Origin of the sequence: Sphingomonas arabinosi (assembly GCF_036663715.1) — a bacterium.
Lineage (GTDB): Bacteria > Pseudomonadota > Alphaproteobacteria > Sphingomonadales > Sphingomonadaceae > Sphingomonas.
The window spans coordinates 1-115,343 of sequence record NZ_JAXOJN010000006.1 but is presented as its reverse complement, the minus strand read 5'-3'; the positions used below and the strand labels follow the sequence as shown (position 1 = coordinate 115,343).

94 protein-coding genes, 3 tRNA genes and 1 pseudogene (1 of these 98 running past the window's edge) are annotated in these 115,343 nt (G+C 65.2%); 52 read left to right on the top strand and 46 right to left on the bottom strand.

Going from position 1 to position 115,343, the window contains the following annotated elements; genetic code table 11:
- Together U1708_RS11850 and U1708_RS11845 are read left to right on the top strand one after the other, a co-directional pair.
- On the top strand, positions 1 to 424 hold the 3' end of the coding sequence (locus U1708_RS11850) for a glycosyltransferase (protein ID WP_443030043.1). 596 nt of this gene lie to the left of the window's left edge; 424 of the gene's 1,020 nt are visible here — the last part of the coding sequence; its start codon lies beyond the left edge, outside the window; its stop codon occupies positions 422 to 424.
- A 104-nt stretch (positions 425 to 528) separates the two neighbouring features.
- Positions 529 to 1,353, top strand: coding sequence for a hypothetical protein (locus U1708_RS11845; protein ID WP_332745921.1), 825 nt, complete (start codon positions 529 to 531; stop codon positions 1,351 to 1,353).
- A gap of 356 nt (positions 1,354 to 1,709) precedes the next feature.
- On the opposite strand, the gene egtD is transcribed toward U1708_RS11845, so the two are convergent.
- The 5 genes from egtD to gluQRS form a co-directional block, all read right to left on the bottom strand.
- Positions 1,710 to 2,687, bottom strand: a complete 978-nt coding sequence (gene egtD, locus U1708_RS11840) for an L-histidine N(alpha)-methyltransferase (RefSeq protein ID WP_332745919.1) — start codon at positions 2,685 to 2,687, stop codon at positions 1,710 to 1,712.
- On the bottom strand, positions 2,687 to 3,958 hold the full coding sequence (gene egtB / locus U1708_RS11835) for an ergothioneine biosynthesis protein EgtB (protein WP_332745917.1): 1,272 nt from the start codon (positions 3,956 to 3,958) through the stop codon (positions 2,687 to 2,689). The genes egtD and egtB overlap by 1 nt, the downstream gene beginning before the upstream one ends.
- A 61-nt stretch (positions 3,959 to 4,019) precedes the next feature.
- Positions 4,020 to 4,613, bottom strand: coding sequence for a cob(I)yrinic acid a,c-diamide adenosyltransferase (locus U1708_RS11830; protein ID WP_332745915.1), 594 nt, complete (start codon positions 4,611 to 4,613; stop codon positions 4,020 to 4,022).
- A gap of 169 nt (positions 4,614 to 4,782) precedes the next feature.
- A complete protein-coding gene (locus tag U1708_RS11825; RefSeq protein WP_056418893.1) occupies positions 4,783 to 5,013 on the bottom strand; it encodes a twin transmembrane helix small protein in 231 nt (76 codons plus the stop codon).
- A 345-nt stretch (positions 5,014 to 5,358) separates the two neighbouring features.
- The gene (gene gluQRS, locus U1708_RS11820; RefSeq protein WP_332745911.1) at positions 5,359 to 6,207 is read right to left on the bottom strand and encodes a tRNA glutamyl-Q(34) synthetase GluQRS; all 849 of its coding nucleotides are present in this window, start codon (positions 6,205 to 6,207) and stop codon (positions 5,359 to 5,361) included.
- A gap of 92 nt (positions 6,208 to 6,299) precedes the next feature.
- On the opposite strand from gluQRS, the gene U1708_RS11815 reads away from it, so the two are divergent.
- The 3 genes from U1708_RS11815 to ppc all read left to right on the top strand — a co-directional run bounded on the left by U1708_RS11815 (position 6,300) and on the right by ppc (position 10,035).
- Positions 6,300 to 6,866, top strand: a complete 567-nt coding sequence (locus U1708_RS11815; protein ID WP_332745909.1) for an HNH endonuclease — start codon at positions 6,300 to 6,302, stop codon at positions 6,864 to 6,866.
- Between the two features lie 25 nt (positions 6,867 to 6,891).
- The gene (locus U1708_RS11810) at positions 6,892 to 7,269 is read left to right on the top strand and encodes an EF-hand domain-containing protein (protein WP_332745907.1); all 378 of its coding nucleotides are present in this window, start codon (positions 6,892 to 6,894) and stop codon (positions 7,267 to 7,269) included.
- Positions 7,270 to 7,359: 90 nt separating this feature from the next.
- A complete protein-coding gene (ppc, locus tag U1708_RS11805) occupies positions 7,360 to 10,035 on the top strand; it encodes a phosphoenolpyruvate carboxylase (RefSeq protein ID WP_332745906.1) in 2,676 nt (891 codons plus the stop codon).
- 148 nt (positions 10,036 to 10,183) lie between these two features.
- Here the strand turns inward: ppc and U1708_RS11800 are convergent, their stop codons facing one another.
- Both U1708_RS11800 and U1708_RS11795 read right to left on the bottom strand, forming a co-directional pair.
- A complete protein-coding gene (locus tag U1708_RS11800; RefSeq protein WP_332745905.1) occupies positions 10,184 to 10,576 on the bottom strand; it encodes an acyl-CoA thioesterase in 393 nt (130 codons plus the stop codon).
- Positions 10,573 to 12,627 carry a S9 family peptidase gene (locus tag U1708_RS11795; RefSeq protein WP_332745904.1) on the bottom strand — a complete coding sequence of 685 codons (2,055 nt, stop codon included), beginning with the start codon at positions 12,625 to 12,627 and terminating at the stop codon, positions 10,573 to 10,575. Before U1708_RS11795 ends, U1708_RS11800 begins: the two co-directional genes overlap by 4 nt.
- Positions 12,628 to 13,072: 445 nt before the next feature.
- On the opposite strand from U1708_RS11795, the gene U1708_RS11790 reads away from it, so the two are divergent.
- Positions 13,073 to 14,869 (top strand): aminopeptidase P family protein, encoded by a 1,797-nt coding sequence (locus U1708_RS11790; RefSeq protein WP_332745903.1) that lies wholly within the window; start codon positions 13,073 to 13,075, stop codon positions 14,867 to 14,869.
- On the opposite strand, the gene U1708_RS11785 is transcribed toward U1708_RS11790, so the two are convergent.
- A complete protein-coding gene (locus tag U1708_RS11785; RefSeq protein WP_248523718.1) occupies positions 14,862 to 14,999 on the bottom strand; it encodes a hypothetical protein in 138 nt (45 codons plus the stop codon). The two genes, U1708_RS11790 and U1708_RS11785, sit on opposite strands and share 8 nt — an antisense overlap.
- Positions 15,000 to 15,088: 89 nt before the next feature.
- Between U1708_RS11785 and U1708_RS11780 the strand changes: the two genes are divergently transcribed.
- The 4 genes from U1708_RS11780 to U1708_RS11765 all read left to right on the top strand — a co-directional run bounded on the left by U1708_RS11780 (position 15,089) and on the right by U1708_RS11765 (position 17,532).
- Positions 15,089 to 15,163 (top strand) — tRNA-Thr (locus U1708_RS11780).
- A 247-nt stretch (positions 15,164 to 15,410) separates the two neighbouring features.
- Positions 15,411 to 15,869 (top strand): DUF2721 domain-containing protein, encoded by a 459-nt coding sequence (locus U1708_RS11775; protein WP_056065567.1) that lies wholly within the window; start codon positions 15,411 to 15,413, stop codon positions 15,867 to 15,869.
- Entirely contained in the window at positions 15,866 to 16,294 is a 429-nt protein-coding gene (locus tag U1708_RS11770) for a DUF4345 domain-containing protein (protein WP_332745899.1), read from the top strand. Before U1708_RS11775 ends, U1708_RS11770 begins: the two co-directional genes overlap by 4 nt.
- A 59-nt stretch (positions 16,295 to 16,353) precedes the next feature.
- On the top strand, positions 16,354 to 17,532 hold the full coding sequence (locus U1708_RS11765) for an MBL fold metallo-hydrolase (protein ID WP_332745897.1): 1,179 nt from the start codon (positions 16,354 to 16,356) through the stop codon (positions 17,530 to 17,532).
- Between the two features lie 170 nt (positions 17,533 to 17,702).
- Here the strand turns inward: U1708_RS11765 and U1708_RS11760 are convergent, their stop codons facing one another.
- The gene (locus U1708_RS11760) at positions 17,703 to 18,089 is read right to left on the bottom strand and encodes a VOC family protein (protein ID WP_332745895.1); all 387 of its coding nucleotides are present in this window, start codon (positions 18,087 to 18,089) and stop codon (positions 17,703 to 17,705) included.
- 159 nt (positions 18,090 to 18,248) lie between these two features.
- Positions 18,249 to 19,079: a ferredoxin--NADP reductase gene (locus tag U1708_RS11755; RefSeq protein WP_332745893.1), complete on the bottom strand. Its 831-nt coding sequence runs from the start codon at positions 19,077 to 19,079 to the stop codon at positions 18,249 to 18,251.
- A 363-nt stretch (positions 19,080 to 19,442) separates the two neighbouring features.
- On the opposite strand from U1708_RS11755, the gene uvrB reads away from it, so the two are divergent.
- Positions 19,443 to 21,641, top strand: coding sequence for an excinuclease ABC subunit UvrB (gene uvrB / locus U1708_RS11750; RefSeq protein WP_332745891.1), 2,199 nt, complete (start codon positions 19,443 to 19,445; stop codon positions 21,639 to 21,641).
- A gap of 42 nt (positions 21,642 to 21,683) precedes the next feature.
- Here the strand turns inward: uvrB and U1708_RS11745 are convergent, their stop codons facing one another.
- Positions 21,684 to 22,061 carry a PRC-barrel domain-containing protein gene (locus tag U1708_RS11745; RefSeq protein WP_254687519.1) on the bottom strand — a complete coding sequence of 126 codons (378 nt, stop codon included), beginning with the start codon at positions 22,059 to 22,061 and terminating at the stop codon, positions 21,684 to 21,686.
- A gap of 112 nt (positions 22,062 to 22,173) precedes the next feature.
- Here U1708_RS11745 and U1708_RS11740 point away from each other — a divergent pair, with 112 nt between their 5' ends.
- On the top strand, positions 22,174 to 22,755 hold the full coding sequence (locus tag U1708_RS11740; protein ID WP_332745887.1) for a hypothetical protein: 582 nt from the start codon (positions 22,174 to 22,176) through the stop codon (positions 22,753 to 22,755).
- 808 nt (positions 22,756 to 23,563) lie between these two features.
- Here U1708_RS11740 and U1708_RS11735 read toward each other — a convergent pair.
- The 3 genes from U1708_RS11735 to U1708_RS11725 all read right to left on the bottom strand — a co-directional run bounded on the left by U1708_RS11735 (position 23,564) and on the right by U1708_RS11725 (position 26,309).
- Complete coding sequence (locus U1708_RS11735) at positions 23,564 to 24,052, bottom strand: DUF2501 domain-containing protein (RefSeq protein ID WP_332745885.1); 489 nt, start codon at positions 24,050 to 24,052, stop codon at positions 23,564 to 23,566.
- A gap of 68 nt (positions 24,053 to 24,120) precedes the next feature.
- Positions 24,121 to 24,699, bottom strand: a complete 579-nt coding sequence (locus U1708_RS11730) for a hypothetical protein (RefSeq protein WP_332745883.1) — start codon at positions 24,697 to 24,699, stop codon at positions 24,121 to 24,123.
- A 92-nt stretch (positions 24,700 to 24,791) separates the two neighbouring features.
- On the bottom strand, positions 24,792 to 26,309 hold the full coding sequence (locus tag U1708_RS11725; RefSeq protein WP_332745880.1) for a fumarate hydratase: 1,518 nt from the start codon (positions 26,307 to 26,309) through the stop codon (positions 24,792 to 24,794).
- Between the two features lie 477 nt (positions 26,310 to 26,786).
- Between U1708_RS11725 and U1708_RS11720 the strand changes: the two genes are divergently transcribed.
- Positions 26,787 to 28,220: a porin gene (locus U1708_RS11720; protein ID WP_332745877.1), complete on the top strand. Its 1,434-nt coding sequence runs from the start codon at positions 26,787 to 26,789 to the stop codon at positions 28,218 to 28,220.
- A gap of 308 nt (positions 28,221 to 28,528) precedes the next feature.
- Here U1708_RS11720 and U1708_RS11715 read toward each other — a convergent pair whose 3' ends face one another.
- On the bottom strand, positions 28,529 to 29,176 hold the full coding sequence (locus U1708_RS11715; protein WP_332745875.1) for a YoaK family protein: 648 nt from the start codon (positions 29,174 to 29,176) through the stop codon (positions 28,529 to 28,531).
- A 122-nt stretch (positions 29,177 to 29,298) separates the two neighbouring features.
- On the opposite strand from U1708_RS11715, the gene U1708_RS11710 reads away from it, so the two are divergent.
- Complete coding sequence (locus tag U1708_RS11710) at positions 29,299 to 30,009, top strand: NAD-dependent deacylase (RefSeq protein WP_332745873.1); 711 nt, start codon at positions 29,299 to 29,301, stop codon at positions 30,007 to 30,009.
- A 238-nt stretch (positions 30,010 to 30,247) separates the two neighbouring features.
- Here U1708_RS11710 and era read toward each other — a convergent pair whose 3' ends face one another.
- The 3 genes from era to lepB all read right to left on the bottom strand — a co-directional run bounded on the left by era (position 30,248) and on the right by lepB (position 32,920).
- Positions 30,248 to 31,171, bottom strand: a complete 924-nt coding sequence (gene era / locus U1708_RS11705) for a GTPase Era (RefSeq protein ID WP_332745871.1) — start codon at positions 31,169 to 31,171, stop codon at positions 30,248 to 30,250.
- Between the two features lie 280 nt (positions 31,172 to 31,451).
- Positions 31,452 to 32,114: a ribonuclease III gene (rnc, locus tag U1708_RS11700; RefSeq protein WP_332745868.1), complete on the bottom strand. Its 663-nt coding sequence runs from the start codon at positions 32,112 to 32,114 to the stop codon at positions 31,452 to 31,454.
- Positions 32,111 to 32,920 (bottom strand): signal peptidase I, encoded by an 810-nt coding sequence (gene lepB, locus U1708_RS11695; protein WP_332745866.1) that lies wholly within the window; start codon positions 32,918 to 32,920, stop codon positions 32,111 to 32,113. Before lepB ends, rnc begins: the two co-directional genes overlap by 4 nt.
- Before the next feature lie 125 nt (positions 32,921 to 33,045).
- Between lepB and pgi the strand changes: the two genes are divergently transcribed.
- From pgi to U1708_RS11660, 7 genes are all read left to right on the top strand, one after another.
- On the top strand, positions 33,046 to 34,536 hold the full coding sequence (gene pgi, locus U1708_RS11690) for a glucose-6-phosphate isomerase (RefSeq protein WP_332745864.1): 1,491 nt from the start codon (positions 33,046 to 33,048) through the stop codon (positions 34,534 to 34,536).
- Positions 34,537 to 34,681: 145 nt separating this feature from the next.
- Positions 34,682 to 35,059 (top strand): DUF4174 domain-containing protein, encoded by a 378-nt coding sequence (locus U1708_RS11685; RefSeq protein ID WP_332745862.1) that lies wholly within the window; start codon positions 34,682 to 34,684, stop codon positions 35,057 to 35,059.
- Positions 35,060 to 35,163: 104 nt separating this feature from the next.
- The gene (gorA, locus tag U1708_RS11680) at positions 35,164 to 36,519 is read left to right on the top strand and encodes a glutathione-disulfide reductase (protein WP_332745860.1); all 1,356 of its coding nucleotides are present in this window, start codon (positions 35,164 to 35,166) and stop codon (positions 36,517 to 36,519) included.
- A gap of 389 nt (positions 36,520 to 36,908) precedes the next feature.
- Positions 36,909 to 39,932: a TonB-dependent receptor gene (locus U1708_RS11675; protein ID WP_332745858.1), complete on the top strand. Its 3,024-nt coding sequence runs from the start codon at positions 36,909 to 36,911 to the stop codon at positions 39,930 to 39,932.
- 80 nt (positions 39,933 to 40,012) lie between these two features.
- Entirely contained in the window at positions 40,013 to 41,461 is a 1,449-nt protein-coding gene (locus U1708_RS11670) for a glucoamylase family protein (protein WP_332745856.1), read from the top strand.
- Between the two features lie 65 nt (positions 41,462 to 41,526).
- Positions 41,527 to 42,723: a thiolase family protein gene (locus U1708_RS11665; protein ID WP_332745854.1), complete on the top strand. Its 1,197-nt coding sequence runs from the start codon at positions 41,527 to 41,529 to the stop codon at positions 42,721 to 42,723.
- 146 nt (positions 42,724 to 42,869) lie between these two features.
- A complete protein-coding gene (locus U1708_RS11660) occupies positions 42,870 to 43,646 on the top strand; it encodes an SDR family NAD(P)-dependent oxidoreductase (protein ID WP_332745852.1) in 777 nt (258 codons plus the stop codon).
- A 118-nt stretch (positions 43,647 to 43,764) separates the two neighbouring features.
- On the opposite strand, the gene U1708_RS11655 is transcribed toward U1708_RS11660, so the two are convergent.
- The 5 genes from U1708_RS11655 to U1708_RS11635 all read right to left on the bottom strand — a co-directional run bounded on the left by U1708_RS11655 (position 43,765) and on the right by U1708_RS11635 (position 48,887).
- The gene (locus tag U1708_RS11655; RefSeq protein WP_332745850.1) at positions 43,765 to 43,989 is read right to left on the bottom strand and encodes a hypothetical protein; all 225 of its coding nucleotides are present in this window, start codon (positions 43,987 to 43,989) and stop codon (positions 43,765 to 43,767) included.
- 6 nt (positions 43,990 to 43,995) lie between these two features.
- Positions 43,996 to 45,360, bottom strand: coding sequence for a dihydrolipoamide acetyltransferase family protein (locus U1708_RS11650; protein WP_332745848.1), 1,365 nt, complete (start codon positions 45,358 to 45,360; stop codon positions 43,996 to 43,998).
- Complete coding sequence (locus U1708_RS11645) at positions 45,360 to 46,367, bottom strand: alpha-ketoacid dehydrogenase subunit beta (protein WP_253072416.1); 1,008 nt, start codon at positions 46,365 to 46,367, stop codon at positions 45,360 to 45,362. Before U1708_RS11645 ends, U1708_RS11650 begins: the two co-directional genes overlap by 1 nt.
- A gap of 56 nt (positions 46,368 to 46,423) precedes the next feature.
- Positions 46,424 to 47,713, bottom strand: coding sequence for a thiamine pyrophosphate-dependent enzyme (locus U1708_RS11640; RefSeq protein WP_332746220.1), 1,290 nt, complete (start codon positions 47,711 to 47,713; stop codon positions 46,424 to 46,426).
- A 139-nt stretch (positions 47,714 to 47,852) separates the two neighbouring features.
- A complete protein-coding gene (locus U1708_RS11635) occupies positions 47,853 to 48,887 on the bottom strand; it encodes a fumarylacetoacetate hydrolase family protein (RefSeq protein WP_332745846.1) in 1,035 nt (344 codons plus the stop codon).
- Between the two features lie 150 nt (positions 48,888 to 49,037).
- Between U1708_RS11635 and U1708_RS11630 the strand changes: the two genes are divergently transcribed.
- The 4 genes from U1708_RS11630 (at position 49,038) to U1708_RS11615 (ending at position 52,154) form a co-directional block, all read left to right on the top strand.
- On the top strand, positions 49,038 to 49,268 hold the full coding sequence (locus U1708_RS11630) for a DUF6894 family protein (RefSeq protein ID WP_332745844.1): 231 nt from the start codon (positions 49,038 to 49,040) through the stop codon (positions 49,266 to 49,268).
- 168 nt (positions 49,269 to 49,436) lie between these two features.
- Complete coding sequence (locus U1708_RS11625; protein WP_332745842.1) at positions 49,437 to 50,171, top strand: Crp/Fnr family transcriptional regulator; 735 nt, start codon at positions 49,437 to 49,439, stop codon at positions 50,169 to 50,171.
- A 226-nt stretch (positions 50,172 to 50,397) separates the two neighbouring features.
- Positions 50,398 to 51,828, top strand: a complete 1,431-nt coding sequence (locus U1708_RS11620) for a DEAD/DEAH box helicase (RefSeq protein WP_332745840.1) — start codon at positions 50,398 to 50,400, stop codon at positions 51,826 to 51,828.
- Between the two features lie 59 nt (positions 51,829 to 51,887).
- Positions 51,888 to 52,154 (top strand): hypothetical protein, encoded by a 267-nt coding sequence (locus U1708_RS11615; protein WP_254685121.1) that lies wholly within the window; start codon positions 51,888 to 51,890, stop codon positions 52,152 to 52,154.
- 76 nt (positions 52,155 to 52,230) lie between these two features.
- Here U1708_RS11615 and U1708_RS11610 read toward each other — a convergent pair whose 3' ends face one another.
- The 5 genes and pseudogenes from U1708_RS11610 to U1708_RS11590 form a co-directional block, all read right to left on the bottom strand.
- Positions 52,231 to 52,905, bottom strand: coding sequence for a nitroreductase (locus tag U1708_RS11610; RefSeq protein ID WP_332745833.1), 675 nt, complete (start codon positions 52,903 to 52,905; stop codon positions 52,231 to 52,233).
- 104 nt (positions 52,906 to 53,009) lie between these two features.
- Positions 53,010 to 54,305 (bottom strand): ATP-dependent protease ATPase subunit HslU, encoded by a 1,296-nt coding sequence (hslU, locus tag U1708_RS11605; RefSeq protein ID WP_332745831.1) that lies wholly within the window; start codon positions 54,303 to 54,305, stop codon positions 53,010 to 53,012.
- A gap of 126 nt (positions 54,306 to 54,431) precedes the next feature.
- Positions 54,432 to 54,974, bottom strand: a complete 543-nt coding sequence (hslV, locus tag U1708_RS11600) for an ATP-dependent protease subunit HslV (protein ID WP_056053053.1) — start codon at positions 54,972 to 54,974, stop codon at positions 54,432 to 54,434.
- Positions 54,975 to 55,156: 182 nt separating this feature from the next.
- Positions 55,157 to 55,387: pseudogene (locus tag U1708_RS11595) on the bottom strand (3TM-type holin); the annotation flags it as partial.
- Positions 55,388 to 55,494: 107 nt separating this feature from the next.
- Positions 55,495 to 56,031 (bottom strand): glycoside hydrolase family 108 protein, encoded by a 537-nt coding sequence (locus U1708_RS11590; protein WP_332745829.1) that lies wholly within the window; start codon positions 56,029 to 56,031, stop codon positions 55,495 to 55,497.
- 543 nt (positions 56,032 to 56,574) lie between these two features.
- Here U1708_RS11590 and U1708_RS11585 point away from each other — a divergent pair.
- A complete protein-coding gene (locus U1708_RS11585) occupies positions 56,575 to 58,857 on the top strand; it encodes an NADP-dependent malic enzyme (RefSeq protein ID WP_332745826.1) in 2,283 nt (760 codons plus the stop codon).
- A 210-nt stretch (positions 58,858 to 59,067) separates the two neighbouring features.
- Here the strand turns inward: U1708_RS11585 and U1708_RS11580 are convergent.
- Positions 59,068 to 59,144 (bottom strand) — tRNA-Pro (locus tag U1708_RS11580).
- Between the two features lie 93 nt (positions 59,145 to 59,237).
- On the bottom strand, positions 59,238 to 59,546 hold the full coding sequence (locus U1708_RS11575; protein ID WP_307088825.1) for a putative quinol monooxygenase: 309 nt from the start codon (positions 59,544 to 59,546) through the stop codon (positions 59,238 to 59,240).
- A gap of 170 nt (positions 59,547 to 59,716) precedes the next feature.
- On the opposite strand from U1708_RS11575, the gene yajC reads away from it, so the two are divergent.
- The 4 genes from yajC (at position 59,717) to U1708_RS11555 (ending at position 63,153) form a co-directional block, all read left to right on the top strand.
- Entirely contained in the window at positions 59,717 to 60,058 is a 342-nt protein-coding gene (gene yajC, locus U1708_RS11570; protein ID WP_056416442.1) for a preprotein translocase subunit YajC, read from the top strand.
- Entirely contained in the window at positions 60,058 to 61,662 is a 1,605-nt protein-coding gene (gene secD, locus U1708_RS11565) for a protein translocase subunit SecD (protein WP_307088822.1), read from the top strand. Before yajC ends, secD begins: the two co-directional genes overlap by 1 nt.
- Positions 61,663 to 61,676: 14 nt before the next feature.
- Entirely contained in the window at positions 61,677 to 62,642 is a 966-nt protein-coding gene (gene secF / locus U1708_RS11560; RefSeq protein ID WP_332745820.1) for a protein translocase subunit SecF, read from the top strand.
- Between the two features lie 136 nt (positions 62,643 to 62,778).
- Complete coding sequence (locus U1708_RS11555; protein WP_332745818.1) at positions 62,779 to 63,153, top strand: Mth938-like domain-containing protein; 375 nt, start codon at positions 62,779 to 62,781, stop codon at positions 63,151 to 63,153.
- Between the two features lie 40 nt (positions 63,154 to 63,193).
- Here U1708_RS11555 and U1708_RS11550 read toward each other — a convergent pair whose 3' ends face one another.
- Positions 63,194 to 64,366, bottom strand: coding sequence for a glycosyltransferase (locus U1708_RS11550; RefSeq protein WP_332745815.1), 1,173 nt, complete (start codon positions 64,364 to 64,366; stop codon positions 63,194 to 63,196).
- A 291-nt stretch (positions 64,367 to 64,657) separates the two neighbouring features.
- Complete coding sequence (locus U1708_RS11545; RefSeq protein WP_332745813.1) at positions 64,658 to 65,482, bottom strand: class I mannose-6-phosphate isomerase; 825 nt, start codon at positions 65,480 to 65,482, stop codon at positions 64,658 to 64,660.
- A gap of 169 nt (positions 65,483 to 65,651) precedes the next feature.
- Between U1708_RS11545 and U1708_RS11540 the strand changes: the two genes are divergently transcribed.
- Entirely contained in the window at positions 65,652 to 66,626 is a 975-nt protein-coding gene (locus U1708_RS11540; RefSeq protein ID WP_307088815.1) for an outer membrane protein assembly factor BamD, read from the top strand.
- Between the two features lie 62 nt (positions 66,627 to 66,688).
- Complete coding sequence (recN, locus tag U1708_RS11535) at positions 66,689 to 68,353, top strand: DNA repair protein RecN (RefSeq protein ID WP_332745810.1); 1,665 nt, start codon at positions 66,689 to 66,691, stop codon at positions 68,351 to 68,353.
- Between the two features lie 191 nt (positions 68,354 to 68,544).
- On the opposite strand, the gene U1708_RS11530 is transcribed toward recN, so the two are convergent.
- Positions 68,545 to 68,892, bottom strand: coding sequence for a hypothetical protein (locus U1708_RS11530; RefSeq protein ID WP_332745808.1), 348 nt, complete (start codon positions 68,890 to 68,892; stop codon positions 68,545 to 68,547).
- A gap of 181 nt (positions 68,893 to 69,073) precedes the next feature.
- Positions 69,074 to 70,057: an SDR family oxidoreductase gene (locus tag U1708_RS11525; RefSeq protein WP_332745806.1), complete on the bottom strand. Its 984-nt coding sequence runs from the start codon at positions 70,055 to 70,057 to the stop codon at positions 69,074 to 69,076.
- A gap of 115 nt (positions 70,058 to 70,172) precedes the next feature.
- On the opposite strand from U1708_RS11525, the gene ligA reads away from it, so the two are divergent.
- From ligA to U1708_RS11495, 6 genes are all read left to right on the top strand, one after another.
- On the top strand, positions 70,173 to 72,296 hold the full coding sequence (ligA, locus tag U1708_RS11520; protein ID WP_332745804.1) for an NAD-dependent DNA ligase LigA: 2,124 nt from the start codon (positions 70,173 to 70,175) through the stop codon (positions 72,294 to 72,296).
- A gap of 230 nt (positions 72,297 to 72,526) precedes the next feature.
- Positions 72,527 to 75,904 (top strand): TonB-dependent receptor, encoded by a 3,378-nt coding sequence (locus U1708_RS11515; RefSeq protein WP_332745801.1) that lies wholly within the window; start codon positions 72,527 to 72,529, stop codon positions 75,902 to 75,904.
- Positions 75,905 to 76,040: 136 nt separating this feature from the next.
- Entirely contained in the window at positions 76,041 to 77,186 is a 1,146-nt protein-coding gene (locus tag U1708_RS11510) for a sensor histidine kinase (protein ID WP_307088802.1), read from the top strand.
- Complete coding sequence (locus tag U1708_RS11505) at positions 77,183 to 77,980, top strand: LytR/AlgR family response regulator transcription factor (protein ID WP_031393111.1); 798 nt, start codon at positions 77,183 to 77,185, stop codon at positions 77,978 to 77,980. The genes U1708_RS11510 and U1708_RS11505 overlap by 4 nt, the downstream gene beginning before the upstream one ends.
- A 350-nt stretch (positions 77,981 to 78,330) precedes the next feature.
- Complete coding sequence (locus U1708_RS11500) at positions 78,331 to 79,296, top strand: cell wall hydrolase (RefSeq protein WP_332745795.1); 966 nt, start codon at positions 78,331 to 78,333, stop codon at positions 79,294 to 79,296.
- A gap of 523 nt (positions 79,297 to 79,819) precedes the next feature.
- A complete protein-coding gene (locus U1708_RS11495; protein ID WP_332745793.1) occupies positions 79,820 to 81,688 on the top strand; it encodes an ABC-F family ATP-binding cassette domain-containing protein in 1,869 nt (622 codons plus the stop codon).
- Between the two features lie 165 nt (positions 81,689 to 81,853).
- On the opposite strand, the gene U1708_RS11490 is transcribed toward U1708_RS11495, so the two are convergent.
- From U1708_RS11490 to U1708_RS11470, 5 genes are all read right to left on the bottom strand, one after another.
- A complete protein-coding gene (locus tag U1708_RS11490; protein ID WP_332745791.1) occupies positions 81,854 to 82,171 on the bottom strand; it encodes a DUF3297 family protein in 318 nt (105 codons plus the stop codon).
- A 107-nt stretch (positions 82,172 to 82,278) separates the two neighbouring features.
- The gene (locus U1708_RS11485; protein ID WP_248522655.1) at positions 82,279 to 82,671 is read right to left on the bottom strand and encodes a hypothetical protein; all 393 of its coding nucleotides are present in this window, start codon (positions 82,669 to 82,671) and stop codon (positions 82,279 to 82,281) included.
- 600 nt (positions 82,672 to 83,271) lie between these two features.
- Positions 83,272 to 85,116 (bottom strand): translational GTPase TypA, encoded by a 1,845-nt coding sequence (gene typA / locus U1708_RS11480; protein ID WP_307088789.1) that lies wholly within the window; start codon positions 85,114 to 85,116, stop codon positions 83,272 to 83,274.
- Between the two features lie 199 nt (positions 85,117 to 85,315).
- Complete coding sequence (locus U1708_RS11475; protein ID WP_332745786.1) at positions 85,316 to 86,281, bottom strand: DUF2268 domain-containing putative Zn-dependent protease; 966 nt, start codon at positions 86,279 to 86,281, stop codon at positions 85,316 to 85,318.
- A gap of 321 nt (positions 86,282 to 86,602) precedes the next feature.
- Positions 86,603 to 87,616, bottom strand: a complete 1,014-nt coding sequence (locus U1708_RS11470; RefSeq protein WP_332745785.1) for a zinc-binding alcohol dehydrogenase family protein — start codon at positions 87,614 to 87,616, stop codon at positions 86,603 to 86,605.
- A 148-nt stretch (positions 87,617 to 87,764) separates the two neighbouring features.
- On the opposite strand from U1708_RS11470, the gene U1708_RS11465 reads away from it, so the two are divergent.
- Both U1708_RS11465 and U1708_RS11460 read left to right on the top strand, forming a co-directional pair.
- Positions 87,765 to 88,976, top strand: a complete 1,212-nt coding sequence (locus tag U1708_RS11465) for a toxic anion resistance protein (RefSeq protein WP_332745783.1) — start codon at positions 87,765 to 87,767, stop codon at positions 88,974 to 88,976.
- A 5-nt stretch (positions 88,977 to 88,981) separates the two neighbouring features.
- Positions 88,982 to 89,689 (top strand): hypothetical protein, encoded by a 708-nt coding sequence (locus U1708_RS11460; protein WP_332745781.1) that lies wholly within the window; start codon positions 88,982 to 88,984, stop codon positions 89,687 to 89,689.
- Positions 89,690 to 89,934: 245 nt separating this feature from the next.
- Here U1708_RS11460 and U1708_RS11455 read toward each other — a convergent pair whose 3' ends face one another.
- The gene (locus U1708_RS11455) at positions 89,935 to 92,208 is read right to left on the bottom strand and encodes a CDC48 family AAA ATPase (RefSeq protein ID WP_307088780.1); all 2,274 of its coding nucleotides are present in this window, start codon (positions 92,206 to 92,208) and stop codon (positions 89,935 to 89,937) included.
- A gap of 283 nt (positions 92,209 to 92,491) precedes the next feature.
- On the opposite strand from U1708_RS11455, the gene U1708_RS11450 reads away from it, so the two are divergent.
- Both U1708_RS11450 and U1708_RS11445 read left to right on the top strand, forming a co-directional pair.
- Positions 92,492 to 93,376 carry a LysR substrate-binding domain-containing protein gene (locus U1708_RS11450; protein WP_332745778.1) on the top strand — a complete coding sequence of 295 codons (885 nt, stop codon included), beginning with the start codon at positions 92,492 to 92,494 and terminating at the stop codon, positions 93,374 to 93,376.
- Between the two features lie 45 nt (positions 93,377 to 93,421).
- Entirely contained in the window at positions 93,422 to 94,000 is a 579-nt protein-coding gene (locus U1708_RS11445) for a hypothetical protein (RefSeq protein ID WP_332745776.1), read from the top strand.
- 57 nt (positions 94,001 to 94,057) lie between these two features.
- Here U1708_RS11445 and U1708_RS11440 read toward each other — a convergent pair whose 3' ends face one another.
- A complete protein-coding gene (locus U1708_RS11440; RefSeq protein WP_307088776.1) occupies positions 94,058 to 94,516 on the bottom strand; it encodes a peptidylprolyl isomerase in 459 nt (152 codons plus the stop codon).
- A gap of 108 nt (positions 94,517 to 94,624) precedes the next feature.
- Between U1708_RS11440 and mgtE the strand changes: the two genes are divergently transcribed.
- Together mgtE and U1708_RS11430 are read left to right on the top strand one after the other, a co-directional pair.
- Positions 94,625 to 96,034: a magnesium transporter gene (gene mgtE / locus U1708_RS11435; RefSeq protein ID WP_307088775.1), complete on the top strand. Its 1,410-nt coding sequence runs from the start codon at positions 94,625 to 94,627 to the stop codon at positions 96,032 to 96,034.
- Positions 96,035 to 96,065: 31 nt separating this feature from the next.
- Entirely contained in the window at positions 96,066 to 96,470 is a 405-nt protein-coding gene (locus U1708_RS11430) for a DUF1489 family protein (RefSeq protein WP_056053914.1), read from the top strand.
- A 21-nt stretch (positions 96,471 to 96,491) separates the two neighbouring features.
- On the opposite strand, the gene U1708_RS11425 is transcribed toward U1708_RS11430, so the two are convergent.
- Positions 96,492 to 97,208 (bottom strand): GIN domain-containing protein, encoded by a 717-nt coding sequence (locus U1708_RS11425; protein WP_332745767.1) that lies wholly within the window; start codon positions 97,206 to 97,208, stop codon positions 96,492 to 96,494.
- A 31-nt stretch (positions 97,209 to 97,239) separates the two neighbouring features.
- Positions 97,240 to 98,739: an MFS transporter gene (locus tag U1708_RS11420; RefSeq protein ID WP_332745765.1), complete on the bottom strand. Its 1,500-nt coding sequence runs from the start codon at positions 98,737 to 98,739 to the stop codon at positions 97,240 to 97,242.
- 137 nt (positions 98,740 to 98,876) lie between these two features.
- On the opposite strand from U1708_RS11420, the gene U1708_RS11415 reads away from it, so the two are divergent.
- Entirely contained in the window at positions 98,877 to 99,557 is a 681-nt protein-coding gene (locus tag U1708_RS11415) for a DUF6445 family protein (RefSeq protein ID WP_332745763.1), read from the top strand.
- A gap of 107 nt (positions 99,558 to 99,664) precedes the next feature.
- On the opposite strand, the gene U1708_RS11410 is transcribed toward U1708_RS11415, so the two are convergent.
- The gene (locus U1708_RS11410; RefSeq protein WP_332745761.1) at positions 99,665 to 100,687 is read right to left on the bottom strand and encodes a LacI family DNA-binding transcriptional regulator; all 1,023 of its coding nucleotides are present in this window, start codon (positions 100,685 to 100,687) and stop codon (positions 99,665 to 99,667) included.
- A 199-nt stretch (positions 100,688 to 100,886) separates the two neighbouring features.
- Here U1708_RS11410 and U1708_RS11405 point away from each other — a divergent pair, with 199 nt between their 5' ends.
- The 7 genes from U1708_RS11405 to U1708_RS11375 all read left to right on the top strand — a co-directional run bounded on the left by U1708_RS11405 (position 100,887) and on the right by U1708_RS11375 (position 114,405).
- Positions 100,887 to 103,853: a TonB-dependent receptor gene (locus U1708_RS11405; protein WP_332745759.1), complete on the top strand. Its 2,967-nt coding sequence runs from the start codon at positions 100,887 to 100,889 to the stop codon at positions 103,851 to 103,853.
- A gap of 97 nt (positions 103,854 to 103,950) precedes the next feature.
- On the top strand, positions 103,951 to 105,465 hold the full coding sequence (locus U1708_RS11400) for a tryptophan halogenase family protein (protein ID WP_332745757.1): 1,515 nt from the start codon (positions 103,951 to 103,953) through the stop codon (positions 105,463 to 105,465).
- Positions 105,462 to 107,264 carry an alpha-amylase family glycosyl hydrolase gene (locus U1708_RS11395; RefSeq protein WP_332745755.1) on the top strand — a complete coding sequence of 601 codons (1,803 nt, stop codon included), beginning with the start codon at positions 105,462 to 105,464 and terminating at the stop codon, positions 107,262 to 107,264. The genes U1708_RS11400 and U1708_RS11395 overlap by 4 nt, the downstream gene beginning before the upstream one ends.
- Positions 107,264 to 108,874 carry an alpha-amylase family glycosyl hydrolase gene (locus U1708_RS11390; protein WP_332745753.1) on the top strand — a complete coding sequence of 537 codons (1,611 nt, stop codon included), beginning with the start codon at positions 107,264 to 107,266 and terminating at the stop codon, positions 108,872 to 108,874. Before U1708_RS11395 ends, U1708_RS11390 begins: the two co-directional genes overlap by 1 nt.
- A complete protein-coding gene (locus U1708_RS11385; RefSeq protein ID WP_332745751.1) occupies positions 108,871 to 110,403 on the top strand; it encodes a tryptophan halogenase family protein in 1,533 nt (510 codons plus the stop codon). The genes U1708_RS11390 and U1708_RS11385 overlap by 4 nt, the downstream gene beginning before the upstream one ends.
- On the top strand, positions 110,400 to 112,901 hold the full coding sequence (locus U1708_RS11380; protein ID WP_332745749.1) for a glycoside hydrolase family 31 protein: 2,502 nt from the start codon (positions 110,400 to 110,402) through the stop codon (positions 112,899 to 112,901). The genes U1708_RS11385 and U1708_RS11380 overlap by 4 nt, the downstream gene beginning before the upstream one ends.
- Positions 112,902 to 113,121: 220 nt before the next feature.
- Complete coding sequence (locus tag U1708_RS11375; protein ID WP_332745748.1) at positions 113,122 to 114,405, top strand: DEAD/DEAH box helicase; 1,284 nt, start codon at positions 113,122 to 113,124, stop codon at positions 114,403 to 114,405.
- A 138-nt stretch (positions 114,406 to 114,543) separates the two neighbouring features.
- Here U1708_RS11375 and U1708_RS11370 read toward each other — a convergent pair whose 3' ends face one another.
- Both U1708_RS11370 and U1708_RS11365 read right to left on the bottom strand, forming a co-directional pair.
- Positions 114,544 to 114,666: a hypothetical protein gene (locus U1708_RS11370; protein WP_332745747.1), complete on the bottom strand. Its 123-nt coding sequence runs from the start codon at positions 114,664 to 114,666 to the stop codon at positions 114,544 to 114,546.
- Between the two features lie 560 nt (positions 114,667 to 115,226).
- Positions 115,227 to 115,303: transfer RNA gene (locus tag U1708_RS11365), tRNA-Met, on the bottom strand.
- Positions 115,304 to 115,343 lie beyond the last annotated feature (40 nt).

Sequence of the window (115,343 nt, the reverse complement as noted above, 5' to 3'; positions counted from 1 at the left end):
GGATGAGAAACTGGCATATTATCGGCAGCATTCCGAAAACGTCTTCGGCTTGGATAAGGCGAGCGAAAGACGACATCTCACGAGCCAGGCAGGGAACGGTCTTGCCGAGTTCTCGCGTCGGAGCAAGGCCGCCGTGGCACGGTCTTCGACACTGCAGCGCGTCACGGAAACGCTCGATACGACCGATCCGCGTTTCGACGTGAAGCAGGCAGCGTCGATAGCGGACCTATACCATAAAGTTGCCGCCTTATACTCGCGCCGGGCAATGGCATACGGCGACGCCGACAAGGCAACTGCCTTGAAAGCGCTGACGAAGAATTTGGTCGAAGGCTGGTACATCGGCTGGAAAACACCGCGACTAGGTCCCGCACCAATGATGAAGGACATCCTTTTCGCAGCAAGGCGTGCGATAAGTTATCGGTGACGTCTGACAAAAGCTGCTCGTCCGCTTCCTACAAAAATCGGGCATCACGACGTCATTGCCAAAGTCGAGATAGGTGGTACACTCCACCCGATAAGGAGCGGCCAATGTTACTTCTTGCGTTATTGGTGGCGGTGTCGGCGGGTCCCGTAGCGATCCCGGTCGCAGGGCATAACGTGGAGGCTCCGGCCGATCTCCCTGATGCGTCGTCGGCCGACGAGATCATCGTCACGGCGTTGAAGATACCGCGAGAGAAGCTTCCAACCGGGGTTTACTGGAGCTATCAATCACGACTTCTGAGCAAGATCGCTCGTGAAAATGCCCAGATGTTTTACCGGTGTGCGCTCAGGTCGAGTGCCGTGAAGTCGATCCGAATAGTGGTGGATGGCGAGCCCAACAACGCCAAGACACGCTTCGCACAGGGATGGATCAGGGAAACCAACCGTGGCTGCTATCCGCCGACGGGTTTGGCCGGAAACACAGGCCCTTCCGAGTCGAACACGATTCTCGACGCAGGGAGATCGGTTCTTGATCGCGGCGTCATCGTAGAAACCGTGTTGAAAACCTACGTACCGGATGCGGCTCTAACGCCGACGATTACCTCGGACCCGGCTGTGCAGAGCCGCTTCAAGCAGCGCGAGGGCTTTCGTAATCGTTTGAGGCTCCCGGTCGATCGCGACGCATTGATATTGGCTACTTGCCTCGTAAGGGAGCAGCCTGTGTTAGCCACGCGTTTGTTCCACGCCGAACCCGGATCGTTGCTGGAGCGCGGACTTATCCAGACGATTATCGTCGAGGGACGCGGATGCATCGGGGACGCTAGCCGCGTTACAGTCGATCCAAGCTTTATGCGCGTCTACATTATGGACGCATTCTACCGGTGGGTCGTGGCGGCTCGTGGTGTAGAGAGCCTTATTCCCGCCGCAGCGTGAACGTGCATTGCTCTAGTGGTGGACTGTCGGGTTCTCTACCAATTTAGACGTTCCTGCGGCCCACTTGCCCCGCCGGCCAACTCCCTCAGCTAATACAAAGGGCTGATGCGACGATCCCGACGCTAAAAATGGTATTCATGCTACAGCTGGCCGGGGTCTTTACCGATGACCCTCGGCTCCGGTGCATTCGCGCGATACCACCAGCTACCCCGGCATCGCCAACCTAATCATGGACTTTGATTAACTTCGTCATCCCCGTGGGGGCGGGGCGCCATATCCTCGCATCGTCGAGGTAATCAGGAACCCGCAATCCTTTCCGCGCCGGGCGAATGCGCGGACAGTTCGTCGCGCAATACTTAAGGCGCCGGCCGCTCCACCTGAGCCTCGGCCAGATACACGCCGAACAGCCCGTCGGGATCGGTCCACGCCGCCACCGGCGTCCAGCCGCCCGACCGCAACAGGATCCGCGCGTCCCGCGCGCCGTATTTGTGGCTGTTCTCGGTGTGGATCGTCTCGCCAGCGGTCAACTCGAACGACCGCCCGTCCACGGCGAACGCGACGTCGCGCGTCGCCTCCAGGTGCATCTCGATCCGCGCGCGGTCGTCGTTCCACACCGCCTTGTGCCGGAACGCCTCGACCGGGATATCGCCGCCTAGCTCGCGGTTGATCCGCTCGAGAAGGTTGAGGTTGAACGCCGCGGTCACGCCTTGCGCATCGTCATACGCCGGCACCAGCACGTCCTCGCCCTTGATCCGGTCCATCCCGATCAACAGCATCGCGCCGACGCCAAGCGACGCCCGCATCGCGCGCAGCAAGTCGACCGCCATCAACGGGATCATGTTGCCGATCGTCGAGCCGGGGAAGAACCCGAGCTTGGGCGTGTCCGCGATCGTCTTCGGCAGGCTCAACGGCCGCATGAAATCGGCTTCGAACGGCAGCACCAGCAGGTCGGGGAATCGCTCGGCCAGCACCTTCGAGGACTCGCGCAGGAAGTCGCCCGAGATGTCGATCGGCACATAGACCGACGGCGCGACCGCATCGAGCAGGATGGGCGTCTTGGTGGACGAGCCCGAGCCGAATTCGACCACCGCGCGCCCGGCGCCCGCGAGCGTCGCGACTTCGGGGCACGCGGTTTCCAGGATCGATCGCTCGGTCCGGGTCGGGTAGTATTCGGGCAGGTCGGTGATCTTCTCGAACAGTTCCGATCCGCGCCGGTCGTAGAACCACCGCGCCGGGATCGCTCGTGAGCGGCGGGATAGGCCGTCCAGCACGTCCGCACGGAATTGCGGATCGGCGAGCGTCTGCTGGCCGTCCTCGATCTCAGGCTTCAACATCAAAGGTCTTTCGCAAGGCGCACGCCGGTGAACTGCCACCGCTGGTGTGGATAGAAGAAATTCCGGTAACTCGCCCGAACATGCCCCCGCGGCGTAGCACAGCTCCCGCCCCGCAAAACAAACTGCGAACTCATAAACTTACCATTATATTCCCCAACCGCGCCCCCCACCGCTCTGAATTTCGGGTATGGTCTATATGCGCTGCCGGTCCATTCCCAGACATCGCCGAAGAACGCCGGACCATTTGCCGCCGGCCGAGGCTCGACTGGCCCCGCCAGGTCCATCTGGTTGCCGCCGTTCGCGTCGCACGAGGCCGCGGCGGCCTCCCATTCGAACTCGGTCGGCAACCTCGCGCCAGCCCAGCTCGCATACGCATCCGCCTCAAAGAAGCTTACATGCGTCACCGGCGCCGCCGGATCGATCGCGCGCCGCCCGTCGAGTCCGAACCGGGTCCAGCCCGCCTCGCCCTGTTCCCAATACAACGGCGCGACGATGCCCTCAGCCTTCACCCAGGCCCAACCATCCGCCAGCCAATGCCGCGCCTCGGTATAGCCGCCGTCGGCGATAAACGCAGCCCACTCGCCGTTCGTCACGGTCCGATCGGCGATCGCATGCGGTGCGAGCAAGGCAGCGTGACGCGGTCCCTCGCAATCAAACGCGAATCCCTCGCCATCATGCCCGACTTCGACAATCCCGCCCTCATGCGAGACCCAGTCGATGGGCCCCGGCATTTCGACCGGCACCTTCCGTGCTGCAGGCCACATCGCGGGTTCCAGCGGGTTTTCTGAAAACATGTGGAGAATGTCGGTCACCAGCAATTCCTGGTGCTGCTCCTCGTGATGGCAACCGAGCGCTACGAGCGTCTGCGCATCCTTGGACAAGCCCGGCAGCGCATCGAGCATCGCCGCGTCGACATGCGCGCGGTACGCCCGCACCTCGTCCAACGAAGGCCGCGTCACCATGCCGCGTCGGTCACGTGCGTGGCGCCGCCCCTCGGCCTCGTAATAGCTGTTGAACAGGAACGGGAACCGCTCGTCGTGCAGCGCATAGCCTGCGACATGATCGCGCAGGACGAACGTCTCGAAGAACCACGTCGTGTGCGCCATATGCCATTTGGTCGGCGATGCGTCGGCCATCGACTGCACCGTCGCATCGGCATCCGAGAGGGGAGCGGCGAGTGCGAGCGTCAGATCGCGAACCGCGGCAAACCGCTCGGCTAGATTGGAGGTCTCCGGCGCCGTAGCGCGATCGGGACGGACGGGACTCGGCATCGATCTCTCCTCAGTTCTACGTCGACCGATGCGACGTTGGAACGCGAGCGACGATACGCGCCTAGCCGCGCGTAGCCCCCGGTCGCCATAGAACGTCGCCGGCCCCGTTTTGGTTCACTGCCCGCGACGCCACGAACAGGAAATCCGATAACCGGTTAACATACGCTAATGCGGCCGGATTAAGCCGCTGCGTCTCGCTCGCGCCGACTGCGGATCGCTCCGCACGCCGGCTGATCGCGCGCGCCAGATGCAGCGCAACAGCCTCCGCCGAGCCACCCGGCAGGATGAAACTCCGCAACGGGGCAAGGTGCGCGTTCATCGCGTCGATCTCGCGCTCCAGCCGCTCGACCTGCGAAGGCACGATCCGCAACACCATCTCCGACGGCGTAAAATCCTCCGCGCCGGCTTCGTCCGCGCCCGCGGGTGTGGCTAGGTCCGCGCCGAGATCGAACAGGTCGTTCTGGATCCGCGTCAGCGCCGCCGCCATCGGCTGATCGCCGAGCGCGATCACCGCGAGGCCGATCGCCGAGTTCGCCTCATCGACATCGCCGATCGCCTGCATCAGCGCGCTCGACTTCGACACGCGCGATCCGTCGACGAGACCGGTCGTGCCGTCGTCGCCCGTCCGGGTATAGATCTTGTTCAGCTTGACCATGAATGTTCCAGATTGAAGCGCATCAAAGCCTTGTCGTCCCCACCAACCCGTCACCCCAGCGAAAGCTGGGGTATCCCTCGTGGCTCGCGACATACGCCCAACGGTGAGATCCCAGCGTCCGCCCGGACGATGCAACTCGCAAGCGAAATAGCCCGAATCGCAAACCCGCTTAAGTCCGCCCCGCCGCGAACAGGATGACGACCACGATCAGGATCGCCAGCGCCTGGAAGAAAATCCGCTGCTGCATCATCCGATTCGATTTCAGCGACGCGGCGCTCGGCCCGTTCCCATCGCGCACCTGCGCGCTGCCCTCCTGCAGGAACGACACGACGCCCCGCACCAGAGCCACGACGGTCGCGATCATCGCCGCGATCAGGAGGATGACGAGGAATGTGTTCATGACCCGAATGTAAGCGCGCACCGGCAGGGTAGCAATGGCGTACCCGAAGCCGGAAAATGACCCATGTTGCCGATAAGCAATGTTGCGGACTGCCGCGCCTCGTCAAAGGCAAAATCACCGCCACCCAAGAGAAACACCACGCAGGACAAACACCACCCCGGCGGAGGCCGGGGCCCAATTGGGAAAGCCGAGGTAACGAAGCGATGCGTTACGCCAGCATCGTCCCCCAATTGGGCCCCGGCCTCCGCCGGGGTGGTAGCATTTTAAGGGCATCACGCCTCCCTCATTGTTTCCCCGCGAAGGCGGGGACCCAGGAGGATATTCGCCCCGCCTTAGCTCGGGTCCTCACCTGGAAGTCGCAAGCCGATCCCCATCTCGCAACCGAGCCGCCAACACCACCCCATTCTCCCCACCCTCACGCATCTCCGCCAGCGACAACGCCCCTTCCCGCTTCGCCAACCGCCGCCCCGCCGCATCCAACACCAGCGGATGATGATGATACGAAGGCACCGGCAACCCCAGCAAAGCCTGCAACACCCGGTGCACATCCGTCGCCGCGAACAGATCCACCCCCCGCACGACATCGGTCACCCCCTGCGCGGCATCGTCCAGCGTCACCGCCAGATGATAGCTCGCCGGCGCATCCTTGCGCGCCAGCACGACATCCCCCTGCGCCAGAGGATCGGCCACCACCGTCCCGGCAATCGCATCATCCCACGTAAGCGCACCGGTAATCGCCACCGCCTTCGCCATATCGAGCCGCCAGCAGTGCGCTAGATGCGACCGCTCAGCCACCTCCTGCGCGGTCAGACCCCGACAGATCCCCGGGTAGACCGGCGCCGCATCCCCCTGCGGTGCCGACGCACTCGCCGCGATCTCCGCCCGCGTACAGAAACACGGATAGACCAGCCCGCGCGCCTTCAACGTCTCCAGCGCAGCTCGATATTTCGCCAGCCGCTCCGACTGGAACACGAGCAGATCCCACCGCAACCCAAGCCACGCCAGATCCTCGAGGATTCCCGCGACGAACTCGGGCCGGCTCCTCGTCCCGTCGATATCCTCGATCCGCAGCACGAACCGTCCGCCCCGCTCACGCGCAAAGTCATGCGCGCGGATCGCCGATACCGCATGCCCGAGATGCAACCGCCCGGTCGGGCTCGGCGCGAACCGTGTAACAACCGTCTCGCCGCTCACCGCGCTTGACCTAACGATACGCGCCGTGCTGTCATGTCGTTGTCATCGCTGTCGTCCATAGCGCGGCCAGCGAAGCCTGAGTGGGAGGAGCCGTGTTTCACCCCGACCTGATACGCCACCCGGATGGTTGTCCGGCGCTCGTGCTGAATGCCGATTATACGCCGCTTTCCTACTATCCGCTCAGCGTCTGGCCGTGGCAAACCGCGGTCAAGGCTGTGTTCCTCGATCGTGTCGACATCGTCGCCACCTATGAACGCGAAGTCCGCAGCGCCAATTTCGCGCTGAAACTGCCCTCGGTGATCGCGCTGAAGCAGTTCGTCCGACCGTCGCAATTTCCCGCCTTCACCCGTTTCAACCTGTTCCTGCGCGACCGCTTCACCTGCCAATATTGCGGCAAGCTGCGCGATCTCACCTTCGACCATGTCGTCCCACGCGCGCAAGGCGGTCGTACCACATGGGAGAACGTCGTTACCGCCTGCTCGCCCTGCAACCTCAAGAAAGGCGGGCGCACGCCTAAACAGGCGGCGATGCCGCTTCATCTCGAACCGATCCGCCCGACCAACTGGCATCTCCAGGAACACGGCCGCAGCTTCCCGCCCAACTACCTGCACGACACGTGGCACGACTGGCTCTATTGGGATGTCGAGCTCGAGGCCTGACGGCGTCGAAACGACGGGAGATTTTATGCAGGTAAAGCTGGTAGCGGCACTGGCCGCGTCGGGAATTCTGGTGTCCGCATGCGGTAACAAGGACGAGCAGCGCGCGCAGGCTGACGCCAACGCAGTCGGTTTCGTCCCGCCCTCGGTGACGTCGCGGCTAGATTTCGGCGCCAGCATGGAACGCCGTTTCCGTACACTAGATCGCAACGCCGACGACCGCGTTACGAAGGACGAGCTCCCTGCGCCCAACGCCCGGATCAAGGCGTTCGACCGCAACAAGGACGGCGTCATCACCGCGATCGAATGGAGCGAGGGCACGCTTGCCTGGTTCGACAGGATGGACCTCAACCGCGACGGTACCGTCACATCGGAAGAGCGCGCTGAGTCGCGAAAGCGCCAATAAGCGAAATTATGTTTCGCACGGCGGTTCCCCCGCATGACAAATCCACCGCGCGAGGTTGACCTGATCCCTGCCGCAGCGCAGCAGGGAATCATGGCTAGCCTCCCCGCAATCGCGAACAATTCCGACATCCGTTTCCTGGGCAAACTGCTCGGCGACGTCATCCGCGCCTACGGCGGCGAGCGTCTGTTCGAAGCCACCGAGACAATCCGCAAGGCATCCGTCGAGCGCCACCGCGACGCCTCCGAAGGCAAGGCCGGCGACGACCGCGCCGTCGATCTCAGCCTCGAAAAGCTCAGCCTCGACGAGACGCTCGATTTCGTCCGCGGCTTCATGCTGTTCTCGATGCTCGCCAATCTCGCCGAGGACCGCCAGGGCATCGCCGCGGAAGACGGCGCCGACCTTGCCTCCGCGATCGCACAACTCGTATCCGAAGGCATCGACCGCACCCAGATCCGCGCGCTGCTCGATCACGCACTGATCGCCCCCGTCCTCACCGCGCACCCGACCGAAGTCCGCCGAAAAAGCATGATCGACCACCGCAACCGGATCGCCGAGTTGATGGCGTTGCGCGATCTCGGCCGCGACACCACGCCGGATGGCGACGATGTCGACGACGCGATCCTCCGCCAGATCGCGCTGCTCTGGCAAACCCGCGTCCTCCGCCGCGACCGCCTCTACGTCACCGACGAGGTCGACAACGCGCTCAGCTACCTCCGCGACGTGTTCCTCCCCGCATTGCCCGCACTCTACCAGCGCTGGGACCGCGCACTCGGCGAACGCACGCCCAGTTTCTTGCGCCCCGGCAGCTGGATCGGCGGCGACCGCGACGGCAACCCCTATGTCACCGCCGACTCACTCAAGACCGCACTGGCAAAGGCGAGCGAGGCCGTGCTCGGCTATTATTGCGACGCAGTGCACGCACTCGGTGCCGAACTGTCGATCTCGACCGAACACGCACCGGCAGAAGCGGCAGTCCAGGCGCTAGCCGACGCCAGCGGCGACGATGCCGCCAGCCGCAGCGACGAGCCCTATCGCCGCGCGCTCTCGGGCATCTACGCGCGCCTGTCCGCAACGCACGACGCGCTCACCGGCAAGCACGCCCCCCGCCCCGGCCGCCTCACCGGCGAACCGTATTCGAGTCCGGCAGACTTCCGTGCCGATCTCGTCACGCTGGCGCACGGCCTCGGCTCGGCCCTGAAGACGGGCGGCGCACTCGGCCGCCTGATCCGCGCGGTCGAGACGTTCGGCTTCCACCTCGCCACATTGGACCTCCGCCAGAACAGCGCCGTCCACGAACGCGTCGTCGCCGAACTGCTGAAAGCCGCGGGCGTAGAAGACGATTACCTCGATCTCGATGAAGACGCCCGCGTCGCGCTGCTCCGCCGCGAACTCGCCAACGCCCGCCCGCTCACCTCGCGCTTTGCCGAATACACCGACGAAACCGCCGGCGAACTCGCGATCGTCCAGGCCGCCGCCGACGCACACGCCGCCTACGGCCCGGCATGCATCACCAACTATATCGTCTCGATGACGCAGTCGGTCAGCGACCTGCTCGAAGTAAACCTGCTTCTGAAGGAAGTCGGCCTCTATCGCCCCGGCGAAACCCCGACCGCCGCGATCATGGCGGTCCCGCTGTTCGAGACGATCGGCGATCTCGAAGCCGCCCCCGGCGTCATGTCCGCCTGGTTCGCGCTCCCTGAAATCGCGACGATCGCCAAGACGCGCGGTCACCAGGAAGTGATGATCGGCTATTCCGACAGCAACAAGGACGGTGGCTATCTCACCTCCACCTGGCAGCTCTCGAAAGCCTCGACCGCGCTCAAGCCCGTGTTCGCGAAGGCCGGCGTCGGCATGCAGCTCTTCCACGGCCGAGGCGGCGCGGTCGGGCGCGGCGGCGGCTCGGCCTTCCGCGCGATCCGCGCGCAGCCCCCGGGCACCGTCCAGGGCCGCATCCGCATCACCGAACAGGGCGAAGTCATCGCCGCCAAATACGGCACGCGCGACGCCGCGATGACCAACCTCGAGGCGATCGCGTCGGCCACGTTGCTCGCAAGCCTCGAACCCGAACGCCTGTCCAACGCCGACAATGCCAGCTTCTCGGCGGCGATGGACACACTCAGCGACACCGCATTCCACAGCTACCGCGACCTCGTCTACGGCACCGAAGGCTTCCGCACCTTCTTCCGCCAGATGACGCCGATCGCCGAGATCGCCGGGCTGAAGATCGGCAGTCGCCCCGCCAGCCGCACCAAGTCCGACCGCATCGAAGACCTCCGCGCGATCCCCTGGGTGTTCAGCTGGGCACAAGCCCGCGTCATGCTCCCCGGCTGGTACGGGGTAGGCCGCGCGATCGCCGATTTCGAAGACAAGGCGCTGTTGAAGGACATGGCGCAAGGCTGGCCCCTCTTCGCCTCCGCGCTCGCGAACCTCGAAATGGTCCTCGCCAAGTCCGACATCGGCATCGCCGAACGCTATGCGGGGCTGGTCGAGGACGACAAGCTCCGCGAGATCTTCACCACGATCCGCGACGGCTGGCACCAGACGCATGACGGGCTTTTGCAGGTAACAGGCCAGTCCCGCCTCCTGGAAAAGCACCCGGCGCTAGACGCGTCGATCCGCCTCCGCCTGCCGTACATCGAGCCGCTCAACCTGCTCCAGATCGAGCTGATCAAGCGCCGCCGAGCAGGCGAGGACGACCCCCGCATCGGCGAGGGCATCCTTCTATCGATCAACGCCATAGCCACCGCCCTAAGAAACAGCGGCTAAACTCCCTCGCCCCTCCGGGGAGAGGGAAGGGGCCCGCCGCGCTTGCGGTGGGAAGGGAGAGGGGCGTTGGGATGGACGTCCCGAGCCACACGCCCCTCACCCTTCCGCTCCTGCGTCGCTCCCTCCCTCTCCCCGGAGGGTAGAGGGACTAAGAGTAAAACGGCGCAGCCAACTCCTCGCGCACCCGCATCAGCCGCCCAGTCGCACGATCCAGCAAAGCCCAGGTCGTCACCGCCTCCAGCTTCACCTTCCCATCATCGCCAACAAACCGCACATGCCGATCGAACCGAGCCCCCTTCGGCGCCCCCTCGACCCACGTCTCGCCAACGACGGTCTCTCCCGCCACCACACTCCCGCGATAATCGATCTCATGCCGCGTCACTACCCACACATACGCCAGCTTGTGCTCAGCCGGCGCCACAGCCTCCCAATGCGCCGTGGCGATCGCCTGGATCCACTGCACCCAAACCGCATTGTTCACATGCCCAAGCTCGTCGATATCCGCGTCCTGCGCCGTGATCGAGAGCGTGAACCGGCTCACCCCGCCACGCCCAGCTGCCACAGCACGAAAGCATGCTCCTCCGCGCCCTCGCGCAGCGACTCGAACCGTCCCGACTTGCCGCCATGCCCCGCACCCATGTTGGTCTTGAGCAACAGCACATTATCGTCGGTCTTCATCCGCCGCAGCTTCGCCGCCCACTTCGCCGGCTCCCAATAGGTCACGCGCGGATCGTTCAGCCCGCCCGAGATGAACATCGGCGGATAGGCCTGCGCCTTGACGTTCTCATACGGCGAATACGACCGGATCAACTCGAACGCCGCCTTGTCCTCGATCGGATTGCCCCATTCCGGCCACTCGCCCGGCGTCAGCGGCAAACTCTCGTCGAGCATCGTGTTCAGCACATCGACGAACGGCACGTCCGCGATCACCGCCCCCCACAGCTCAGGATCGGAATTGACCACCGCGCCCATCAGCTCGCCACCAGCAGACCGCCCCGCGACCGCGATCTTCCCCGCCGACGTCCACTGCGCGTCGACCAGCGCCTTCGCCACATCGACGAAATCGTTGAACGTGTTCGCACGCTTCTCGAGCTTGCCATCCAGATACCATTGCTGGCCGAGGTCATCGCCACCCCGGATATGCGCGATCGCATAAGCGAACCCGCGATCGAGCAAGCTCATCCTCCCCGTCGAGAAGCCCGGCGGGATCGCATAGCCATACGCCCCATACGCATAGAGGAACAAAGGCGCCGACCCGTCACGCACGAACCCAGCGGGATACACGATCGACACCGGAATCTCCGTTCCGTCCCGCGCGGCGATCTTGAGCCGCTCAGTCGCATACTTGGCCGGATCATACCCACTCGGGATCTCCTGCACCTTGAGCATCGTCCGCTCGCCGGTATCGACGTCATAGTCGTACACCGTCCCCGGCGTGACCATCGATTCATACCCAAGCCGCAGCACGGTCATGTCATATTCGGGATTATCCCCCAACCCGGCGACATAGCTCGCCTCGGGAAACTCGATCCGCCTGCCCTCGGTTGGCGTCCCGTACCGGTGGATCGCGATCTGATCCAAGCCGTCCTCGCGCCCGTCGACCACGAAGAAGTCCTGATAACACTCCACCCCGGTCATGTAGAAAGTCGGGCTCGCCGGGATCAGTTCGCTCCAGGCATCAGGTTCCTCGACCAGCGCGGTGCACAACCGGAAATTCGGATCGAGATCATTGGTGTGGATGAACAGCGTCCCGTCATGCTCGTCCACGTCATATTCGCGGCCCACCTTCCGCGCCGAAACGAGGATCGGCACCGCCAGAGGCTCGTGCGCGGGCAGCAGATACAGCTCGCTCGTCACATGATCGCTGGTCGCAATCACGATCCACTTCCGCGAACTCGTCTCGCCGACACCGACGCGAAACCCGTCGTCCTCCTCGTGGAACAGCACGACGTCCTCGGAGATCGGCGTCCCCAACCGGTGGAACCGTGCGTTATCCGTACGCCACTGCTCGTTCGCCAGACCGTATAGAAAGCCCGCATCGTCCGCGGTCCAGACGATCTCGCTCAGCATCCCCGGAATCACATCGGGCAGATGCTCGCCGGTATCCAAATCCTTGATCCGAACCTCGAACCGCTCGCTCCCATTGTCGTCGATCGCATAGGCCAGATACCGCCCGTCATTGCTGATCGAGAACGCCCCGAGCCGGAAATACTCGTGCCCCTCGGCCAAGGCCGGCTCGTCGAGCAGCAGCTCCTCGTCACCGCCCTTAACGGGCTTCCGCCACCATTTCTTATACTGCCCGCCAGTCTCGTACGCGGTCCAGTACAGCCAATCGCCGTCCTTCTGCGGCACCGAGGATTCATCCTCCTTGATCCGCGCCTTCATCTCTTCGTAGATCGTGTCGACCAGCGGCTTGTGCGGCGCCATCTGCTCCTCGAAATACGCGTTCTCGGCGGCCAGATACGCGAGCACGTCGGCGTCATCGACTTCCGGATAGTTCGGATCCTTCAGCCACGCATAGGGATCCTCGATCGTCACGCCATGCGTGGTGAAGCTGTGCGGGCGCTGTTCGGCAATGGGGGGCGTGGTCATGCAGCGGTGTTAGCGGGGCCGCGGGTGGAAGCCAAACGCTGTGGTGTTGGCGAGGCCGCCGAAGAAGGGTGTGCACCGCGCGCAAGCCCCCACGCGCAAGCCACCACCCGCAATGCCACCACCCCGGCGAAGGCCGGGGCCCAATTGGAAAGGCCGCAGTAACTGCGCGCAATCCCTCGTTACCATCGTCACCCAATTGGGCCCCGGCCTCCGCCGGGGAGGTGAGGAAAGTTCGCCGTCGACACAGCAACGGTGTTGAGCCCCGCTCCAGCCCGCTGTCCTACACATCCCCTTTCTGTCACAACGCCCGGCATGGACCGTCCCCGCTCGATCCGCCCCCGCGCCTCCGCCGCAGCACCCGCTACCGAGGGCATATCGAGCGTCGATCGAACCCTCACCAGCGTCTATACTTCCTATACTTCACTTTCGACGAGAGACTGAACCGATGACCTCGACCGCCCGCTTAGCCGCCCTCCGTGCCCAGCTAACCACCGATAATCTCGACGGTTTCGTCATCCCCCTTACCGATGAGCACATGAGCGAATATGTCGGCGGCTACGCCCAGCGCCTCGGCTGGCTTACCGGCTTCGGCGGCTCGGCCGGCACCGCCGTCGTCCTCGCCGATCGCGCCGCGATCTTCACCGACGGTCGCTACACGATCCAGGTCCGTGATCAGGTCGACGGCGCGCAGTGGGAGTATGCCGACGTGCCCCAGACCAGCCCTGCCGCATGGCTCGCCAAGCACGCCCCCGAGGCCGGCCGGATCGGCTACGACGCATGGCTGCACACCGGAACCTGGGTCGCCGACGCCACGACCGCGCTCGCCGAGCGCGGTGCCACGCTGATCCCAGTCGAAACCAACCCCATCGACGCGATCTGGACCGACCGACCGCTGCCCTCGCCTGCAAAGCTCACCGTCCAGCCCGACCAATTCACCGGCGCCTCCTCAGCCGAGAAGCGCGCGAAAATCGCCGACTGGCTCTCCGAGCACAACGCCGACGCGGTCGTCCTCACCGCGCTCGATTCGATCGCCTGGGCGCTCAACATCCGCGGCGGCGACGTCGACCACACCCCCGTCGCGCTGTCCTATGCGATCGTGAGCGCGGACGGCACCACCGACCTGTTCGTCGCCCCCGACAAGCTCGACGAGACCGTCCGCCAGCATCTCGGCAACGCCGTCCGCCTCCACGACCGAACCGCCTTCGCCCCTGCTCTCGCCACCTACGCCGGCAAGCGGGTCGCCGCCGATCCCGAACGCGCGGTCGCCGCAATCACGCAGGCGCTCCAGGCGGGCGGCGCGAAGATCCTCCCCCTGCGCGACCCCGTCGTCCTCGCCAAGGCGATCAAGAACCCGGTCGAGATCGCCGGCCACCGCGCCGCCTCCGCCCGCGACGGCGCCGCACTCGCGCGCTTCCTCCGCTGGGTCGAGAACGAATGCGTGAAGGGCGGCCAGACCGAACTCAGCGCCGCTGCCAAGCTGCTCGCCTTCCGCGAGCAGACCGGCGTCCTGAAGGACACCTCGTTCGACACGATCTCGGCCACCGGCCCGCACGGCGCGATCCCGCACTACCACGTCACCGAAGAGTCGAGCGCCCCGATCGAGCCCGGCCAGCTCTACCTGATCGACTCCGGCGGGCAATATGCCGACGGCACCACCGACGTCACCCGCGTGATGCCGATCGGCGAACCCACGCCCGAGATGCGCGACCGCTTCACCCGCGTCCTGAAGGGCCATATCGGCATCGCCACCGCGGTCTTCCCCGACGGCACGATGGGCGGCCAGATCGACGCCTTCGCCCGCCGTCCGCTCTGGGAGGCCGGCCTGGATTTCGGCCACGGCACCGGCCACGGCATCGGCGCCTACCTCGCGGTCCACGAAGGCCCGCAGCGGATCGCCGCGCCCAATTACCCCGGCGGCGCGGCGATGGAGCCGCTACGCGCGGGCATGATGCTGTCGAACGAGCCCGGCTATTACAAGGTCGGCGAATACGGCATCCGCATCGAGAACCTGATCCTCATCGAACCCCGCGCAATCCCCGGCGCCGACCGCGAGATGCTGGGTTTCGAAACGCTCACCTTCTGCCCGATCGAACGCACGCTGATCGAGCCGAACCTGTTGACGGCCGAAGAGCGCCACTGGGTAGACGATTATCACGCCAAGGTATTGTCGGTCCTTACCGCGGAAATGACCGACGCAGACGATCGCGCGTGGCTCGCGGCAAAGTGCGCGCCTCTCAGCTAGAAGGCTCGTCCCCAGGCGCAGGCGCAGCCCCGACGGCACGCGCCTGCGCCTTGCGCCGCCGCAGGTTCTCGCGCAGCGCGGCGGCCATGCGCTCGGCCTTCTCCGCCGCCTTTCGATCCCGATCGTCCATAAATACGCCCTACATCTTGGCGGGACCGCTTGACAATCGCCCCGCCCTCGTCTCTTAGCCCCACTCCGCCGGCAGCGATGCCAGCGAGTGCTGCCGTAGCTCAGTGGTAGAGCGCATCCTTGGTAAGGCTGAGGTCGTGAGTTCAATCCTCACCGGCAGCACCATTTTCTTCAACATTCGTGATTGTGACAAGCATCCCCTGCGGGGACCCAACAGGGTTGCGTCAGATCGCAATAATAGCCTTCATCAGGCTTCGGCGATCAGGGAACCCATGATCGAGGCGCGGAATCTACCTCTGCGCGATGTCGTTGCGGCTGGATCGGGGCCGCCAAGCGACAAGCCCCTGTAATTGCGGCGCCATGTAGTACGCGCATCCTTCCTATCGACCGCGTTTTACCACATGGTGGCCGCATGCCGACGATACCCGCCGTCTCGACGATCGCCCAGACGATCCAGCTTTCGCTAGCGCCCGTGTTCATGCTGGCGGGCATCGGCCAGTTGCTGAACGTGCTTGCCGGCCGCTTGTCGCGGGTGATCGACCGCGCGCGGAAGCTGGAACATCTCCACGCGAGCAGCACCGGCCCCGAGCACGTCCGCTTCGTCTGGGAACTGCGCCTGCTCGACCGTCGGATGACGATCATCAACGCCGCGCTGTTCCTTGCGGTTTCGAGCGCGATCATGACGTGCATCCTGATCGCGCTGCTGTTTATCGCCGAACTCGCGAAGCTGCATTTCGGGACCTACGTCGCGGTGTGCTTCATCCTGGCGATGATCCTGCTGATCGCGGCGCTGATCTCGTTCATCTTCGAGGTGCGAATTTCGCTCCGCGCATTCCGCATCCGCCCCGAATTGCTGAGGCCGCTGCCATGACCGGCTCGATCGAGAAGCGCCTATTGCAGGCCGTGATCGCGGCGGCGTGTCTGTTGCCGCTGATCGTTGGCGGTCAGGGTATCCTGCAAGGACCTGAGCCGTTCGGGCATCTGACCGACGTGCCGAGGGATCTCGACAGCCATTTCCGGTACATTTCGGGAATATTCTTCGCGACCGGGCTGGGGTTCGTCAGTTGCATTCCAGACGTCGAGCGCATGGGACCGAGGTTCCGGTTGCTCGGCGGGCTGATCTTCGTTGGTGGCGTGTCGCGGCTGATATCGCTGATCGCGGTCGGCGTGCCGTCGCGGGGCCACGCGCTTGGCTTGGGCATGGAGACGATCGGCGTACCGTTGCTGATGCTCTGGCAATGGAATTTCGCGGGACGTAGCGCATTGTATGGGACTAAGAGTAACACGCGAAACTGAACGATGATCGCCAGCGTGCGTTAAAGCCCAACATTCAATCCCACGCAGACAGGAACGCCGTGACGACACTATCGAAGATCGTCGGCGGTGCGATTCTGTTGTTGGTAGTGGTCGGTGCGCTGATCGTGACGATCGTGCCGCAATTCCTCGATCGGATTTATTATCGCGGGCCGGCGTCGGGCCATTTCGACGGTGCGCGCTTCTTCAATCCTGATGGCGACGCGGATACCAAGCAGATTCAACCCCAGGGGAGCGGCGGTGGTCGCGCGAGCTTTTTCTGGAAGTATTTCACGGGCAGCGATGGCCGGCCCGAATGGCCGAAGTCGGTCGCAGTAAACCGGGTCGCGCCGCCTGCCCGTGTCGAGGGCGAGCGGATGGTGGCGACGTGGGTCGGCCATGCGAGCGTGCTGATCCAGACGCAGGGGCTGAACATCCTCACCGACCCGGTCTGGGCGGAGAATGCCGGGCCGCTCGGCACGGGGCCGCGTCGTGTCGCCAAGCGGGGGATCGCGTTCGATGCGCTGCCCAAGATCGACCTCGTGCTGATCAGCCACAATCATTACGATCATCTCGACAAGGCGACGCTGAAGCGGCTGTGGGGCCGCGATCGGCCGCGGATCGTCACGAGTTTGGGCAACGACAGCGTTATCGGCCAGACCGGCGCGTCGGCGACCGCGCTCGACTGGGGGCAGCGAGTGGCGATCAAGCCGGGCGTCGCGGTCATGGTGACGCGCAACCATCATTGGGGCAGCCGCTGGTTCACCGATCGCAACCGCGCACTGTGGTCGAGCTTCGTCGTGACCCTGCCGGGCGGGAACGTGTTCTTTGCGGGCGATACCGGGATGGGTGACGGGCAATGGCCGGGCGAGGCGGCGGCGCTGGGGCCGATCCGGCTGGCGCTGATCCCGATCGGTGCGTTTCGGTTCGTCGACGGACAGATGGAGTCGGGGAGTCACATCGGGCCGGTGGACGCAGTCGAGGTCTATCGTCGGCTGGGCGCGGCGTACGCGATCCCGATCCACTGGGGGACGTTCCGGCTGTCGTTCGAGGGGTATGATACGCCGCCTAAACTGCTGGCGGCGGCGATGCGGTGTACCGGGCAGACTGGGTTCGCGCCGGTGGCGATCGGGCTGCCGGTGGAGGTTGCGGGGTATGTGAAGCCGCTGGCGACCACGCCAATGGCAAGGGAGGCGTTGCTGAAGTGCCTAGATACGCCGGAGGTTCGCGCTTTGCGGTAGTCGGGATCGCTCGCGCATTACCCCCCGGCGGAGGCCGGGGTCCAGTTGGGGGACGTTGCTAACGTGGCACGGCCCGCTGTTACTGCCACCTTTCCAACTGGGCCCCGGCCTTCGCCGGGGAGGATTAATAGGCAAGGGATTAGGACAAGACCGGGACGTCGTGCCCGCCCTCACCCCATCTTGAACACGCAGAGCTTGTTGCCGTCCGGATCGCGGAAATAGGCGCCGTAAAAGCCCATCTGTTCGGGGCCGCGCGAGCCCGGTGAGCCCTCATCGGTGCCGCCTAGTTCGATCGCTTTGGCGTAGACCAGATCGACCTGCTCGCGTGAATCAGCCGACAGCGCGACCATCGTACCGTTGCCGGCGGTCGCGTCCTGCCCGTCATACGGCTTGCCGATCGCCAGCATCGGCTTCCCTGCGCCGGCGCCGTAGAAGGTCAGCTTCCGATCGTCGGGCATCTGCATAAGCCGCTTGCCGCCAGCGGTCGCCAGCAGCGCGTCGTAGAACGCCAGCGCAGAGTCGATGTCGTTGGTGCCGAGCGTCGCGTAACCGATCATAGATCTCTCTCCTCATTGTTTGAGGCGAGTATCCGCCGGTTGGCCGAAGGCGGCAACGCACTTCACTGTTCCCCCGCGCAGGCGGGGGGCCAGGGATTACATCACCGTCGAACTCCGGGAGGGTTTGGGCCTAGACCCCCACGTTCGCGGGGGAACACTTCAGCCGACGAAGGCGCGTTCGATCACGAAGGTGCCGGGCTTCGAATTCGCACCCTCCTCGAAGCCGTTAGCCTCGAGCATCACCGCGAATTCCTTGATCATCTCGGTCGAGCCGCACAGCATCGCGCGATCGGTCTCGGGGTTGAGCTTCTGCTCGCCGCGGACCGGATGGCCGAACAGCGAAGCATCCTCGATCAGCGCGCCGATCCGCCGCGTGGTGCGGAACGGCTCTCGCGTCACGGTCGGTATGTAGTGGAACTGCGTCTGCGCTTCTTCCGCGATCAGCGGGTCCTCCGCCAGCAACCCGACCATCTCGTCGTGATAGGCGAGATCGCTCACGCGCCGCACGCTGTGCACGACGATCACCTGTTCATACGCCGCATAGACGTCGGGATCGCGCATCAGGCTGAGGAACGGCGCGAGGCCGGTGCCGGTCGAGAACATGAACAACCGCTTCCCCGGCAGCAGAGCGTCGAGCACTAGCGTGCCGGTCGGCTTCTTGCCGAGATACACTTCGTCGCCGGGCTGGATCAGCTGGAGCTTCGAGGTAAGCGGGCCGTCCTCGACCTTGATCGACAGGAACTCCAGCTCCTCCGAATAATGCGGGGACGCGATCGAATAGGCGCGCATGATCGGCTTGCCGCCCTCCTGGGGGAGGCCGATCATCACGAACTCGCCCGAGCGGAAGCGGAAGGTCGAGGGCCGCTCGATCGCGAAGCTGAACAGGTGTTCGTTCCAGTGACGCACCCACAGCACCTTGGCGTTGAGGAACGCGGGCGTCTCGGGGATCAGCACGGGGGCGCGGGTTGCTTCGACGGTCGGGGCGGTCATGCGTCTATTCCTTCGGCCGCGCAGAATCGCGCTGGCGGGTCAATGCTTGCGAAGCGGTCGCAGTATTGGCGTGCGTGCGGTGGGTCAACAACAGCTAAACTTGGCCTGACACAAACAGCGCCAAGCCCACGACAGTCGGCCTTAAGAAATCCTCCCCCGCCAGGGGGAGGTGGCGCCGAAGGCGTCGGAGGGGGAGGACACGCGACAGCCGTTGCGGCTGCCTCCCCCTCCGTCTGGCAAGTGCCAGCCACCTCCCCCTGGCGGGGGAGGATTCTATGAAGGTCGAACCGCCTTGCGCCGCCTCCTCCGCGGAAGAACGCTAGCCGTTGCCGACTCACCGCCTGTTCCCCATATTCCCCCTCAATGGCCATTCAGATCCGCACCAGCCTCGCCGAGCCCGAAACCGGCGACACCTTCGTGCCGCACCGCCCGACCGCGCGTCCTGACAAGGTCGAGGGCGGCAAGCGGTTCAAGCTCGTCAGTGAGTACGAACCGGCGGGCGACCAGCCGACCGCGATCGCCGAACTGGTCTCGGCGATCGCCGACGGGGAGAAGGACCAGGTGCTGCTCGGCGTCACCGGCTCGGGCAAGACCTTCACGATGGCGAGCGTCATCAACCGCGTCCAGCGCCCTGCGCTGATCCTCGCCCCGAACAAGATCCTCGCCGCGCAGCTCTACGGCGAGATGAAGTCGTTCTTCCCGGAGAACGCAGTCGAATATTTCGTCAGCTATTACGATTATTACCAGCCCGAGGCGTATGTCGCGCGCTCCGACACCTACATCGAGAAGGAGTCGTCGACCAACGAGTCGATCGACCGGATGCGGCATTCCGCTACCCGTGCGCTGCTCGAACGCGACGACGTGATCATCGTCGCGTCGGTGTCGTGCCTGTACGGCATCGGCTCGGTCGAGACCTATTCGGCGATGATCTTCGACCTCAAAAAGGGCACGACGGTCGACCAGCGCGAGATCGTGCGGAAGCTCGTCGCGCTCCAGTACAAGCGCAACGACGCGGCGTTCCAGCGTGGCAATTTCCGTGTGAAGGGCGACACGCTGGAGATATTCCCGTCGCATTACGAGGACAGCGCGTGGCGCATCTCGTTCTTCGGCGACGATATCGAGGAGATCACCGAGTTCGATCCGCTGACCGGCAAGAAGGTCGCGTCGCTGAACTCGGTGCGGGTGTACGCAAACTCGCATTACGTAACGCCTGGACCGACACTCAAGCAGGCGGGCGAGGCGATCAAGCACGAGCTGGCCGAACGGCTGAAGGAGCTGGTGCTGGAGGGCAAGTTGCTGGAAGCGCAGCGGTTAGAGCAGCGGACCAACTTCGACTTGGAGATGATCGCCGCGACGGGCTCCTGCGCGGGGATCGAGAATTATTCGCGCTTCCTCACCGGCCGCATGCCGGGCGAGCCGCCTCCCACTTTGTTCGAATATCTCCCCGACAATGCTTTGCTGTTCGTCGACGAGAGCCACGTCACGATCGGCCAGATCAACGGCATGTCGCGCGGCGATCACCGTCGCAAACTGACGCTCGCCGAATACGGCTTCCGCCTGCCGTCGGCGATCGACAACCGCCCGCTGCGCTTCAACGAATGGGACGCGATGCGGCCGCCGACGACTTATGTCTCGGCCACGCCGGGTAGCTGGGAGATGGAGCAGACCGGCGGCGTATTCGCCGAGCAGGTCATCCGTCCGACCGGGCTGATCGATCCCCCCGTCGAGATCAAGCCGGTCGAGGAACAGGTCCAGGACCTGATCGTCGAGGTCGGCAAGACCACCGCACTCGGCTACCGTACCCTCGTCACCACGCTGACCAAGCGGATGGCGGAGGACCTGACCGAGTATATGCACGAAGCAGGGATCAAGGTCCGCTACATGCACAGCGACGTCGAGACGCTGGAACGCATCGAACTTATCAGAGATCTCCGTCTGGGCGTTTACGACGTCCTCATCGGCATCAACCTGTTGCGCGAGGGGCTCGATATCCCCGAGTGCGGGCTGGTCGCGATCCTCGATGCGGACAAGGAGGGCTTCCTGCGCTCCGAAACGTCGCTGATCCAGACGATCGGCCGTGCCGCGCGCAACGTCGACGGCCGGGTGATCCTGTATGCCGACCGCGTCACCGGATCGATGGAGCGCGCGATGAACGAAACGTCGCGCCGCCGCGAGAAACAGGTCGCGTACAACACCGAGCACGGCATCACCCCGACGACGATCCGCCGCAACATCGGTGACATCATCGCGCACGTGGCTAGCCAGGATCAGGTGACGATCCCGATCGACGAAGACCGCCCGCACATGGTCGGCCACAACCTGCGTGCGTATATCGAGGATCTCGAGAAGCAGATGCGAAAGGCTGCGAGCGATCTGGAGTTCGAGACCGCCGGGCGGTTGCGTGATGAGATCCGGCAGCTGGAGAACGAGGAACTCGGCCTGCCGGCGGATCAGCAGAAGGCGCCGGTCATGGGTCGGTCGAACGAGGGCAAGCCGGGAACCCGAAAAACGCGCTACGGCAAGAGCCAGAAGATGCGGATGGGAGGCTCCCGGTCGCGGTGATCGGTGGCGTACGGTGATCGAGACCACCGGACTAGATACCGCTCAGCCGACGACGAGGTCTTCACTGCTCGACCCGTAATAGCTCGCGACGCGGTCGGCATAGGCTTGGTCGAACACCGGTGCGTTGTTCGACCAGCTCGGACCGCCCTCCAAGACGCGCTTGTCGATCGTGACGACGTAGAGGTCGCGGACCGCGTCGAATTGGAGCAGCGCGAACGGCAGCGGGTAGAAGCTCTTGCCCATGCCGAGGAAGCCGCCGAGGCTCAGCACGGCGTGCGTGACGCGGCCGGTGCCCTTGTGGACCATGAACGCATGGACCGAGCCGACAGCGTCGCCATCGCGGCTCTCGACTTTCATCGTGCCCGAAATGTTCGACTGGACGAGCAATTGGGTCGGGGTCTGGGCAGCGGTGTCGGACATGAGCGTTCTCCTGATTTCTTCCGTCGCTGAACCGGTACCACCGTGCGGCGGTTCCCGCCTAGAGCGCTTCGTCGTACTTGAGCGACCGCCAGGCGTGCCGCATAGCGATGCGATGCGCACTCCGTCCCCTCACCTCGTCGGCTTGCGATCGCTTGCCAGCCCCCTCCCCCTGGCAAGACTTGTCGGCCTGGCGACGCTCGCGTCGATCGCCGGCTGCGTTCCGCCACCGCGTGCCGAAGCGCCGCCGCCGCCGCGCACGGTGGCACCCGCCCCTGCTCCGGCACCGCGCCCGGTTCCGATTGCCGCGGACTGGCGTGACTGGCCGTATTCGCCGGGGACCTGGGTGTATCGCCGTGATGCGCGCGGCTCGATTGCGCTGTTCGGACCCGCAAATGCGGACGCGTCGCTGACGCTGCGCTGCGACACCGGGGTGCGCCAGCTCTATCTGTCACGCGCGGGCAGCACGGCGACGCCGCTGACGATCCGCACATCCAGCGTGACGCGCGCCGTGTCCGTCCAGCCTACCGGGGGCACGCCGCCCTATGTCACGGCTGCGCTGATGCCGAACGATTCCTTGCTGGAGGCAATGGGATTCAGTCGAGGGCGGTTCGTCGTCCAGCAGGCCGGATTGCCACCGCTGGTGGTGCCCGCCTGGGCCGAGATCGAGCGCGTAACCGAGGATTGCCGCGGCTGATATCGACGAACCGGCAGTCGTACAGGATTGTCCGAAAACTTCCGTAAAACAAGGCTTGTATCGCAGGGCGGGTCAGCACACATTGGCGTTGCGGTCAGGCTTGGCCGCGTTGTTTCAACAAGCGAAAGGAGGTGATCCGATGTCTCATGGTTCAGCAGTGAGTTCGGTTCGGTTCGTTCGGGGGACGCACCGCTAACGCCGCCGGTCCGCGTGGGGAGTATCCTCTCCCAGTCAACACGTGGTCCATAGGCTAAGCGGTACGCATGGTCCTCCGGGCTGGAGCTCTCCGGCCGCTGACCATGTCAGGAGGTTGTCGGGTCGTCGGGAGACGATCCGGCAGCCTCTTTTCATTTGTGGGGTGTGGTTGGTTGGCGGTTATCGATCCAACCGCCATTTACGACAATGTTGCGGGAACCAACGACGTTCGCTGTCGTCGAAGCCACCCCGCCTTTGCCTAGCTGACGAGATTGGCAGGCGCAGGCTGAGCGTATGACCAACGACTGCGGCGCACCCGTCACCACTTGTGTTCTGCCTTAACGATGAGAGCCCGAAATTAGAGCGCGCATCGAGCTAACGCTGAAACAGCCGAAGACGCGAAAACGTCCCCACGCCCACATCGTCATCCTGACGAAAATCAGGACCCAGGATCCCATTGGGCAGAAATCCATTACTCTGGGTCCTGACTTTCGTCAGGATGACGTGAGATATGGGACGACGGAACGAGCGCGACGGAGGGACTGGCTTATGCCCCCAGCTCTAACTGCCGCGCACGTTGCGCTCCGGCCGCCCTTAGCCGCGATCGCCCCTTTTACAGGAACGCCTTCGCCCGATTGAGCACGATGCTGCACATCCGCGTCTTCACCTGCCCGCCAAGGTTGTCGAGCGAGAATGCTTGCCCATTCGGCGCCTGGACCTCCCCAGACTGTCCTGCAGCATATTCCGGCGATGTCTGCACGCCCTGCCGCCCGGTCAGACGCTGGAGGATCGACTGCGCGCCAGTGGCCGGCGCATTCGTCGAGGCGCCCGTTCGCGGGGTTGCATTGCGCCCGCCCGTCAACGCGCCGAGAGCACCGCCCTGCCCGAGAAGATTATTCTTCAGGCAATAGCCGAGCAGCCCCGCTGCATTACCTGCACCGATCGATCCAACGTTTGGCAGCGCACCGCCCAGCAGGCCACCGAGACCGCCAAGGCTGCCCAGACCGTTCTGCGCCGGCGCCGATCGCGGCGCGCTGGTCTGAGCCGATGCTGGGGACGCGAGAGCGAAGGCTGCGGCGAGGGTGATTGCGGTCTTGGGCATGATGGAGTGCTCCGATAGGGTCGTGGTACCAACGGGGCTGGCCGAGCTGCGTTCCGAACGGGGTTCGCTCAGCGACCCGCGAACAGCGCGTCGACCGATCCGCTATTGGCGCCCAACGCCGCCACGACCCATCGACTGGCGTCGTAATAGACCAAGGACGCCGCGCCCGGATCCGTCTTACGAAGACGGGCGGCCTCCGCGTCCGTCAGGCTGCTCTCGCGCGCGACATGATCGGCATACCCCTCCTTCTGCCAAGTCGGGAGCATCGCGCTGCGCACTTCGCCCAAGTGGTTGGCGATCATGATGTGCGTCGTCTCGTGCGCGATCACGCCAGATAGCGTGCGGGTGTTGCCGATCGCACGGTCGTTCGTCACGCGGTCGGCGCCGACGTCGCTGCGGTTGACCACGATCGCCGCGCTGAACGGCCGGCGGAAGGCGAAGGCGTGCGGCGACTGGATCGCCAGGAGCCGCCAGCGCCAGCCGCCGTCCGTGAGAAACAGCGATCTATCGAGCGGACCGGTGTAGATCGGACTGGCGCGCAGCAATCCCTCCGCACGCGCCAGTTCGCTGCCGATCCGCGGATCGATCGGGCGCTCGGCATAGACGGTGACGGTGCCGATCCGCTGCTTGTACGGAAACGCGAGCAACTACGGGGCGTAGACGACCGCGACGGCAAGCAGAAGGAGGACGGAAAAGGTCTACCGGACGGGCCTTTGCCCCCTTCTGCGCGCACGCGTCGTCATGCGGACGTCAGCAAGCCTTCGCGTGCGATCTTCTCGCGCCAGACCAGCGGGGCGAGCTGGTGGACGTTCTCGCCTGCGGAATCGACCGCGACGGTCACTGGGAAGTCGGCGACCTCGAACTCGTAGATCGCTTCCATCCCGAGATCCTCGAACCCGACGACCTTGCTCCCCTTGATCGCGCGCGCGACGAGATAGGCGGCGCCGCCGACCGCCATCAGATAGGCCGACTTGCGTTCGGCGATCGCCTTGGTCGCGTCGGCGCCGCGCTCGGCCTTGCCGACCATCGCGAGCAGGCCCTGGTCGAGCATCATGCGGGTGAACTTGTCCATCCGCGTGGCCGTGGTCGGGCCGGCGGGGCCGACCACCTCGTCCCCAACCGGATCGACCGGGCCGACATAATAGATTACGCGACCCGCGAAATCGACGGGGAGCGGTTCGCCCTTCGCCAGCATGTCGGCGATCCGCTTGTGCGCGGCGTCGCGCCCGGTGAGCATCTTGCCGTTGAGCAGCAGGCGGTCACCATGCTTCCAGGTCTGCACGACTTCGGGCGTCAGCGTGTCGAGATCGACGCGGATCGCGGCCTTGTCAGGCGTCCAGTTGACGTCGGGCCACTCCTCCAGCTTCGGCGCTTCCAGATACACCGGACCCGAACCGTCGAGCACGAAATGCGCGTGGCGGGTGGCGGCGCAGTTCGGGATCATCGCGACCGGCTTCGACGCGGCGTGCGTCGGCCAGTCGAAGATCTTGACGTCGAGAATAGTCGAAAGGCCGCCCAGCCCTTGCGCGCCGATGCCGAGCGCGTTGACCTTGTCATAGATTTCGATCCGCAGCGCCTCGATGTCGTTCTTCGGCCCGCGCGCCTTAAGCTGCGCCATGTCGATCGCGCCCATCAGCGATTCCTTGGCGAGGATCATCGACTTCTCGGCGGTGCCGCCGATGCCGATGCCGAGCATGCCGGGCGGGCACCAGCCGGCGCCCATCTGCGGGATCATCTCGAGCACCCAGTCGACGATCGAATCGCTCGGGTTCATCATCTTGAACTTCGACTTGTTCTCGCTGCCGCCACCCTTGGCCGCGACGTCGATCGAGACAGTGTTGCCGGGCACCATCTCGACATGCATCACGCTGGGTGTGTTGTCCTTGGTGTTGCGGCGGGTAAAGGCGGGGTCGGCGAGGATCGAGGCGCGCAGCTTGTTCTCGGGGTTGAGATAGGCTTTCCGCACGCCTTCATCGACGACCTCCTGTAAGCTGCGGGTCGACTCGAGCCGGCAATCCTGGCCCCATTTGACGAAGATCGTGACGATACCGGTGTCCTGGCAGATCGGGCGATGGCCCTCGGCGCACATCCGGCTGTTGGTCAGGATCTGCGCGATCGCGTCCTTGGCGGCGGGGCTTTGCTCGGCCTCGTACGCGACGCCCAAGGCACGGATGTAATCCATCGGGTGGTAGTAACTGATGAACTGGAGTGCGTCGGCGACGCTTTCGATCAGGTCGGCTTCGATGATGACGGTCATGCAGCGCCTTTGCGGATGCGGGGATGTACGCGCCTTAGCCGCGTTCGGGCGATTTATGAAGACCGAGGGGGCGTCGGTACGCCATCAGTCCGGCGCCGGCTGCAAAAGAAGGTTAGGGTGGGTTAGGCCAACGCGCGGTCTTTCGTGGAGCGGGTAAAGAGCCACGCGGTGTGCGAAGCATAATCGACTTTGCACCAGAACTGGATCGACGATTTGAAAGAGCCGAGGACCGAGCGTGACACCGAAGTCGCGTGTAGGACAGCGAAAACTGGCGGGCCTTGGCGGCGATGTTTTTGGTGGGTTTACGCCCACTTGCGGACGTTGGCAGCAGCAGTATCGGCACTGCGACGGGATCTTGCCGAGGTCCTGATCCTGCGGCAATAGGCAGGCCGATCGGCGGCCCTTGTTCGGGGTTGCAGCGACGATCAGGGGCGGTGCCGTATCGCCTACAGCGTCGACGATCCGTGAGTATGATCCGTGCAACGACGACTTTTATCGGCCTCGTTCGGCGCAATCTTCGCGATCCTCCCCGTAGAAGGCGCGCAGGCGCAGACGGTGCAGGAATTGCAGGCGCAGATCGATGAACTGAAGGCGACGATCGCCGAGATGAAAGCCGCGCAAAAGGATAGGGCGTCGCCCGGCCCCGCGCCCACGCCGCGCGCGAGTGTGGCCGTCGCAGCGGCGCCGACGACCGCGCCGGCCGCGCCGCGTGCGGAACAACCGACGGTCGCGATCGCTGCCGTCGAGAAACCCGCCAAACAACAATGGTACGACCGCATCGCCATTCGCGGCTATACGCAATTGCGCTTCAACGAGATCATCAGCGGCGACCGCCGCGCGCCGGACGGAATCTCGCGGTTGCGCTCGGTCGGGGACGGCGGGATCGGCGACGATACCAACTTCACCTTCCGCCGAATTCGCCTGATCCTGCAGGGCGATCTGAGCGACCGCGTCTCCTTCTACTTCCAGCCTGACTTCGCAAACAGCGTCGCCAATCAGTCGGGCGGTGAACGCCGGGAAGGGTTTGTCCAGCTCCGCGACGCGTACGTCGATACCTTCCTCGACCGCGACAAGCGGTTCCGGCTGCGCTTCGGTCAGTCGAAGGTGCCGTTTGGGTGGGAGAACATGCAATCCTCGTCCAACCGCCTGACGCTCGATCGCAGCGACGGCATCAATAGTGCGGTGCCGGGGGAGCGCGATATCGGCGTGATCGCCTATTACACCCCACGCCAGGTCGAACGCATCTGGCAGAGGCTGGAGGAGGACGGGCAGAAGCTGTTCGGCAATTACGGCGCGTTCGGCGTTGGCGTCTTCAACGGGCAAGGCATCAACCGGACCGAAACCAACGACGGCGTGATGACGGTCGCGATGGCTACCTGGCCGTTCGCGCTCGACGGGCTGGGCGAGGCGTTCGACGGGCAGGTGCTCGAACTGGGCGGTGCCCTGTTGCGCAATGGCGTACAGCCTGAAATCCGCAGCGGCGGGACGAGCGACACCGTCTACCGCGAGGAACGCGGCGGGATCCATGCGGTGCTCTACCCACAACCGTTGGGCTTCCAGGCGGAATGGAACTGGGGGCGTGGTCCCGAATTTGACGTGTCCCGCCAAGCGATCCGCTCTCTTCCGCTGAACGGCGGCTACGTCCAGACCATGGCACGCGTGCGGCACTCGCCGGTCGGGCCGTTCATGCCCTATGCGCGCTGGCAATATTACCGCGGCGGCTGGAAGGCACTGACCAACGCGCCCCGGCTCGAGACCGACGAGATCGAATTGGGGATTGAGTTCCAGCCGAACCCCGAGCTCGAGCTGACGCTTGCCTATGCCCATATGCAGCGGCGCGAAGGCGACGAACGGCTGGCGGGGCGCGCCGAAGGCGACGTGATCCGTACGCAATTGCAGTGGAATTACTGAGCCGGGGAGGCGCCGTGCGCCGCACCTGGAGCGGGTACCTTACCTTCCGTTCACTTGACCGCGCGCAACGGCATTCGACACGGTCTATCGCAGGCTGCGGCCCGCTTGAGCCAAGGTTAGGCGGCGTGGCGCCATTGAGTTTGAATATCTGTTTCTCGCTTGCTGCTTGAAAGCGGGCCGGCCGCTATCAACCCGCAGCGGTCCTTTGGCTCCTGCCCCGCTACCTGAACGAATTGCTGTTTACGGTGATCGCTACTCGAAAGCGGACGGGCCGCTTTCCTTCCCAACCCGGTCATTCCGCTCACCGCTTATTCCTCGTGCGAAGTGCCCAGCGTGGCGGCACCCACGAGTAGCAGCGCAGCGAGCGCAACCGCGATCCACAGCGCCTTCAGATCCAGGATAGGGAACACTGCGGCGCCCGCGGTCGCTCCGCCGATCAACCCCAGCCACAACAGCAGATAGGGCACCCAGGCAAAGCGGGGACCGCCGGCGAACGCGGTCGTGAGGTGCTGGCCGATCTTGACGAGCGTGCCGGTCATGTAGGTGACGCCGACGCTGACCTCGCCGTCGCGCTGGAACACCGCGTTCGCCGATCCCATCGCCACCGCCATCAGCAGCGGCGCCGGGACGAGGTCGCCACCGTGCGTCGCCGTAGCAGAGGCGATCGCCAGCGCGACCAGCACGAACGCCAGTACCGCCTGCTTCCGCCGCCGCCCCGCGAGCCGCCCGACGGTTTCGCCGGTCATGACCCCGCCGACGAACGCCGCGATCAGCGCACCCGCGAACAGGCTGCCCGGCACGACGCCGGTGATACCCGCCGCAAAGCGAGTCGAATTGCCGCTCATGAACGAGACGAACAGGCCGCCGAGCTTCAGAAACCCCAACGCATCGACGAATCCCGCCAGCGCGGCGAGCCCTATTGCCAGCAGACGCTGGCGTTTTTCATAGCGGCGCATGGCCCATCATAGGCTTGGCGGCGAGAAATGGGAGATGGCGTTTCGTCGGTGTATTGGGGCGACGGGTTCCGACTGCATTGCGCGCCCTTCCGGACTTCAAGAACGCGGTTTATCCTGTGGCGATGCAGGACATCAGAAACATCGTCGTTCTTACCGGGGCCGGCATTTCGGCGGAAAGCGGGATCGTGACGTTTCGGGGGCCGGGTGGGCTTTGGGAGGGGCACCGGGTGGAGGATGTCTGCACGCCCGAGGCGCTCGCGGCGGATCCGGAATTGGTGCACCGGTTCTACGATCTGCGGCGGGCGGCTTTGGCGGGGGTGGCGCCCAATGCCGCGCATCGGGCGCTGGCGCGGCTGGATGCGGCTTGGGAGCGCGAGCTGCTGATCGTCACGCAGAATGTCGATGACCTGCATGAGCGCGCGGGGGCGCCAATCGGTGGGGGGCGGATGCTGCATATGCATGGGGAGCTGTTGTCGGCGCTCTGCGCTGTTTGTGGAGCGCGGGAGGCTTGGACGGGGGCTTTGCCGGAGGGGTCGGTGTGTGGCGCTTGCGGCGCGGCGGCGCTTCGGCCGGACATCGTGTTCTTTGGGGAGATGCCGTACCAGATGGAGCGGATCGAGGCGGCGTTGGCGCGGGCCGACCTGTTCGTTTCTGTGGGGACTTCGGGGGCGGTGTATCCGGCGGCGGGGTTCGTGCAGACCGCGGCGTATCATGGGGCGCGAACGCTGGAGCTGAATCTGGAGCCTTCGATGGGGAGCGTGTTCTTCGAGGAGACGCGGATCGGGGCGGCTGGGGTGTTGGTGCCGGCTTGGGTTGGGGAGATGCTCGGCTAGTTCCCCGGCGTCCACCCCGGCGGAGGCCGGGGCCCAATTGGGAAGGTCGGAGTAACTGGGCGCAGCCCGCTGTTAGCTTCGTTCCCCAATTGGGCCCCGGCCTTCGCCGGGGTAGTGGTGCGTGCGTGCGGTGAGCGTGGGTTGCGGTTGACGGAGGACAAAAAGCTTGTTCTCCCGCGAAGGCGGGAGTCCAGTCTGGGCCCCCGCCTTCGCGGGGGAACAGTCTTTTGGGACAGGATCAGTCGACCCAGTCTAGGCCCATGTCGCGGTAGATTTCGCGGTCTTCGTCCCAGCCGGGTTTTACCTTTACGTGCAGGTATAGGTGGACGGGCTTGCCCGTTATGGAAGCGAGTTCGATGCGTGAGCGGGCGCCGATTTCCTTGATGCGGACGCCGCCCTTGCCCAGCACGATCGCGCGCTGCGTGGGGCGCTCGACGAGGATCTGCTGGTGGATCTCGAGGCTGCCGTCCTGGCGCTCGATATACTGCTCGGTCTCGATCGTGCTGGCGTAGGGGAGTTCGGCGTGGAGCTGGAGATAGAGTTGCTCGCGGGTGACCTCGGATGCCAGTGCGCGCTCGGTCGAGTCGGACACCTGGTCCTCGGGGTAGTGCCATGGACCTTCGGGCATCGCCTTGGCGAGCTGCGTCTTGAAGTGCGCGAGGCCGTCGCCGGTGCCGGCGCTGATGAAGAACGTCTCGGCGAAGGGGAGCAGCGCGTTGAGTTTCTCGGCGTGAATCAGCAGCTTGGTCTTGTCGGCGAGATCGACCTTGTTGAGGATCAGCCAGATCGGCTCGGTGCGGCCGACCAGCGATTCGACGATGGTGGTGACCTTCCCGCCGATCCCGCCCTTGGCGTCGACCACCAGCGCGATGATGTCGGAGCCCTCCGCGCCACCCCAGGCGGCGGCGACCATCGCGCGGTCGAAGCGGCGCTTGGGCTCGAAGATGCCGGGGGTGTCGACGAGCAGAATCTGTGTGTCGCCCTCGATCGCGACGCCCATCAGCTTGGCGCGCGTGGTCTGCGCCTTGGGGCTGACGATCGCGACCTTCTGGCCGACGAGCGCGTTGACGAGCGTCGACTTGCCCGCGTTAGGCGCGCCGACGATTGCGACTAGGCCGCAATGCTTGGGGGCGGAGATTTCAGAAGTAGTAGGTTCGGTCACTTAGGCTCTTTTCGGCATCGGGATATTCGAGGCTGGTCATACAGACAAAACGTCCTCGCGTCATTCCCGCCGAACTGCGGCGTCAATCGCCGTTGCGTCGGGCGCAGTCCGAGAAGGAGAAATGGTTCACGCGGAGACGCGGAGCCGCGGAGATGGTGTGGATTGGGATCGCGCCCGCTTCTGTCATATACCGCCGATTATCTCGGCGTCGTTCGGGGCGAGACCGGAGCTCCACTCGCAGGATCTCCGCGTCTCCGCGTCTCCGCGTGAACCATTCTTATTAGCCAAGCTTTTCCAACAGCGCCTTGGCCGCCGCGGTTTCGGCTTCTTGTTTGCTGGAGCCGGTTGCGGTCGCTTCGGCGAGCTTGCCGACGGAGACGAGCATCGTGAATTTGGGGGCGTGGCCCGGGCCGGTGCGTTCGACGATGGTGTATTCGGGGGGCTTGCGGTTGTGCGCGGCGGCCCATTCCTGGAGCGCGGATTTGGGGTGTTGCGGGGCCTTTGCGCCGGCCTGGACGCGATCCCCCCAGGCGCCGCGGACGAAGGCGCGGGCGGCGTCGAGGCCGGCTTCCTGATACCACGCACCGATCAGTGCCTCCATCACGTCGCCGAGCACGTTGTCGCTGTCGCTCGCACCGTCGTCGCGGGCCTGCTTGCCGAGTTTGAGGTGCGCGCGGACGCCGAGTTCGCGGGCGACGTCGGCGCAGACCGGGCCGGTGACGAGCGCGTTGAGGCGCTTCGACAGCGAGCCCTCAGGGTCGGTCGCGAAAAGCTCGTACAGCCACTCGGCGATGATCAGGCCGAGGACGCGGTCGCCGAGGAACTCGAGCCGTTCGTAGTTCGCCGCGGCCTGGCTGCCGTGGGTCAGCGCGCGCTCATAGGGGGCGAGATTGGTCGGTGTGCGGCCGAAGAGCGTCTTCAGCCAGCCGGCGAGGTCGCTCAAAAGCCTTCCCCGATACGGCTCCACCGCGCCGCGCTGACCCAGGTCCAGGGCTTGAGCCATTCGGCGTCGCCGTCGGTCGAGAAGAAGTTGACGACCGCCTTGCCCTCGACGTTCTCGAGCGGGACATAGCCCATGCCGTTCGGTGCGGGGAACCGGCTGTCGCCGCTGTCGTCGCGGTTATCGCCCATTACGAAGATGTGGCCGGCGGGGATCGTGTAGAGCCCGGTGTCGTCGCGGTCGGGGAGTTCGGCTTGGTCGATCACTTCGTAGCTGCGGCCACCCGGGAGCGTTTCCCCGAAGCGTGGGTAGCGACAGATTTGCACGTTCGCGACGACGTCGACGAACGGCGCGCCGCATTTTTCGGCGTCGAAATTGGCGGTGAGCGGAATCGTGAAGTCGGCGATGCGCTGCTTCGGGATCGGCTTGCCGTTGAGGTAGACGATGCCCTGGCGCATCTGGATCGTCTCGCCGGGGAGGCCGATGACGCGCTTGATGACGTCGTGATCGAGCACTTCGGGCGCGCGGAAGACGACGACGTCGCCGCGGGTCGGCGTGCTACCGAAGATGCGGCCGGGGATCAGGGGAACGCCACCGGGGAGCGACCAGCGCGAATAGCCGTAATTCCACTTCGAGACGAACAGATAGTCGCCGATCAGCAGGCGGGGGAGCATCGATTCGGACGGGATGCTGAACGGCGCGAAGATGAAGCTGCGCAGGATCAGCACGACCAGCGCGAGCTTCAGCAGGAAGCGGAAGGTCTCGCTCGTTTCAGACCGCTTGGGTTTCGTCTTCACGTCATTTGCCATGCTCGCGGGTTTGCGCAGACGGCGCGCGTCGTCAAGCGTATGCGGGATACCTGTCACCGAAAGAGCGTTGTCGCGGTCTCGCGCTTGCAGCATGACCGGCGCGCACGTCTATTCGGAGAAGTAGCATGACCGCCGACTGGTCCAAGATCGAAGCCCTGCCCGCCACCAAGCTGACCGACCTGTTCGCGCAGGATTCGGAGCGACTCTCGAAGCTGAGCCTCGACGTCGCGGGCATCCATTTCGACTGGTCGAAGACGCATCTGACGACGGACATGGTCACCGTGTTCGAGGAGATGGCGAAGTCGCAGGACCTCGCGGGTAAGCGCCAGGCGATGTTCTCGGGCGAGATCGTCAACGTCACCGAGGGCCGCGCGGTCGAGCACACCGCCGAGCGCGGCGAGGGTAAGCCCGAGAGCGTCGCGATCGCGCAGGCGAGCCACGCGCGGATGCGGACGCTGATCGATGCGATCGAGGCGGATGCACTGGGGCCGGTGCGGCATATCCTGCATGTCGGGATCGGCGGGTCCGCGCTGGGGCCGCAATTGCTGGTCGACGCGCTGGGGCGTGACGACAAGCGCTACGACGTCGGTATCGTCGCCAATGTCGACGGCGTCGCGCTGGAGGACATGTTCGCGAAGTTCGATCCGGCAGCCACGTTGCTGGTGGTCGCGTCGAAGACCTTCACCACGACCGAGACGCTGATGAACGCTGAGGCGGTGCTGCAGTGGATGACCGAGCACAATGTCGAGGACCCGTATGGCCGCGTGATCGCGCTGACCGCGGCGCCGGAAAAGGCGATGGAATGGGGCGTGGACGAGACGCGCATCCTGCCGTTCGCGGAGAGCGTGGGCGGGCGGTATTCCTTGTGGTCGACGATAGGGTTTCCGGCGGCGATCGGGCTGGGCTGGGATCGGTTCGAGGAGCTGCTGGAGGGTGCCGCGGAAATGGATCGTCATTTCCGGCTCGCCGCGCTGCATGAGAACGCGCCGGCGCTCGCGGCGTTCGCCGACCTGTATTATACGCAGGTTCGCGGGGCGGAGACGCGTGCGACCTTCGCGTATGACGAGCGGTTGCGGTTGCTGCCGAGCTATCTCCAGCAGCTGGAGATGGAGTCGAACGGCAAGTCGGTGACCGCGGAGGGCGAGCCGCTCGGGCGGCCGTCGGCGGCGATCACCTGGGGCGGGGTCGGCACCGAGGCGCAGCACGCGGTGTTCCAGTTGCTGCACCAGGGCACGCATCTGGTGCCGGTCGAGTTCGTCGCGTCGATCGAGCCGGGCGATACGCTGCCCGACGAGCATCACCGCGCGCTGTTGCTGAATGCGTTCGCGCAGGGGGCGGCGTTGATGGCGGGCAAGCAGGTCGAGGATCCGGCGCGGAGTTATTCGGGCGATCGGCCGTCGTCGACGCTGCTGCTCGACGATCTGGATGCACGGACTCTGGGGGCGCTGATCGCGTTTTACGAGCACCGGGTGTTCGTGAACGGCGTGCTGCTGGGGATCAATTCGTTCGACCAGTTCGGGGTCGAGCTGGGCAAGGAAATGGCGAAGGCCGCAGAGAAGGGCGGGCAGACGTTCGATCCTTCGACGGACGATCTGATCAAGCGCGCGTTCGGGTGAGAGCTGGGGAGGCTGGCCCTCCCCCCTTACCACCTAAATCTTGCTCCCCCGCGGAGGCGGGGGCCCAGGATACCATCCACAGCGATTGTGATCCTGGGCTCCCGCCTTCGCGGGAGAACAAGCGAAGGTGGTGCGTTCAATCGTGATGACCGTCCTCCTTGCCGTCGCACTCGCCGCTTCCCCCACCCTCGCGCAGATGAAGTGGGAGCGACGCGTGCTGATTGTGGCCGCCGCCTCCGGCGAAAACGCGGCGCTTGCCGAGCAGCGCCGCATCCTCGCCAACTGGAAGGCAAACAGCGACGACCGCGACCTCACCGTTGTCGAAGTGATCGGCGACCGGGTCCAAGGCGCCGGTGACACCGCTGCAACGATCCGCCGCAAATACCGCCTCCCCGCCACGTTCACCGCGATCCTCATTGGCAAGGACGGGGGCGAGAAACTGCGCAGCGCCAAGCCCTTCCCCGCCGCCGTTCTCGAGCAGACGATCGACGCGATGCCCATGCGCAGGGCCGGTCAGCGATAGCCGACCGATCAGCGTGATCGCCGCGCCGGGGTTGTGGCGTCGCGCGCCCTGCCCCAGATGGCATGCAAAGCTGCTCAGCGGCGCGTGACCTGCAAGGACTGCCTGTGACCGATTCCCAATTCGACTATGACCTCTTCGTCATCGGCGCAGGCTCGGGCGGTACGCGCGCCTCACGTGTTGCCGCTGCGCACGGCGCACGCGTCGCGGTCGCCGAGGAGTATCGCGTCGGCGGCACCTGCGTCATCCGCGGCTGCGTACCCAAGAAGCTGCTGATCTATGGCGCGCATTTCGCCGAGGATCTGAAGGACGCGAAGCGCTTCGGCTGGCAGGTGCCCGACGATTGCGCATTCAGCTGGCCAACGCTGCGCGACAATGTGATGGAGGAGGTCGACCGGATCAACGGCGCGTACACCACCACGCTGCAGAACAACCATGTCGACATCATCCACCAGCGCGCGGTCGTCTCCGGTCCCAACGAAGTCACGCTCGCCGACGGCAGCGTGAAGACGGCCGCGAAGATCCTGATCGCGGTCGGCGCGCATCCGCTGACCCCCGAGTTCCCGGGCGCGGAGCACGGCATCACCTCGAACGAGGTATTCCATCTCGACGACGTGCCGAAGCGCGTGCTGATTGCTGGCGCGGGCTATATCGCCAACGAGTTCGCCGGGATCTTCCACCAGTTTGGATCGCACGTCACGCTGGTCAACCGGACGGACGTGATCCTGCGTGGCTATGACGAATCGATCCGCGACCGCCTGCTCCAGATCTCGATGAGCAAGGGTATCGACTTCCGCTTCAACGCGGCGTTCGAGAGCATCGAGAAGAATGCGAACGGGTGTCTCACCGTCCGTATGAGCGGGCATGAGCCGATCACCGTCGACCTCGTGATGTTCGCGACCGGGCGCCTGCCGAACACCAAGGGGCTGGGCCTCGAAACCGCGGGTGTCGAGATGGACGCGGCGGGCGCGGTGGTCGTCGACGAGGATAACCGCTCGAGCTGCGACTCGATCTTCGCGGTCGGCGACGTCACCAACCGGATCCAGCTGACCCCGGTCGCGATCCGCGAGGGGCAGGCGTTCGCCGACACCTTCTTCGGCGGCAAGCCGACGCGGGTCGACTACGCAAACGTCCCCGCCGCGGTGTTCAGCCACCCACCGATGGCCGGCGTCGGCATGACCGAATCGCAGGCCAAGCAGGCGCTCGGCTCGGTGAAGGTCTACACGTCGGACTTCAGGCCGATGAAAAACGTGCTGGCAGGCCGCAACGAGCGCTCGCTCTACAAGATGATCTGCGACGGCGAGACCGACCGGGTGGTCGGCATCCACATGATCGGGCCAGACTGCCCCGAGATCCTGCAATCGGCGGCGGTGGCGGTGAAGGCCGGGCTGACCAAGGCCGACTTCGACGCGACCGTCGCATTACACCCGACGATGGCGGAAGAGCTTGTCTTGATGAAGTAATGCGGTGTTTTCGCCTGCAACAACGATCCTTCCTTGCTATAACACTGCCGAAATGACGTCAGCGCCGCCGCGAACACATCCCGCTCGTAAGGGCCGAAACCGAATTACTGCCAACGCCATTCTGCATCGCATCTGCAGTCATTAAGGCTGCGTTACTGTCGAATGCGACCCGGCAAACATGGATTGTGGCGATAACGACACGGACTGTCGCCAAATCGGTCCCTGGCTTGGACAAGCCATTGGCAGGCATCGGAAACCGGGCGTAGAGCCTCCCTCCCGGCAGCGTTGCAAACATGCGTGCTGCCCAACCGACTCCATCGGGAGCGGTTAGCGGAGAGGTCCAGGGCATGGGGTCGCGACCGTCGCGAGCATCACGATCGGGCGCTGCCATGGCTTTGGGCAGAACCGCCACGATCGTGCCCAAGCCATTTGCCGATCCCGCGATCAAACGCAGGGGAATATTCGACATGAAGACCATGATGGTCGCGGCGCTGCGCGCTGCGCTGGTGACGACGACGATCCTTAGATCGGCTGCTGCTCTCACGACAGCCGCGACCGCCCAGACGACGACCGCCTCGATCCGCGGGCAGGTCCGCGATGCAGCGGGCGCGGCCGTTGCTGGTGCGACCGTGGTGGCGGTGAACACCAGCACGAACCAGACCTTTCGCGCCACGAGCAGTGCGAACGGTAGCTATATCCTGAATGGCCTGCGCCCCGCCCCCTATACGATCACGGTTACCGGCCCGAACGGCGATGTGTCGGTCCAGCGGATCTCGGTTGGCGTCGGGCAGTCGGCGACGCTGGATGCGGTCCTCGCGCGCGCCGTAGCTGCGCCTGCCGAGCAGCCGGACGCAACCGCCGGCGGCACGAGCACCGACAGCGGCGAGGTCGTCGTCACCGCTGGACGTCTGGTCGAAACGAAAACGTCCGAAGTCGCCACCAACGTCAGCCAGGCCCAGATCCGCATCCTCCCGCAGGGCGATCGCAACTTTCTGACCTTTGCCGCGCTGGCGCCGGGCGTGCGCTACAACGACAGCGAGACGAACAAGGGCATCACCGCGGGAGCCTCGCCCGCCAGCCAAGTGAACGTTTTTATCGACGGCACCAGCCTGAAGAGCCAGACGCTCGGCGGCATCGCCGGCCAGACCGACAGCCGCGGCAACCCGTTCGGGCAGCTTGCGGTCGGGGAGTTCCGCGTACTGACGCAGAACTACAAGGCGGAATATGAACAGGCCGGTTCTGCGATCGTCACGGCGATCACGAAATCGGGCACGAACGAATTCCACGGCGAGATGTTCGGTCAATATACCGATCGCAGCCTGACCGCGGCCAACATTCTCGACGAGCGTGCCGGCCGCGACAAGCCGAAGTTCGAGCGCAAACAATATGGCGTCTCGCTCGGCGGGCCGATCATCAAGGACAAGCTGTTCTTCTTCGGTGCTTATGAAGGCAATGACCAGGATCGCGCGTCGAGCGTCGTCGTCGGCCAGCGCACACCGGAAAACGTCGTCAGGTTCGGCCAGTATGAAGGCACGTATGTCAGTCCGTATCGCGGCGATTTCTACTTTGGCAAGCTGACCTTCACACCTGACGAGCGCCAGGTGTTCGACCTCTCGTTCAGCCGTCGCGAAGAGACCGACGTCTCCGGTTTTGGCGCCAATTTCGGATCTGCGAACATCGCGTATTCGGCGGCGGTCAACAAGATCAACAAGACCGACACTTATACCTATAAGTGGACGTACACCGGCGACAGCTTCGTCAACGAAGCCAACCTGACCTATCTCGACGCGGTGTATAATCCGTCGTCGTTGAACCCCGACGATCCGAGCTTCGAATATCAGGGCGTCATTACCTTTGGCGGCAAGGATTCGACGCAGCGGATCAGCCAGCAGAGCTATGTCCTGCGTGACGATCTGACCTACAACGGGCTACAAAACCACGCCATCAAGGGTGGCCTGCGGTTCGCGTTCCAGGATTACGACTTCACCAAGAACTTCTTCGTCCAGCCACGCTACTTCTTCCAGAGCGACGCGATCAAGGGGCTCGACTTCAGCTTTCCCGCACAGGCACAGCTCGGCGTCGGCAATCCGCGGATCATCGCGTCCAACTCCCAGCTGGGCGCGTACATTCAGGACGATTGGGACGTCACCGACAAGTTGCAGATCAACGTCGGCCTTCGCTGGGATTACGAGAGCAACCTGTTCAACAACAATTATCGCACCCCGGCGGCTGCGATCGCGACGCTGAACGCGCTGCCGAAGACGGACTATTTCGATCCTGCCAACTATATCACCGACGGCACCGATCGCCCGACGCGGAAGGACATGTTCCAGCCGCGCATCGGCTTCAGCTATGATGTGAACGACGATCAACGCACCGTGATTTTCGGTGGATACGGCAAATATTACGACCGCAACGTATTCAACAACACGCTGGACGAGCAATTCCGCCTGCAATACCAGACCGGCATCTTCAACTTCTCCCGCGACGGATTGCCACGCGACGGAAATCCCACGGTCCAATGGGATCCCCAATACCTGACCCGCGATGGCCTGCTCGCGCTGCGCGACTCCGCGCAGACCGGCCAGCCCGATCTGTTCGCAGTGAAGAACGATGCGAAGGCGCCCTCCACCGACCAGTTCAGCTTCGGCCTGCGCCAGAAATTCGGTGTGTTCCGCGCATCGCTTACCGGCTCGTACGTTCGTGGGCAGAACGGCTACACGCATCTGTTCGCGACCCGCAACGCGGATGGATCATGCTGCGATACGACCATACCGCGCGCCAACGGCTTCGGTAACGTCCTGATCGGCTATGATGGCCTGCGGACCCGCTACAAGGCGCTGCTGGTGACAATCGACAAGGATTATACCGTGTCGTCGGGCTGGGGGTTCAACCTCGCCTACACGCTGTCGAAGGCGGAGCAGGACGGGGGCGATCTGTTCAGCCTCGATAAGGTGACGCCGGACAAATATGGCTGGCGCCCGATCGCCGGTCAGGATGAGCGCCACCGCATCGTGCTGTCGGGTATTGCCGATCTGCCGTTGGGCTTCCAGTTCTCGACGTTGACGACGCTCGGCAGCGGGACCGCGTTCCAGCTGTTCGACCGGTCCGCCGGCGTGGGTATCAACCAGCAGGTCGTCCGTTCGCTGTACCGACCGAAGAACTGCCTCGGCAGCGTGTTCGCGTTTTGCGAGGTCAACCTGACGCTGCAGAACAACATCAAGGTATTCAGTACGCACAACATCAACGTCGCCGTCGACCTGCTCAACGCGTTCAACAACAAGAATTACGATGGGTATTCCGGCAATCTGGGGGTGGGAGAGACCTATTCGTTCGATCGCACCACGAATGCGCCGACGAACCTCCTAACCCTCCCGCGTCGCATCCAGTTCAGGGTGGGTTATAGGTTCTGATGCGTTTATGGGGGCGGCCGTTCTGGCCGCCCCGCCTGCCTTCCATGGTCAATGGCGGTGACCCTCGACCAGGAGTTCGGATGCTCGATCGACGGCAGTTTCTCGGCACCGGGGCGATCTCGCTCGGGGGACTTACCGCGGGATGCACATCGGTCGGGCGGCCGCTGATCGAGGCGATCGAAAGCGTTACCAGCACGCCGCCGCCCGAACCGCCGCCGTCCGCCAACCCGCTGATCGACAATCTGCAGGAGCGTGCGTTCCTGTACTTCTGGGACACGACCGACCCGGTCACCGGGCTCGCCCTCGATCGGTGGCCGACGCCGTCCTTCTCGTCGATCGCCGCGGTCGGGTTCGCGCTGACCGCGTATCCGATTGGCGTCGTCAACGGCTGGGTCACGCGCGGGCAGGCGCGCAAGCGGACTCTGGCAACGCTGGAGTTCTTCGCGATCGCACCGATGGGCCCCGAGCCGACCGGCAAAAGCGGATACAAGGGATTCTTCTACCACTTTCTCGGCATCACCAAGGGTCAGCGGTTCGCGCGCGCGGAACTGTCGACGATCGATACGGCGCTGCTGCTCGGCGGGATGCTGTTCGCGCAGAGCTGGTTCGATGGCGACCATCCTGAGGAACAACGGATCCGTGCCCTGGCGGACCAGATATACGGCGCGGTGGACTGGACGTGGATCACGCCGCGTGCGCCGTTCCTGTCGATGGGCTGGCATCCCGAAAGCGGCTTCATCCCAAGCGACTGGAATATCTACAACGAGGGGATGCTGATGTATCTGCTCGCGCTGGGGTCGCCGACGCATCCGCTGCCGCCGTCGACCTGGGGTGCGCTAACTGAAAAGTTCGAGCCGTCGTGGCGCGGCGATCATCTCCATTACCCACCGATGTTCGTGCACCAATACAGCCATGTCTGGGTAGATTTCCGTGGCATTCGCGACGCCTATATCGCGACCAAGGACATGGATTATTTCGAGAACAGCAAGCGGGCGACGATCGCTCAGCGCGACTATGCGATCGCGAATGCAGGTGGGTTCGCCGGCTATGGCCCCGACGTCTGGGGCCTGACCGCGTGCGACGGGCCGGGCGATTTCAAGGCGACGATCAGCGGGCGGCCGCGCGAGTTCTTCAGCTACTCCGAACGGGGCCCCGGCGCGCGCGACGACGGGACGCTGGCGCCGACCGCCGCGGTCGGATCGATCGTGTTCGCGCCGGATCTCGTCGTCCCCGCGATCACCGCGATGCACGATCGCTATGGCAAGGGAATCTATGGCAAATACGGCTTCTTCGATGCGTTCAACCCGACGCTGACGGAAGTGCGCGAGCCGCTGAAGCATGGCCGGATCGTACCCGGCGTTGGCTGGGTCGACGTCGATTATCTCGGCATCGACCAGGGACCGATCGTCGCGATGATCGAGAATTGGCGGACCGGCATGGTGTGGAACACGATGCGGCGAAACCCGCATATCCGCCGTGGGCTGGACCGTGCGGGATTCACCGGTGGCTGGCTGGCGCGGGTGCCCTGAGGGCTTTCCCCGCAACGCCGGAACGCCTAGAGCATCGACATACCCGATCCTCGAAAGGTTCTAGCATGCGTGAAGCCGCCATCGTCTCGACTGCCCGTACCGTTATCGGCAAGGCGTATCGCGGCGCTTTCAATGCGACCGAGGCGCCGGTGCTGGCGGGGCACGTGATGAACGCGGTGGTCGAGCGTGCGGGGATCGATCCGGCGCGGATCAACGAGGTGTTTTGGGGCGTCGGCAATCAATGGGGTACGCAGGGCGGCAACGCCGGGCGGATGGCGGTCTTCGCCGGCGGGCTGCCGGAGTCGGTGCCGGCATTCACGCTCGATCGGAAATGCGGATCGGGCCTGACCGCGGTGGCGCTCGCGGCGCGGACGATCATCTGCGACGAGGCCGACGTCGCGCTCGCCGGCGGGATGGAGTCGATCAGCTACACCGTGACCAAGGATGCGCCGCGGTTCGTCAATGCGAGCGTCGTTGCGAAGGAGCCCGCAGCGTATATCCCGATGATCGAGACCGCGGAGATCGTTGCGGAGAAATACGGGATCAGTCGCGAGGCGCAGGACGAATATGCCGCTATGAGCCAGCAGCGCGCGACGGCGGGACTGGCCAGCGGGGCGTTTGTCGAGGAGATCGTGCCGATCACGGTCGAGAAGGCGCTGTTCGACAAGCAGGGCGCGCATGCCGGGATCGAGAGCGTCACCTTGTCGCAGGACGAGGGCATTCGCGCTAGCACGACGCTGGAGGGTCTGCGGGGCTTGAAGACGGTGTGGCCGGGGGGCGAGTTCTCCGGGCCGGGATCGAGCGTGACCGCTGGCAACGCGAGCCAGTTGTCGGACGGCGCTTCCGCGCAGTTGCTGATGGATCGCCGGACTGCGGAGGCCGAGGGGAAGGACATCCTCGGCATCTATCGCGGGTTCCAGGCGGCGGGGTGCAGCCCGGCGGAGATGGGGATCGGGCCGGTGTTCGCGATCCCGAAGTTGCTTGAGCGCGCGGGATTGTCGGTTGGCGACATCGGGCTTTGGGAGCTGAACGAGGCGTTTGCGTCGCAGTGTTTGTATTGCCGGGATTTCCTCGGGATCGATCCGGAGAAGTATAACGTCAATGGCGGCGCGATCGCGGTCGGGCATCCGTTCGGGATGACTGGGTCGAGGCTGGTTGGGCATGCGTTGATCGAGGGGCGCAAGCGCGGCGTGCGCTATGTCGTCGTGTCGATGTGCACGGCTGGGGGCATGGGTGCGGCGGGGCTGTTCGAGATCGTTTGATGTTGAACCCGACGCAGGCGTGCCCTCACCCTTCCCACGGCGAAGACGCCGTGGGCCCCTTCCCTCTCCCCGATGGAAGAGAGAGATGTTGCCGGGACATTCGCAGCGGCGCAGGTTCGTGGCTTCTAGGACAGGGGTGTGGGGCTATGACGACGGCATTGATCACCGGTGCGTCGGCGGGGTTGGGCGAAGGCTTTGCGCGAGCGCTAGCCGCCCAGGGCAACACGCTGATCCTGACCGCGCGTCGGGTCGATCGGCTCGAAGCGTTGGCTACTGAACTGCGCGGGGCGCACGGCGTCACGGTGCATGTGTTCGCTGCCGATCTTGCGGATCATGATGGTCCGGACACGCTCATTGCCGCCATTGCAGCCGCTGCGTTGCCGATCGACGTGCTGATCAACAATGCCGGGTTTGGTGCGCGGGGGGATTTCGCGGACCTCGATGGCGCGCTGCAACTTGGGATGATCGATCTTAATTGTCGGGCGCTGGTGGCGCTGACGCATGCCGTGCTGCCGCAAATGATCATGCGCGGGTCTGGCGGGATCCTCAACCTTGCTTCGGTCGCGTCGTTTCAGCCGGGGCCGTGGATGGCGGTCTATTATGCGAGCAAGGCATTCGTGCTGAGCTTTTCCGAGGCGCTGCACGAGGAGGTGAAGGGCAAGGGCGTGCGGGTCGCGGCGCTGTGTCCAGGGCCTACGCGGACCGAGTTCGCGGATGTTGCGGGGCTGGGCGATACCGCGCTGTTCGAGCGATTGGCGAGCGACCCGGCGGCGGTGGTGCGCGACGGGTTGGCGGCGCTGGCAGCGAACCGCGCTGTGAAGGTGTCGGGTGCGCTTAACTTTGCAATGGCCGAGGGGATACGGTTTACCCCGTGGAGTCTTGCGCGGCGGATCGCGGGGTCTTTGCAGAAAGCGCGGGGGTGAGGTGGACCTAAACACTGGTCTCGCTTGCCCCCCCCTCCGTCAGACTTTGCCTGCCACCTCCCCTGGCGGGGAAGGATTGTTTGGGACTTTCAATCCCGAAACGGAGCGCGCTCGACGGCTAGCGGCCCAGCATTCCGGTTACGGTGATGTGGCCGCCGCGATCGATGATTTTCCCGTCGACCATGCCGCTGATAAGGACGGTCGCGCCCGGCTCGACGATCAGCGTGCCGTCGATCATGCCGGCGATTTCGACGGTGGCGCCGGCCGGGACGATCGCAATGCCGTCGAGCATCCCCTCGAAACGACCTTCGATCGTCAGGTCGCCGTGGTGAATGCCCTTCATGCTCGTTCAGTCCGCGAAGAGAAGGACGGGCGTTTCGAGGTACTTCTTCAAGCCCTGGACGAAGCTTGCCGCATCCCAGCCGTCGACGACGCGGTGGTCGCAACTGATCGACAGGTTCATCAGCTTGGCGCGGACCACTTCGTCGCCCTTGAAGACCGGGCGTTCGACGATCTTGTTGGGGCCGATGATCGCGACTTCGGGACGGTTTATGACCGGGGTCGTAGCGATGCCGCCGAGCGGGCCGAGCGAGGTTACGGTGATCGTCCCGCCGCCCATTTCGCTGGGGGCGAGCTTGCCCGCGCGGGCCGCTTCCGCGAGCCGCGTGATCTCGGTTGCGAGCTGCCAGACGTTGCGGTCCTGTGCATCGCGGATCACGGGGACGGTGAGCCCCGCATCGGTCTGTGCGGCCATGCCGAGGTGGATGCTGCCGTGCCGCGTCACCACGCCCGCCTCGTCGTCGTAGCGCGCGTTGAGCATCGGGAAGTCGGGGATCGTCTTGCAGATCGCGACGATCATCAACGGCAGCATCGTCAGCTTTGGGCGGCCGCCGCGGTTGGCGTTGAGGTCGGCGCGCATCGCTTCGAGGGCGGTGACGTCGATCTCGTCGACATAGGTGAAGTGCGGGATCGCGCGCTTCGACGCGGCCATGTTCTCGGCGATGCGACGGCGCATGCCGATGACCTTGATCGGCTGGTCTTCGCGGGCGCGCGACGCGTGCGGGGGGTGGTAGCCTTCGCCTGAGCCGTAGCGGAGGTAGGCGTCGAGGTCGGCGTGGCGGACTCGGTCGGAGTCGGTCTTTACCGAGGCTAGGTCGATGCCGAGGTCGCGGGCGCGGGCTCGGACTGCGGGGGAGGCGAGGGCGTGGGCCTTGTGCTCGGTCTCCGCCGCAGCGAGGGCATGCGCCTTCTGCTCCCTCTCCCCTGCGGGGAGAGGGCTGGGGTGAGGGGTTGGGGCAGTTGCCGGCGTTTCCGCCTGGGGCTGCCCTTCTCCCCGACCCTCTCCCCGGAGGGGAGAGGGAGTTGGATCAACCACCTCTTCGACGCCTGGGTTTTCGGCTTCGTATTGCTCGGCGGTTTCGGCCTGGGCGGAGGTCAGCGGCGCGGCGACGACTTCGTCTGCCACCTCCACCGCATCCGTCTCGATCACCACCAGCGCGGCGCCGATCGACACCTGGTCGCCGACCTCGCCTGCGAGTTCGACGACGACGCCGGTCACCGGCGACTCCATCTCGACGGTGGCCTTGTCGGTCATCATGTCGGCGATCGGCGAGTCCTCCTCGACGCGGTCGCCGATGGCGACGTGCCAGGCGACGATCTCAGCCTCGGAGATGCCTTCGCCGATGTCCGGCAGTTTGAAGGTGAAGCGGGCCATTATGCGTCCTTCATGATCTTTTTCAGGGCTTCGCCGATGCGGACGGGCCCCGGGAAATAGGCCCATTCGAGGCTGTGCGGGTACGGCGTGTCGAACCCGGTCACGCGCTCGATCGGTGCCTCGAGATGGTAGAAACAGCGTTCCTGGACGATCGCCGACAGCTCCGCGCCGAAGCCGCTGGTGCGAGTCGCCTCGTGGACGATCATGCAGCGGCCGGTCTTCTTCACCGACGCCTCGATCGTCTCGATATCGAGCGGCACGAGCGTGCGAAGGTCGACGATCTCGGCATCGATTCCTGCCTCGGCGACCACGGCCGTGCAGACATGGACCATCGTTCCGTAGGCGAGGATGGTGAGCGCCTCGCCCGCGCGGACGATCTTCGCCTTGCCGAGCTCGATCTTGTAATAGCCGGTCGGGACTTCGCCCGCGGGATGCTTCGACCAGTTCTGCGACGGGCGATCCCAATAGCCGTCGAACGGGCCGTTATAGATGCGCTTGGGTTCGAAGAAGAGCGTCGGATCATTGTCCTCGATCGCGGCGATCAACAGGCCCTTGGCGTCGTAGGGCGTCGACGGAATGACCGTCTTGATGCCGGACATGTGGGTGAAGAGCCCCTCCGGCGACTGGCTGTGCGTCTGGCCGCCGAAGATGCCGCCGCCGAACGGCGAGCGAACCGTGATCGGCGAGGTGAACTCGCCCGCCGAGCGATAGCGCAGGCGCGCGGCTTCGGAGACGAGCTGGTCGAGCGCGGGGTAGATGTAGTCGGCGAACTGGATCTCGGGGACGGGACGCAAGCCGTACGCGCCCATGCCGACCGCGACGCCGATGATGCCGCATTCGGTGATCGGCGTGTCGAACACGCGCGTCTTGCCGTGCTTGGCTTGCAGCCCGGCGGTGGCGCGGAACACGCCGCCGAAATAGCCGACGTCCTCGCCCATCACGATCACGTCGGGGTCGCGCTCCATCATGATGTCCATGGCGGAGTTGATCGCCTGGATCATGTTCATGCGGGTGGTCGGTTCTGCGCCCGCTGCTTCGGACTCGGGTGCCTCGATCATGTCGCTCATGCCTTGTGATCCCAGGGGCGGCCGCTCGCGGATTCCTCGTCGAGCATCTGCTGACGCTGCTCCTTCAGATGCCAGGGTATTTCCTCGAACACGCCGTCGAACAGCGACTCGAGCGGCTGGTGCAGGCCGTGGCCGAGGATGCCGTTCTTCTCGGCTTCCTTCTGCGCGGCCTTGACCTGCTCGGCGAGTTCCTTGTCCTGCGCGGCGTGGCGTTCCTCGTCCCATTCGCCGATCGCGATCAGGTGGTCCTTGAGGCGCTTGATCGGGTCACCGAGCGGCCAGGCGTTGGGCTCGCCTTCGCTGCGATACTGGCCGGGATCGTCCGAGGTCGAATGGCCTTCCGCGCGGTAGGTGAAGTGCTCGATCAGCGTCGGGCCCTGGTTGGTGCGTGCGCGTTCGGCGGCCCATTCGGTCGCGGCGTAGACCGCCAGCGCGTCGTTGCCGTCGACCCGGAGCCCGGCGATCCCATAGCCGACCGCGCGGGCGGCGAAGGTCGTCGCCTCGGCGCCGGCGAACCCGGAGAAGCTGGAGATCGCCCACTGGTTGTTGACGATGTTGAAGATCACAGGCGCGCGGTAAACCGTCGCGAATGTCAGCGCCGAGTGGAAGTCCCCCTCGGCGGTCGAGCCCTCGCCGCACCAGGTCGCGGCGATCCGCGTGTCTCCCTTGGCGGCGGAAGCCATCGCCCAGCCTACTGCCTGCGGATACTGCGTTGTCAGGTTGCCGGAGATCGAGAAGAAGCCGGCTTCCTTGACCGAATACATGATCGGCAGCTGCTTGCCGCCGAGCCTATCGGCCGTGTTCGAATAGATCTGATTCATCATGTCGACGAGGCTCCAGCCCCGTGCGATCAGCAGGCCCTGCTGGCGGTAGGACGGGAAGCACATGTCCTCGTAATCGAGCGCATAGGCCGCCGCGACCGCGACCGCCTCCTCGCCCAGCGCCTTCATGTAGAAGCTGGTCTTGCCCTGCCGCTGCGCGCGGAACATGCGCTCGTCGAACGCGCGGAGCAGCGCCATGCTGCGCAACATACGGCGCATTACGTCGGGCGATAGCTTCGGATCCCACGGGCCGACCGCGTTGCCGTCATCGTCAAGCACGCGGACCAAGGTGTAGGCGAGATCGGTGAAGTCGGACGCCTTGTCCGCGGTATCGGGGCGGCGTGCTTCACCTGCGGGGGGCACGTCGACTTCGGCAAAGTCCACCGCGTCGCCGGGGCGGAACTTCGGCTCCGGGATATGCAGCGTAAGCGGCTGCAAATTGGCGCGCGGATGCTCGCTTGCCATCGTCATTCCATCTCCATGAGGCCGCTGTGACCGCGGAACACTCTTACCGAGGCTTGTTATTAAATTTCAACGCAGATTGCGAGGGGGAGTTGCGCATTCACGATGTGCCGCGCGGATTTTTTCTCCCCCTCCGGTAGAATCAGCCGCCGACGGTCTGCTCGATAACGCCGAAGATCGGATGGCGCTTGTCGTCCTCCGCCCAGATGCGGACGACGTCGCCATTCTTGAGGAACGGCGTGACGGGCTTGCCACCCTGGATCGTCTCGATCGTCCGCACCTCGGCGAGACAGGAATAGCCAACGCCGCCCTCGGCTACCGACTTGCCGGGACCACCATCGGGGCCGCGGTTCGAGACGGTGCCGGAGCCGACGATCGTCCCCGCGCCCAGCTTCCGCGTTTTCGCGGCGTGGGCGACCAGCGTGCCGAAATCGAAGGTCATGTTCTCACCTGCCTCGGCGCGTCCGAGCGGCTGACCGTTGAAATCGACCATCAGCTTGCGATGCAGCTTGCCGTCCTTCCACCAGTCGCCGAGCGCGTCGGGGGTGACGAAGACGGGCGAGAAGGCGCTTGCCGGTTTCGATTGGAAGAAGCCGAACCCCTTGCCGAGTTCGCCAGGGATCAGGTTGCGCAAGCTTACGTCGTTGGTCAGCCCGACCAGCAGGATCGCCGCCAACGCCTCATCGCGACTCGCGCCGAGCGGTACGTCGCCGGTCACGACGACGACCTCGCCCTCCATGTCGCACCCCCAGGCCTCGTCGGCGAGCGGGATCGGATCGCGGGGTCCCAGGAACCCGTCCGAACCGCCCTGATACATCAGCGGATCGTGCCAGAAGCTGTCGGGCATTTCCGCTGCCCGCGCCTGCCGCACAAGCGCAACATGATTCACGTACGCAGAGCCGTCCGCCCATTGATACGCACGGGGCAAAGGCGACTCGGCGTCATGCTCGTGGAAGCGCCGCATCGGGATCATCTCGTGCTCAAGATCGGTCGACAGGTTCTTCAGGTCGATCGAAAGCCGGTCCCAGTCGTCGAGCGCGGCCTGAAGAGTCGGCGCGATATGGCTTGCATCGGCATACCAGGCCAGGTCGTTGGAGACGACGACGAGCCTGCCGTCTCGGCCTTGGGTCGCATTGCCGCGCGTAGCGTCGGGATGCTTCAGGCTGGCCAGTTTCATGGGCGGATCCTCTCTATGGTTGCACGCATCCTACGCCCGCGACGGAGTTCAAGTCGAGCATTCAGCGTGCGGCAAACCTGATTTTGGTAAGAGCGGAGCCAATGTCGACCTGATAGGTTCGAACTTACGAAGCGATCGAGGAAGGTGAGCATGCCCAGATACTTCTTCGATATCGACAACCATAAACACGTCGACGACGACGAAGGCACAAACCTTGCGGATGACGAGGATGCCCGCGTCCAGGCAGTCATCTTCGCGGGCGATTATCTCAGCGATCACCCAGCTATCGCGCGCGACGGTGCCCGGTTCAGCGTCGCTGTGCGGGACGAAGGGGGCAGCGTCCTGTTGACGGTCATGGTGACGATCGACGAACCCGGCTAGCCGGACCCGTTGTTCGCCGCATTCCGACGACAGCGCGCATAATTGCCATAACATGGGTTTTGTCGGCTCGGTCAATCCTGGGATAAGGTGCGGATTGTTGCAACGCGCTATCCCAGAGAGGGTGACAGCGAGAAACGAGTGCTCCTGCACTGGATGCGGAGAGTGCACGTGGATATCTCCATCGTGACTGAACAGGTTATACGGAAGTTCGAATCGCGGACGGCGATGAGTGCGGATAACCGTGCCCAGATCGCCGCGTTGCCGTTCAAGGTCCGGACGATCGATGCGTCGACCTATATGCTGCGCGAAGGTCAACGCCCGACGCGGTGCGCGTTTATTGTCGAAGGGCTTGCCTATCGGCAAAAACTTACGCCCAACGGCGAGCGCGAGATCGTCTCGATCCTGATGCCCGGCGCATTCGTCGACCTGCAGAACCTGTTCCTCGACGAATCCGATCACGACATCCAGGCGCTGACCCGGCTGACGCTCGCCGAGGTGCCGATTGCAGCTCTTCGCCAGTTCATCGAGGCTTGCCCGGCCGCGGGCCAGGCCCTGTGGGTCGACGCGCTGGTCGAAGCGTCAATCCACCGCGAATGGCTGCTCAATGTCGGGCGGCGCAACGCGCGCAGTCGGCTGGCGCATCTGCTGTGCGAATTCTCGGTACGGCTGAAGCAATCGACGCCGGGCGACGCGATGGCGTATGAGTTGCCGATGACGCAGGAGCAGCTTGGCGATGCACTCGGCTTGACGCCGGTGCACGTCAACCGCGTGCTGAAGTCGCTTGAGACCGACGGGCTGATCGCGCGCAAGAAACGACAGGTCAGCGTCATCGACTGGGCTGGTCTGCGCGATGCCGCCGAGTTCAACGAGCGTTATCTACACCTCGGTCAAACCCGAGCCTGATCTCCGTTCCGGCTCCGCACACTGCGCAAGGTTGACTTTTCGACGTCGATACACGAGATAGCGGCCATCGAGGTGTCATGCAGCGTGATCGGATCTGAATAAGATCCAAGCTCCGCCTCGGTCGTTTCCAACGGGCTTCCCTTTTCACGCGGGGTGTCAAAACACCACCGCCTCTCGCGCGTCCTTGTGTGGATTCGCGAGCCCGGCATCTATTGAGAGACTATTCATGTCATTTGCAAACCTCGGCCTTGCCGAGCCGCTCGTCCGTGCGCTCGAAGCCAAGGGCTATACCGAGCCGACGCCGATCCAGGCGCAGTCGATCCCGATCCTGCTCGAGGGTGGCGATCTGCTCGGCATCGCACAGACCGGCACCGGCAAGACCGCCGCGTTCGTGCTGCCGTCGATCCAGCGCCTGACCGAAAACCAGAAGCGCGTCCTGCCGACGCATTGCCGTATGCTGGTGCTCGCGCCGACGCGCGAACTTGCCAGCCAGATCGCCGACAGCGCGCGCGCCTACGGCCAGTTCAGCAAGATGTCGGTGACGACCGTGTTCGGCGGCACCAGCATCAACAAGAACCGCCAGGACATGAGCCGCGGCGTCGACATCCTCGTCGCAACGCCGGGCCGCCTGATCGATCTGATCGAGCAGGGCTTCGTGAACCTGTCGATGATCGAGATCCTCGTGCTCGACGAGGCCGACCAGATGATGGATCTCGGCTTCATCCACGCGCTGAAGAAGATCGTCCGCATGCTGCCGAAGAAGCGCCAGACGCTGTTCTTCTCGGCGACGATGCCGGTCGCGATCCGCGAGCTGGCGTCGCAGTTCCTGCTCGACCCGAAGACGGTGTCGGTGAAGCCGGCCGCGACGACCGCCGAGCGTGTCGACCAGTATGTCACCTTCTGCAACCAGTCGGAGAAGCAGGCGCTGCTGACGATCACGCTGGCCGATCCGGCGATCGACCGCGCGCTCGTTTTCACGCGCACCAAGCATGGCGCCGACCGTGTCGTGAAGCTGCTCGCCGGCAACGGCATCGCCTCGAACGCCATCCATGGCAACAAGAGCCAGGGCCAGCGCGAGCGGGCACTCGGCGAGTTCAAGCAGGGCAAGGTCAAGGTCCTGATCGCGACCGACATCGCCGCCCGCGGTATCGACGTCTCGGGCGTCAGCCACGTCATCAACTTCGAGCTGCCGAACGTCGCCGAGCAATATGTCCACCGCATCGGCCGTACTGCACGGGCTGGCGCGAGCGGCATCGCCGTCGCGTTCTGCGCCGATGACGAGAAGGCGTACCTGCGCGACATCGAGCGGATCACCCGCCAAAAGGTCCAGGTCCGCTCGCTGCCGGACGATTTCGTAAACCTGTCGAACCAGATCAAGCAGACGCGCGTCAAGACGATGGGCGCCGATCCCGAGGTGCGGATCGATCGTCCGCGCGATCCGGCACGTCCGCGCGCTACGCATTCGCCGAGAGCGACCGGGTCGACCGGTCGCAACTATGCGGGTGCCAGTCGTGGTGGCCAGGGTGGCGGTCAAGGTGGCGGCGGCGGTCGTCCGCAGGGCGGTGGTCGTCCCGGCGGTCAGGGCGGCGGGCGTCCGGCTGGCGGCGGTGGCGGTCGTGGTCCTGCGCGTGGCGCGGGTTCGGGCCCGGCACGCTAAAAGGAGCATTCGTTCGCCTCGCGGGTTTGGTATAGACCAGTCCCGCGAGGAGAATGCTCATGGACGTTTCCACGACACCGGTTGCCGAACGCGTCGCGCGCGTGCTGGCCGGACAGCGGATCAGTTGCAATGCGGGCGGCGATGCCGAGTCGGCGTCGCGGCTGATCGACGATGCGTGGCCGGATTACCTGCCCGACGCGCTGGCAGTGCTGAAGACGTTGCGCGAGCCTGACAAGGCGATGGCCGCGGCGGGTGATCCGGCGGTGTGGGAGGCGATGATCCTGGCTGGGATCAAGGGCGCCAAGCCGGTGACGGTGGTTCTGTAATCCCGTCATCCTGACGAAAGTCAGGATCCAGAGCCATAAAGGGGCCGCCCTCCGTCACCCTGGGTCCTGACTTTCGTCAGGATGACGGCTGGATAGTCGTCAACCATTCCGTCTCATCCGCGCGCTCGGTGCGCAGGGCGTTGGCAGGGGCGGTCTTGTCCTCGTAGCCGATCGCCATGCCGCAGAAGAGTGTGCGGTCTTCGGGGATGTCGAGGAACGTCCCGACCGTTTCCGGATACATCGCCCAGCATTCCTGGGGGCAGGTGGCGAGCCCGGCGTCCACCGCGAGCAGCATCAGGTTTTGCAGGTACATGCCGAGGTCCGACCATTGTGGTGGGCCCATGCGTTTGTCGACCGTGCAGAAATAGGCTGCCGGGGCGCCGAAGAATTCGAAATTGCGGGCGAACCATTTCTGCCGCGCGGGCTTGTCGTCGCGGGGAATGCCGAGGTGGGCGTACATCGCTTCGCCGACTGCGTAGCGGCGGTCACGGTAGGGGGCGGTCAGGTCTTTCGGGTAGATGTCGTAGGCTGGGGTTTCGGTGGCGCCGGTTGCGATCTTTTCGGCCATTATTGCCTTGAGGCGGGCTATGGGTTCGCCTTGGACTATGGCTATGTGCCAGGGCTGGAGGTTGCCGCCGGTTGCTGCTCGCGATGCTTTTACTGCGAGGTCTTGGAGCAAGATTGGGTCGACGGGGGTGTCTAGGAAGGCTCGGACGGAGCGGCGAGCGGCTATGGCTTCGGTCACGTCCATGGTTTTCTCCTTGTAGTCCCCACCTACCCCGTTCGCCCTGAGCGAAGTCGAAGGGCCTTTGCCCCATGTGCTTCGACTTCGCTCAGCACGAACGGAAGGTGTAATTACAGTACGAAGCGGCTTAGGTCGGTGTTGCGGGCGATTTCCTTGAGCTGGCTGTCTACGTAGGCGCCGTCGATGACCAGGTTCGAGCCGCCGCGATCCTCCGCGTTGTAGCTTACCTCCTCCAGCAGCTTTTCCATTACCGTCTGCAGGCGGCGGGCACCGATGTTTTCGATTTCGGCATTCACCTCCGCGGCGATGCGGGCAATCGCGGCGATGCCGTCTTCGGTGAACTCGATCCCGACGCCTTCGGTGGCGATCAGCGCCTTGTATTGCAGCGGCAGCGACGCCTTGGTGTCCGACAGAATCGCGACGAAATCGGCTTCGGTGAGGCCCTTCAATTCGACGCGGATCGGCAGGCGGCCCTGCAATTCGGGGAGCAGGTCGCTCGGCTTTGCGACATGAAACGCGCCGGACGCGATGAAGAGGATGTGGTCGGTCTTCATCGGGCCGTACTTGGTCGCGACGGTGGTACCCTCGATCAAAGGCAGCAGGTCGCGCTGGACGCCTTCGCGGCTGATCGAGCCGCCACGGCCGTCGGACACCGCAATCTTGTCGATCTCGTCGAGGAAGACGATGCCGTTGGCCTCCGCATCCGCCAGTGCGGCGCGGCTGACTTCGTCCTGGTCGAGGCGCTTGTCGGCCTCTTCCTCGACGAGCTTGTCCCACGCCGCGTGAACGGTCAGCTTGCGCCGCTTCAACTGCTGGCCGCCGCCGAACGACTTCATCATCTCGCCGAGATTGATCATCTGCGGCGCGCCGCCGGGGATGTCGAACGGCATGGCCGGGGCCTGCTCGATCTCGATCTCGACTTCGGCGTTGTTGAGATGGCCGTCGAGGAAGCGCTGCTTGAAGCTCTCGCGCGTTGCCTCGCTGGCGTTCTTGCCGGTGAGCGCGTCGAGCAGGCGCGACATCGCCGCCTCCTCCGCCTTGTCCTTGACGGCGACGCGGCGGCGTTCCTTTTCGAGGCGAATGGCTTCCTCGACGAGGTCGCGGGCGATCTGTTCGACGTCGCGGCCGACATAGCCGACCTCGGTGAATTTGGTCGCCTCGACCTTCACGAAGGGGGCGTCGGCAAGTTTCGCCAGGCGGCGGCTGATCTCGGTCTTGCCGCAGCCGGTCGGTCCGATCATCAGGATGTTCTTCGGCGTGACCTCGTCGCGGAGGTCTTCGCTGAGCTGCTGGCGGCGCCAGCGGTTGCGCATCGCGACGGCGACTGCGCGCTTGGCGGCGGCTTGGCCGATGATGTGGGCGTCGAGCGCGGCGACGATGGCCTTGGGGGTGAGCTGGTCGTTCATGGGGCTACTCTGCTCCCCTCCCTGGAAGGGAGGGGTTGGGGGTGGGTCGGTATGGGGCGCGGACGGCGATTCCTCTCGGGCCGACCCACCCCCGGCCCCTCCCTTCCAGGGAGGGGTGAAGACAGGTCAGGTCGTGCTGTCCATCGTTTCTACCGTGAGGCGGTCGTTGGTGTAGACGCAGAGTTCGGACGCTATGTGCATCGCCTTGCGGCACAACACTTCGGCGTCGGTCTCGTATTCTACCAGCGCTCGGGCGGCAGCGAGCGCGTAGTTGCCGCCCGAGCCGATCGCGGCAACGCCGTTTTCTGGTTCGAGGACGTCGCCGTTGCCGGTGAGGATCAGCGTAACGTCCTTGTCGGCGACGATCATCATCGCTTCGAGGTTGCGGAGGAACTTGTCGGTGCGCCAGTCCTTGGCGAGCTCGACCGCGGCGCGCAGCAGCTGGCCCTGGTGCGCTTCGAGTTTCCGCTCGAGGCGCTCGAACAGGGTGAAGGCGTCGGCGGTTGCGCCGGCGAACCCGCCGATGACGCTGCCGTCGCCGAGGCGGCGGACCTTCCGCGCGTTTGGTTTCATGACGGTCTGGCCCATCGAGACCTGGCCGTCGCCGATGACGACGACCTTGCCGCCGCGGCGGACCGAAAGGATGGTGGTGCCGTGCCAGGTCGGCATGGCGTGGGGGTCGTTGCTCATGGCAGCGATGTAGGGTTTGGTTTTGGGGGTGCAACGGTCGGGAAACGTCGCCTCTCTCGTCATCTCTCCCGTCATCCCGACGAAAGTCAGGACCCAGAGCCACGGGCGGGCGGTTTGGAACCCTGGGTCCTGACTTTCGTCAGGATGACGGAGGGGGGAGGTTAGCGCCCCTTCCCCCATTCCCGCGCCACGGTGTAGCCCAGATAGCCGGTGCCGAAGAGGGCGTAGAGCGGTTCTGGAATCGCGTTGAGGTATGCGGACATGCCGGTGGCGATCGCCTGTGCCGTGTCCGGGCGGACGGCGGCGATGAGGCCGGCGGGAATCGCGCCGAGCAGCAGCGTGTACATCACGTAGAGGAAGGTCGGGCGGGCTCTGGTTACCCAAAGGTCGGCCGGGGCGGGATCTTGTGCTGGATCAATGGGTTGCAGGGTCATTGGCTGCCTCCGGCAAAAGTGAAGTATAGAAAGTGCAGACGCTGGGAGCGTTTCGTTCCGCGGTCTCACGTGCGGTTGGCGAGCCAGCCGTAGAGGAAGGCTTCGTTGGCGGGGCGGGTCTCGGCGAGCGCGACGTAGCGTTCGCCTTGAAGCGCCTCGATCGCTTTCAGGAGCACGGTTTCTCCGCCGGGTTTGCGGCGGGTTAGGAATGCGTCGAGGGCGGTGAGCGTCGCGGGGCCGATACGGCCGTCCAGGGTCATGTCGGGGTAGTCGGTGGCGCCGCGGTTCAGTGCATTGAGCGCGCGTTGGAGGAAGGTGGCGGCGACTGCGGGGCCCATGTTTACGCCGGTGTCGAAGAGTTCTTCGGCGATTTTCGGGGCTCGGGTGGCGATCCGATCGAAGGCTGGGCGGGTCCAGTAGAGGCGGCGGTAAATGTCTTCGGCCTGTGCGCGGGGGAAATTGCGCATGTCGCCGGTGTAGCCGTTGGTGCGGGCTACGCTTTCCGTGATGCCGTAGCGGGTGGGGCCGCCTCGGTCTGCAGGGTGGTTGGTGTAGCCGCCTTCGCGGTCGATTACGGTGTCGATTAGGGTGTTGATGGTCATGGTGTGGTCCCCGGTTTTGTTGGCGGGGAGCGAACCATATTGGTTCGTTGTAGGACAGGGGGTTTTGGTGTTTGCCTCCCGCCTTCCTTGCTCCCCTCCCTGGAAGGGAGGGGTTGGGGGTGGGTTGGCCTGCTTGGGTCGCGACGGGTTTGTATGCGGAAGCCGACCCACCCCCGGCCCCTCCCTTCCAGGGAGGGGTGAAGTCTAAGGGGCAGCTATCGGGAACATCGTGGAGTGCTCGCTTGGGGTGCCCCGCCCCGGCGGAGGCCGGGGTCCAATTGGGGGACGGCGCTAACGGAGGGCGGTGCTTCGTTATTTCCGACGTTCCAATTGGGCCCCGGCCTTCGCCGGGGTGGTGTTATGGTGTGGGGTGTCGGGCCGGGTCGCCCCCCGCCCCTATCCAAACCGACGCTACGTCCGCGCGGGGTTGGCGGATTGGTGCCCCTAAGGCTATGCGCTCCCTTGAACATTCGATGCCGCGGGTCCTGCCCGTGCGCTCTGGATCCACCCGGTCGCCGCCGCGGCCGACAGGTTAGGAAGACCATGGAAGACGATTTCCGCAAAGCCGCGCTCGATTATCACCGCTATCCGAAGCCGGGGAAGCTCTCGGTCGAGGCGACCAAGCGGATGGCGACGCAGCGCGATCTGGCGCTCGCTTACTCGCCGGGCGTGGCCGCCGCGTGCGAGGAAATCGCCGCGGATCCGGACAAGGCGCGCGATTATACCGCGCGGGGCAATCTCGTGGCGGTCATCACCAACGGGACCGCGGTTCTGGGGCTCGGAGCGATCGGGGCGCTGGCGTCGAAGCCGGTGATGGAGGGCAAGGCGGTGCTCTTCAAGAAATTCGCTGGGATCGACTGTTTCGACATCGAGATCGACCAGCTCGACCCGCAGGCGTTCATCGAAGCGGTCCGCGTGCTCGAGCCGACGTTCGGCGGGATCAATCTCGAGGACATCAAGGCGCCGGAATGCTTCGAGATCGAGACGAAGCTGCGCGAGGTCATGAACATCCCCGTGTTCCACGACGACCAGCACGGCACCGCGATCGTGTGTGCGGCGGCAGTCCGCAACGTGCTCGAACTGCGCGGCAAGCGGCTCGACCAGATGAAGCTGGTGACGTCGGGCGCAGGCGCGGCGGCGCTGGCAACGGTCGATTTGCTGGTGTCAATGGGGCTCAATCCCGAGAACGTGACGCTGACCGATATCGCGGGCGTGGTGCATGCCGATCGCGGCGACGTGATGCCGCCTAACATGGCGCGGTATGCGCGGAAGACCAACGCGCGGACCCTGCCGGACGTGCTGGAGGGGGCGGACATCTTCCTCGGCCTGTCGGCGCCGCGCGTGCTGAAGCAGGAATGGCTGCACCTGCTCGCGCCCGATCCGCTGATTTTGGCGCTGGCGAACCCGGAGCCGGAGATCCAGCCGGCGCTGGTGCATGCGACGCGGCCTGATGCCATCATCGCGACCGGGCGTTCGGATTTCCCGAACCAGGTCAACAACGTGCTGTGCTTCCCGTTCATTTTTCGCGGGGCGCTCGATGTCGGCGCGACGGAGATCAACGAGGCGATGAAGGTCGCGGCGGTCGATGCGATCGCGGCCCTCGCCCGCGCGACCGCATCGGATGTGGTCGTTACCGCCTATGGTGGCGCGACGCCGGTGTTCGGGCCGACCTACATCATTCCCAAGCCGTTCGATCCGCGGCTGATCCTGCACGTCGCGCCGGCAGTGGCGAAGGCGGCGATGGACTCGGGCGTGGCGACGCGGCCGATCGAGGATTTCGATGCGTATCTGCGCGACCTCGAAGTGTTCGTGTACCGTTCGGGCCAGCTGATGCGGCCGATCTTCGCGCGCGCCAAGCAGGCCGGGCGCTCGATCGCGTATGGCGAGGGCGAGGACCCGCGGACGCTGCGCGCGGTGCAGACGGTGATCGACGAGGGCATCGGTCGGCCGGTGCTGATCGGGCGGCGCGAGGTAATCGCCGAGAAGATCGAATCGAGCGGTCTGCGCATGACGATCGGCAGCGACGTCGAGGTGCTCGATCCGGCTACCGATCGTGAAGTGTTCGAGCCGCTGCTGGCGGGCTATAGCGCGCTGGTCGGCCGTCGCGGCACGCCGCCCGACAGTGCCGAGCGGGCGCTGCGGACCCGGCCGAGCGTGGCGGCGGCGATGCTGTTGCGCGAGGGGCGCGTCGATGCAGCCTTGTGTGGCGGGATCGGCGATTGGTGGACGCAGATGACCTACGTCATGCCGCTGCTGCCGCGGATGCCGGGCGTGTCGCGGCTGTATGCGATGTCGGCGGTGATCCTGCGGACCGGCAGCCTGTTTTTCTGCGATACGCACGTGACGGTCGATCCGACCGCCGAGCAGATCGCCGAGATGACGATGCTGGCGGCCGAAGCAGTGCGCGCGTTCGCGATCGAACCGAAGGCGGCGTTGCTGTCGCATTCGAGCTTCGGTGCGTCGCGCTCGCCGTCCGCGCAGAAGATGCGCGCGGGCCATGCGTTGCTGAAGGAGTTCGCCCCGGAGTTCGAGTTCGACGGCGAGATGCACGGCGACGCAGCGCTGTCCGAGGCGCTGCGGCGGCGGCTGGTCGGGGATAGCCCGCTGACGGGGTCGGCGAATTTGCTGGTGATGCCGAATATCGACGCGGCGAACATCGCGGTGTCGCTGTTGTCGGCCTCGACCGAATCGGCGCCGATGGGGCCGATGCTGCTGGGGCTCGCCAAGCCGCTGCAGATGCTGGTGCCGAGCGTGACGGCGCGCGGGATCGTGAATTTGAGCGCGATCGCGGTGGGTCAGGCGGCGACGGTGAGCGAGACGGCGTAACCCTTGTTTCTTATGCCCCCCTCCCTGGCAGGGAGGGGTTGGGGGTGGGTCGGTTTCCTCGCATCCGAACTGTTGGGGCTCGAGCTGGCCTACCCACCCCCAGCCCCTCCCTTTCAGGGAGGGGAGCGCGTTGTGGGGGGTGCGAGCGTAGTGCGCATCAACGGGTGGCTGCCTTGGGCAGCGCCGCGTCTTTCTACCGATGTAAGAAAATGGTCGGAGCGACAGGATTCGAACCTGCGACCCCCACACCCCCAGTGTGGTGCGCTACCAGGCTGCGCTACGCTCCGACCGAACGGGCCGCATAGCAGCCCGAGCCGCGCGCTCTACGCAGGGTCGGCGCGCGATGCAAGTCGCAACGCCGCTTGCCCGCGAGAATTGCCTTACTCGCCCATGAGCGTGCGCCAGAAGCTGCCGTCATAGGCCTTCACGCTGACCTGCTCGATGGTGAAGCCGCCGAGCGCGCGGCCGAACGCCTTCTGGTGATCGGCCTGGCCGTGCGCGGCGAGGGCTTCGGGGCTGGCCCAGCGTTCGGAGATCCGGATCAGGTCCGGATCGACGAGATCGAGCGCGAGATTGTAGAATTCGCATCCGTCCTCCGCGGCGCAGGCGGCCATGTGCGCGATCAGAATATCGGCGATCTTCGCGCCTTCGCCGGCGGCCAGCTTGATATGTCCCATCACCAGAATCATCGCGTCTCTCCTGTTTCGTAGCGGTTTCGCCCGAACTTCGTCGTGGTCTCTACACGAACCGTCCGCCGCCACCTCAGTTGCACGCGACATCAAGCGATGATAGCGGGCGGACCATTGCGACCGGCCGCGCGGCGCGCGAACCGAGCCACCCTTCACAGATACGGAACTCCATGTTCATCTCACCAGCATACGCCCAGGCCGCAGACGGCGCCGCCACGGCCGGGGGCGGGATCGCCTCGTTCCTGAGCCTCGCGCCGCTCTTCCTCGTGTTCGTCGTGTTCTATTTCCTGATGATCCGCCCGCAGCAAAAGCGCATGAAGGCGCTGCAGGCGTCGGTCGCCGCGGTGAAGAAGAACGACAGCGTCGTCACGTCGGGCGGCATCCTGGGCAAGGTCACCAAGGTCGAGGATAACGTCGTCGAGGTCGAGATCGCGCCGAACGTCCGCGTGCGGGTCGTCAAGGCGACGCTGACCGACATCACCAGCCCGAACACGAAGCCGGCAAACGACTGATGCTGGATTTTCCGCGCTGGAAGGTCGGGTCGATCATCGGGTTGCTGGTGGCATTGTGCCTGCTGGCGGTCCCGAGTTTCCTCCCCGAGAGCACCACGAGCAAATGGGGGTGGATCCCGCATTCCCGCGTCAACCTCGGGCTGGATCTCGCCGGCGGCAGTTACCTGCTGCTCGAGGCGGATACCGCCGACCTTGCCGCGACGCGGATCGAGGCGATGCGCGACAGCGTCGCGGGGACGATGCGCAACGGGACGCCGCGGATCGAGATCGGCGACATTTCGACGCGCGGGGGCCAGCTGACCTTCCTGCTGCGTGACCCGAGCCAGGTCGATGCGGCACGCGAGCGCCTGCTGGCGATCACCGGCGGTGGCGCGGGCATGAGCGGCCAGCGCGAATGGGACATCAACGTCGTCGACACGAGCCGCTTCGTGCTCAAGCCGACCGAAGCCGGCCTGACCCAGGCGATCGACACGGCGATGAACGATGCGACCGAAGTCGTCCGCCGCCGCATCGACGAACTCGGCACCAAGGAGCCGACGATCGTCCGCCAGGGCGCGACTCGGATCGTCGTCCAGGTCCCGGGGTTGAAGAACCCGCAGGCGCTGAAGGATCTGCTCGGCAAGACCGCCAAGCTGGAATTCAAGCTGGTCGACGAGACCGCGAACCCGGCCGACCTGGTCAAGGGCATCGCGCCGATCGGCAGCCAGGTCCTCCCCTACCCCGGCAATCCGCAGGGCGTGCCGTTCATCGCGGTCAAGCGCTCGGTGATCATCTCGGGCGACCAGCTCGCCGATGCGCGCCAGGAGTTCGAGCCGCAGACCAACGCGCCGCAGGTGGCGATCACGTTCAACGCGGTCGGCGGGCGTCGCTTTGCCAAGGTGACGACCGAGAACACCGGCAAGCCGTTCGCGATCATCCTCGACAACTCCGTGATCTCCGCACCGAACATCAACGAGCCGATCCTTGGTGGTCGCGCGTCGATCTCGGGTAACTTCACGGTCGAGTCGGCGAACGCGCTGGCGATCACGTTGCGATCGGGCAAGCTGCCGGTCGCACTGAAGACGATCGCCGAGAGCACCGTCAGCCCCGATCTGGGCAAGGATTCGATCCGCGCCGGCGTGCTCGCGTCGATCGTCGCCGCGCTGCTCGTGATCGTGTTCATGTTCGTGACCTATGGCCGGTTCGGCCTGTATGCGAACCTCGCGGTGGTCATCAACATCCTGGTCATCGTCGCCGTCATGGCGATGCTGAACGCGACCCTGACCTTGCCCGGCATCGCCGGGTTCGTGCTGACGATCGGGACCGCGGTGGATGCCAACGTGCTGATCAACGAGCGTATTCGCGAGGAACGACGACGCGGGCGTAGCGTCGTCCAGTCGGTCGAGCTCGGCTACAAGGAAGCATCGCGGACGATTTTCGAGGCCAACGTGACGCACGCTATCACCGGCGTGATCATGCTGCTGCTCGGCTCGGGTCCGGTCAAGGGCTTCGCGGTCGTGCTGTTGATCGGGATCTGCACGTCGGTGTTCACCGCCGTCACGTTCACCCGGATGATGGTCGCGCTGTGGCTGCGGAAGAACCGCCCCACCACGATCAATATTTGAGGCGGGAGATTACCATGCGCCTGCTGAAACTCGTACCCGACAACACGAACCTGAAGTTCGTCTCGCTCCGCAAATGGGCGTTCGGGCTGACCCTGCTGCTGTCGTTGCTGGCGGCCGGACTCGTCGTCACCAAAGGCCTCAACATGGGCGTCGACTTCGTCGGCGGCGTGCTGATCGAAGAGAAGTTCGCGACCGCGCCGTCGATCGACGCGGTCCGCACCGAAGTCGACCGGCTCGGCGTCGGCGAGGCCTCGATCCAGTCGTTCAGCGATCCCAAGACGCTGTCGATCCGCCTGCCCGTTCCCGCCGGTGACGAAGGCGCGACCAACCGCCTCGTGAAGAAGGTGTCGGACGACCTCGCGGTCAAGTTCCCCGGCGCGACCTTCTCGAAGTACGATACGATCTCGGGCAAGGTTTCGGACGAGCTGATCAGCAAGGGCTTGCTGGCCGTCGGCCTCGCGATTCTCGGCATCGCGCTGTTCGCGGTGGTACGGTTCGAATGGCAGTTCGGCGTCTCGACCGTCGTCGCGATCGTCCACGATCTGTTGATGACGCTGGGCTTCTTCGCGCTGACCCAGTTCGAGTTCGACCTCAACATCGTCGCGGCGGTGCTGACGATCATCTCCTATTCGATCAACGACAAGATCGTGATCGACGACCGTATTCGCGAGAACATGCGCCGGTACCGCAAGATGGACATGCGCGAGATCATCGACCTGTCGGTGAACGAGACGTTGCCGCGGACCGTGATGACGTCGGTGACGATCCTGCTCGCGCTGTTCGCGATGCTGATCCTCGGTGGCCATGTGCTGCGCGGGTTCACCGCGGCGATGATCCTGGGCATCGTCGTCGGGACGTACTCGTCGATCTACGTGTCGTCGTCGCTGCTGATCACGCTGGGTCTGCGTGCCGATCCTGCCCCGCGCAAGGGTGGCGTGCAGGACGGCGCCGAGCGGGTGGGCCCGAAGGTCGAGCGTTGATTTCCACGCCCCTGTCATTACCGCGCAGGCGGGAACCCATAGTGGCTGCCGTCTCGATCGAGTCGCTGGCGGTTGCCAATCTGGGTCCCCGCCTCCGCGGGGATGACGGACGTTATTTGACCAAAACGGTGGCGTTATGAGGATGGACCGCGAGAAGACCGATGGGCCGATGATCTCGGCGATCGGTCGGGCCGGGTTCAAGGTCGACGACGGGTATTACACCGCGTTGTCGATCAGTCCCGAGCGTGCGGATGGCTGGGAGCCGCCGGCGTTCGAGGCGCTTAGCGAGGCGGATGTTGCGGCGTTGCTGGCGCTCGATCCGGCGCCGGAGTTTCTGTTGCTCGGGACGGGCTCGGCGCTGCGGCAGCCGCCGCTTGCTTTCAAGCGGGCGGTCGAGGCGCGGGGGTTCGGGATCGAGGCTATGGACAGCCGTGCTGCCGCTCGGGCTTGGGCGGTGTTGCGTGGCGAGGGTCGTTGGATCGTGGCGGCGCTTTACCCGCTCGAGGGATGATTTGAGACTGTTGATCCTCCCCCTGGCGAGGGAGGATTGTTTAGAAGCGTCTTGCGGCTAGCGGCGCGAGATGTTCGTAGAGTGCGGCGGTGTTGGTTTCCCAGGTGAAACCGGCGATCGTGGCGCGCGTCGCCTGGGGCGATGGTGGGTCGGCCAGGATGGTGCGGATCGCGGCGGCGAACGCTAGCGGGTCGGCGATCGTTACGCGGCCTGCTTCGGACGATTTCACCAATTCGTGCGCGCCGCCGGCGTCGGTAATGACGATAGGCGTGCCGCAGGCGAGCGACTCGACCCAGGCGTTGGCGAGGCCTTCCGAACTTGACGCTAGCGCGGTGACGTCGGCGGTTGCGATCAGCTTGGGGATTTCGGCGTGCGGCACGGCGCCTAGCAGGCGGACGCGGTCGGTTATGCCCCGTCGCGCGATCTGTGCTTCGAGTTTCGAGCGGGCGGGGCCCTCCCCTGCGATGAGCAGGGTGACGCCGGGGAGCGCCGCTATCGCGTCGATGACGATGTCGTGGCCCTTGCGCGGGATCAGAGCGCCGACCGAGACAACCAGCGGGCCTGCGATGCCGAGTGCGGCCTTGGCGGTGCTGCGGTCGATGGGGTGGAAGCGGTCCTGGTCGACGCCGGTGTGGTGGACACGGATGTGGTCGGCGGGCAGCCCCATGGCGACCATGTCGGCCTTCATCGCGGCGCTGACCGCGAGCATGCCGGCGGCGTTGCGGCCTGCGTCGCGGACCTGCGCGGCGGTGGCGGGTGCGTTGCCCCAATGGTGGACGTCGGACCCGCGCGCCTTGATCGAGACGGGGACGTCGTAGCGCCGGCCGAGCGCGATGGCGGCAGGGCCATCGGGGAAGAAGAACGACGCGTCGATGACGTCGAACGCGAAGTCTTCGCGGATCGTGTCGAGGAGGGGGATGAGGGCGCGCTGCAATGCTGCGGCGTAGTGGCGGCCCTGGGAGAACGGTTGGACGGTGAAGCGGGGGCGGTGGACGTCGACGCCCTTCCATCGTTCGTGTTTCGGGAGTTTGGCCAGGGCTGCGTAGTGGCCGAGGTGGCGGAGTGGGCCTGGGGGGAGGCCTATCGGTGCTACCGCTTGGAGGGATATTTTGGGGTGCGCGGCCAGGCCTAGCGTCTGGCGTTCGACGAAGATTCCGAAATTGGGGCGGGTGGCATCCGGGAATAGGGTGGATGGGGTTAGGATGCGGAGCATTGTTTTGGGGTTAGTGGGGTGGGTTAATTCGGGGTAAGTTTGGGGGCGTGGTGGTGCGCTACAACATGCCACCACCCCGGCGGAGGCCGGGGCCCAATTGGAAAGGTGGCAATAACGGCGGGCCGCCCTTCGTTAGCAACGTCCCCCAATTGGGCCCCGGCCTTCGCCGGGGTGGTGGTCTTGTGTGAGGTGGCGTTTGCGCTCGGTTACTTTGGGTCCCCGCGGAGGCGGGGACCCAGGCTGGGCTCCCGCCTTCGCGGGAGAACAAGACGCGGGGGTGTCGTGGTGGCCTCAGATCCGCTTCGCCAGCGGATAGGCGAACAGCACGTCGGCGTCGGGGCTTGTCGAGACCGTTTCGCTGCCCGTCATCGTCGCGCATTCGCCGGCCTTGAACGCGACGCCCGCTACGTCGCCCGAGCCGGTGATCGGGATCACCCAGCCGGTCGTTCCTTCGGGCAGGTTGACGACGTGGTCGCCGCCCTTCCAGCGCTCGAGCACGAACTTCGGGCCCTCGACCATGATCGTGCGGCCGGTCTCGATCTCGATCGGCGGCGCGACGGGGACGTAGGGCGTGGGGTCGGCGACGTCGACGCCGTCGTCCAGGTGAAGCTCGCGGTCGCTGCCGTAGTCGAAGAGGCGGTAGGTGGTCTCGGAGTTCTGCTGGACCTCGATGACCGTCAGGCCGCCGCCGATCGCGTGGATCGTGTCCGACGCGCAATACATGAAGTCGCCGGGCTTGACCGGCTTCCAGTCGAGCTTGTCCTCGATCGTGCCGTCGATCGCCGACGCCCGCAGGTCGTCCTTCGACATCGGCTGCTTCGTGCCGACCGCGATCGTCGAGGTCGGCTCGGCGGCGAGGATCGTCCAGCACTCGTCCTTGCCGCGCGGCAGGCCGCGCTCGTGCGCCTGTTCGTCGTTGGGATGGACCTGGACCGAGAGCTTCTCGCTGGTGAACAGGTATTTGATCAGCAGGTCGGGCGTGGTGTTGCCGGGCTCCTGGAACCAGACTTCGCCGATCGGGGGCGAGCCGGCGGCGGGATCCTCGAAACCGGGCCAGAGCGTGTCGCGACCCCAGGGCTTCTCGACGCGGTGGGTGTGCAGCAGGGTGGCGGGCATGGAAAATCCTCGACTGGAATGACGTGTCGGCAACGCACGACTATTGCCGTGCGATCCGGTCCACGGAAAGCCCCCATGGACGGTGGCTACATCGCGGGCTTCCAGGGCCCGGACGGCGTCGGCGAAAGGGATTGTTCGTGAAGCCCCGCATACGCTAAGGACAACGCCGATGCGTATCCCCCAGTCCCTTCCGAGCGTGCCGCGTGCCCTTGCCGTCACGCTCATCGCCGCGCTTGCGCTCCCCATGGCCGGTTGCGCGGGTCGTTCCGCCAAGGGCGACCTGCCCTATGTCGCGCGCGACGTGGGGACGCTGTACTCGACCGCCAAGGCGCGGCTCGACCAGGGGCGGTACAAGGAAGCGGCGCAGTTGTTCGACGAGGTCGAGCGCCAACATCCGTATTCGATCTGGGCGCGCCGTGCGCAGATCATGTCGGCGTTCAGTTACTACCTCGCCAAGGATTACACCGCGTCGATCAGCTCGGCGCAGCGCTTTCTCGCGGTGCATCCGGGCAATCGCGATGCGCCTTACGCTTATTATTTGATCGCGCTCGGCTATTACGAGCAGATCACCGACGTGACGCGCGACCAGAAGATCACGCGGCAGGCGCTCGATTCGCTCGGCGAGCTGATGCGCCGCTATCCGAACACGCGCTATGCATCGGATGCGCGGCTGAAGATCGATCTGGTCAACGACCATCTCGCCGGCAAGGAGATGGAGATCGGGCGGTTCTACGAGACGCGCGGCCAGTGGCTCGCGGCGAACGGCCGGTTCCGCACCGTGGTCGACAAGTTCCAGCAGACCACGCACACGCCGGAAGCGCTGATGCGGCTGACCGAGACGTATCTGCAGCTCGGCGTGCCGATCGAGGCCGAGAAGGCCGCCGCCGTGCTGGGCCGCAACTATCCGGGCACCGACTGGTACGATCACGCCTACACGCTGATGCAGGAGCATCCGGTGAAGCCGATCGCGCCGCTGGCGCCGGGCGAGGTCGCCGTGCCGACCGGGACCGCGGGCGCGCCGGCGACCGGGCCGATCGATATTCCCAAGGTGAAGGACGGCTCCGGCGGTACCGGCTCGGGTAGCGTCTCGACCCCGGCCCCGGTTGGTCCGGGCAGCGCGACGCGGACGACTCCGGGGACCTGAGTCCACGAATACGAGAACAATTGGGGATCAACATCCCATGCGAATGGTTTAGGACGCGCGTGATGTTGACAGACCTTTCCATTCGCGACGTGGTGCTGATCGAGGCGCTGGATCTGGGATTCGGCGAAGGACTAGGCGTGCTCACCGGCGAGACCGGGGCGGGCAAGTCGATCCTGCTCGACGCGCTGGGGCTGGCGCTGGGCGGGCGCGGCGATAGTGGCTTGGTGCGGCATGGTGCGGCGCAGGCGGTGGTGACCGCGACGTTCGATGCCCCTGCCCCCGAGTCGCCGCTCGCGTTGCTATTCGACGAGAACGGGCTGGAGATCGAGCGCGGCGAGCCGCTGATCGTGCGCCGCATCGTCAAGGCCGACGGCGGCAGTCGCGGGTTCGTCAACGACCAGCCGGCGTCGGCGGGGTTGCTGCGCGAGATGGCGCCGCATCTGGTCGAGATCCACGGCCAGCATGACGAGCGCGGGCTGCTGAATGCGCGGGGACATCGGGCGTTGCTCGATATTTTCGGGCGGACCGAACCTGGGACTACGGGCAAGGCTTATGCGGGGTTTCGTGCGGCCGAGGCGGAACTGGAGGCGGCGCGCGCGGATATCGAGACGGCGGCGCGGGATCGCGAGTGGCTGGAGCATACGGTTGCCGAGCTGACCGCGTTGGCGCCGGTCGCGGGCGAGGAAGAGACGCTGGCGGATACGCGACGCTCGATGCAGCGCGCCGAGAAGATCGCGGACGACCTCGCGGCGATCGACGACTTCCTCGAGGGCAAGGACGGCGGGATGGCGAAGCTGCGCCAGGCCGCGCGGGTGCTCGAGCGGATCGCGGAGGATCACGTCGCGCTGGGGAATGCGCTGGCGGCGGTCGATCGCGCGGTGATCGAGGCGTCGGTGGCGGAGGAAAGCCTGCGCGATGCGCGCGCGGAGATGGCGTATGACCCGCGGGCGCTGGAGGATGACGAGGCGCGGTTGTTCGAGCTTCGGGCAATGGCGCGGAAGCACCGCGTGCAGCCGGATGACCTGGCGGCGCTGGCAGACGAAATGCGCGCGCGGCTGGAGCGGCTGGATGCAGGCGAAGGTGGGATTGCGGTGATCGAGGCTCGGGTGACGGCGGCTCGGAAGGCATTCGATACGGCGTCGGATGCGTTGACGAAGCGGCGGCTGGCGGCGGCCAAGCGGCTCGACGTGGCGGTGGCGGGGGAACTCGCGCCGTTGAAGTTGGATGCGGCGCGGTTCCAGACGGTGGTGGCGCCGCTTGGTGAGGATGGCTGGTCGGCGGCGGGCAAGGACCGCGTGGAATTCGAGATCTCGACCAATCCGGGGGCGCCGTTCGCCGCGCTCACCAAGATCGCGTCGGGCGGTGAGTTGTCGCGGTTCATCCTCGCGCTGAAGGTGGCGCTGGCGGAAGAGGGCGGCGCGTCGACCATGGTGTTCGACGAGATCGACCGCGGTGTCGGCGGTGCGGTGGCGAGCGCGATCGGCGAACGACTCGCGCGGCTGGCCTTGAGTACGCAGCTGCTGGTGGTGACGCACAGCCCGCAGGTCGCGGCGCGGGGCGCGAAGCACCTGCTGATCGCCAAGAGCAGCGACGGGACGGTCACGCGGACCGGCGTGCGGGCATTGTCGGAGGACGAGCGGCGGGAAGAGATCGCGCGGATGTTGTCGGGGGCGCAGATTACGGACGAGGCGCGGGCTCAGGCGGAGCGGTTGCTGGAGCGGGCTTGAGGTTTGGGGTATCGCCGACTTCTCTCCCCTCCCTGAAAGGGAGGGGGCGGGGGTGGGTCGGCTTCCGCATATTCGGACGTAGGTGGCACAAGCCGACCTACCCACCCCCACCCCCTCCCTTTCAGGGAGGGGAGCCGACATTTTTCGGGGCTAGGTCAGCTGAGATCAAACCGCCCTTGTTCTTCTGCCGCTCAGGGCATCGCCTGCCGCGGATGACCCAGGTGGATCTTCAGCACCGGCACGACGATGTAATCGCCGCCGACTTTCCGCAGGCCGTGGAGGGCTCGGCTACCGAACGCGCCGTCATCGTGGATCGCGGCGTGGATCGGAGCATGCTCGGTGTGGATCATGTCGTCGAGGCCGGCGGCACTGGCGTCGGAGCGCGGCCATAAAGATTGCTGGACTCGGTCGTCAGTCGAGGAACCGTCGTTCCAGTCGTAGCCGATCGCTGGGGCTGGTACGGGGGAGACGTGGGTTTGCTGGCCGGTGTCGGGGGCGGCGAGGCATAGGGCGGCCGAAACGAACGAAATCGTTTTCATCACACACTCTTCCTCATGCCACCCCGGCGAAGGCCGGGGCCCAATTGGGAGACGTCACTTGGTGAACGTAGTACCTCGTTACACCGGCCTTGCCAATTGGGCCCCGGCCTTCGCCGGGGTGGAGTGAGGTACCGGGGGGGAGTGCGGTGCCGGGGTGGAATGACGCGGCGGCATGCCAGCGTTACAGCACCCCGCTGCCACCCGTGGCCGCGAAGGCGCTGCCGCTGGTGAAGCTCGTTCCCGTCTCCGCCAGCGTCACGAACAGCGACGCCAGTTCCGCCGGCTGACCCGCGCGGCCGAGCGGCGTGTCCTGGCCGAACTCGCCCATCTGACCGGGAAGCTGCCCGCCGGCGACCTGGAGCGGCGTCCAGACCGGGCCCGGCGCGACCATGTTGACGCGGATGCCCTTCTTTCCGAGCTGTTTTGCCAGCCCTTTGGTGAAGATCAGGATCGCGCCCTTGGTGGTGGCGTAATCCAGCAGTTCCTCGCCCGGATCGACCGAATTGACCGAGCCCGTGTTGATGATCGACGCGCCCGGCTTCATCAGCGGGATCGCCGCCTTGCAGAGGTGGAACATCGCATAGACGTTGGTCTTCATCGTCCGGTCGAACTGCTCGAAGCTGATCTCGGCGATCGACGCCTTCGACTGCTGGTACGCGGCGTTGTTGACGAGGATGTCGAGCCCGCCGAGCTCGCGGTTGGCGCGCGCGATCAGGTCGGTGCAGAATTTCGCGTCGGTCAGGTCGCCGGGGATCAGCACGACCTTCCGCCCCTCGGCGCGGAGCAGCTTGGCGACGTCCTGCGCATCGGGTTCCTCGGTCGGGTAATAGTTGATCGCGACGTCGGCGCCTTCGCGCGAAAACGCGATGACCGCCGCGCGACCGATGCCCGAGTCGCCGCCGGTGACCAGCGCTTTGCGGCCTTGGAGACGTCCGGAACCGCGATAGCTGGTCTCGCCGCAATCGGGCACGGGGCGCATGTCGCGCTGGAGTGCCGGCCATTTCTGGCGCTGTTCGGGGAAGGGCGTCGACGTGAACCGCGTCTGCGGATCGGCGAGTTGCGCCTGCCCCGCCCCTTGCCCTTGCGCGAAGGCCGGCGCGGCGGCGGCGGCGAGGCCGGTGACGGCGGCGCCCTTGAACAGGTCTCGGCGGCTGGTGTCGGTCATGATTGCGCTTCCTGCGAAAAATGTCTTGGGATGTCAGCGCGCAAGTCGGGCGAATGTTCATCCCATGTTGATCCAGGTCTTGTCGAAAGGTGGCGCCCTCCCCTAACCCGGCGCGATGCCCGACCTTCCCGCGACCGAGACCGAAGCCGCCGCCGAGCTGGAGACGCTCGCCGCGCAGATCGCGTATCATAATGCGCGCTATCATACCGACGACGCGCCCGAGATCAGCGATGCCGAATATGACGCGCTGGTGCGGCGCAACACGGCGATCGAGGCGGCGTTTCCGGGCGCGGTGCGGAGCGACTCGCCAAGCCGGACGGTGGGCGCGGCGCCTGCGGGGCATCTGGCGAAGGTCGCGCATGCGAAGGCGATGATGAGCCTCGACAATGCGTTCGCCGACGAGGAGGTCCAGGAGTTCGTCGCGCGCGTGCGCCGGTTCCTGAAGCTGGCGGAGGATGCGCCGGTGGCGCTAACCGCGGAGCCGAAGATCGACGGGTTGTCGTGTTCGCTGCGGTATGAGGACGGGCGGCTGGTTCAGGCGCTGACTCGCGGCGATGGTCAGGTCGGCGAGGATGTTACGGCGAACGTCCGCACCATCAGCGACATCCCGCAAACCTTGCAAGGTGAGGCCCCCGCGATCTTCGAGGTTCGCGGCGAGGTCTACATGGCGAAGGACGACTTCGCCGCCTTGAACGCGCGCTTGCTCGCCGAGGCCGAGGAGACCGGCAAGGACGCGCGGCAGTTCGCCAATCCTCGCAACGCCGCCGCTGGATCGCTGCGCCAGAAGGACGCGACCGTGACCGCCAATCGGACACTCCGGTTCCTCGCGCATGGCTGGGGCGAGGCGAGCGTCGTGCCGGGCGAGACCCAGGCCGAGGTCGTCGACACCCTGCGCGGTTGGGGCTTTCCGATCGCCGATGGGTTCGCTCGGGTCGAAGGAACGGCGGCGGCGCTCGACGTGTATCGGCGGATCGAGGCCGAGCGCGCCGACCTGCCCTTCGACATCGACGGCGTGGTCTACAAGGTCGATCGGCTCGACTGGCAGGCGCGGCTCGGCCAGGTTGCCAAGGCGCCGCGCTGGGCGATCGCGCACAAATTCCCCGCCGAGCGCGCACAGACGTTGCTCGAACGGATCGATATCCAGGTCGGGCGGACCGGCGCGATGACTCCGGTCGCTCGACTATCGCCCGTCACCGTCGGCGGCGTCGTCGTGACCAACGCGACTTTGCACAACGCGGACGAGATCAAGCGACTCGGCGTGCGGCCGGGCGACCGCGTGCTCGTCCAGCGCGCCGGCGACGTGATCCCGCAGATCGTCGAGAACCTGACACCGGACGCGGAGCGCGAGGCGTATGTCTTCCCGCATGTCTGCCCCGAATGCGGGTCGGCCGCCGAGCGCGAGGAGGGCGAGGTCGTCTATCGCTGCACCGGCGGGCTGATTTGCCCGGCCCAGCGCGTCGAGCGGCTGATCCACTTCGCCTCGCGCCACGCGTTCGACATCGGCGGGCTCGGCCAGACGCTGATCGAGGCATTCTTCCGCGACGGGTTGATCGAGTCGCCCGCGGACATCTTCCGCCTGACCGAGGAGCAACTCGCCGCGCGCAAGAAGGACGGGCGCGTGTGGGCGGCCAAAGTCATCGCGGCGATCGAGACCAAGCGGACGATCCCGCTCGACCGGTTCCTGTTCTCGCTCGGCATCCGCCACGTCGGCGAGATTACCGCGCGTGACCTTGCGCGACGCTATGTGTCGGCAAAGACGCTCGGCTCGGTGTTGCGTCACGCGGTGTTCTTGCGCGGCCGGATGGAGCCGGTCATCGGCGAACCGGAGCGGAAATTCATCCTACGCCGCGACAAACTGCTGGTCGGCGCGATCGAGACCGCGGGGATCGGCCCCGAAGTCGCGAGTGCGCTGGTCGGCTTCTGCGCCGAACCGCACAATCGCCGAGTCGTGTTCGACCTGTTGCGCGAAGTGAAGCCCGCGGACGTCGTCCACGAAACCCGCGAGTCGCCGGTGACGGGCCAGATCCTGGTCTTCACGGGCAGCCTGGAAACGCTCAGCCGCGACGAAGCCAAGGCGCAGGCGGAAGCACTGGGCGCGCGCGTGGCGGCGTCGGTGTCGAGCAAGACGGGGTTGGTGATCGCGGGCCCCGGCGCAGGGTCGAAGCTGAAAAAAGCCACCGATCTCGGCATTCGCGTCATCACAGAAGCCGAATGGGCTGAGATCGTCGCCTCGAGTTGAAGCGGTCCGAGTTGGCCTGAGCCGGTGGGAGCAGCGCCCGCTCTCATCGGTTCCATGCCGACCGAAACGGTTTCCCTGCGTGGCTTTTTTGCAACGCGGCACGACCGAGTGTGTCTGTGACACTTCGGGACTCGCCAATGTCACATATCCGAAATATTCCCCGTGCAGGGCCGGATTAACACGACATTAAGTCGCGAAATCAGAGCCGCGGCTCAAAAGGGGTAATACTGATGCGGAACAACCTTTTCCTAGGTGTGGCAGTCGTTGCGCTCATCGCGCCGATGGCCGCATCGGCGCAAGAGACGACCTCCTCGATCCGCGGCACCGTGACTGCTAATGGCGCGCCGGTTAACGGCGCGACAGTGACCATCACGAACGTGCCATCGGGTACGGTTTCGACGGCCACGACAGACAGCAGCGGCGGCTTCAACCAGAGCGGCTTGCGTCCCGGCGGCCCCTTCACCGTCGAAGTCACGAGCCCACAGGGCACCAAGTCGATCACCGACATTTTTACCGTCGTGCAGCAGCCTTATGTTCTGCCGATCGAACTGGCCGTCACCGAGGGCAGCGGCGACGAGATCGTCGTGACCGCATCGTCGATCGCCGGCGCTGGCACGTCGTCGTCCGGTCCGCGCACCGTGTTGACGCAGGACGACATCAGCAAGGTCGCCTCGGTCAATCGCGACGTGCGCGATCTTGCCCGCCGCGACCCGCTGGCATCACTCGATCTCAGCAACACGCGCGCCGTCAGCTTCGGTGGCGTCAACCCCCGCTTCAACCGGTTCACCATCAACGGCGTGCAGATCGGTGACAATTTCGGCTTGAACTCGGATTCGAACCCGACTGGCCGCGGCCCCGTACCGTTCGACGCGATCGGCCAGTTCTCGGTTTCGATTGCACCGTCGGATATCCGCCAGGGCAATTTCATCGGCGGCGCGATCGATACCGTCCTGCTGTCGGGCACCAACGAGTTCCACGGCACAGGTTTCTATTCGCAGTCGACCGATGGCTTGCAGGGCGACCGCATCGGTTCGACCTACATCCCGCTGACCAAGTATAAATCCGAGACCTATGGCGCCACGCTGCGCGGGCCGATTATCAAGGACAAGCTGTTCTTCATGGTGTCGGCAGAGCGCAATACGGATCCCCGTCCGCTCGCCATCTCTTCGATCCAGCAGGTCCCCGGCCTCACTACCGCGCAGATCGGCAGCGTCCAGTCGATCGCCCAGAGCGTCTATGGCTATGACGCGGGTGATGTCCTGCAGATCAACAACCAGAAAGATGAGAAGATCGTCGGTCGCATCGACTGGAACGTGACCAACAACCAGAAGCTCTCACTGTCCTACATTAACGCGTCCGAGTCATCGACGGTCAACAGCAACGCCAGCAACAGCCTGACCTCACCAAGCCTCGGCCTGTCATCGAACGGCTATCAGCGCAGCGTCATCGTCCGCGCGGGCATTGCACAGTTAAACTCGGATTGGACCGACAAGCTCTCCACCGAGGCACGGTTCCTCTACAAATCGAACGAAGTCACACAGGCGCCGCTGAACGGTCTTGGCTTCGCACAGTTCCGGGTCTGCACGGATCCGACGAGCGTCAACATCAACGCTTCGCCGGGGGTCGCCGCCAACGGCATCACCAATTGCGGCACCAACCCGGTCATTGCGCTGGGCCCCGACAACAGCCGCCAGGCAAACGCCTTGTATTTCGACACCTGGGGCGGCTCGTTCCTGACGCGCTACAATGCCGGGGCTCATGAAGTTCGCGTACTGGCGGAGTATAACCGCAACCGGACGACCAACCTCTTCCTGCAGAACGCGGCCGGAAACTATTATTTCGACTCGCTTCAGGACTTCCAGAACCGCAACGCATCGCAGTTCTCGTATCAGAATGCGACGTCGCTCAACGTCAACGATTCAGCTGCCAACTTCGTCTACGAGCAGTGGACGTTCGGCGTGCAGGATACGTGGCAGATCGCCAGCAACTTCGACCTGACGTACGGCATCCGCTACGATCTGTATGGCATGCGTTCGGAAGTGCCACAGAACGACGCATTCGCGGCGCGCAACGGCTTCTACAATACCAAGAACTACAAGGGCCTGGACAATTTCCAGCCGCGTCTGAGCTTCAACTGGCAGCCTTTGCCCCGCCTGCGTATCCGTGGTGGCGCATCGGTGTTCGGCGGCGGTTCGCCTGATATCTATCTGTCGAACAGCTATTCGAACACCGGCGTGACGACGAGCGCGATCACCAACCTGAGCCGGGCTACGGGCACCGCCGCGGCCGGCACGCTGACCTGTGCCGCTCCCTTTACCGCCGCCAATGCGGCCGTCTGCACTGCAGCCCTCAACGGCGTTTCGGGGACCACCATCCCGACCGTGGTGAACGGCTATATCGCGACCAATCTCGGAGGTCAGGCCACGGCGCCGGTCTCGGCACTGGCACGTGACTTCCGTCCGCCTTCGGTGACCAAGTTCAACCTTGCCGCCGAATACAGTATCTTCGGCTTCACCTTCGGTGCCGACTATCTGTTCAGCACGACCAACGAGGGCGTGAGCTTCACTGATCTCCGCTCGCGCGTGATCGGCACGCTTCCCGACGGGCGTCCGCGCTACAATTTCGTGGCGACGCCGGGCGTCACCGCGACCGCCGACAACAACAGCGACTATCTACTCTACAATGATGGTCGCGGCCGCAGCCATCTGGGTGTCGTACGCGTCAACAAGGACTTCGACTTCGGTCTCTCGCTTGGCGGCAGCTTCGCGTTGCAGGACGTCAAGGACGTGAGCCCGGCGACGTCGTCGACTCCCGGTTCGCTGTATGCGAACGCAGCCAAAGCGGATCCGAACTTCCCGACCTATGGCAAGGGCAATGACGAGACGACGTGGCGCTACACGTACAATGTCGGGTTCGACCGTGCGTTCTTCGGCGATTATCGCACCGTCGTGCAGCTCTTCGGCGAGACGCGTGCAGGCCGACGCTACAGCTTCACGATGCAGGACCAGGCGGCGCAAGGCCTGAACTGCGCTCGCAGCTGTACCTTTGGTACGGTCGGCAACAACGACGCGCATCTGCTGTACGTGCCGACCAGTGCGAACGATCCGTTGGTGAGCTACGACAGCGTCGCAACCCAGCAGTCGCTGGAGACGCTGATCAACAACACCAAGCTGAAGGATTATCGCGGCACGATCGCGGCGAAGAACATCGCTCGCAACCGCGCGTTCACGCGTATCGATCTCCATCTCGAGCAGCAGATTCCGACCTTCCTCGGCGGATCGCGCATCACGCTGTTCGGCGACATCGAAAACCTGCCCAACCTGCTCAACAGCAAGTGGGGCGGTCTGCGCCAGCTCGGCTTCCCCTACACGGCATCGGCCGTCCGCGTGCAGTGCCTGTCGCAGGCCGTGCCGACCGGGACCAATGTCGTGGCGATCGGCACAACACCGGCCACCAACCCTACCGGCCTGCCCGCGGTCATCAACACGAACTCGACCCAAACTTGCGCCCAGTATCGCTACTCGGCGTATCGCGAGCCCAACACGACTGCCGTAAACTTCAACAACTCGCTGTATCTGATCCGTATCGGCGCGCGCTTTACCTTCTAAGCGTCACGCCACTCATCAGGTCGATCCGGGCCGCCGTTCCTTTTGGGGAACGGCGGCCTTTTTCGTTTGGGACCACGTCCTGTGCGTGACACTCACTTTTGCGCCCACCGCCGGCCGCGTGTAAGAGCGCAGGCCGATGGCTAATTCTTCCGCCCCGCACCCTGGCTCCTCCGCCTTGAACTCCGCCCGGCGCCTGCCCTTCACGGCGCGGCCGTTCTTCGAGAACAAGGCGCGGGCGTTCTGGATTTTGCAGGCGGTCGGGTGGAGCGGGTACCTGCTGTTGCGCGGGGTGGTGTCGATCTCGAACGGACTGTCGCTCGACGGGGTGATCCCGGTGATCGTCGAGGCGATCGTCGGATACTGCATCACGCTGCTGCTCTCGACGATGTACGGCCAGTATCGGCGGATGAACCGGCTGGTCGGGATCTTCCTGACGATCGCGACGCTGGCCGCGGCGACGTTCCTGTATGCGGTGCTCGACGCGTTCACCTTCTCGTTCATAGCGACGGCGACGCCGGGGGTGACTCTCACACGGCTGCTCGGGTCGGTGTACGTCACGTTTACCGTGCTGTTCGGGTGGTCGGCGCTGTATTTCGGGATCAATTTCTACCTGATCGTCGAGCAGCAGATCGACCAGATGGAGCATCTGGAGAACCAGGCGTCGTCGGCGCAGCTGGCCATGCTGCGCTATCAGCTGAACCCACACTTCCTGTTCAACACGCTGAACTCGATTTCGACGTTGGTGTTGCTCAAGCAGACCGAGCGGGCGAACGCGATGCTGAGCCGGTTGTCGTCGTTCCTGCGCTATACGCTGGCGAACGAGCCGACCGCGCACGTCACCGTCGCGCAGGAAGTGGATCAGCTGAAGCTGTATCTGGAGATCGAGAAGATGCGCTTCGAGGATCGGATGCGCCCGAAATTCGACATCGATCCGCGTGCCGAACGGGCGCGATTGCCGTCGCTGCTGCTGCAACCGCTGGTCGAAAACGCGATCAAATATGCCGTCACGCCGCAGGAGGAAGGCGCCGAAATCTGCGTCGAAGTGCGGCTCGCCGGGGAACGCGTGCAGATCGCCGTATCCGATACCGGTCCGGGCTTGATCGAGGGCCGGATCGGTTCAAGCCATTCGACAGGCGTGGGGCTCGCTAATATTAGAGACAGGTTGGCTCAGGCATATGGGCCCGACCACCGTTTCGAAACGCGCTCCACGCCCGCTGGCGGCTTCTCGGTCGAGATCGAGATTCCGTATCAGCTTGAAGACGTGAACAGAGAGGCCGCATGACCATCCGTACCATTCTCGTCGACGACGAGCCGCTGGCGATCCAGGGGCTGGAACTCCGACTCCAGGCCCATGAAGACGTCGAGATCATCGAAAAATGCTCGAACGGCCGCGAGGCGATTCGCGCGATCAAGACGCACAAGCCCGACTTGGTCTTCCTCGACATCCAGATGCCGGGGTTCGACGGATTCTCCGTCGTGCAGGGCCTGATGGAGGTCGAGCCGCCTTTGTTCGTGTTCGTGACCGCGTATTCGGACCATGCCTTGCGCGCGTTCGAGGCTCAGGCGGTCGATTATCTGATGAAGCCGGTCGAGGAATCTCGGCTGGCCGATACGATCGAGCGGGTTCGGCAGCGGTTAAGCGAGAAGCGCGGGGTCGAGGAGGTCGATCGGTTGCGCGAAGTGCTCGCCGATGTCGCGCCGGACGCGGCGGCGGACATGCCCGACGGCGATGCCGTGTCGGCGAACCGGTTCGAGAAGCTCATCAACATCAAGGATCGCGGGCAGATCTTCCGCGTCGATGTGGATACGATCGAGCGGATCGATGCGGCGGGCGATTATATGTGCATCTATACCGGCGATAATACGCTGATCTTGCGCGAGACTATGAAGGATCTGGAGAAGCGGCTCGATCCGCGGCGGTTCCAGCGGGTGCATCGGTCTACGATCGTGAATCTGGATCTGGTGAAGCAGGTCAAGCCGCATACCAATGGGGAGTGCTTCCTGGTGCTGAATTCAGGGGCTAGCGTGAAGGTTTCTCGGTCGTATCGGGATGTGGTGGCGCGGTTCGTTCATTGAGGTGAGGCTGGGGGGCGGGACCTTGTCGAATCTTCCCGTCGTCCTGCCCCTTCCCGTCATCCTGACGAAAGTCAGGATCCAGAGCCATTGAGGACGCCGCCTGTTACTCTGGATCCTGACTTTCGTCAGGATGACGGACGATGGGGGGAGGATGTTAGGGGCGCGCTTTCGGAGGCGCCCTTTCCGAGTCCGTCCTTGCCGATCGGGGTCCCGACTATCGTCGGGATAACGGGGTTGCGTTTCGTTAGCGGACGCTCACCCGTTTCCTCGACCCAATTAACCAGTCCCTAAACCCCTCGGCGTAGAGCGGGGGGATGAAGACGTCGGGTTACGGCCTTTATCCCCATGCCTTGATCAGTTTGCCCGCGTTGGTGATGGCGACGTCGTGCGTGCCCGAGGATCGCCCCGCTGCGGTCGCGCAGGTTCAGCCCGAGCGTAATTCTCGCGCGCTGTTGGAGCGGATGGCGTTGCATGTGCCGGATGATATCTCGGCGAAGATGGCAACGGCCACGCCTGAGGCGGCGGCTATGCCTGCGGTTGCGCCGCCCTTTGTAACTTCGAACTCCGTTGTCGACGCGAACCGTGCGGCGGAGTGCCTGACGGCGGCGGTGTATTATGAGGCACGATCGCAGTCGGTGGAGGGGCAGCGGGCGGTGGCGCAGGTGGTGTTGAACCGGGTGCGCGACCGGGCTTTTCCGAACAGCGTTTGCGGGGTCGTGTACCAGGGGGCGGAGCGGCGGACCGGGTGCCAGTTCAGCTTTACGTGCGATGGCTCGATGAACCGTGCGCGGGAGTTGGGGGCTTGGGATCGCGCGCGTGCGGTTGCGGCGGCGGCGCTTGGCGGGAGCGTCTTTGCGCCGGTCGGGGCGGCGACTTCGTTTCATACGACGAGCATTTTGCCGTGGTGGGCGTCGAGTTTGGCGCGGATCACTACGGTCGGGGCGCATGTGTTCTATCGTTGGCAGGGGGCGTTGGAGCGGGCGCTGACGTTCCGGCAGGTTTATGCCGGGGTTGAGCCTGGGGTTCGGGGTGGCGGCTTTTCCGGTGGTGGCGTGGGGACGGTTGCGGCGGAGGTGGCCGGCGTTTCGGTGCATTATGGGAATCGGGAGGTCGTTGCGGACTTGGGTGCAGAGCCCGCGGATCCGCCGCATGGGGTGACGGTGCATCGGGGGGTGTCGCGTCCCGGATCGGCGATGGCGGGCGCGGCGATCGTTCCAACGCGGTTGGTTTCGGGTGTGCGGGTGCATGTCGGGGGGCAGGCTTCCGCGCTGCTTGGCGGCGGCGGTGAAGACGCGATCGTTTCGGACGAGACCTGACGCTCTCCCTCCCCTTCAGGGGGGGTGGGGCTCCGCCGCGAGCGAGACGTTTTTGGCAATGCCCCAACCCTACCTTCCCCTGAAGGGGAGGGAGTTGGTCGGTTTGCTGGGCCGACAGCTGCACCACCCCGGCGGAGGCCGGGGCCCAGTTGGGGGACGTTGCCAACTCCGGACTGCGCCTCATCACCACGGGCTTTCCACTTGGGCCCCGGCCTTCGCCGGGGTGGTGGTAGGAGGGGAAACCTGCCCTTGCTATTGCTCCGGCGCGACCCTCCGGAAGCCCCGTGCAAGCTACGTCCAGCAGGGTGACGCACCGGTGTTGGCTGGAATGTCTTCTCCCCTCCCTAGAAGGGAGGGGTTGGGGGTGGGTTGGGTTCCGCGCATACAGCGGTCGCGGCTCAAGCTGGCCTACCCACCCCCTGCCCCTCCCTTCCAGGGAGGGGGGCGCGGCTCGACTTTGGCGGACTTGAGCCCCCTTCCCCTCCCCTCGCAAAACCATGCTGCATCTGCTAACGGCAGCCCCATGCTGAATCTGAACAATATCACGGTGCGCCTGGGCGGACGCGTTATCCTCGATGGCGCCACGGCTGCGTTGCCGCCGGGCTCGCGCGTCGGGCTGATCGGGCGCAACGGCGCGGGCAAGTCGACGATGGTTCGCGTGATCGCGGGGCAGCTGGAGCCGGACGACGGTTCCGCCGACATGCCGAAGGGCGCGCGGATCGGCTACCTCGCGCAGGAGGCCCCGCACGGCATGAAGACGCCGTTCGAAACCGTGCTCGAAGCCGATCTGGAGCGCGCCGCGCTAATGGTCGAGAGCGAGACGAGCGAGGATCCCGACCGGCTCGGCGACGTGTACGAGCGGCTGATCGCGATCGACGCGTACACCGCGCCCGCGCGCGCCGCGCAGATCCTGCTCGGGCTCGGGTTCGACGAGGATATGCAGGCGCGGACGCTCGACAGCTTCTCGGGCGGCTGGAAGATGCGCGTGGCGCTGGCCGCACTGCTGTTCTCGCAGCCGGACCTGCTGCTGCTCGATGAGCCTTCGAACCATCTCGATCTCGAAGCGGTGATGTGGCTCGAGGATTTCCTCAAGGGCTACAAGGCGACGATCGTGGTCGTCAGCCACGAGCGCGATTTCCTCAACAACGTGGTCGATCACATCCTGCATCTGCAGGGCGGCAAGATCACGCTGTACCCGGGTGGCTACGACGCGTTCGAGCGGCAGCGGGCCGAGCGCCTCGCGCAGATCGAGGCGGCGCGCGCGAACCAGGCGGTGCAGCGCGAGAAACTGCAGGAATATATCGCGAAGAATTCCGCGCGCGCCTCGACCGCCAAGCAGGCGCAGTCGCGGCAGAAGATGCTGTCGAAGATGCAGCCGATCGCCGAGAGCTATAACGATCCGACGCTGTCGTTCGGCTTCCCCAACCCGACCGAACTGCGGCCGCCTTTGATCACGCTCGACATGGCGACGGTGGGCTATGCCGACGTGCCGATCCTGAAGCGGCTCAACATGCGGCTCGATCCCGACGACCGGGTCGCGCTGCTCGGGCGCAACGGCAACGGCAAGACCACGCTCGCGCGGCTGTTGGCGGCGCAGTTGACGCCGATGGACGGCGAGATGTCGTCGTCGGGCAAGATGAAGGTGGGGTATTTCACGCAGTATCAGGTCGAGGAACTCGATCCGACCGATTCGCCGATCGAGCATATGTCGCATCTGATGAAGGGCGCGACGCCGGCTGCGGTCCGCGCGCAGTTGGGGCGTTTCGGCTTCTCTGGTGACAAGGCGACGACGCGGGTCGGCAAGTTGTCGGGTGGCGAGCGGGCGCGGCTGGCGCTGGCGCTGATCACGCGGGATGCGCCGCATCTGCTGATCCTCGATGAGCCTACCAACCATCTGGACGTCGATGCGCGCGAGGCTTTGGTGCAGGCGCTCAATGCGTACACCGGCGCTGTCGTGCTGGTCAGCCATGACCGGCATATGCTGGAGCTTACCGCGGACCGGCTGGTGCTGGTCGACGACGGGACGGCGAAGGAGTTCGACGGCAGCCTCGACGATTACATCGCGTTCGTCCTGAAGGGCGACGGCGGCAAGGGCGATGCGGCGTCGAAGGCCGACAAGAAGGCGGGTAAGAAGGCCGCGGCGGAGGCGAAGAGCAACGATGCGGCGCTTCGGAAGGCTCTGCGCGAGATCGAGGAGCAGACCGCCAAGTTCACCAAGGAGCGCAATGCTCTGGACCGCGCGATGGTCGATCCGGCGAATGCGGAGCCACGGTTCTCGCGGATGTCGATGGGGGATCTGAGCAAGCGTCGCGCCGAGGTGCATGCAAAGCTCGAGGCTAGCGAGGCGAAGTGGCTGGAGGCTAGCGAGGCGCTGGAGGGGGTGGCGGCTTAACGGCCTTCTGCGCCTCCCCTGGGGGAGCCGCCTAGTCCGTTCTTGCCCCCCTCCCTGAAAGGGAGGGGTTGGGGGTGGGTCGGGTTCCGCGTGTTCCAGCGGTTGCGGCTCAAGCCGGCCTACCCACCCCCGGCCCCTCCCTTTCAGGGAGGGGGGAAGATCGGGTCAGCCTTCGTCTGAATCCGACGCGGCAGGGCGCTCGAACCAGGCTTCGACCGGGCCGACCAGCTTGAGCGTCAGGGGATTGCCGTTGCGGTCGACCTTCTTACCGAGCGCGACTCGGATCCAGCCTTCCGAGATGCAATATTCCTCGACGTCGTGGCGGACCTTGTCCTTGAAGCGGATGCCGATGCCGCGTTCGAGCAGGTCCTGCTGGAAGAACGGGCTGCGCTGGTTGATCGAGAGGCGATCGGGGGGCGTGTCGCCGGTTGCGGCCGGGGTGGCGGCGGCTTCGGTCTCGGGGGTGTTGGGCGTGTCGGTCATGGTCGCGCGTCTAGCGGCAAGCGCCTGCCCCGCGCCAGAAAAAAGCACGTGATGCAAAAGAGGCGCCGGGATTGCTCCCGACGCCTCCTTGCCGTCGTTCGATCGGGTCAGCTGCAGACCTGTACCGATACCCGGTCGCCATAATAGGGATCGACGCGCCACTCGTTCCAGCACCGCGGACGATAATCCTCGCGGTAATAGGTGCGGACCGGCGGGTTGTAATAGGCCACCGGCGGCGGGGCGTAATAGCCGCCATTGTAATAGCCGCGGTCGTAATAGCGGTTGCGGTTGTTGCTGCTCGCGATCGCTGCGCCGACGCCTAAGCCGAGGATACCGCCGAGCACGGCTGCACCGGCTGCGTTGCCGCCGCCGCGATGACCGTGCCAGCCGCGACCATAGCCGCCGCGGCCCCAGCGCTGTGCATCGGCCGGTACCGCGGCTGTCAGCGCGGTCGCTGCGAGGGCTACCCCCAAACCTGCCTTCTTCAAAAATCCGTTCATCATCCGAACTCCGTTACTAGTTACGCCCGGTCCGCCTGGGACAAACGCATAAGTGTCCGACCGTGTTTCAGGCTGTAGGTGATTCGGTCTGAACTGCGGCGGAACGGGCTGTTAACCCACGGTATATCTGTGTGGGCGTGTCCCGTGTGGGGACGCGGGCGCAGGCGCACGGCTGGGCGTTGTTTACCGGTATCGGATAGGACGCCGCGATGCGCAGGATGATGACGACGCGAGCGATCGCCTTTGCCGTGGAACATGGCCTGCGGCTTCATTGGCCTCAGTTTTGTTCGTCACGTCGCCTTGAACGCCGCCGTTCTCCCCCCCTGGAAGGGAGGGGTTGGAGGTGGGTTGGCCGGCTTGGCCGCCGCCGTTCGATAATGCGGAAGCCTACCCACCCCCGGCCCCTCCCTTTCAGGGAGGGGGGAAGACGTGGGTTGGTCATACCTCGACCAACGCACAAATGAAGAAGGGCCGGAGGTTTCCCTCCGGCCCTTCTTCATTTCCTAGCCAGCGCGACACGGCGAAGCCGTGTCGTCGGACCTCGCTTTGGCGAGGCCGGCCGAGCGCCTGAGGACTCAGCCGGCTTCGCCTTTGCTGGCCTCAGGCGCTCTGCTTAGCCCGGCTAGCCCGCTTGCGCTCGTTCGCATCAAGGAAGCGCTTGCGCAGACGGATCGACTTCGGCGTGACTTCGACCATCTCGTCGTCGTCGATGTAGGCGATCGCCTGCTCCAGCGTCGCGCGCTTCGGCGGGGACAGGCGGACCTGGTCGTCCTTGCCGCCCGAGGCGCGGAAGTTGGTCAGCGCCTTGGTCTTCATCGGGTTGACCTCGAGGTCGTCCGGCTTGGCGTTCTCGCCGACGATCATGCCCTCATAGAGAGCCTCGCCGTGGCCCACGAACAGGATGCCGCGCTCTTCGAGCGGACCCAGTGCGTAGTTGTTCGCCTCGCCCGAACCGTTCGAAATCAGCACGCCGTTCTTGCGACCCTCGATCGGACCCTTGTGCGGGCCGTACTTCTCGAACAGCCGGTTCATGATGCCCGTGCCGCGCGTGTCGGACAGGAATTCGCCATGATAGCCGATCATCCCGCGCGACGGCGCCGAGAAGGTGATGCGGGTCTTGCCGCCGGTCGACGGACGCATGTCGGTCATCTCGGCCTTACGGGTGTTCATCTTCTCGACCACGGTGCCCGAATGCTCCTCGTCGACGTCGATGATGACGGTCTCGTACGGCTCGGTCTTCTTGCCGTTCTCGTCCTCGCCGAACAGCACGCGCGGACGCGAGATGCCCAGCTCGAAGCCCTCGCGGCGCATCGTCTCGATCAGCACGCCCAGCTGAAGCTCGCCGCGACCGGCGACTTCGAAGCTGTCCTTGTCGGCCGCCTCGGTCACCTTGACGGCGACGTTCGACTCGGCTTCGCGGAACAGGCGCTCGCGGATCATGCGCGACGTCACCTTGGTGCCTTCGCGGCCCGCCATCGGCGAATCGTTCACGGCAAAACGCATCGACAGCGTGGGGGGATCGATCGGCTGCGCGTGCAGCGGCTCGGTCACCGTGATGTCGGCGATCGTGTCGGCCACGGTGGCGACCGAAAGCCCCGCCAGCGAGATGATGTCGCCGGCCTTGGCTTCGTCGACGGGAACGCGATCGAGACCACGGAACGACATGATCTTCGAGGCGCGACCCGTCTCGATGATCTTGCCGTCGTTATCCAGCGCGTGGATCGGCTGGTTGGTCTTCACGGTACCCGAATTGACGCGACCGGTGAGGACGCGGCCGAGGAACGGATCGCGGTCGAGCAGCGTGACGAGGAAGGTGAACGGCACGCCGGCGACTTCCACGGCGGGCGGCGGCACGTGCTTCACGATTGTCTCGAACATCGGGATCAGCGTGCCTTCGCGCGCGTCCATGTCGGTCGAGGCATAGCCGTTGCGACCCGAGGCGTAGAGCACGGGGAAGTCGAGCTGGTCGTCGTTCGCGTCGAGCGACACGAACAGATCGAACACTTCGTCGAGCACTTCCTGGATGCGCGCGTCGTTACGATCGACCTTGTTGACGACGACGATCGGCTTCAGGCCGAGCGCGAGCGCCTTGCCGGTGACGAACTTGGTCTGCGGCATTGCGCCTTCCGAAGAATCGACCAGCAGGACGACGCCGTCGACCATCGACAGGATGCGCTCGACTTCACCGCCGAAATCGGCGTGGCCGGGCGTATCGACGATGTTGATGCGGATGCTCTCGGACTCGCCGGGAGGGGTCCAGTCGACCGAGGTCGGCTTGGCGAGAATGGTGATGCCACGCTCTTTTTCGAGGTCGTTCGAATCCATTGCGCGCTCTTCGACGCGCTGGTTGTCGCGGAAGGTGCCGGACTGGCGGAAGAGCTGGTCGACCAGCGTCGTCTTGCCGTGATCGACGTGCGCAATGATCGCCACGTTGCGGAGGCTCATGAATGTATTCTCTTGAAACGAGGAACGGGGTTGGCGCGCGCCATAGCGTAATTGTTGCGCCGCGGGAAGAGTGGGCGGTGTTTGGGTCTTCGCGAGGCGTTCCGTCATCCTGACGAAAGCCGGGATCTCGGGTCACGGGGCGCGGCTTTTCTTGGCTCTGGGTCCTGACTTTCGTCAGGATGACGGGGCATGTGTGGGTTCAACGGCGCTTGTATGGTCCGGCGGCGAGAATGGCGCGGGGATCGCGGACCGCTAGCATCGCCCTGAGGGCGGCGTGTTTGTCGGGGGCGGCGGCGTAGTAGCGCTGCCAGATCCGCAGGCCCATCCAATAGCCGAGTTCGGGTGGCCAGCCGGCGGGCGGCGTGGAGTAGTTGCCGATCCAGCGGGCGTACGCCTTGGCTTCGGGCGAGCCTTCTTCCGGGTCGTCCTTGTCGGTGAGCTTGCGGGTGAGCGCGATGTCGGCCTGCATCTGGCGCCAGAGTTCGGCCTCGCGCGGGGCGGCCCAGGCGGCGCGCGCGGCGTCGGGTTCCTCGCCGGTGACGAGTTGCGCGATGAAGTCCGCCGCGCCCTCGACGAGGATCGCGGTGAGCAGCGGATCGCGGGCGAGCGTCATCCCCGCGTCCTGCTGGAAGGAATGCACCGTCTCGTGCGCGAAGAAATGGCGGAGCGTCTGGCGAAGTTTCTCGGGCGTGGGGGACATGCGGCAGAGCACTTCGAGGCCGAGCACCTGCGCGCCGGGACCTGCCGTTCCGCCGGAATTGCCCGCGCCGAAGACTATATAGACTTGGGGCAGCCTCACGTCGGGGAGCGCGCCGTGGAGGCCGAGATAGATCGACCGAAGATCGGCGGTGGCGGTCTTGGCGGCGGGAAGGCAGGTCTTGATCGCCTGCGCGTATCGGGTCGGGTTGGCGGCGATCGCGCGCGCGAGATTGTCGGCGTCGACGATCCGGCCGGGGGTGAAGACGCCGATCCCGAAACTGCCCTTGTCGAGATAGTCGCGTTTCAGTTGCGCGGCGGTAGGTTTGCCCTTGGTCTTGGCGAAGAGAGTGGCGAAGCGGTCGGCGTCTTCGGTGTGGATCGTGGCGGTTAGTGGGTCGGCTGGCGGGGGACGATTCGTGGCGGCCGCGGGGAGGAGGGCGAGCGCGAGGATCAGCGGGCGGAACATGGTCCGCAGCGTATCGTGTGGTTTGGTGGCCGCCAGTCTTATTCGGCGGTGAGATGCCCCACATCAGCCCAAAGCCGTTCCCCCGCGAGGCGGGCGAGCGGTGACGCCCTTGGCTCCTGGCCCCCGCGTTTGCGGGGGAACGAGAAGGAGTGGCCCGCGCTCCGCCCCCACCACACCCCACCCCGGCGAAGGCGGGAGCCCAGTTGGAAAGGTGGCAATAACGACGTGCCGCCATCCGTTAGCAACGTCCCCCAACTGGGCCCCGGCCTTCGCCGGGGTGGTGGCGTAGGTTAACGGGACGCGCTGGAAAATCGGAAAGGCTCAGAACCCCTCCAGCACGATCTTCCCCTTCGCCGTATGGCTCTCGATCCTCTCGTGCGCCTTCCGCAAATTCGCCGCGTCGATTTTCCCGAAATTCTCCGCCAGCGTCGTCCGGATCGTCCCCGCATCGACCAACGCCGCGACCTCGTCGAGCAACCGCCCCTGCTCGCCCATGTCCGGGGTCTGGAACAGCGAGCGCGTGTACATCAGCTCCCAGTGGACCGAGATCGACTTCTGCTTCAGCGGCGCGATGTCGAGCGTCTTGGGATCGTCGATCAGCGCGAGCCGGCCCTGCGGCGCGACCAGCGTGGCGATCTCGGCGATGTGCTCGTCGGTATGCGTCGTCGAGAAAACGTACGCCGGCGCGCCGAGCCCGAGCGCCTCGACCTGTTCGGCGAGCGGCTTGCGGTGATCGATCACGTGGTGCGCGCCGAGATCCTCGACCCAGCCCCGCGTCTCGTCGCGCGAGGCGGTGGCGATGATCGTCAGGTCGGTGAGCTTGCGCGCGAGCTGGATCGTGATCGACCCTACCCCGCCAGCACCGCCGATGATCAGGATCGCGTTCGCCGCACCGGGGACGGGCTTGCGCACGTCGAGGCGGTCGAACAGCGTCTCCCACGCGGTGATCGAGGTCAGCGGCAGCGCCGCCGCCTGCGCCCAATCGAGCGACTGCGGCTTGTGGCCGACGATACGCTCGTCGACGAGGTGGTATTCGGCATTGGTGCCGGGCCGGTCGATCGCACCGGCGTAGAACACCGCGTTGCCGACCGCGAACTTGGTCACGTCAGCGCCGACCGCGACGACGATGCCCGCTGCGTCCCAGCCCAGCACCTGCGGCTTGCCGTCGGGATCGGCGCGGTTCCGGCGGATCTTGGTGTCGACCGGGTTGACCGATACCGCCTTTACCTCGACGAGCAGGTCGCGGCCGATCGCTTCGGGCTTGGCGATGTCGAGATCGACGAGCGACTGCGGATCGTCGATCGGAAGCGACTTGGTATAGCCGATGGCGCGCATGCTGGAACTCCTGTGATGTCGGCCCCAAGCTGTCGACGCCGTCCCTTGGTTTCAAGGCGCGGTTGGCAAGAGCGGTGTGTTATCTATATATGCCACTTGAACGCGGGACGGGTTGCAGCCACCATGTCCCATCGAACGGAGATTACGCATGGCCACGACACCCGAGACGCTGAACGAAGAGCCGGGCCTGGTGCTGACCCCGCCCGATCCCGTACCCACGGTTGCCCCCGCTAAGGCCGCCGGGCTCGTCCCCGTGGATGCCGGCGTGAAGTCTCAGCTGGAGGAGCGCGTGTCGGGGTTCGTCACCGATCTCGTCGCGCAGGACGTCAATTCGCCGGAGTTCGGCAAGCGGGTCGATGCAATCACCGCGATGGGCGCGAAGGAAATCCGCGAGGCCGCCGGCCAGTCGAACCGCTTCCTCGACCGCCCGGTCAAGGCGATGGATCAGGAGACCGGCGTCGGCAAGGATCTGGCCGAGCTGCGCCGCGTCGTCGAGGATCTCGATCCCGGCAAGAAGGGCAATCTCACCGCGCCGCAGAAGCTGTTCGGGATCATCCCGTTCGGTGGCAAGATGCGCAATTATTTCGACGGCTACAAATCGTCGCAGACGCACATCGCGCAGATCCTGAAGAGCCTCGGCTCGGGCAAGGACGAGTTGCTGATGGACAATGCCGCGATCGATACCGAGCGTGCGAATTTGTGGGCGGCGATGGGCCGGCTCGAGCAGATGATCCATTTGTCGAAGACGATGGACGCCAAGCTGGAGGACGTCGCCAACGACCTCGACCACACAGATCCCGCCAAGGCGAAGGCGATCCGCGAGACCGCGTTGTTTTACACGCGCCAGCGGACGCAGGATTTGCTGACGCAGATGGCGGTCACCGTGCAGGGGTATCTCGCGCTCGACCTGGTCAAGAAGAACAATGTCGAGCTGGTGAAGGGCGTCGATCGCGCGTCGACCACGACCGTGTCTGCGCTGCGCACCGCGGTGACGGTGGCGCAGGCGCTGACCAACCAGAAACTGGTGCTGGAGCAGATCACCGCGCTCAACACGACCACCGCGAACATCATCGGATCGACCGGCAAGCTGCTGAAATCGCAGACCGCGCAGATCCACGAACAGGCGGCGTCGGCGACGATTCCGCTGGAGACGCTGCAACGCGCGTTCCAGAATATCTACGACACGATGGACGCGATCGACGTGTTCAAGCTGAAGGCGCTTGATTCGATGAAGGTCACGGTCGGCGCGCTGTCGAACGAAGTGGACAAATCGCGCGGCTATATCGCGCGGGCTGAAGGCGCGACGCAGGGGCAGTTGGGCGGACCTTCGTCCAGCCCGTTCAAGCTGGAGGCGATGTAACCCTCGTGAGCGAAGTCGACGACGCCATCGCCAGCGCCCGTGCCTCCTGGTCGCGCATTTCCGACGACCGGACGGGCGCCTTCATCGCACGCTCGCCATCGCGGGGACGGGCTCTGCAAACGCAGGCGATCGGCAAGCGGCTGACCCGGATCGTGGTCGCCGACGTGTCGATCCTGATCGCGGCGATGGTGATCGGCTGGATCGTACCGCTCGGGATCGGCGGCGCGATGCTGGTGATGGCGCTGCTGGTCGCCGCCACGGTGCTGTTCGCGGTGTGGCCTGCCGAACGTGCGCCGACGCCGGAACGACTGGCAGCGGTGGATATCCGCGCGTTGCCGGCGCAGACCGAACGCTGGCTGGAGGCGCAACGCCCTGCCCTCCCCGCGCCGGCGATGACGCTGGTCGACCGTATCGGCTTGCGCCTCGAGACGCTGACGCCGCAGTTGGCGACGCTCGACGCGAACACGCAGGAAGCGGTCGACGTGCGGAAGCTCATCGGCGAACAACTCCCCGCCTTCGTCAAGGATTACGAGAAGGTCCCGGCGTCGCTCCGCACCACACCGCGCAACGGTCGCACGCCCGATGCGGAACTGGTCGACGGGCTTAAGCTGATCGAGCAGGAGATCGGCGAGATGACCGCGCGTCTTGCGCAAAGCGATCTGGACAATCTGTCGACGCGGGGGCGGTTCCTGGAGATGAAGTACAAGGAGTGAAGCGCACCCGGCTCAGCGTATGCCGTCGCAAGGCGCGCTTCGTATCCGAAGCCGACGCGCTTGTTGTGGCGCAGACCGGACGCGTACCGCTCCGACCGTATCGCTGCGACCGGTGTCTTCACTTCCACCTGACGAGCCGGACGAAGGGCAAACGCCGCCCCAGCCCGGACTGCTGAAGGCTCTCGACAGAGCTGTTTACCCGCCCGCCCCGTGAAGGGCGGGCGAGTTGGCTGATGCAGAGATGTCTAGTCGTCCGCCTTGCTGGGAAAGGCGAACCCGAGAGGTTGGATGGCGGTCGCGTCCTGCTTCAGACGCGCGGCCATTTGTTCGTATTCGCGTTCGGTTTCCGGGGTGACGCTGGCGCGCGACTCCTTCAGGGCGCCTTCGAAATCGGCCATCGTCACGTCGGTCGAGTCGATCGAACGACGGAGCGCGACGAGGCCTGCGCGGCGAACGACGTCCTCCAAATCCGCGCCGGAGAAGCGATCGGTACGGTCGGCGAGACGATCGAGATCGACGTCCGACGCGAGCGGCATCTTCTGCGTCTGGATGCCGAGGATACGGCGGCGGCCAGCCTTGTCGGGGACGCCGACATAGACGAGTTCGTCGAAGCGGCCCGGCCGGAGCAACGCAGGGTCGATCAGGTTCGGGCGGTTGGTCGCGCCGATCACGACGACCGATTGCAGTTCCTCCAACCCGTCCATCTCGGCGAGGATCGTGTTGACGACACGCTCCGTGACCTGCGGTTCGCCCGCGCCTGAGCCGCGTGCGGGCACCAGCGAGTCGAGTTCGTCGATGAAGATCACGCACGGCGCCACTTGCCGTGCGCGCTGGAAAAGGCGGGCGATCTGTTGTTCGCTTTCGCCGTACCACTTGCTCAGCAGGTCGGACGATTTGGTGGCGATGAAGTTCGCCTCCGCCTCGCGCGCGACCGCCTTGGCCAGCAGCGTCTTGCCAGTGCCGGGCGGGCCGTAGAGCAGGAAGCCCTTGGCCGGACGGATGCCGAGGCGGCGGAACGCGTCGGGGTTCTTGAGCGGCAGTTCGACGCCTTCCTTGAGCCGCATCTGTGCGTCGTCGAGTCCGCCGACGTCCGCCCAGCGCACGGTCGGTGCCTGGACCATGACTTCGCGCATCGCCGATGGCTGGACGCGTTTCAGCGCACCGAGGAAATCTTCGCGGGTGACCGACAATTCGTCGAGCACCTCGGGCGGGATCGTCCGTTCTTCGAGGTTCAGCTTCGGCATGATCCGGCGGACCGCCTCGATCGCCGCCTCGCGTGTCAACGCGGCGAGATCGGCACCGACGAAACCGTAGGTGGTGCGCGACAGTTCATCGAGATCGACGCGGTCGCCGAGCGGCATGCCACGCGTATGGATGCCGAGGATCTCGCGACGGCCGCGTTCGTCCGGCACGCCGACGACGATCTCGCGGTCGAACCGGCCGGGGCGGCGGAGTGCTTCGTCGATCGCCTCGGGACGATTGGTGGCAGCGATCACGACGAGGTTCGCGCGCGATTCGAGACCGTCCATCAGCGTCAGCAACTGCGCGACGAGACGTTTTTCGGCCTCACCCGACACTTGGCCACGCTTGGGTGCGATCGAGTCGATCTCGTCGATGAAGACGATCGAAGGCGCTGACTTCGCCGCTTCCTCGAACACCTCGCGGAGGCGTGATTCGGACTCGCCGTACGCCGAGCCCATGATCTCGGGGCCGTTGATCAGGAAGAACTGCGCGTCGGATTCGTTCGCGACTGCGCGCGCGAGCCGCGTCTTGCCGGTGCCGGGAGGGCCATGCAGCAACACGCCCTTGGGTGGATCGACGCCGAGCCGCTGGAACAGTTCGGGGTAGCGAAGCGGCAGTTCGACCATCTCGCGCAACTGGTCGATCGTCTGCGCCATGCCGCCGATGTCGTCGTAAGTGACGTCGGCACGGCGGGCGGCCTGCGGCTCTTCGTACTCTGAGCGCAGTTCGATCTCGGTATTCTCGTCGATGTGCACGACGCCCTTCGGGCTGGCCGCGATCACCGCGAGACGGATCTCCTGCAAAGCGTAGGCCGGTGCGTTCATGAACTGCTGGACGCCCGGCGGCATGTTGCCGACGCGCTGATGCCCCGCGGTCGCGACGATGTCGCCCTGGCAGATCGGTCGCCCGAGAAACGTGCGCTTGAGCGCATTGGTCGAGCCCTGGAGACGCAGGTTCTGCTGCGCCGGCGCGAAGACGACGCGCGTGGCCGGCTTCGACTCTGCCTTGCGCACCTCGACGAAGTCGCCCGAGCCTACTCCGGCGTTCGCGCGCTGGAGGCCGTCGAGGCGGAGGATGTCGAGGCCTTCGTCCTCCGGATAGGGACCGACGGCGCGCGCGGGCGTGTTCTGCTTACCGAGGATCTCGATCACGTCGCCCTCGCCGATGCCGAGAGTCGCCATCAGCGCGCGCGGCAAATGCGCCAGGCCGCGGCCGCTATCCTCGGGACGCGCGTTGGCGACCTGGATTTTCCGCGTGGGGATTTCGCTATCGGGCATCTCGACTCCTTCGAACTCGAAGCGTGTCAGATGGGGGCAAGGTTCCGGGCTTGCGAGGCGTTGCCTCGTCCGCATGCCGTAAAAGGCACAAAAAAAGGGCCGGCCAATGAAGGCCAGCCCATGAAAGTTTTTAGGAGAGGATGCCTGAAAGGCGAGGTCTTTTTGCGTCGAGACGGTTCGTGTTGCAAGTGCGAAGGGATCAGCTACGATTGCGCTAACTGCAATCGCGTGCATGAATGCGTCCAGCGGTCATTGTCACACTCGTCGAGTCGAAAGAGGAATCATGCGTAGGCTGCCGCCACTGGGGGCTATCGAGGCGTTCGTACAGGTCGCGCGACTGGGGTCGATCAAGGCCGCGGCCGAGGATCTGGCACTGTCCGCACCTGCGCTCAGCCGACGCGTGCAGAGTCTCGAACGCTTCATCGCCAAGCCGCTGTTCGCACGCCGGCATCAGGCGATGGTGCTGAATGCGGATGGCGAACGGCTGCTCGCGCAGATCGCGCCGGTGCTGGACTCGCTGTCGGACGCGGTCGAATCGCTGACCAGCACGACCGAGGTGTTGCGGCTGCGGCTCGGGATTCTGCCGCTCTATGCGTCGCAGAAGCTTTTCCCCCGTCTGGGCGAGTTGCGGACGACGCACCCCGAGCTGCATCTCGACATCGATACCGCCGCGCATCTGGTGTCGCGACTCGGCGACGGGCTCGACGCGGTAATCGCCTTGTCGCGCGAGATCGACCCGGCGTTCTACGCGCGGCGGCTGGATCGCAATTCGGTGTATGTGATCGGTGCTCGGAGCCTGCTGGAGCGGGCGGACCCGGTTACGCGGCCCGAACAGCTCTCGACACTGACCGCGCTGGTCCACCGCGACATGACGGACACGTTCACGGCATGGCGCACGGCGGCGGGGCTCGACGATATCGAGCCGCTGGCGATCGACCATTTCGATTCGGGCGCATTGATGCTGGAGGCGGCGGCGCAGGGACTCGGCGTCGCGTTCATGCACGCGAGCCATTTCGACGATGCGAACGATCCGCGACTGGTCCGGCTGTTCGATATCGAGGTGGAGAGTCCGTACAGCTACTGGTTCGTGTGCCGCCCACGGGCGTTGCAGACCAAGCCGGTGAAGCTGTTCCACGATTGGCTGATCAAGACGGTGGCGGAAGTCTGACGCTGCTGCGGTGAACTTACTCCAAACCGGATGTTGTCGACAACATTGCTGCTGACCACCCCGTTATACTTGGCTCCCATAACATTTTCGGGAGCGATCGTGATGGTGTTGGATCCAAGCAAAGTCGACGGCCAACTGTTTCTCGGTGACAACCTGCCACCCGACAGTACGACCCGTCACCAGCGCGCTAGCGCAGAAGATTCCGCCTGGGGTACTCAGGCCGCCTACGAACTCGTCGAGCCTGATAGCGGCATCATCTACGAACGCGTTCTGCTCGTCACGAAGGACCCGACAACGCTACCGCATAGCCGCGCAAAATGCGCCAAATGGGTGCGGATCGGACCGATCAAGACTTGCATCGGCTGGACGGTCAACTTGCAGTGGTATTACGTCCGCGCAGTGCTGCGGGTTTCCACTGCCAAGCCGATAGAGATCAAGGACATCGTCGAAGATTGTTTGCGCGAAGGGGCAATCGCCGCTGCGATCGCTGCAATCATCACCGGAGGAAGCGCCGCCGCCGCCGCCGCGGCGGGCGCGGTCGAAGTTTGTCTTGCGCGAAAACTGGGCGATCAGTTGCTGACCGTGTCCGTCAGTCTCGAACATTACTGGGGCGAGTGGCAATAAGGTCCGCCCGGAATAACCGATACCGGGGCGGCGCGACGCCACCCCGGTACCCCATTATCAGGCAGCGCGTGCCTTGACGATCTTGCCTGGCGTGCGCGGTGGCTCGCCCTTGGGCAGCGCGTCGACCAGGTCCATGCCGTCGGTGACTTCGCCCCAGACGGTGTACTGCTTGTCGAGGAAGCGTGCGTCGTCGAACACGATGAAGAACTGCGAGTTCGCCGTGTCGGGCTGGTTCGTGCGCGCCATCGAGCATACGCCGCGGACGTGCGGCTCGGCCGAGAATTCCGCCTTGAGGTTGGGCTTGCTCGACCCGCCGGTGCCGTCGCCGCGACCACCGTCACCGCCCTGCGCCATGAAGCCCGGGATCACGCGGTGGAAGGGTACGCCGTCGTAAAAGCCTTCGTTCGCGAGCTCGACGATCCGCTCGACATGCTTGGGCGCCAGATCGGGGCGCAGCTTGATCGTGACGTCGCCACCTTCGAGGGTCAGCGTCAGCGTTTCGGGGGTGTCAGCCATTCATGTTCTCCTGAATTGATGCGCGGCAGATAGGGAGCCGCACTCCGACTGGCAAATGCACGCGCGTCGCGTTAGGGCCCAAACATACGCTTTTTAAGGGAGGCAGCCATGAGCGAACTCGAGCTTCCCGAGGTCGAAACCGAGACCCAACCCGAAAACCAACTCGATCGCGACGATCATTTGCGTCCCGAATTCGTCCGTGCCGTCCTGGATGCGGTCGAGAATGGCGACGACGAGGGCGCGCGTGCGCTGGTCGAGCCGCTGCACCCCGCCGACATCGCCGATCTGTTCGAGCTGACCCCGCAGGAAGATCGCGCCGCACTCGCGCGGGCGGTCACCGACCTGCTCGGCGGCGACGTGTTCGCCGAGATGAACGATTACGTCCGCGAGGATCTGATCGATGCGCTCGAGCCGCATCAGGTCGCCGATCTCGCGTCCGAACTCGATACCGACGATGCCGTCGCGATCATCGAGGACATGGACGAGGACGAGCAGCGCGCGGTGTTGCGTGCGCTCGACCCAGACGATCGCGCGGCGATCGAGGAGGCGCTGAGCTACGCCGAGGAGTCCGCCGGTCGTTTGATGCAGCGCGAGCTGATCGCTGTCCCTGAGCATTGGACGGTCGGCGACGCGATCGATTACCTGCGCGGCCACGAGGAGCTGACGACCGATTTCTGGGAAATCTTCGTCGTCGATCCGGCGCACAAGCCGATCGGTACGTGCCAGCTGTCGTGGATGCTGCGGACGCCGCGCGGGATCGCGATCGCCGACGTGATGAAGCGCGAGCAGACGCTGATCCCGGTCGACATGGACCAGGAGGAAGTCGCACTGCGCTTCCAGAAATACGCGCTGATCTCGGCTGCGGTGGTCGACCATGGCGGCCGGCTGGTCGGGATGATCACGGTCGACGACATCGTCCACATCATTTCCGAAGAGGCGGGCGAGGATACGCTGCGCCTCGCGGGTGCAGGTGATGGCGACATCAACGAGCCGATCCGGCTGACGGTGCGGACGCGGTTCATTTGGCTGGTCGTCAATCTGGGCACGGCAATGGTCGCGTCGTCGGTCGTGGGCTTGTTCCAGGGGACGATCGCGAGCTTCGCGTTGCTCGCCGTGCTGATGCCGATCGTATCGGGGATGGGCGGCAATGCGGGGACGCAGACGCTGGCGGTGGTGGTGCGCGCGCTAGCGACCAACCAGCTGACGAGTTCCAACACCACGCGGATGATCGGGCGCGAGTTCCGCATCGCCGCCGCCAATGGCGTGATGCTGGGGACGCTGATCGGCCTTGGGACATACGTTATCTTCCGCAACACCGACCTGTCGCTGGTGATTGCCGCGGCGATGCTGGTGAACAACCTCACCGCGGGGCTGAGCGGCGTCCTGGTGCCGGTAACGCTCGACAAGTTCCGGATCGATCCCGCGGTGTCGTCCGCGGTGTTCGTGACGACGATGACGGATACGATGGGGTTCTTCTCGTTCCTCGGGCTGGCGAGTCTTTGGGGCCTGCACGGTTGATCGTCCGGCTTTAGCGCCCATTTCCAGCAGCATGCCGCTCCACCTCACCAAAGTCGCGTTCGGCGCGGAAAGCGTCGACCATCTCGCCGAGCGGCTCCGCCTGCGCGGCGAGGAGGGGCCGGTGTTCCTCACCACGCGCTATTTGCCCAAGCGTCATGAGGAGGTCGCCGGTCAGGGCTCGATGTTCTGGATCCTCAAGCACCAGCTGATCGCCCGCTCGCCTATCCTCGGGTTCGGCGAGGCGGAGGAGGGTCGCGTGGCGATTCACATCGATCCGAAACTCGTGCTGGTACAGGCGCGGCCCAAGCGCGCGCATCAAGGGTGGCGGTATCTCGAGGGGGCGGATGCACCGCTCGATCTGGGCGGCGACGCGACCGGGCTGGATGTGATGCCGCCGGCGTTGATGACGAAGCTGGCGGAACTGGCGCTGATCTAGATACGCGCTCTGCGGTGGCGGTTATGGCGCTCCACGCGTAGCCGCCGTCCCGCATGTCACTGGCCCGCCGGCCGTCGCATTCACTCGACATTTTGCGTTGCCGGTGACCGTCACCATGCCCAGCCCGCTGTTCGTCACTTGCGCGGTATAGCGCGCCGCCGCCCTGGTCTCGCCGACGCCGTCGAGATGGACGGTCAGGTCGTTGACCGCCAACGCCGACGCATCGATCGCCCCGGGTCCGCTGGTAACCAGCCGCGCTCGCGCCGCTCGGCCCGCGAGGCTCATCTGACCGGTGCCGATCAACGTCGCGTTCAGCTGATCGGTGTCCGCCGCCGCCAGCGCGAGGCTGCCATTGCCGCTGACCGTCACATCGACGCGCATCCCGCGCATCTTCGCGATCGTCAGTCGCCCACCTGCGGCAACGCTCGCCGAGGTCAGGCCGGGCGTGGTGAGCATCACGACGATTGGTCCTGCGCTTGCACCGCGCGGCTGTTCTCCCCAGCCGCCTATATCCCTGCGGACCGACAGCGTCGTCCCGTCGACGCGCACCACGACGCCATTGTCGGAACGCGACCCGACTATCGTGGCGCGCGGCGAGCCGATCGTGACGCGAACCTCGAACGGCCCCTCGACACGAACGCGATCGAAGCTGCCGACAGATACCGTACGAGTCGCCGCAGACGATTGGGCGAATGCCGGCGAGGATAGCAGCAGCGACGCGGCGAGCAGGTATCTCATACCCGCGAAACTGGACGCGATACGGGTCACGTCACGAAGCCCGGTCGGGAAGCTCGGGGACGCGTAGCATCGCCAGCGCGGCGAGCGCCATGACGACTGCGGCGAATGCCATCGTCCAGATCGGTTCGGTCGGGAAGAACGCCTTGAGCACCGACCCCATCAGCGTCGCGACCAGCAGCTGCGGGAGCACGATGAAGATGTTGAACAGACCCATGTAGATGCCGAGCTTCGCCTGGGGCAGGCTGGAGGCCAGGATCGCGTACGGCATGGCGAGGATCGATGCCCAGGCGATGCCGACGCCCACTTCGCTGACGATCAGCAGGGTCGGATCGCGCACCACGAGGAAGCTCGCAAACCCTGCGGCGCCGCACAGCAGGCACACGATGTGGGTCTTCACGCGGCCGATCCGCTTCGCCAGCCAGGGCAGGATCAGCAGCGCGACCAGAGCGGCGACCGCGTTGTAGACCGCGAACAGGACGCCCACCCAGTCGCTCCCGGCGTTGTACGCAGCGCTCGTCGCGTCGCTCGATCCGTACATATACTGCGCCACGACGGGTGTGCTGAAAATCCACATGATGAACAGCGCGGACCAGCTGAAGAACTGGACGAGCGCGAGACGTTTCATCACGTCGGGCATGTCGCCGAAATCATCGACGATCTGGCTCAGCGCGTTGTCGGTGTTGCCGCCGCGCGCGAGGCTGATCGCTGCAAAGCTGGCCGCGCCATATGCGACGAGCAGCCCCCCGAGCAGGTACACTTCCTTCTGGAGCGCCAGTTCGGGCACTGCGATGATGACCGCGATCCCGGCGACGATCCAGGCGATCCCGCTCGCGAAGCCGCGGGTGGCGAGCGCACGGACCGGTATTGCGAGCGCTTCGTCGGGGTCGCGTTCGCCGAACGCCGCCATCTCCGCCGGGCTGTATTCACGCGTGTTGCCGACCGTCCAGAGTACCGCCAGCAACAGGGCGGCGCCGCCGAACCAGAAGCTGTACCGCACCGTATCGGGTACGCCCGCCAGCGCATCGCCCGACACGCCGAGATGCGCGAGCACGAACGGAAAGATCGACCCGACCACCGCCCCCGCGCCGATGAACGCGGTCTGCAGCGCATAGCCGGCGGTGTGCTGATCCTTGCGCAGCATATCGCCGACGAACGCGCGGAACGGCTCCATCGAGACATTGACCGAGGCGTCGAGCACCCAGAGCGTCAGCGCGGCGAGCCAGAGCATCTTCGCCTCGGGCATCACGAACAGCGCGAGCGCGGCGAGCACGGCACCGGCGAAGAAATACGGGCGGCGACGGCCGAACCGGGTCCAGGTCCGATCGCTGTAATGGCCGATGATCGGCTGGACGAGCAGCCCGGTCAGCGGTGCTGCAACCCATAGGTAGGAAAGGTCGTCGAGCGATCCGCCGAGCGTCTGGAAGATTCGGCTCATATTGGCGTTCTGCAACGCGAAGCCGATCTGGATTCCGAAAAAGCCGAAGCTGATATTCCAGAGACCGCCAAAGCCCTGGACTGGTTTCTCGGTCAAATGCGGCTCTCCTGATCGGCCGTCGCTTGTTTACGCGGCGGTCCTGAGGGTGCGGCTTGCCGTCAAGCGACCGGCAAAACAACCATGCATACGAATACCTTGCGCAGGGCCTCGCCGCCACGGCATGACCGGACGCGATGATCGACACGACGAACGCCATTATTCACCACCAGGGCCGCGAGCGACGGCCACTGATCGCAATCGACGATTTCTGGCCCGACCCGGACGCGCTGCGCGAGGATGCGGCGAGCCTGCGCATGACGGCGATCGGGCCGCATTATCCCGGGGTCCGCGCCGAAGTACCGCCCCGCCTGGCCGAGACGATGCGCCGCCGGATCGCGCCGTTGCTCGCGGAGCATTTCGGTCTCGATCCGGCGCCTGCGGTGTCGGAGGCCTATTACTCGCTGGTCACTACGGCGCCTGCCGATCTCGCGCCGATCCAGCGGCTGCCGCATTTCGACGGTGTGGAGTCGCGGCGGATCGCGGTGTTGCTGTTTCTGGGCCACGGGGAGCAAGGCGGCACCGCCTTCTACCGGCAGCGCGCGACCGGGTTCGAGAGCGTCGATGCGGCGCGGCTGGATCGGTTCAGGACGGAACTGGAGCGTGATGTGCAAGCGCATGGCATGCCGGACGCGGAGTATATCGCTGGGGATACGCCATTGTACGAGTGCATCGCGGTCCAGCCGGCGCGCTTCAACCGCGCGCTGATCTATGCGGGGAATACGCTGCACTGCGCCTATCTGCCGCCTGAGGTGGTCCTCAACGCTGATCCGCTAGCCGGGCGGCTGACGCTGAACCTGTTCCTGTTCGACGACTAATCCAGAGTCATGACGGACAGGGCCTTATGGCTCTGGATCCTGACTTTCGTCAGGATGACGGGATTGTGGACTCTCTTCTAACGCGAGAGGGAGAGATGAAGTCCTGGTTACGCACCACTGCTCGCGCGCACCACCAGATGCGTTGGCAGCGGCGCGTCGTTGGACTCTTCGCCGCGCAGTTTCGCTAGCAGGGTGCGTACCAATGCCTCCCCTGCCCTGCGCGCGTCCTGCGTGACTGTCGTCAGCGGTGGGTTGGTCAGCTGCGCGGAGGCGATATCGTCGAAGCCTACGATCGCGACGTCGTCCGGGATCGATCGCCCCGCGGTCGCCAGCGCGCGCATCGCGCCGATCGCGATGCTGTCGCTTGCCGCGAAGATCGCGTCGTAGTCCGCACCGCGACGCGCGAGTTCAGCAATGGCGTCCTGTCCGGCATCTTCGGTAGTGATCGCGTCGACCTGCAACGCGGCGTCCGCTTCGATCCCGGCGGCGGCGAGCGCGTCCAGATACCCGCGATAGCGATCTTCGAGTTCGGGATACCGTCCATCCGCCGCGCCGAGAAACGCGATCCGCCGCCGGCCGCGGGCGATCAGGTGGGCTGTCGCCGCTTCGCCACCACCGCGATTGTCCGAGCCGACCGTGATCCCCGCCGGCCCCGTTCCGACCGCGCCCCAGCGGACGACCTTGGTCCCCTGTTCCGTCAGGTGGTCGAGCCGGGCGCGGTAGGCTTCGTAATCGCCATAGCCGAGCAGGATGATACCGTCGGCCTTGCGACTGTCCTGGTAATCGACGTGCCAGTCGCCCGACAATTGCTGGAACGAGATCAGCAGATCATAGCCGGCGCGGGCGCAGGCGTGCGTGATCGACCCCAGCATCGAGAGGAAAAACGGGTTGATCGTCGACTCGTCTTCGGCTGGCTCCTCGAAGAACAGGAGCGCCAGCGTGTTCGCCGATTGGCTCCGCAACGACGACGCGTGCTTGTCGACGGCATAATGCAGGCTTTGCGCGATCGCCTCGATCCGCTGCCGGGTCTGCACGTTGACCGACTTCGATCCGCGGAGCGCACGCGACACGGTCGGCTGCGACACGCCCGCCAATTGCGCGATGTCGAACGAGGTCGGTCGGCGGCCCATTACCGGAGCCTTGTCGGGCGAAAGTGGTCCAAAAGAGACAGGGACTGCATGAACCAGTGAATACGTATGCCCGTCCCTTTTGCAACGCCCCGACCCGAAATATAGCCGTCTTGCGACAATCGACGCGAAAGCACGACGTCGAGGCTACCGACACAAGTCATTGAGGATGCGCGGGATCATTCCCGCCAAAGGGGTATTCATGAGCAATTTTGCACCGTGCCGCGCGCGCGCCACGACCGGCGTTTCCGCGCATAGCCGCCTCGCGCTCCGCGTCAGCGCGACCGCACTGGCCGCCGCGCTGATCCTGCCAGGACAGGCCGTGTTCGCGCAGGCGATCCCCGGCACGCCGAACGCAAATCCGACCGCACCAGCGCAGATCGATGCGGTCCCGACCGTCGCGGCACCAACGCCGCAGCCCGCCGATGCCGCGCCCACCGCATCGCAGGACGATGCCGCAGGCGGGAATGAGGCGGGCGGGGACGAGATCGTCGTCACCGGCATCCGCGCCGGCTTGGAATCTTCCGCCAAGATCAAGCGCCAGTCGGTCCTGATCGTCGACTCGGTCTCCGCCGAAGACATCGGCAAGCTGCCCGACGTGTCGATCGCGGATTCGCTGGCCCGCCTCCCGGGCGTCACCGCACAGCGTCTCGAAGGCCGCGACCAGCGCCTGTCGATCCGCGGTCTCGGCCCCGATTTCTCGACCACGCTGCTCAACGGCCGCGAACAGGTGACGACCGGCGACAACCGCGGCGTCGAGTTCGACCAATATCCGTCCGAGTTCTTCAAGACCGTCAACGTCTACAAGTCGGCCGACGCATCGCTGATCGCCGCCGGTATCGCCGGCACGGTCGATTTGCGGATGCTGCGTCCGCTCGACCAGCCCAACCGGATCGTCGCGATCAGCGCGCGCGGCCAGATGAACGGCATAGACAAGCTCAATCCCGACGGTACGCGCTACGGCTATCGCGCGTCGGCGACCTATGTCGACAAGTTCGCCAACGACACGCTCGGCATCGCGATCGGCGTGTCCGCGACGCAGACGCCGTCGCAGAACGAGCGCTACAACGCATGGGGCTATAGCGGCACCGGCACCGCCGCCGAGCCGTTCCTCGTCAACGGCGCCAAGCCCTATGTCCAGTCGAACGAACTGAAGCGCTATGGCGGCGTCGCGACGATCGAGTGGCAGCCGTCCGACGGCTTCCATTCGACGTTCGACGCGCTGTATTCGCACTTCGAGGAAACGCAGATCCTGCGCGGCATCGAATTCCCGCTGGCTGGTCAGTTGACGACGCCGACCGCGCCCGGCGGCACGACCGTTTCCGGCGTGACCGTCGCCGACGGCTTCGCGACCGGCGCGACGTTCAGCAACGTCTTCGCGGTACAGCGCAACGATTATAACCAGCGCAAGGCGGACAATTACTCGTTCGGCTGGAACAACGACCTCAAGCTGACCGACACGATCCACCTGAACGTCGACGCGAGCTGGAGCCGTGCGGATCGCACCGACTTCCTGCTCGAGACCAACACCGGCACCGGCTTCGCCAAGAGCGGCGCGGCGGATACCGTCACCGTGAAGCAGAACGGCAACGGCACCTACACCTTCTCGCCGACGCTCGATTACACGGACACCAACGTCTTCAAGCTGACCGACCCGCAGGGTTGGGGCAACAACGGCACGCAGCAGGTCGTCCAGTCGGGCTTCCTCAACCGGCCGAGCTTCAAGGACGATCTGAAGTCGCTCCGCGCCAGCCTCAACGGCGAGTTCTCGGACAGCGTGCTCAAGGGCTGGGAAGCGGGCGGCAACTACAGCCAGCGCGAGAAGACCAGCGCGTACACCTCCTATTTCCTTTGCCCGACCGGCGGCGGCACAAACTGCACCGTGGCAAGCGGTTCGCCGCTGAGCGGCAACGTGCCGAGCGAGGCGCTGCTCGGCTCGAACGTCGCACTCGATTATCTCGGCATCCCGCAGATGCTGACGCTCGACCCGCTGTATCTCTACAATAATTCGCTGAACGCAGCGTTCGACGGTCGTCCGTCCTCCCTGGTTCGCGACAATGTCGTGCTCGAAAAGATCTGGACCGGCTATGCCAAGGTCACGATCGACGGCCTGGTCGGTGACAAGCCGTTGAAGGGCTCGATCGGCGCACAGGTGGTGCATTCGGACCAGAGCTCGACCGGCCAGATCGCCAGCGTCGTCGGCGGCGCGGTGACGATCGCACCGGTGAAGGAGTCGGTGAAATACACCAACTTCCTGCCGTCCGCGACGATGTCGGTCGAACTGATCCCGCTGGGCTTCGTAAAGGTCGGCGCATCGCAGACCATGGTGCGCCCGCGCCTCGACCAGGAGCGCATCACGCAGGACGTCGCCATCAACCTGACCAACATCGGCCAGACGCCTGCCGGCCTGTTCCCGGTGTTCACGTCGACCGGCGGCAACGTCAATCTGAAGCCCTATCAGTCGACCAACATCGACCTGTCGTTCGAGAAGTATTTCAGCGGTGGCGGCTATGTCGCGCTGTCGGGGTATTTCAAGCACCTCACCGACTTCGTCGATCCGAACAACTCGCTGCCCTACGACTTCTCGGCACTGTTGCCGGCGCTGACTGCGGCGCAGCAGGCGCAGGTGATCGCGGCGGGCCAGACCATCGGCAACGTCTCGTTGCCCGACAATACCGGCCGCGGCGAAGTGCTGGGCGTCGAAGGCACGCTGTCGCTGCCGTTCAAGGCGATCACGTCCGCACTCGACGGGTTCGGCATGTTCGCGAGCGGCAACTATACGCAGTCGACGATCAAGTACGGCAGCAACCCGACCGAGGCGATCACCCTGCCCGGCCTGTCCAAGTGGACCGGCAGCGGCACGATCTATTTCGAGAAATGGGGCTTCCAGGCGCGCGCGAATTATCGCTACCGCTCGAGCTTCCTTGCCGAAGTCGCCGGTCTGTCGGCCACCCCGACGTATCGCACTGCGCGGTCGGAAGGGATCCTGGATGCGCAGATCGGGTATGAGTTCCAGAGCGGACCGCTCGCGAACTTCGCGATCCTGGCGCAGGCGAAGAACCTGACCGACCGTCCGTTCGTGACCTACCAGAACGGCGACCAGCGCCAGGTGATCGACTACCAGCGCTATGGTCGCGACTACTATGTCGGCATCACGTACAAGTTCTAACGGGCAAGTTCTGATGTCGATGGCGGGGCGGTTCACGCCGCCCCGTATTTGCTCCGCAATGGCGGCACCTGACGGTTTCGAAGCGGGGACGTAAACCATGGCCAATCACCCTTTGCGTATCGTGATCGCCGGTGGTGGCACTGCCGGCTGGATGGCGGCGGCGACCTTCGCGCGGTTCCTGGAGACGGGATACGAGATCGACCTGATCGAGTCCGACGCGATCAGCACGGTCGGAGTCGGCGAAGCGACGATCCCGCAGATCCATCTGTTCAACGATGCGCTAGGGCTCGACGAGGACGCGTTTCTCCGCGCGACCGGCGGCACGTTCAAGCTCGGCATCGAGTTCGTCGATTGGTTCAAGCCGGGCCATCGCTACATGCACGCGTTCGGCGATGTCGGGCGTGACGTCGGCCTGCTGCCGTTCCACCAATATTGGCTGCGCGCGCGGTCGCTGGGGCTCGCTGGCGATCTCGGCGCCTATTCGCTCAACACGCAAGCCGCGCTTGCCGGGCGGATGCAGCGGGGGTCGGCTCGTACTGCACGGACACTGCCGTCGATGCCGTACGCCTATCATTTCGATGCTGCGCTCTATGCGCGCTACCTGCGGCGCTATTCCGAGACCCGCGGCGTCAATCGGATGGAGGGCAAGATCGTCCGCGTCACGCGCGACGGCAATAGAGGGGACGTCTCCGGCCTGGTTCTGGAAAGCGGCACGTCCGTCGCCGCCGACCTGTATATCGACTGCACCGGTTTTCGCGGTCTGCTGATCGAAGAGGCGCTCGGCACCGGGTATGAGGACTGGACGCACTGGTTGCCCTGCGACCGCGCCATCGCGGTACCGTCGGCACGGAGCAAAAACTTCACGCCGTACACGCGCTCGACCGCGCATGCCGCCGGCTGGCAGTGGCGAATCCCGTTGCAGCACCGCACCGGCAACGGCGTCGTCTTCTCCAGCGCACACATGAGCGAGGACGAGGCGACCGCGACGTTGCTGGCCGGGCTCGACACTCCCGCGATGGCCGATCCGCGCACGATCGCGTTCCGCACCGGCCGCCGCAAGCGAATGTGGAACCGCAACGTCGTCGCGCTCGGGCTGGCGGCGGGATTCATGGAGCCGCTCGAATCCACCAGCATCCAATTGATTCAGTCGGCGATCTCGCGGCTGCTGAAGCTGTTGCCGGGCCGGGTCATCGCCGACGCCGATCGCACCGAGTTCAACCGCCAGAGCGACTTCGAATACGAGCGCATCCGCGACTTCATCATCCTCCACTACAAGGCGACCGAGCGCGACGACACACCGTTCTGGCGCGAGTGCCGCGACATGGCGGTGCCCGACACGCTCGCCGCGAAGATCGAATTGTGGCGCGGCAACGGCCACATCGTCCGCGAGCATGAGGAGCTGTTCACCGAAGTCGGCTGGCTTCAGGTGCTGGCGGGACAAGGCATCATACCGGCGGGCCACCATCCATTGGCGGACGCGATATCGACGAGCGACCTGGGGGAATTCATGGACACGATTGACAAGCTGAACGCGCGCGAAGTGGCGCAGATGCAGGATCACGCGGCGTTCGTCGCGCAGCATTGCGCACCGGCGGCAGGGCTCGGCGCATGAGCATCGCCGCCGCCATCCTGCTCGCGCTGTCCGGCGCCGCCGCCGTGCCGCCCGTCGACTACCGCGCGCGTGCGCCGCAGGACGAGGTGATCTATTTCGTCCTGCCCGACCGGTTCGAGAATGCCGAACCAAGCAACGATCGCGGCGGGATTGCTGGCGACCGCCTCAAGACCGGCTATGATCCGACCGCGAAGGGCTTCTACCACGGCGGCGACCTGAAGGGCCTGACCAAGCGCTTGGACTATATCCAGCATCTCGGTGCGACCGCGATATGGCTCGGGCCGATCTTCAAGAACAAGGCGGTGCAGGGTTCGCCGGGCCACGAGTCAGCAGGCTATCACGGCTATTGGATCACCGACTTCACGCAGGTCGACCCGCATCTCGGCACCAACGCCGACATGACCGCCTTCGTCGACGCTGCCCACGCGCGCGGGATGAAGGTGTATATGGACATCATCATCAACCACACGGCCGACGTGATCCAGTACCGCGAATGCTCGGTCGGCATGCCCTGCCCGTACCGCGACCGCGCGACCTATCCGTACCAGCGCAAGGGCGGCGTCGGCGGCAAGGCGATCAATGGCGGGTTCGTAGGCGACGACGTGCGGACCGCGGCGAACTTCGCGAAGCTGACCGACACGACCTATGCCTACACGCCGTACGTGCCGGCGGCCGAGCGGACCGTGAAGGTGCCGGCGTGGCTCAACGACCCGATCTATTACCATAATCGCGGCGACACGACTTTCATGAACGAGAGCTCGACGATGGGCGATTTCTCGGGGCTCGACGACGTGATGACCGAGAACCCGCGCGTCGTCAGCGGCATGATCGACATCTTCGGGTCGTGGATCGACCGGTTCAAGGTCGACGGCTTCCGCATCGATACCGCGCGCCACGTGAACCCCGAATTCTGGGCGCAGTTCGTGCCGGCGATGCTGACGCGCGCGCAGGCGAACGGCATCCCGAACTTCCATATCTTCGGCGAGGTGTCCGATCACGAGGTCCGTCCGGCGGCGCTCGCGCAGCACACGGTCGTCGACAAGCTGCCCGCGGTGCTCGACTTCGCGTTCCGCCAGGCGGTGGTCGAGACGGTCGCCGGCACGCGCGGTACCGATGCTTTCGAGGCGCTGTTCGACGGCGACGTGCTGTATGCGAAGGGCGTCGACACCGCGGCGATCCTGCCGACCTTCACCGGCAACCACGACGACGGCCGCTTCGCCACCTACGTGCGGAAGGCGTTCCCGCAGGCGTCCGACGAGGAAGTGCTGAAGCGCGTGCTGCTGTCGAACGCGATGCTGCTGACGTTGCGCGGCGTGCCGACGATCTATTCGGGCGACGAACAGGGTTTCGTCGGCGACGGTAACGATCAGGACTCGCGCGAGGACATGTTCGCGTCAAAGGTCGCGATCTACAACGACAACCGCCTGCTCGGCACGACCAAGACGACCGCGACGGAGAGCTTTGGCGAGACCAATCCGCTGTTCCGCCAGATTGCCGAGCTGTCGAAGATCCGTGTTGCGCATCCGGCGCTCACGCGGGGTCGTACGGTCATCCGCAGCCGCAGCGAGACACCGGGGCTGCTCGCGGTTTCGCGCTTCGATCCGACGACGGGTGCGGAGATCCTGATGGCGTTCAACACCTCCGCCAAGCCGCTGACGCAGGCGGTGCAGGTCGAGATCGGCTCCACGCGCTTCGCTACGCTCGCCGGCAAATGTGCGTCCCGCGCTGCTGCCCCCGGCAGCGTCACCATAACCCTGCCCGCATTCGGCTATGCCGTCTGCGCTGCGGAGACCCGTTGATGCCTGCACGATTGCCTGACGCTGCCGACCACCCGTGGTGGAAGGGCGCGACGATCTATCAGATTTACCCCCGTAGTTTCGCGGACTCGAACGACGACGGGATCGGCGACCTGCCGGGTATCACCGCGCATCTCGATTATGTCGCCAGCCTCGGCGTCGACGCGGTGTGGTTGTCGCCGTTCTTCACCTCGCCGATGGCGGATTTCGGCTACGACGTGTCGGATTACCGCGACGTCGATCCGATCTTCGGCACGCTCGCGGATTTCGACGCGCTGATCGCGCGCGCGCATGCGCTCGGCCTGAAGATCATCATCGATCAGGTCTATTCGCACACCTCGGAGGAGCATGACTGGTTCCGACAGAGCCGCGCATCGCGCGGCGGCGACAAGGCGGACTGGTATGTCTGGGCGGATGCCAAGCCCGACGGTACGCCGCCGTCGAACTGGCAGTCGGTGTTCGGCGGCCCCGCCTGGACCTGGGACGCGCGACGCGGCCAATATTACATGCACAATTTCCTAAAAGACCAGCCGCAGCTCAACGGGCATAATCCCGCGGTTCAGGACGAGCTGATCGCGACGGCGCGGTTCTGGCTGGATCGCGGCGTCGACGGCTTCCGCCTCGATGCGATCAACTTCGCGATGCACGACCCGGCGCTGACCGACAATCCGCCGGCACCCGCGACCAATCGCGCACGGACGCGGTCGTTCGACTTCCAGCTGAAGCTACACAACCAGAGCCATCCGGACATCGTCGGCTTCATCGAGCGGATCCGCGCGCTGCTCGACGAATATGGCGCCGGGTTCACCGTCGCCGAAGTCGGTGGCGACGACAGCGACCGCGAGATGAAGCTGTTCACTGGCGGTAATGGCCGGCTCAACAGCGCCTACGGCTTCGACTTCCTGTACGCGGACCGACTCACGCCCGAGCTAATCGTCGATGCGGTCGGCAACTGGCCCGATACGCCGGGTCTCGGCTGGCCGAGCTGGGCGTTCGAGAACCACGACGCACCGCGCGCGATCTCGCGCTGGACGACGCCCGACCAGCGCGATGCGTTCGCGCGGATGAAGATCCTGCTGCTCGTCGCGCTGCGCGGCAACATTTTCCTGTACCAGGGCGAAGAACTGGGACTGACGCAGGTCGACATTGCGTTCGACGACCTGCTCGATCCGGAAGCGATCGCGAATTGGCCGTTGACGCTGTCCCGAGACGGCGCCCGCACGCCGATGCCGTGGATCGGCGCGGCGCCCGATCTCGGGTTCGGTAGCACCGAGCCGTGGCTCCCGTTCGGCGAGGACCACCGCGCGATCGCGGTCGACGCGCAGGAAGCGGATGCGACGTCGCTGCTGCACTGGACTCGGACGCTGATCGCCGCGCGGAAGGCGCATCCGGCGTTGCGGGTAGGTAGCCTGCGGATCGTGCACAGCGACGATGCGGTGATCGCGTTCGAGCGGGAGTCCGGGGACAAGACGCTGCTCTGCGCGTTCAATCTCGGGGACGACGCACGTGGCTGGCCGACCGGCATCATGACTGACGGCGCCATGCTGTTTGCGACCGATGGCGCCGGGACGACGACGCTGCCGCCGCTGTCCGGGCTGGTGCTGCAGCGGTGATTGACGGGCGCGGCCAGCACATCGTCATCCTCGGCGGCGGCACCGCCGGGTGGATGACCGCGTGCCTGATCGCGCACCGCTGGAGTGATCGCGGCGTCCGCGTGACGCTGGTCGAGAGCCCCGAGATCGGCATCGTCGGCGTCGGCGAAGGATCGACGCCGCAGTTGAAGCATTTCTTCGACACGCTCGGCATCGCCGAAGCGGAATGGATGCCGGCGTGCGATGCGACCTACAAGCTCGGGATCGGTTTCGAAGGCTGGTCCGACCGCGCCGGGCACGAGCAGTATTTTCACCCCTTCCCCACTGCGCTCGACGGCCACACCGCACCGCAATTCTTCTACAATGCGCGGGCGCGGCGGACCGGGCGCGATGTCGAGGCACATCCCGACCGGTTCCTGCTCCCCGCTCGCCTAGCCGCCGCGCACTGCGCGCCGCAGCCTGCCGCGAACTTCCCGTTCGAGGTAAGCTACGGCTATCATTTCGATGCGTACAAGGTCGGTGCTTTCCTTGCCGCGCACGCTACCGAGACGCTGGGAGTGGTCCACCTTCAGCGCCGGATTGCTAGCGTCGAGCGCGCCCAAACCGGCGACATCGCGGCGCTTATCGACACCGACGGTGAGCGCATCGCAGGCGATGTCTTCGTCGACGCGAGCGGGTTTCGCAGCACGATCTTCGGCGCGCTGGACGTGCCGTTCGTCAGCTACGCCGACGCGCTGTTCAACGATCGCGCGGTGGTAATGCCGACTGCGCACGCCCCCGATGCGGCGATCCCCAGCCAGACGCGCGCGACCGCGTTGTCGGCGGGCTGGGCATGGCACATCCCGCTGACCAGTCGAAACGGCAACGGCTACGTCTATTCCAGCCGCCACCTGACCGAAGCGCAGGCCGAAGCCGAACTCCGCGCACATGTCGGCGCGCACGCGGGCGAAGCGCGCCATCTCAAGATGCGCGTCGGTCGCGTCCGCGACAGCTGGTCGCACAACGCGCTCGCGGTCGGTCTGGCACAAGGCTTCCTCGAACCGCTCGAGGCGACTGCGCTGCACCTCGTCATCGCCACCGTCGAAGCGTTCCTCGACATGGTCGATCAGGGCGGCGCGACCGACGCGGTCCGCACCGCGTTCAACACGCGGATCGCCGCGCGCTACGACGGCGTCCGCGACTACATCGTCGCGCATTACCGGCTGAACCAGCGCCACGACGATCCGACCGGCTATTGGGCGGAAGCGCGCGGCGTGAACGCCCTGTCCGACGACCTGAAGATGCTCATGTCCACCTGGTTCACCGGCGCCGACATGGTCGCAGCGATCGATCGTGCCGGGCTCGGCCGCTATTATTCCGCGATCAGCTGGCACTGCCTGTTCGCCGGTTACGGCACCTTTCCCGATGCCGCGCGGCTTACCTCGCCCGGCGCCGATATCGATCCCATCGACCTGCTCAAGATCGACGATTTCCTGACCCGTTGCGCATCGAATTTCGGGTCGCACGCCTCTCGCCTCCGCCATCTGGCGGACCACAAGGATACCGTATGAAACGCCTAGCCCTCCTGCTCGCCGCCACCGCTGGCGTGTGCAGCGCCCCCGTCTACGCGCAGACGCCCGCAGCGACCGCCGCACCCGCGCCCACATTGACTCCACGGGGCGACGGTATCGACGTCCATGTCGGCACGACCACCACGCGGATCACCGCGATGACCGACGGTTTGATCCGCGTCCGCGTCGATAAGAACGGCGTGTTCGCCGAGGACGCCAGCTGGGCAGTTCCCGCCGCGATCCGCCACCAGAAGGTCGCCGTCACCGCGGCCCCCGATGGCTTCGCCACCGCGAGCGTCCGCGTACGCGTCGGTGCCGGCGGCGCGATCACGTTCGAGACGCTCGACGGCAAGATCATCTCCGCAGACGCCGCCCCCGTCGCGACCGACGGCAAGGCGTTCGCAATCTCGAAGACGCTGCCCATCTCGGAGCATTTCTACGGCCTCGGCGACAAGACGCGGGGTCTCGACCGCCGCGGCCACGGCTTCGTCGACTGGAACACCGACGCGTTCGGGTTCAGCAGCGCGGACGATCCGATCTACAAGTCGATACCCTTCTTCATCGGTAGCGGCGGCGCAGGGGGCAGCTACGGCATCCTGCTCGACAACACGTATCGCACTTGGTTCGACTTCGGCCACCGCGATGCCGAGACGCTCTCGTTCGGCGGCCCCGACGGCCCGATCGACTATTATTTCATCGCCGGGCCATCGATGGCGGAGGTCACGCGACGCTATGCCGACCTCACCGGCCACGCCCCGCTCGCACCGAAATGGGCGCTCGGCTATCAGCAGTCGCGCTACAGCTATGGCAGCGCCGACGAGGTTCGCCAGATCGCCGCCCGACTGCGCAGCGACCGCGTGCCGACCGACGTGATCTGGCTCGACATCGGCTATCAGGATCGCAACCGTCCGTTCACCATCGATGCCAAGACCTTTCCCGACCTGCCCAAGCTCGCCACCGAGATGAAGGCGAACGGGATCAAGCTGGTTGCGATCACCGATCTCCACATCGCCGCGGTCGAGCAGGGTTACGCGCCCTACCAGAGCGGGATGAAGGCCGACGCGTTCATCAAGAATGCCGATGGCACCCCCTATGTCGCGCCGGTCTGGCCGGGGCCGTCGGTGTTCCCCGACTTCACAAAAACCGCGGCAAGGACGTGGTGGGGCACGCAGTATAAGGGGTTCCTCGACGCCGGGATCGCAGGCTTCTGGAACGACATGAACGAGCCGGCGATCTTCGAGACGCCGACCAAGACGATGCCGCTCGACACCCGCCACCGCATCGACAGCGACGATTTCGCAGCCCGCATCACCGATCACCGCGAGGCGCACAACGTCTACGGCATGCTCAACACCCGCGCGACGTTCGACGGCCTGCTCAAGCTGCGCCCCGACGAGCGCCCGTTCGTGATGACCCGCGCAAGCTATGCCGGCGGGCAGCGTTACGCGGTGACCTGGACCGGCGACAACAGCGCGACCTGGGATCATCTGAAGCTGTCGGTGCAGCAGATCATCAACCTCGGCCTGTCGGGTTTCGGCTACAGCGCCGCCGACGTCAGCGGGTTCGCGGGCGGTCCCAGCCCGGACCTGCTCACGCGCTGGACCGAGATCGGCGCGTTCACGCCGGTGTTCCGAAACCATTCGGCGACCGGCACCCCTCGCGTCGAGCCCTGGGTCGACGGCCCCGACCACCTCGCGATCCGCCGCCGCTTCATCGAGGAGCGCTATCGGTTGATGCCGTATTTCTACGCGCTGGCGGACCAGAATGCGCGGTTCGGCGATCCGATCATGCGGCCGGTGTTCTACGATTATCCCGCCGCCGCGACCGCGTCGTGCGACCAGTCGATGGCGTTCACGCTCGGCAAGTCGCTGCTGATCGCGCCGCCGCCCAAGCCGGAATCGCCGCAGACTTACGACGTCTGCCTACCCGCCGGTGGCTGGTATGATTACTGGACCGGACAGCGCGCGGGAACGCCAGAGCCCACCGCAGCCGGTCCGATCCAGTCAGCAACCCAGGCGGTGCCGACCGCGCGCACGCTCGGCGACCGCGTGACCGAAACGCCGCGCCTCGATCGCCTGCCCGTGTTCGTTCGCGCCGGCACGATCCTGCCCCGCCAGCCGCTCGTCCAGAGCACGAGCGAGACGCCGAACGGCCCGCTGCGGCTCGATGTCTATCCCGGCGCGGACTGCACGGGGACGCTTTACGAGGATGACGGCCGCACCTTGGCGTACACCCGCCGCGGCTATTTCCGCCAGACAGTGCGCTGCACAATCACGCCGAACGGCCTGTCGATCGACTTCGCCAAGCCCGAAGGTGGCTTCAAGCCGTGGTGGAAATCGATCGCCGTCACCGTCCATGGCTGGAACGGCACCGGCGTCGCACGATCCAAGGGTAAGAGCGTCGCCGTCGTCCAGGACAAGGCCGCCGGAACGTCGACCTTCGTCGTTCCACCTGCACGCGTTGCCAGCACGCTTCTTTTGGAGGGGGCGGGGGCATAGTCGAACGGGTGCCGAGAGGGCAGCGTTGCGTTGCACCGCTGCCCTCTCGGCACCATCGACCGGCGCGGCAACGGCACGCCGTTAATCTGCGTCCAACGACGTATCGGCACTGCCCGCTTTTCGTTTGACGCAGTGCAGCATAAAACCTACCAGCGCGCGCTCGCAATACGCTAAGCCCTATCCGGCGCAGCCTAGCTCAGCGCTGGAGGCGCCGCGTACCATGACCACAACATTCGCAGATCTCTCGCTGGCGCCCTTCTTGCTGCAGGCGCTAGCCGAAGAGGGCTATACCAACCCGACCCCGATCCAGGCGCAGTCGATCCCGATGCTGCTTGAGGGCCGCGACATGCTCGGCATGGCGCAGACCGGCACCGGCAAGACCGCGGCCTTCGCACTGCCATTGTTGCACCGTCTGGCCGCCGATCCCCGTCCGGCGCCCAAGGGTGGCGCCCGCGTACTGGTATTGGCGCCGACGCGCGAATTGGTGTCGCAGATCGCCGCCGGCTTCGAAAGCTTCGGCCGTCATGTGAAGCCGAGCGTGATGACGATCTTCGGCGGCGTCAGCCAGTTCCATCAGGTCAAGGCGCTCGAGGGCGGCGTCGACATCATCGTCGCCGCTCCCGGGCGCCTGCTTGACCTGATCGAGCAGGGCCTGTGCGACCTTTCCCAACTCGAAGCGCTCGTTCTGGACGAAGCCGACCAGATGCTCGACATGGGTTTCGCCAAGCCGATCGAGCGCATCGTCGCGACGCTGCCGCGGGATCGCCACACGCTGTTGTTCTCCGCGACGATGCCGAAGTCGATCGCCGCGCTGGCCGAGAGCCTGTTGCGCGACCCGGCAAAGGTCGAGATCGCACCGCCGTCGACCACGGTCGATCGCATCGACCAGTCCGTGATGTTTCTCGACGCAGCCGACAAGAAGGCGGCGCTGCTTGCGCTTCTGCAAACGCCTAACATGGGGCAGGCGGTCGTCTTTACGCTTCAGAAGAACATCGCCAATGACGTTTGCGCCTTTATCGGCGAAGCGGGCATCACGGCCGAGGCATTGCACGGCAACAAATCGCAGGGCCAACGCGAACGAGCGCTCGACGCCTTTCGTGCCGGTACCGTCCAGGTGCTCGTCGCGACCGACATCGCCGCGCGCGGCATCGACGTCGACACGGTGACCCATGTGTTCAACCACGACCTGCCGAGCCTGCCGGAAAGCTATGTCCACCGGATCGGCCGCACCGGTCGGGCTGGACGCAGCGGCTTCGCCATCACGCTGTGCGATGCCGAACAGCGCGCCTGGCTGCATGACGTGGAACGGGAAATCGGTCGGACCCTGACCGTTCAGGACGATCACGAATGGCATTGCGAAGTGGCCCGCCACTCGACCAAGCGCCCCCCCGTGCTCGGCGGCGGTCCGGTTAAGCAGGTCAAGCCGACCAAAGCGCCGCGCGAGCGCAAGGTCTGGACCGAAGAGGAAAAGCTCGCCGCGCGCATGGCGGCAAAGGCCGCCTAACAGGGTTATGAAAGGGCGCGGGTCGTTGTCCGCCGGAGCCTCGTGCTCGTCGCGACCCATATCGCAGAGCAGCATCGACACTGATACGCTACCCATGTGTTCAACCACGCCCTGTTGAGCCTGACTAGAAACTATGTACTACGGATCGGCCGCGCCGGTCGGCGGAGCGGCTTCGCGATCGCGCTGAGCGATGCCGAACAGCGCGCCTGGCTGCGCGACGTGGAACGGGAGATCGGTCGGACCCCCACCGTTCAGGACCATCTCGAATGGCGTTCTGCAACGGCACGCCATTCGACCAAGCGAGCCCCCCGTACTCGGCGACGGTCAGGTCAAGCTGACCAAGCCACCACGCGAGCACAAGGTCTGAAGCAAAAAGGAAAAGCTTGCCGCGCGCATGGTCGCAACGGCCGCCTGACAGGGCCGGGAAAGGGCGTGGGTCGTCGCCCGCGAGAGGCTATCGCCGGATCAATCGATTAGTTTCGTCAAAGGACGCGTGTTCGTCCATGCCGAGCCGACCGTGTTGTCCGAGTTGCGAACATGTGGCGACGTGCCGATGTCTCGCTACTGGAACTTATCACGCTCGGGTCCGCCCGGAACGCCTCAGCCAGAGAGTGACTGTGCCCTGTCCTTCCGCGCAACGATGTCGCTATTCGTTCCGAAGCATCAGCTGCGCTTGCGACGCTGATCGAGAGTGTGACGATCTACCCACACGGCGAGCACGGTCCGGAGGCGGAGGTAGTGGCGAGAGTATCGGATTTGCTGGCTTTTGCCCCAAACGACAACGCCGCCCGTGAGGGCGGCGATTGTCGTTTTGCGAGGTTTGGTTGCGGGGACAGGATTTGAACCTGTGACCTTCAGGTTATGAGCCTGACGAGCTACCGGGCTGCTCCACCCCGCGACGGTCCGGCTATGCGGACGTTGGGTGTGTATGAGACGTT

Bases quoted from the DNA above. Each gene is read 5' to 3' on its own strand.
- U1708_RS11525 (WP_332745806.1), bottom strand. From the start codon at position 70,057: ATGACCGACACCAGCCGCCGAGACCTGTTCAAGGGCGCCGCCGTCACC.
- U1708_RS11470 (WP_332745785.1), bottom strand. From the start codon at position 87,616: ATGCGCGCCATCGGCTATACCAAGTCGCTTCCGATCGACGATCCGCAG.
- U1708_RS11825 (WP_056418893.1), bottom strand. From the start codon at position 5,013: ATGAACACATTCCTCGTCATCCTCCTGATCGCGGCGATGATCGCGACC.
- U1708_RS11425 (WP_332745767.1), bottom strand. From the start codon at position 97,208: ATGAGATACCTGCTCGCCGCGTCGCTGCTGCTATCCTCGCCGGCATTC.
- U1708_RS11760 (WP_332745895.1), bottom strand. From the start codon at position 18,089: ATGATCGGTTACGCGACGCTCGGCACCAACGACATCGACTCTGCGCTG.
- recN (WP_332745810.1), top strand. From the start codon at position 66,689: ATGTTGACAGACCTTTCCATTCGCGACGTGGTGCTGATCGAGGCGCTG.
- secF (WP_332745820.1), top strand. From the start codon at position 61,677: ATGCGCCTGCTGAAACTCGTACCCGACAACACGAACCTGAAGTTCGTC.
- U1708_RS11670 (WP_332745856.1), top strand. From the start codon at position 40,013: ATGCTCGATCGACGGCAGTTTCTCGGCACCGGGGCGATCTCGCTCGGG.
- lepB (WP_332745866.1), bottom strand. From the start codon at position 32,920: ATGGCAAATGACGTGAAGACGAAACCCAAGCGGTCTGAAACGAGCGAG.
- yajC (WP_056416442.1), top strand. From the start codon at position 59,717: ATGTTCATCTCACCAGCATACGCCCAGGCCGCAGACGGCGCCGCCACG.
- U1708_RS11770 (WP_332745899.1), top strand. From the start codon at position 15,866: ATGACCGGCTCGATCGAGAAGCGCCTATTGCAGGCCGTGATCGCGGCG.
- U1708_RS11790 (WP_332745903.1), top strand. From the start codon at position 13,073: ATGACCTCGACCGCCCGCTTAGCCGCCCTCCGTGCCCAGCTAACCACC.
- U1708_RS11405 (WP_332745759.1), top strand. From the start codon at position 100,887: ATGAGCAATTTTGCACCGTGCCGCGCGCGCGCCACGACCGGCGTTTCC.
- U1708_RS11615 (WP_254685121.1), top strand. From the start codon at position 51,888: ATGGACGTTTCCACGACACCGGTTGCCGAACGCGTCGCGCGCGTGCTG.
- U1708_RS11630 (WP_332745844.1), top strand. From the start codon at position 49,038: ATGCCCAGATACTTCTTCGATATCGACAACCATAAACACGTCGACGAC.
- U1708_RS11375 (WP_332745748.1), top strand. From the start codon at position 113,122: ATGACCACAACATTCGCAGATCTCTCGCTGGCGCCCTTCTTGCTGCAG.
- U1708_RS11530 (WP_332745808.1), bottom strand. From the start codon at position 68,892: ATGAAAACGATTTCGTTCGTTTCGGCCGCCCTATGCCTCGCCGCCCCC.
- U1708_RS11555 (WP_332745818.1), top strand. From the start codon at position 62,779: ATGAGGATGGACCGCGAGAAGACCGATGGGCCGATGATCTCGGCGATC.
- U1708_RS11495 (WP_332745793.1), top strand. From the start codon at position 79,820: ATGCTGAATCTGAACAATATCACGGTGCGCCTGGGCGGACGCGTTATC.
- U1708_RS11430 (WP_056053914.1), top strand. From the start codon at position 96,066: ATGCCGCTCCACCTCACCAAAGTCGCGTTCGGCGCGGAAAGCGTCGAC.
- U1708_RS11640 (WP_332746220.1), bottom strand. From the start codon at position 47,713: ATGGCAAGCGAGCATCCGCGCGCCAATTTGCAGCCGCTTACGCTGCAT.
- U1708_RS11400 (WP_332745757.1), top strand. From the start codon at position 103,951: ATGGCCAATCACCCTTTGCGTATCGTGATCGCCGGTGGTGGCACTGCC.
- hslU (WP_332745831.1), bottom strand. From the start codon at position 54,305: ATGAACGACCAGCTCACCCCCAAGGCCATCGTCGCCGCGCTCGACGCC.
- U1708_RS11390 (WP_332745753.1), top strand. From the start codon at position 107,264: ATGCCTGCACGATTGCCTGACGCTGCCGACCACCCGTGGTGGAAGGGC.
- U1708_RS11410 (WP_332745761.1), bottom strand. From the start codon at position 100,687: ATGGGCCGCCGACCGACCTCGTTCGACATCGCGCAATTGGCGGGCGTG.
- U1708_RS11620 (WP_332745840.1), top strand. From the start codon at position 50,398: ATGTCATTTGCAAACCTCGGCCTTGCCGAGCCGCTCGTCCGTGCGCTC.
- U1708_RS11510 (WP_307088802.1), top strand. From the start codon at position 76,041: ATGGCTAATTCTTCCGCCCCGCACCCTGGCTCCTCCGCCTTGAACTCC.
- U1708_RS11775 (WP_056065567.1), top strand. From the start codon at position 15,411: ATGCCGACGATACCCGCCGTCTCGACGATCGCCCAGACGATCCAGCTT.
- U1708_RS11845 (WP_332745921.1), top strand. From the start codon at position 529: ATGTTACTTCTTGCGTTATTGGTGGCGGTGTCGGCGGGTCCCGTAGCG.
- U1708_RS11415 (WP_332745763.1), top strand. From the start codon at position 98,877: ATGATCGACACGACGAACGCCATTATTCACCACCAGGGCCGCGAGCGA.
- ligA (WP_332745804.1), top strand. From the start codon at position 70,173: ATGCCCGACCTTCCCGCGACCGAGACCGAAGCCGCCGCCGAGCTGGAG.
- U1708_RS11660 (WP_332745852.1), top strand. From the start codon at position 42,870: ATGACGACGGCATTGATCACCGGTGCGTCGGCGGGGTTGGGCGAAGGC.
- U1708_RS11745 (WP_254687519.1), bottom strand. From the start codon at position 22,061: ATGTCCGACACCGCTGCCCAGACCCCGACCCAATTGCTCGTCCAGTCG.
- U1708_RS11650 (WP_332745848.1), bottom strand. From the start codon at position 45,360: ATGGCCCGCTTCACCTTCAAACTGCCGGACATCGGCGAAGGCATCTCC.
- U1708_RS11655 (WP_332745850.1), bottom strand. From the start codon at position 43,989: ATGAAGGGCATTCACCACGGCGACCTGACGATCGAAGGTCGTTTCGAG.
- U1708_RS11785 (WP_248523718.1), bottom strand. From the start codon at position 14,999: ATGGACGATCGGGATCGAAAGGCGGCGGAGAAGGCCGAGCGCATGGCC.
- U1708_RS11710 (WP_332745873.1), top strand. From the start codon at position 29,299: ATGCAGGACATCAGAAACATCGTCGTTCTTACCGGGGCCGGCATTTCG.
- U1708_RS11490 (WP_332745791.1), bottom strand. From the start codon at position 82,171: ATGACCGACACGCCCAACACCCCCGAGACCGAAGCCGCCGCCACCCCG.
- U1708_RS11715 (WP_332745875.1), bottom strand. From the start codon at position 29,176: ATGCGCCGCTATGAAAAACGCCAGCGTCTGCTGGCAATAGGGCTCGCC.
- U1708_RS11725 (WP_332745880.1), bottom strand. From the start codon at position 26,309: ATGACCGTCATCATCGAAGCCGACCTGATCGAAAGCGTCGCCGACGCA.
- U1708_RS11590 (WP_332745829.1), bottom strand. From the start codon at position 56,031: ATGACCATCAACACCCTAATCGACACCGTAATCGACCGCGAAGGCGGC.
- egtB (WP_332745917.1), bottom strand. From the start codon at position 3,958: ATGCCGAGTCCCGTCCGTCCCGATCGCGCTACGGCGCCGGAGACCTCC.
- typA (WP_307088789.1), bottom strand. From the start codon at position 85,116: ATGAGCCTCCGCAACGTGGCGATCATTGCGCACGTCGATCACGGCAAG.
- secD (WP_307088822.1), top strand. From the start codon at position 60,058: ATGCTGGATTTTCCGCGCTGGAAGGTCGGGTCGATCATCGGGTTGCTG.
- U1708_RS11395 (WP_332745755.1), top strand. From the start codon at position 105,462: ATGAGCATCGCCGCCGCCATCCTGCTCGCGCTGTCCGGCGCCGCCGCC.
- ppc (WP_332745906.1), top strand. From the start codon at position 7,360: ATGGCTAGCCTCCCCGCAATCGCGAACAATTCCGACATCCGTTTCCTG.
- U1708_RS11645 (WP_253072416.1), bottom strand. From the start codon at position 46,367: ATGAACATGATCCAGGCGATCAACTCCGCCATGGACATCATGATGGAG.
- U1708_RS11795 (WP_332745904.1), bottom strand. From the start codon at position 12,627: ATGACCACGCCCCCCATTGCCGAACAGCGCCCGCACAGCTTCACCACG.
- U1708_RS11740 (WP_332745887.1), top strand. From the start codon at position 22,174: ATGCGCACTCCGTCCCCTCACCTCGTCGGCTTGCGATCGCTTGCCAGC.
- U1708_RS11830 (WP_332745915.1), bottom strand. From the start codon at position 4,613: ATGGTCAAGCTGAACAAGATCTATACCCGGACGGGCGACGACGGCACG.
- U1708_RS11685 (WP_332745862.1), top strand. From the start codon at position 34,682: ATGACCGTCCTCCTTGCCGTCGCACTCGCCGCTTCCCCCACCCTCGCG.
- U1708_RS11635 (WP_332745846.1), bottom strand. From the start codon at position 48,887: ATGAAACTGGCCAGCCTGAAGCATCCCGACGCTACGCGCGGCAATGCG.
- U1708_RS11475 (WP_332745786.1), bottom strand. From the start codon at position 86,281: ATGTTCCGCCCGCTGATCCTCGCGCTCGCCCTCCTCCCCGCGGCCGCC.
- U1708_RS11440 (WP_307088776.1), bottom strand. From the start codon at position 94,516: ATGGCTGACACCCCCGAAACGCTGACGCTGACCCTCGAAGGTGGCGAC.
- U1708_RS11735 (WP_332745885.1), bottom strand. From the start codon at position 24,052: ATGCCCAAGACCGCAATCACCCTCGCCGCAGCCTTCGCTCTCGCGTCC.
- U1708_RS11585 (WP_332745826.1), top strand. From the start codon at position 56,575: ATGGAAGACGATTTCCGCAAAGCCGCGCTCGATTATCACCGCTATCCG.
- U1708_RS11370 (WP_332745747.1), bottom strand. From the start codon at position 114,666: ATGGTCCTGAACGGTGGGGGTCCGACCGATCTCCCGTTCCACGTCGCG.
- U1708_RS11465 (WP_332745783.1), top strand. From the start codon at position 87,765: ATGGCCACGACACCCGAGACGCTGAACGAAGAGCCGGGCCTGGTGCTG.
- U1708_RS11545 (WP_332745813.1), bottom strand. From the start codon at position 65,482: ATGCCCGCCACCCTGCTGCACACCCACCGCGTCGAGAAGCCCTGGGGT.
- U1708_RS11455 (WP_307088780.1), bottom strand. From the start codon at position 92,208: ATGCCCGATAGCGAAATCCCCACGCGGAAAATCCAGGTCGCCAACGCG.
- U1708_RS11575 (WP_307088825.1), bottom strand. From the start codon at position 59,546: ATGATTCTGGTGATGGGACATATCAAGCTGGCCGCCGGCGAAGGCGCG.
- U1708_RS11485 (WP_248522655.1), bottom strand. From the start codon at position 82,671: ATGAACGGATTTTTGAAGAAGGCAGGTTTGGGGGTAGCCCTCGCAGCG.
- pgi (WP_332745864.1), top strand. From the start codon at position 33,046: ATGACCGCCGACTGGTCCAAGATCGAAGCCCTGCCCGCCACCAAGCTG.
- U1708_RS11810 (WP_332745907.1), top strand. From the start codon at position 6,892: ATGCAGGTAAAGCTGGTAGCGGCACTGGCCGCGTCGGGAATTCTGGTG.
- U1708_RS11450 (WP_332745778.1), top strand. From the start codon at position 92,492: ATGCGTAGGCTGCCGCCACTGGGGGCTATCGAGGCGTTCGTACAGGTC.
- hslV (WP_056053053.1), bottom strand. From the start codon at position 54,974: ATGCCGACCTGGCACGGCACCACCATCCTTTCGGTCCGCCGCGGCGGC.
- U1708_RS11380 (WP_332745749.1), top strand. From the start codon at position 110,400: ATGAAACGCCTAGCCCTCCTGCTCGCCGCCACCGCTGGCGTGTGCAGC.
- mgtE (WP_307088775.1), top strand. From the start codon at position 94,625: ATGAGCGAACTCGAGCTTCCCGAGGTCGAAACCGAGACCCAACCCGAA.
- U1708_RS11675 (WP_332745858.1), top strand. From the start codon at position 36,909: ATGGCTTTGGGCAGAACCGCCACGATCGTGCCCAAGCCATTTGCCGAT.
- U1708_RS11665 (WP_332745854.1), top strand. From the start codon at position 41,527: ATGCGTGAAGCCGCCATCGTCTCGACTGCCCGTACCGTTATCGGCAAG.
- U1708_RS11755 (WP_332745893.1), bottom strand. From the start codon at position 19,079: ATGACCGCCCCGACCGTCGAAGCAACCCGCGCCCCCGTGCTGATCCCC.
- U1708_RS11505 (WP_031393111.1), top strand. From the start codon at position 77,183: ATGACCATCCGTACCATTCTCGTCGACGACGAGCCGCTGGCGATCCAG.
- U1708_RS11550 (WP_332745815.1), bottom strand. From the start codon at position 64,366: ATGCTCCGCATCCTAACCCCATCCACCCTATTCCCGGATGCCACCCGC.
- U1708_RS11610 (WP_332745833.1), bottom strand. From the start codon at position 52,905: ATGGACGTGACCGAAGCCATAGCCGCTCGCCGCTCCGTCCGAGCCTTC.
- U1708_RS11515 (WP_332745801.1), top strand. From the start codon at position 72,527: ATGCGGAACAACCTTTTCCTAGGTGTGGCAGTCGTTGCGCTCATCGCG.
- U1708_RS11540 (WP_307088815.1), top strand. From the start codon at position 65,652: ATGCGTATCCCCCAGTCCCTTCCGAGCGTGCCGCGTGCCCTTGCCGTC.
- egtD (WP_332745919.1), bottom strand. From the start codon at position 2,687: ATGTTGAAGCCTGAGATCGAGGACGGCCAGCAGACGCTCGCCGATCCG.
- uvrB (WP_332745891.1), top strand. From the start codon at position 19,443: ATGGCCATTCAGATCCGCACCAGCCTCGCCGAGCCCGAAACCGGCGAC.